Source organism: Metabacillus herbersteinensis (genome assembly GCF_042433335.1).
GTDB lineage: Bacteria > Bacillota > Bacilli > Bacillales > Bacillaceae > Metabacillus > Metabacillus herbersteinensis.
Map to the genome: position 1 here is coordinate 1 of NZ_JBHLVO010000005.1, position 115343 is coordinate 115343.

Annotated in this window: 123 protein-coding genes, 2 pseudogenes, 3 riboswitches and 1 other annotated feature (1 of these 129 running past the window's edge); of the genes and pseudogenes, 104 read left to right on the top strand and 21 right to left on the bottom strand. The window is 37.8% G+C overall.

Translation table 11 applies throughout. The features are described 5' to 3' along the window. Positions 1–142: 142 nt before the first annotated feature. The gene (gene proC, locus ACFFIX_RS08330) at positions 143–982 is read right to left on the bottom strand and encodes a pyrroline-5-carboxylate reductase (RefSeq protein WP_378932446.1); all 840 of its coding nucleotides are present in this window, start codon (positions 980–982) and stop codon (positions 143–145) included. A 60-nt stretch (positions 983–1042) separates the two neighbouring features. Beyond that, positions 1043–1257: a binding site (T-box leader), on the bottom strand. 257 nt (positions 1258–1514) lie between these two features. Here proC and ACFFIX_RS08335 point away from each other — a divergent pair. Beyond that, positions 1515–2480, top strand: a complete 966-nt coding sequence (locus ACFFIX_RS08335; RefSeq protein WP_378932448.1) for an MBL fold metallo-hydrolase — start codon at positions 1515–1517, stop codon at positions 2478–2480. A gap of 14 nt (positions 2481–2494) precedes the next feature. Beyond that, entirely contained in the window at positions 2495–3289 is a 795-nt protein-coding gene (locus ACFFIX_RS08340) for an SDR family NAD(P)-dependent oxidoreductase (protein WP_378932449.1), read from the top strand. 431 nt (positions 3290–3720) lie between these two features. Here ACFFIX_RS08340 and ACFFIX_RS08345 read toward each other — a convergent pair whose 3' ends face one another. Then, entirely contained in the window at positions 3721–3900 is a 180-nt protein-coding gene (locus ACFFIX_RS08345; protein ID WP_378932451.1) for a YqzH family protein, read from the bottom strand. A 202-nt stretch (positions 3901–4102) separates the two neighbouring features. Here ACFFIX_RS08345 and ACFFIX_RS08350 point away from each other — a divergent pair, with 202 nt between their 5' ends. Together ACFFIX_RS08350 and ACFFIX_RS08355 are read left to right on the top strand one after the other, a co-directional pair. Next, on the top strand, positions 4103–4603 hold the full coding sequence (locus ACFFIX_RS08350; protein WP_378932453.1) for a DinB family protein: 501 nt from the start codon (positions 4103–4105) through the stop codon (positions 4601–4603). A 198-nt stretch (positions 4604–4801) separates the two neighbouring features. Beyond that, complete coding sequence (locus ACFFIX_RS08355; protein ID WP_378932455.1) at positions 4802–6490, top strand: bifunctional metallophosphatase/5'-nucleotidase; 1689 nt, start codon at positions 4802–4804, stop codon at positions 6488–6490. Between the two features lie 250 nt (positions 6491–6740). On the opposite strand, the gene ACFFIX_RS08360 is transcribed toward ACFFIX_RS08355, so the two are convergent. Further along, complete coding sequence (locus ACFFIX_RS08360; protein WP_378932457.1) at positions 6741–7334, bottom strand: TetR/AcrR family transcriptional regulator; 594 nt, start codon at positions 7332–7334, stop codon at positions 6741–6743. On the opposite strand from ACFFIX_RS08360, the pseudogene ACFFIX_RS08365 reads away from it, so the two are divergent. Then, positions 7283–7540: pseudogene (locus ACFFIX_RS08365) on the top strand (aldo/keto reductase); the annotation flags it as partial. The gene ACFFIX_RS08360 and the pseudogene ACFFIX_RS08365 sit on opposite strands and share 52 nt — an antisense overlap. 203 nt (positions 7541–7743) lie before the next feature. On the opposite strand, the gene ACFFIX_RS08370 reads toward ACFFIX_RS08365, so the two are convergent. Next, positions 7744–7941, bottom strand: coding sequence for a YqzH family protein (locus tag ACFFIX_RS08370; protein WP_378932459.1), 198 nt, complete (start codon positions 7939–7941; stop codon positions 7744–7746). A gap of 133 nt (positions 7942–8074) precedes the next feature. On the opposite strand from ACFFIX_RS08370, the gene ACFFIX_RS08375 reads away from it, so the two are divergent. Continuing rightward, positions 8075–9340 carry a Y-family DNA polymerase gene (locus ACFFIX_RS08375; protein WP_378932461.1) on the top strand — a complete coding sequence of 422 codons (1266 nt, stop codon included), beginning with the start codon at positions 8075–8077 and terminating at the stop codon, positions 9338–9340. A gap of 19 nt (positions 9341–9359) precedes the next feature. Continuing rightward, positions 9360–10085, top strand: coding sequence for a GDSL-type esterase/lipase family protein (locus tag ACFFIX_RS08380; RefSeq protein WP_378932463.1), 726 nt, complete (start codon positions 9360–9362; stop codon positions 10083–10085). A 61-nt stretch (positions 10086–10146) separates the two neighbouring features. On the opposite strand, the gene ACFFIX_RS08385 is transcribed toward ACFFIX_RS08380, so the two are convergent. Next, positions 10147–10620: a hypothetical protein gene (locus tag ACFFIX_RS08385; protein ID WP_378932464.1), complete on the bottom strand. Its 474-nt coding sequence runs from the start codon at positions 10618–10620 to the stop codon at positions 10147–10149. A gap of 524 nt (positions 10621–11144) precedes the next feature. On the opposite strand from ACFFIX_RS08385, the gene desA reads away from it, so the two are divergent. From desA to ACFFIX_RS08420, 7 genes are all read left to right on the top strand, one after another. Next, on the top strand, positions 11145–12164 hold the full coding sequence (gene desA, locus ACFFIX_RS08390; protein ID WP_378932465.1) for a Delta(5) desaturase DesA: 1020 nt from the start codon (positions 11145–11147) through the stop codon (positions 12162–12164). 47 nt (positions 12165–12211) lie between these two features. Continuing rightward, positions 12212–13336 (top strand): sensor histidine kinase, encoded by a 1125-nt coding sequence (locus ACFFIX_RS08395; protein ID WP_378932466.1) that lies wholly within the window; start codon positions 12212–12214, stop codon positions 13334–13336. Further along, entirely contained in the window at positions 13333–13935 is a 603-nt protein-coding gene (locus ACFFIX_RS08400) for a response regulator transcription factor (RefSeq protein WP_378932467.1), read from the top strand. Before ACFFIX_RS08395 ends, ACFFIX_RS08400 begins: the two co-directional genes overlap by 4 nt. A 196-nt stretch (positions 13936–14131) precedes the next feature. Then, complete coding sequence (locus tag ACFFIX_RS08405) at positions 14132–14611, top strand: helix-hairpin-helix domain-containing protein (RefSeq protein WP_378932469.1); 480 nt, start codon at positions 14132–14134, stop codon at positions 14609–14611. 71 nt (positions 14612–14682) lie between these two features. Beyond that, positions 14683–15417 carry a class I SAM-dependent methyltransferase gene (locus ACFFIX_RS08410; RefSeq protein ID WP_378932471.1) on the top strand — a complete coding sequence of 245 codons (735 nt, stop codon included), beginning with the start codon at positions 14683–14685 and terminating at the stop codon, positions 15415–15417. A gap of 49 nt (positions 15418–15466) precedes the next feature. Continuing rightward, the gene (locus tag ACFFIX_RS08415; RefSeq protein ID WP_378933078.1) at positions 15467–16285 is read left to right on the top strand and encodes a DUF4037 domain-containing protein; all 819 of its coding nucleotides are present in this window, start codon (positions 15467–15469) and stop codon (positions 16283–16285) included. Between the two features lie 116 nt (positions 16286–16401). Continuing rightward, entirely contained in the window at positions 16402–16674 is a 273-nt protein-coding gene (locus tag ACFFIX_RS08420) for an NUDIX hydrolase (RefSeq protein ID WP_378932473.1), read from the top strand. A 162-nt stretch (positions 16675–16836) separates the two neighbouring features. On the opposite strand, the gene ACFFIX_RS08425 is transcribed toward ACFFIX_RS08420, so the two are convergent. Genes ACFFIX_RS08425 through fdhD form a run of 3 tightly spaced genes read right to left on the bottom strand, consistent with a single transcriptional unit; the run spans position 16837 to position 18907 of the window. Next, on the bottom strand, positions 16837–17070 hold the full coding sequence (locus tag ACFFIX_RS08425; protein WP_378932475.1) for a hypothetical protein: 234 nt from the start codon (positions 17068–17070) through the stop codon (positions 16837–16839). A gap of 2 nt (positions 17071–17072) precedes the next feature. Further along, a complete protein-coding gene (gene moaA / locus ACFFIX_RS08430) occupies positions 17073–18101 on the bottom strand; it encodes a GTP 3',8-cyclase MoaA (protein WP_378932477.1) in 1029 nt (342 codons plus the stop codon). Positions 18102–18115: 14 nt separating this feature from the next. Continuing rightward, positions 18116–18907, bottom strand: a complete 792-nt coding sequence (gene fdhD / locus ACFFIX_RS08435; protein WP_378933080.1) for a formate dehydrogenase accessory sulfurtransferase FdhD — start codon at positions 18905–18907, stop codon at positions 18116–18118. Between the two features lie 240 nt (positions 18908–19147). Between fdhD and ACFFIX_RS08440 the strand changes: the two genes are divergently transcribed. From ACFFIX_RS08440 to ACFFIX_RS08460, 5 genes are all read left to right on the top strand, one after another. Further along, the gene (locus ACFFIX_RS08440; protein WP_378932479.1) at positions 19148–19270 is read left to right on the top strand and encodes a hypothetical protein; all 123 of its coding nucleotides are present in this window, start codon (positions 19148–19150) and stop codon (positions 19268–19270) included. 29 nt (positions 19271–19299) lie between these two features. Further along, positions 19300–20565 (top strand): L-lactate MFS transporter, encoded by a 1266-nt coding sequence (locus ACFFIX_RS08445; RefSeq protein WP_378932480.1) that lies wholly within the window; start codon positions 19300–19302, stop codon positions 20563–20565. A 63-nt stretch (positions 20566–20628) separates the two neighbouring features. Next, positions 20629–20988, top strand: coding sequence for a Na-translocating system protein MpsC family protein (locus tag ACFFIX_RS08450; RefSeq protein ID WP_378932482.1), 360 nt, complete (start codon positions 20629–20631; stop codon positions 20986–20988). Between the two features lie 271 nt (positions 20989–21259). Further along, on the top strand, positions 21260–23608 hold the full coding sequence (locus ACFFIX_RS08455; protein ID WP_378932484.1) for an FdhF/YdeP family oxidoreductase: 2349 nt from the start codon (positions 21260–21262) through the stop codon (positions 23606–23608). A gap of 142 nt (positions 23609–23750) precedes the next feature. Beyond that, on the top strand, positions 23751–24083 hold the full coding sequence (locus tag ACFFIX_RS08460; RefSeq protein WP_378932486.1) for a YolD-like family protein: 333 nt from the start codon (positions 23751–23753) through the stop codon (positions 24081–24083). 70 nt (positions 24084–24153) lie between these two features. Here ACFFIX_RS08460 and ACFFIX_RS08465 read toward each other — a convergent pair whose 3' ends face one another. Then, positions 24154–24366 (bottom strand): CDGSH iron-sulfur domain-containing protein, encoded by a 213-nt coding sequence (locus ACFFIX_RS08465; protein ID WP_378932489.1) that lies wholly within the window; start codon positions 24364–24366, stop codon positions 24154–24156. 145 nt (positions 24367–24511) lie between these two features. On the opposite strand from ACFFIX_RS08465, the gene ACFFIX_RS08470 reads away from it, so the two are divergent. Further along, a complete protein-coding gene (locus ACFFIX_RS08470) occupies positions 24512–24835 on the top strand; it encodes an iron-sulfur cluster biosynthesis family protein (protein WP_378932492.1) in 324 nt (107 codons plus the stop codon). A gap of 10 nt (positions 24836–24845) precedes the next feature. Further along, positions 24846–25088 (top strand): DUF2552 family protein, encoded by a 243-nt coding sequence (locus tag ACFFIX_RS08475; protein WP_378932496.1) that lies wholly within the window; start codon positions 24846–24848, stop codon positions 25086–25088. Positions 25089–25112: 24 nt separating this feature from the next. On the opposite strand, the gene ACFFIX_RS08480 is transcribed toward ACFFIX_RS08475, so the two are convergent. Both ACFFIX_RS08480 and ACFFIX_RS08485 read right to left on the bottom strand, forming a co-directional pair. Beyond that, positions 25113–26018: an alpha/beta hydrolase gene (locus ACFFIX_RS08480; RefSeq protein WP_378932498.1), complete on the bottom strand. Its 906-nt coding sequence runs from the start codon at positions 26016–26018 to the stop codon at positions 25113–25115. 304 nt (positions 26019–26322) lie between these two features. Continuing rightward, positions 26323–27252, bottom strand: a complete 930-nt coding sequence (locus ACFFIX_RS08485; RefSeq protein WP_378932501.1) for a hydroxymethylglutaryl-CoA lyase — start codon at positions 27250–27252, stop codon at positions 26323–26325. Positions 27253–27423: 171 nt separating this feature from the next. Here ACFFIX_RS08485 and ACFFIX_RS08490 point away from each other — a divergent pair, with 171 nt between their 5' ends. The 3 genes from ACFFIX_RS08490 to ACFFIX_RS08500 are packed head-to-tail and all read left to right on the top strand — an operon-like array spanning position 27424 to position 30006. Next, complete coding sequence (locus ACFFIX_RS08490) at positions 27424–28611, top strand: acetyl-CoA C-acetyltransferase (RefSeq protein ID WP_378932504.1); 1188 nt, start codon at positions 27424–27426, stop codon at positions 28609–28611. A gap of 16 nt (positions 28612–28627) precedes the next feature. After that, positions 28628–29323 carry a CoA transferase subunit A gene (locus tag ACFFIX_RS08495; protein ID WP_378932507.1) on the top strand — a complete coding sequence of 232 codons (696 nt, stop codon included), beginning with the start codon at positions 28628–28630 and terminating at the stop codon, positions 29321–29323. A gap of 14 nt (positions 29324–29337) precedes the next feature. Continuing rightward, complete coding sequence (locus ACFFIX_RS08500) at positions 29338–30006, top strand: CoA transferase subunit B (protein ID WP_378932510.1); 669 nt, start codon at positions 29338–29340, stop codon at positions 30004–30006. A gap of 104 nt (positions 30007–30110) precedes the next feature. Here the strand turns inward: ACFFIX_RS08500 and dapA are convergent, their stop codons facing one another. Next, positions 30111–30998 carry a 4-hydroxy-tetrahydrodipicolinate synthase gene (gene dapA, locus ACFFIX_RS08505; protein ID WP_378932511.1) on the bottom strand — a complete coding sequence of 296 codons (888 nt, stop codon included), beginning with the start codon at positions 30996–30998 and terminating at the stop codon, positions 30111–30113. 134 nt (positions 30999–31132) lie between these two features. After that, a riboswitch (Lysine riboswitch) is annotated at positions 31133–31312 on the bottom strand. 399 nt (positions 31313–31711) lie between these two features. Here dapA and eutB point away from each other — a divergent pair. The 12 genes from eutB to ACFFIX_RS08565 all read left to right on the top strand — a co-directional run bounded on the left by eutB (position 31712) and on the right by ACFFIX_RS08565 (position 47041). Then, entirely contained in the window at positions 31712–32725 is a 1014-nt protein-coding gene (eutB, locus tag ACFFIX_RS08510) for a hydroxyectoine utilization dehydratase EutB (protein ID WP_378932513.1), read from the top strand. Positions 32726–32729: 4 nt separating this feature from the next. Next, the gene (gene aspA, locus ACFFIX_RS08515) at positions 32730–34166 is read left to right on the top strand and encodes an aspartate ammonia-lyase (RefSeq protein ID WP_378932516.1); all 1437 of its coding nucleotides are present in this window, start codon (positions 32730–32732) and stop codon (positions 34164–34166) included. Positions 34167–34340: 174 nt separating this feature from the next. Continuing rightward, positions 34341–36047, top strand: a complete 1707-nt coding sequence (locus ACFFIX_RS08520) for a PucR family transcriptional regulator (RefSeq protein ID WP_378932519.1) — start codon at positions 34341–34343, stop codon at positions 36045–36047. Positions 36048–36070: 23 nt separating this feature from the next. Beyond that, positions 36071–36955 (top strand): pyridoxal 5'-phosphate synthase lyase subunit PdxS, encoded by an 885-nt coding sequence (gene pdxS, locus ACFFIX_RS08525; RefSeq protein ID WP_378932522.1) that lies wholly within the window; start codon positions 36071–36073, stop codon positions 36953–36955. Between the two features lie 447 nt (positions 36956–37402). After that, complete coding sequence (locus ACFFIX_RS08530; protein WP_378932525.1) at positions 37403–38590, top strand: M24 family metallopeptidase; 1188 nt, start codon at positions 37403–37405, stop codon at positions 38588–38590. Between the two features lie 28 nt (positions 38591–38618). Beyond that, positions 38619–39626, top strand: coding sequence for a cyclodeaminase (locus tag ACFFIX_RS08535; protein ID WP_378932527.1), 1008 nt, complete (start codon positions 38619–38621; stop codon positions 39624–39626). An 11-nt stretch (positions 39627–39637) separates the two neighbouring features. Beyond that, positions 39638–40840 carry a cystathionine gamma-synthase family protein gene (locus ACFFIX_RS08540; protein WP_378932530.1) on the top strand — a complete coding sequence of 401 codons (1203 nt, stop codon included), beginning with the start codon at positions 39638–39640 and terminating at the stop codon, positions 40838–40840. Between the two features lie 30 nt (positions 40841–40870). Beyond that, a complete protein-coding gene (locus ACFFIX_RS08545; protein WP_378932532.1) occupies positions 40871–42118 on the top strand; it encodes a M20 metallopeptidase family protein in 1248 nt (415 codons plus the stop codon). Then, positions 42108–43163, top strand: a complete 1056-nt coding sequence (locus ACFFIX_RS08550; RefSeq protein ID WP_378932535.1) for a homoserine dehydrogenase — start codon at positions 42108–42110, stop codon at positions 43161–43163. The genes ACFFIX_RS08545 and ACFFIX_RS08550 overlap by 11 nt, the downstream gene beginning before the upstream one ends. 21 nt (positions 43164–43184) lie before the next feature. Next, the gene (locus ACFFIX_RS08555; RefSeq protein WP_378932536.1) at positions 43185–44627 is read left to right on the top strand and encodes an aldehyde dehydrogenase family protein; all 1443 of its coding nucleotides are present in this window, start codon (positions 43185–43187) and stop codon (positions 44625–44627) included. 283 nt (positions 44628–44910) lie between these two features. Beyond that, a complete protein-coding gene (locus ACFFIX_RS08560) occupies positions 44911–46461 on the top strand; it encodes a BCCT family transporter (RefSeq protein WP_378932539.1) in 1551 nt (516 codons plus the stop codon). A gap of 346 nt (positions 46462–46807) precedes the next feature. Beyond that, entirely contained in the window at positions 46808–47041 is a 234-nt protein-coding gene (locus ACFFIX_RS08565; RefSeq protein WP_378932541.1) for a YqkE family protein, read from the top strand. A gap of 245 nt (positions 47042–47286) precedes the next feature. On the opposite strand, the gene ACFFIX_RS08570 is transcribed toward ACFFIX_RS08565, so the two are convergent. Next, positions 47287–48207, bottom strand: a complete 921-nt coding sequence (locus ACFFIX_RS08570) for an aldo/keto reductase (protein ID WP_378932544.1) — start codon at positions 48205–48207, stop codon at positions 47287–47289. 69 nt (positions 48208–48276) lie between these two features. Next, a complete protein-coding gene (gene mciZ / locus ACFFIX_RS08575; protein WP_378932546.1) occupies positions 48277–48402 on the bottom strand; it encodes a Z-ring formation inhibitor MciZ in 126 nt (41 codons plus the stop codon). A gap of 76 nt (positions 48403–48478) precedes the next feature. On the opposite strand from mciZ, the gene ACFFIX_RS08580 reads away from it, so the two are divergent. Beyond that, complete coding sequence (locus tag ACFFIX_RS08580) at positions 48479–49030, top strand: NUDIX hydrolase (RefSeq protein ID WP_378933083.1); 552 nt, start codon at positions 48479–48481, stop codon at positions 49028–49030. A gap of 1 nt (position 49031) precedes the next feature. Next, complete coding sequence (locus tag ACFFIX_RS08585; protein ID WP_378932549.1) at positions 49032–50198, top strand: endonuclease Q family protein; 1167 nt, start codon at positions 49032–49034, stop codon at positions 50196–50198. Between the two features lie 57 nt (positions 50199–50255). On the opposite strand, the gene ACFFIX_RS08590 is transcribed toward ACFFIX_RS08585, so the two are convergent. Beyond that, positions 50256–50903, bottom strand: a complete 648-nt coding sequence (locus tag ACFFIX_RS08590; protein ID WP_378932551.1) for a GNAT family N-acetyltransferase — start codon at positions 50901–50903, stop codon at positions 50256–50258. Between the two features lie 47 nt (positions 50904–50950). Between ACFFIX_RS08590 and spoIIM the strand changes: the two genes are divergently transcribed. From spoIIM to lysA, 19 genes and pseudogenes are all read left to right on the top strand, one after another. Beyond that, positions 50951–51604 (top strand): stage II sporulation protein M, encoded by a 654-nt coding sequence (gene spoIIM, locus ACFFIX_RS08595; RefSeq protein ID WP_378932554.1) that lies wholly within the window; start codon positions 50951–50953, stop codon positions 51602–51604. Between the two features lie 113 nt (positions 51605–51717). Next, positions 51718–52185 carry a ferric iron uptake transcriptional regulator gene (fur, locus tag ACFFIX_RS08600; protein WP_378932557.1) on the top strand — a complete coding sequence of 156 codons (468 nt, stop codon included), beginning with the start codon at positions 51718–51720 and terminating at the stop codon, positions 52183–52185. Between the two features lie 335 nt (positions 52186–52520). After that, positions 52521–52748, top strand: coding sequence for a YqzK family protein (locus ACFFIX_RS08605; RefSeq protein WP_378932559.1), 228 nt, complete (start codon positions 52521–52523; stop codon positions 52746–52748). A gap of 5 nt (positions 52749–52753) precedes the next feature. Further along, a complete protein-coding gene (xerD, locus tag ACFFIX_RS08610) occupies positions 52754–53647 on the top strand; it encodes a site-specific tyrosine recombinase XerD (RefSeq protein ID WP_378932562.1) in 894 nt (297 codons plus the stop codon). 175 nt (positions 53648–53822) lie between these two features. Next, positions 53823–55019: a phosphopentomutase gene (gene deoB, locus ACFFIX_RS08615; RefSeq protein WP_378932565.1), complete on the top strand. Its 1197-nt coding sequence runs from the start codon at positions 53823–53825 to the stop codon at positions 55017–55019. Further along, positions 55016–55843, top strand: a complete 828-nt coding sequence (locus tag ACFFIX_RS08620) for a purine-nucleoside phosphorylase (protein WP_378932568.1) — start codon at positions 55016–55018, stop codon at positions 55841–55843. Before deoB ends, ACFFIX_RS08620 begins: the two co-directional genes overlap by 4 nt. A gap of 18 nt (positions 55844–55861) precedes the next feature. After that, positions 55862–57169, top strand: coding sequence for a pyrimidine-nucleoside phosphorylase (locus ACFFIX_RS08625; RefSeq protein ID WP_378932571.1), 1308 nt, complete (start codon positions 55862–55864; stop codon positions 57167–57169). Positions 57170–57279: 110 nt separating this feature from the next. Then, positions 57280–58440, top strand: coding sequence for a D-alanyl-D-alanine carboxypeptidase family protein (locus ACFFIX_RS08630; RefSeq protein WP_378932574.1), 1161 nt, complete (start codon positions 57280–57282; stop codon positions 58438–58440). 95 nt (positions 58441–58535) lie between these two features. After that, on the top strand, positions 58536–58889 hold the full coding sequence (gene spoIIAA, locus ACFFIX_RS08635) for an anti-sigma F factor antagonist (RefSeq protein ID WP_378932576.1): 354 nt from the start codon (positions 58536–58538) through the stop codon (positions 58887–58889). Further along, entirely contained in the window at positions 58886–59326 is a 441-nt protein-coding gene (spoIIAB, locus tag ACFFIX_RS08640) for an anti-sigma F factor (RefSeq protein WP_378932579.1), read from the top strand. Before spoIIAA ends, spoIIAB begins: the two co-directional genes overlap by 4 nt. A 12-nt stretch (positions 59327–59338) precedes the next feature. Continuing rightward, entirely contained in the window at positions 59339–60100 is a 762-nt protein-coding gene (gene sigF / locus ACFFIX_RS08645; RefSeq protein WP_378932580.1) for an RNA polymerase sporulation sigma factor SigF, read from the top strand. Between the two features lie 148 nt (positions 60101–60248). Beyond that, a complete protein-coding gene (locus ACFFIX_RS08650; protein WP_378932583.1) occupies positions 60249–60869 on the top strand; it encodes a stage V sporulation protein AA in 621 nt (206 codons plus the stop codon). Further along, positions 60859–61281 (top strand): stage V sporulation protein AB, encoded by a 423-nt coding sequence (locus ACFFIX_RS08655; RefSeq protein ID WP_378932586.1) that lies wholly within the window; start codon positions 60859–60861, stop codon positions 61279–61281. The genes ACFFIX_RS08650 and ACFFIX_RS08655 overlap by 11 nt, the downstream gene beginning before the upstream one ends. A gap of 39 nt (positions 61282–61320) precedes the next feature. Beyond that, the gene (gene spoVAC / locus ACFFIX_RS08660; protein WP_378932589.1) at positions 61321–61773 is read left to right on the top strand and encodes a stage V sporulation protein AC; all 453 of its coding nucleotides are present in this window, start codon (positions 61321–61323) and stop codon (positions 61771–61773) included. 13 nt (positions 61774–61786) lie between these two features. Beyond that, on the top strand, positions 61787–62812 hold the full coding sequence (spoVAD, locus tag ACFFIX_RS08665) for a stage V sporulation protein AD (protein WP_378932592.1): 1026 nt from the start codon (positions 61787–61789) through the stop codon (positions 62810–62812). Continuing rightward, positions 62812–63162 (top strand): stage V sporulation protein AE, encoded by a 351-nt coding sequence (gene spoVAE / locus ACFFIX_RS08670; RefSeq protein ID WP_378932594.1) that lies wholly within the window; start codon positions 62812–62814, stop codon positions 63160–63162. The genes spoVAD and spoVAE overlap by 1 nt, the downstream gene beginning before the upstream one ends. An 8-nt stretch (positions 63163–63170) precedes the next feature. After that, positions 63171–63770, top strand: a complete 600-nt coding sequence (spoVAEA, locus tag ACFFIX_RS08675) for a stage V sporulation protein SpoVABEA (protein ID WP_378932597.1) — start codon at positions 63171–63173, stop codon at positions 63768–63770. Beyond that, positions 63733–65205: a spore germination protein gene (locus ACFFIX_RS08680; protein WP_378932599.1), complete on the top strand. Its 1473-nt coding sequence runs from the start codon at positions 63733–63735 to the stop codon at positions 65203–65205. Before spoVAEA ends, ACFFIX_RS08680 begins: the two co-directional genes overlap by 38 nt. 247 nt (positions 65206–65452) lie before the next feature. Beyond that, positions 65453–66774: pseudogene (lysA, locus tag ACFFIX_RS08685) on the top strand (diaminopimelate decarboxylase). 70 nt (positions 66775–66844) lie between these two features. On the opposite strand, the gene ACFFIX_RS08690 reads toward lysA, so the two are convergent. Beyond that, complete coding sequence (locus tag ACFFIX_RS08690) at positions 66845–67732, bottom strand: DUF1002 domain-containing protein (protein WP_378932601.1); 888 nt, start codon at positions 67730–67732, stop codon at positions 66845–66847. Between the two features lie 243 nt (positions 67733–67975). On the opposite strand from ACFFIX_RS08690, the gene ACFFIX_RS08695 reads away from it, so the two are divergent. From ACFFIX_RS08695 to ACFFIX_RS08720, 6 genes are all read left to right on the top strand, one after another. Then, complete coding sequence (locus ACFFIX_RS08695; RefSeq protein ID WP_378932603.1) at positions 67976–68410, top strand: peptidylprolyl isomerase; 435 nt, start codon at positions 67976–67978, stop codon at positions 68408–68410. A 184-nt stretch (positions 68411–68594) separates the two neighbouring features. Further along, positions 68595–68739, top strand: a riboswitch (FMN riboswitch). A 147-nt stretch (positions 68740–68886) separates the two neighbouring features. Then, a complete protein-coding gene (ribD, locus tag ACFFIX_RS08700; RefSeq protein ID WP_378932605.1) occupies positions 68887–69975 on the top strand; it encodes a bifunctional diaminohydroxyphosphoribosylaminopyrimidine deaminase/5-amino-6-(5-phosphoribosylamino)uracil reductase RibD in 1089 nt (362 codons plus the stop codon). A gap of 4 nt (positions 69976–69979) precedes the next feature. Next, positions 69980–70627: a riboflavin synthase gene (ribE, locus tag ACFFIX_RS08705; RefSeq protein WP_378932607.1), complete on the top strand. Its 648-nt coding sequence runs from the start codon at positions 69980–69982 to the stop codon at positions 70625–70627. Between the two features lie 15 nt (positions 70628–70642). After that, a complete protein-coding gene (locus tag ACFFIX_RS08710) occupies positions 70643–71836 on the top strand; it encodes a bifunctional 3,4-dihydroxy-2-butanone-4-phosphate synthase/GTP cyclohydrolase II (protein ID WP_378932609.1) in 1194 nt (397 codons plus the stop codon). A gap of 22 nt (positions 71837–71858) precedes the next feature. Further along, positions 71859–72326: a 6,7-dimethyl-8-ribityllumazine synthase gene (ribH, locus tag ACFFIX_RS08715; protein ID WP_378932611.1), complete on the top strand. Its 468-nt coding sequence runs from the start codon at positions 71859–71861 to the stop codon at positions 72324–72326. A gap of 157 nt (positions 72327–72483) precedes the next feature. Beyond that, positions 72484–72852 carry a GNAT family N-acetyltransferase gene (locus ACFFIX_RS08720; protein ID WP_378932613.1) on the top strand — a complete coding sequence of 123 codons (369 nt, stop codon included), beginning with the start codon at positions 72484–72486 and terminating at the stop codon, positions 72850–72852. A gap of 21 nt (positions 72853–72873) precedes the next feature. On the opposite strand, the gene ACFFIX_RS08725 is transcribed toward ACFFIX_RS08720, so the two are convergent. Together ACFFIX_RS08725 and ACFFIX_RS08730 are read right to left on the bottom strand one after the other, a co-directional pair. Further along, positions 72874–73404: a DUF309 domain-containing protein gene (locus tag ACFFIX_RS08725; protein ID WP_378932615.1), complete on the bottom strand. Its 531-nt coding sequence runs from the start codon at positions 73402–73404 to the stop codon at positions 72874–72876. 343 nt (positions 73405–73747) lie between these two features. Further along, on the bottom strand, positions 73748–73840 hold the full coding sequence (locus tag ACFFIX_RS08730; RefSeq protein WP_378932619.1) for a YjcZ family sporulation protein: 93 nt from the start codon (positions 73838–73840) through the stop codon (positions 73748–73750). Between the two features lie 355 nt (positions 73841–74195). Here ACFFIX_RS08730 and ACFFIX_RS08735 point away from each other — a divergent pair, with 355 nt between their 5' ends. The 29 genes from ACFFIX_RS08735 to ACFFIX_RS08875 all read left to right on the top strand — a co-directional run bounded on the left by ACFFIX_RS08735 (position 74196) and on the right by ACFFIX_RS08875 (position 100412). After that, positions 74196–74963, top strand: a complete 768-nt coding sequence (locus ACFFIX_RS08735) for a segregation/condensation protein A (protein WP_378932622.1) — start codon at positions 74196–74198, stop codon at positions 74961–74963. Beyond that, on the top strand, positions 74944–75540 hold the full coding sequence (scpB, locus tag ACFFIX_RS08740; RefSeq protein WP_378932624.1) for an SMC-Scp complex subunit ScpB: 597 nt from the start codon (positions 74944–74946) through the stop codon (positions 75538–75540). The genes ACFFIX_RS08735 and scpB overlap by 20 nt, the downstream gene beginning before the upstream one ends. Positions 75541–75616: 76 nt before the next feature. Continuing rightward, positions 75617–76003 carry a hypothetical protein gene (locus ACFFIX_RS08745; RefSeq protein ID WP_378932627.1) on the top strand — a complete coding sequence of 129 codons (387 nt, stop codon included), beginning with the start codon at positions 75617–75619 and terminating at the stop codon, positions 76001–76003. A gap of 65 nt (positions 76004–76068) precedes the next feature. Then, the gene (locus ACFFIX_RS08750; protein WP_378932630.1) at positions 76069–76557 is read left to right on the top strand and encodes a YpuI family protein; all 489 of its coding nucleotides are present in this window, start codon (positions 76069–76071) and stop codon (positions 76555–76557) included. Positions 76558–76890: 333 nt separating this feature from the next. After that, positions 76891–78033, top strand: coding sequence for a D-alanyl-D-alanine carboxypeptidase family protein (locus ACFFIX_RS08755; RefSeq protein ID WP_378932633.1), 1143 nt, complete (start codon positions 76891–76893; stop codon positions 78031–78033). A gap of 1 nt (position 78034) precedes the next feature. Beyond that, positions 78035–78622 carry a nucleoside recognition domain-containing protein gene (locus ACFFIX_RS08760; protein WP_378932635.1) on the top strand — a complete coding sequence of 196 codons (588 nt, stop codon included), beginning with the start codon at positions 78035–78037 and terminating at the stop codon, positions 78620–78622. Between the two features lie 6 nt (positions 78623–78628). Beyond that, positions 78629–79159, top strand: a complete 531-nt coding sequence (locus tag ACFFIX_RS08765; RefSeq protein ID WP_378932638.1) for a spore maturation protein — start codon at positions 78629–78631, stop codon at positions 79157–79159. A 121-nt stretch (positions 79160–79280) separates the two neighbouring features. Next, positions 79281–80015, top strand: a complete 735-nt coding sequence (gene rluB / locus ACFFIX_RS08770; protein WP_378932641.1) for a 23S rRNA pseudouridine(2605) synthase RluB — start codon at positions 79281–79283, stop codon at positions 80013–80015. Between the two features lie 90 nt (positions 80016–80105). Further along, positions 80106–80627, top strand: a complete 522-nt coding sequence (gene resA, locus ACFFIX_RS08775; protein ID WP_378932644.1) for a thiol-disulfide oxidoreductase ResA — start codon at positions 80106–80108, stop codon at positions 80625–80627. 16 nt (positions 80628–80643) lie between these two features. Then, the gene (gene resB / locus ACFFIX_RS08780; protein WP_378932647.1) at positions 80644–82272 is read left to right on the top strand and encodes a cytochrome c biogenesis protein ResB; all 1629 of its coding nucleotides are present in this window, start codon (positions 80644–80646) and stop codon (positions 82270–82272) included. 26 nt (positions 82273–82298) lie between these two features. Further along, positions 82299–83474, top strand: a complete 1176-nt coding sequence (gene ccsB / locus ACFFIX_RS08785) for a c-type cytochrome biogenesis protein CcsB (RefSeq protein ID WP_378932650.1) — start codon at positions 82299–82301, stop codon at positions 83472–83474. 114 nt (positions 83475–83588) lie between these two features. Then, positions 83589–84311, top strand: coding sequence for a response regulator transcription factor (locus tag ACFFIX_RS08790; protein WP_378932653.1), 723 nt, complete (start codon positions 83589–83591; stop codon positions 84309–84311). Beyond that, complete coding sequence (locus tag ACFFIX_RS08795) at positions 84308–86113, top strand: ATP-binding protein (protein WP_378932656.1); 1806 nt, start codon at positions 84308–84310, stop codon at positions 86111–86113. The genes ACFFIX_RS08790 and ACFFIX_RS08795 overlap by 4 nt, the downstream gene beginning before the upstream one ends. Positions 86114–86223: 110 nt before the next feature. Further along, a riboswitch (cobalamin riboswitch) is annotated at positions 86224–86433 on the top strand. Between the two features lie 241 nt (positions 86434–86674). Beyond that, the gene (locus ACFFIX_RS08800) at positions 86675–87661 is read left to right on the top strand and encodes an ABC transporter substrate-binding protein (protein ID WP_378932659.1); all 987 of its coding nucleotides are present in this window, start codon (positions 86675–86677) and stop codon (positions 87659–87661) included. Then, positions 87630–88685, top strand: coding sequence for a FecCD family ABC transporter permease (locus ACFFIX_RS08805; protein ID WP_378932662.1), 1056 nt, complete (start codon positions 87630–87632; stop codon positions 88683–88685). Before ACFFIX_RS08800 ends, ACFFIX_RS08805 begins: the two co-directional genes overlap by 32 nt. 8 nt (positions 88686–88693) lie before the next feature. After that, positions 88694–90172: an adenosylcobinamide amidohydrolase gene (locus ACFFIX_RS08810; RefSeq protein ID WP_378932665.1), complete on the top strand. Its 1479-nt coding sequence runs from the start codon at positions 88694–88696 to the stop codon at positions 90170–90172. Beyond that, positions 90169–91170 carry an adenosylcobinamide-phosphate synthase CbiB gene (cbiB, locus tag ACFFIX_RS08815; protein ID WP_378932668.1) on the top strand — a complete coding sequence of 334 codons (1002 nt, stop codon included), beginning with the start codon at positions 90169–90171 and terminating at the stop codon, positions 91168–91170. The genes ACFFIX_RS08810 and cbiB overlap by 4 nt, the downstream gene beginning before the upstream one ends. Then, positions 91112–92182 (top strand): threonine-phosphate decarboxylase, encoded by a 1071-nt coding sequence (locus ACFFIX_RS08820; RefSeq protein WP_378932670.1) that lies wholly within the window; start codon positions 91112–91114, stop codon positions 92180–92182. The genes cbiB and ACFFIX_RS08820 overlap by 59 nt, the downstream gene beginning before the upstream one ends. Further along, on the top strand, positions 92167–92787 hold the full coding sequence (locus tag ACFFIX_RS08825) for a bifunctional adenosylcobinamide kinase/adenosylcobinamide-phosphate guanylyltransferase (protein WP_378932673.1): 621 nt from the start codon (positions 92167–92169) through the stop codon (positions 92785–92787). The genes ACFFIX_RS08820 and ACFFIX_RS08825 overlap by 16 nt, the downstream gene beginning before the upstream one ends. Positions 92788–93012: 225 nt before the next feature. Then, positions 93013–93789 carry an adenosylcobinamide-GDP ribazoletransferase gene (locus ACFFIX_RS08830; RefSeq protein WP_378932676.1) on the top strand — a complete coding sequence of 259 codons (777 nt, stop codon included), beginning with the start codon at positions 93013–93015 and terminating at the stop codon, positions 93787–93789. Beyond that, positions 93762–94397 carry a histidine phosphatase family protein gene (locus tag ACFFIX_RS08835; RefSeq protein WP_378932679.1) on the top strand — a complete coding sequence of 212 codons (636 nt, stop codon included), beginning with the start codon at positions 93762–93764 and terminating at the stop codon, positions 94395–94397. Before ACFFIX_RS08830 ends, ACFFIX_RS08835 begins: the two co-directional genes overlap by 28 nt. Then, positions 94349–94777 carry a bifunctional adenosylcobinamide kinase/adenosylcobinamide-phosphate guanylyltransferase gene (locus tag ACFFIX_RS08840; RefSeq protein WP_378932681.1) on the top strand — a complete coding sequence of 143 codons (429 nt, stop codon included), beginning with the start codon at positions 94349–94351 and terminating at the stop codon, positions 94775–94777. Before ACFFIX_RS08835 ends, ACFFIX_RS08840 begins: the two co-directional genes overlap by 49 nt. 19 nt (positions 94778–94796) lie before the next feature. Continuing rightward, entirely contained in the window at positions 94797–95381 is a 585-nt protein-coding gene (locus tag ACFFIX_RS08845) for a cob(I)yrinic acid a,c-diamide adenosyltransferase (RefSeq protein WP_378932684.1), read from the top strand. Then, positions 95374–95868, top strand: coding sequence for an ECF transporter S component (locus tag ACFFIX_RS08850; RefSeq protein ID WP_378932687.1), 495 nt, complete (start codon positions 95374–95376; stop codon positions 95866–95868). Before ACFFIX_RS08845 ends, ACFFIX_RS08850 begins: the two co-directional genes overlap by 8 nt. After that, positions 95861–96589 (top strand): ATPase, encoded by a 729-nt coding sequence (locus ACFFIX_RS08855; RefSeq protein ID WP_378932690.1) that lies wholly within the window; start codon positions 95861–95863, stop codon positions 96587–96589. The genes ACFFIX_RS08850 and ACFFIX_RS08855 overlap by 8 nt, the downstream gene beginning before the upstream one ends. A gap of 172 nt (positions 96590–96761) precedes the next feature. After that, positions 96762–97304, top strand: a complete 543-nt coding sequence (sigX, locus tag ACFFIX_RS08860) for an RNA polymerase sigma factor SigX (RefSeq protein WP_378932693.1) — start codon at positions 96762–96764, stop codon at positions 97302–97304. After that, entirely contained in the window at positions 97291–98454 is a 1164-nt protein-coding gene (locus ACFFIX_RS08865) for a GerMN domain-containing protein (RefSeq protein WP_378932695.1), read from the top strand. The genes sigX and ACFFIX_RS08865 overlap by 14 nt, the downstream gene beginning before the upstream one ends. Positions 98455–98615: 161 nt before the next feature. Beyond that, complete coding sequence (locus ACFFIX_RS08870; RefSeq protein WP_378932698.1) at positions 98616–99515, top strand: peptidoglycan DD-metalloendopeptidase family protein; 900 nt, start codon at positions 98616–98618, stop codon at positions 99513–99515. Positions 99516–99599: 84 nt separating this feature from the next. After that, complete coding sequence (locus ACFFIX_RS08875; RefSeq protein ID WP_378932701.1) at positions 99600–100412, top strand: histidinol-phosphatase; 813 nt, start codon at positions 99600–99602, stop codon at positions 100410–100412. A 70-nt stretch (positions 100413–100482) separates the two neighbouring features. Here the strand turns inward: ACFFIX_RS08875 and serA are convergent, their stop codons facing one another. After that, entirely contained in the window at positions 100483–102057 is a 1575-nt protein-coding gene (gene serA / locus ACFFIX_RS08880) for a phosphoglycerate dehydrogenase (protein WP_378932704.1), read from the bottom strand. Positions 102058–102267: 210 nt separating this feature from the next. Beyond that, on the bottom strand, positions 102268–102516 hold the full coding sequence (locus tag ACFFIX_RS08885) for a ferredoxin (RefSeq protein WP_378932706.1): 249 nt from the start codon (positions 102514–102516) through the stop codon (positions 102268–102270). Between the two features lie 331 nt (positions 102517–102847). On the opposite strand from ACFFIX_RS08885, the gene ACFFIX_RS08890 reads away from it, so the two are divergent. From ACFFIX_RS08890 to ACFFIX_RS08935, 10 genes are all read left to right on the top strand, one after another. Then, positions 102848–103906: a YpbB family protein gene (locus tag ACFFIX_RS08890; RefSeq protein WP_378932709.1), complete on the top strand. Its 1059-nt coding sequence runs from the start codon at positions 102848–102850 to the stop codon at positions 103904–103906. Between the two features lie 2 nt (positions 103907–103908). After that, positions 103909–105399, top strand: coding sequence for a RecQ family ATP-dependent DNA helicase (locus tag ACFFIX_RS08895; protein ID WP_378932712.1), 1491 nt, complete (start codon positions 103909–103911; stop codon positions 105397–105399). A gap of 7 nt (positions 105400–105406) precedes the next feature. Further along, positions 105407–105997, top strand: coding sequence for a CPBP family intramembrane glutamic endopeptidase (locus tag ACFFIX_RS08900; RefSeq protein ID WP_378932715.1), 591 nt, complete (start codon positions 105407–105409; stop codon positions 105995–105997). Continuing rightward, positions 105998–106696: a LysM peptidoglycan-binding domain-containing protein gene (locus ACFFIX_RS08905; RefSeq protein ID WP_378932717.1), complete on the top strand. Its 699-nt coding sequence runs from the start codon at positions 105998–106000 to the stop codon at positions 106694–106696. Between the two features lie 102 nt (positions 106697–106798). Then, positions 106799–107257, top strand: coding sequence for a DUF2663 family protein (locus tag ACFFIX_RS08910; RefSeq protein WP_378932720.1), 459 nt, complete (start codon positions 106799–106801; stop codon positions 107255–107257). A 193-nt stretch (positions 107258–107450) separates the two neighbouring features. Then, complete coding sequence (locus ACFFIX_RS08915; protein WP_378932722.1) at positions 107451–108218, top strand: metallophosphoesterase; 768 nt, start codon at positions 107451–107453, stop codon at positions 108216–108218. A gap of 151 nt (positions 108219–108369) precedes the next feature. Continuing rightward, the gene (locus ACFFIX_RS08920) at positions 108370–109296 is read left to right on the top strand and encodes a MerR family transcriptional regulator (protein WP_378932725.1); all 927 of its coding nucleotides are present in this window, start codon (positions 108370–108372) and stop codon (positions 109294–109296) included. Positions 109297–109419: 123 nt separating this feature from the next. Further along, positions 109420–110013, top strand: coding sequence for a genetic competence negative regulator (locus ACFFIX_RS08925; protein ID WP_378932728.1), 594 nt, complete (start codon positions 109420–109422; stop codon positions 110011–110013). Positions 110014–110451: 438 nt separating this feature from the next. Then, the gene (locus tag ACFFIX_RS08930; protein WP_378932731.1) at positions 110452–111723 is read left to right on the top strand and encodes a Glu/Leu/Phe/Val family dehydrogenase; all 1272 of its coding nucleotides are present in this window, start codon (positions 110452–110454) and stop codon (positions 111721–111723) included. A gap of 88 nt (positions 111724–111811) precedes the next feature. Beyond that, positions 111812–112777 carry a YpdA family putative bacillithiol disulfide reductase gene (locus ACFFIX_RS08935; protein WP_378932734.1) on the top strand — a complete coding sequence of 322 codons (966 nt, stop codon included), beginning with the start codon at positions 111812–111814 and terminating at the stop codon, positions 112775–112777. A gap of 47 nt (positions 112778–112824) precedes the next feature. On the opposite strand, the gene ACFFIX_RS08940 is transcribed toward ACFFIX_RS08935, so the two are convergent. After that, positions 112825–113793, bottom strand: coding sequence for an asparaginase (locus tag ACFFIX_RS08940; RefSeq protein WP_378932736.1), 969 nt, complete (start codon positions 113791–113793; stop codon positions 112825–112827). Between the two features lie 108 nt (positions 113794–113901). Between ACFFIX_RS08940 and prsW the strand changes: the two genes are divergently transcribed. Both prsW and sleB read left to right on the top strand, forming a co-directional pair. After that, positions 113902–114558 carry a glutamic-type intramembrane protease PrsW gene (prsW, locus tag ACFFIX_RS08945; RefSeq protein ID WP_378932738.1) on the top strand — a complete coding sequence of 219 codons (657 nt, stop codon included), beginning with the start codon at positions 113902–113904 and terminating at the stop codon, positions 114556–114558. A gap of 161 nt (positions 114559–114719) precedes the next feature. Then, a protein-coding gene (gene sleB, locus ACFFIX_RS08950) for a spore cortex-lytic enzyme (protein ID WP_378932741.1) crosses the window boundary here: on the top strand, positions 114720–115343 show its 5' portion. 594 nt of this gene lie beyond the right edge of the window; the window shows 624 of its 1218 coding nt (coding positions 1–624); it begins with the start codon at positions 114720–114722; its stop codon lies beyond the right edge, outside the window.

Sequence of the window (115343 nt, forward strand, 5' to 3'; positions counted from 1 at the left end):
AGGTCTACTATTCTCTATAATTGCTTCAAATCCAATAAAAAAATCAAAAAGGAGTTCGGAATGAGGCATTCCGAACTCCTTTTGTCTACAAACTGAAGCAGTGTGTAAACTACACTGCTTTTTACGTCTATAAATTTAAATGTTAGTTATCTGCACTCTTCACCAACGACTTAGCAAACAACGTCCTTAACTCCACTGAACGCTCTGTTGCTCGTTTCACACAAGCAATCATTGCTTCTTCAAACTGCAGTTCTTTTAAAACAGAAAGGCCTGCTTCAGTTGTTCCGCCTTGACTTGTGACTTCTTTTCTTAAAAGTGTTGGACTCTTTCCTGTTACCCTCAGCATTTCAGAGGCACCTGAAAGCGTCTGGAGAATTAACTCTCTTGCAATAAGCTCATCGATACCGACTTCTAAGGCTGCTTTTTCTAACACTTCAACGAGGTAATAAATATAGGCTGGCCCGCTTCCAGAAAGACCAGTTACCGCGTCAAGCTGATTTTCGGTTACAACTGTACAAATGCCAATGGCTTCAAAAAGGGTTTGGCATATTTTTAGTTCTCCGATATTCACACGGTCGCTTGCAGCGATTGCAGTTGCTGCTTTTCCAATTGAAGCAGACGTATTTGGCATTGCCCTTACTACTGCAATATCCTTATCGAACAGCTCCTCAATCGTGTGAATGGAGATCCCTGCTAAAACGGAGAGGATCAGCTGCCTATCTACAAACGATCTTATGGACCCAATTCCTTCGCTTACATCTTTTGGTTTCATTGCCAAGAGGACAATTGAAGATTCTTGGATGAAAACTTCTTTGTTATCCGTTATTTCAATTCCGTATCTGTTTTTTAGTTCTTGTAGTCGATCGTAATTTGATCGATTTGTGACAATGATTTGTTCCGGAGTCATAACGCCCCCTTTTATTAAACCTGAAATCATCGCTTCTGCCATTGATCCTGCACCTAAAAAACCAATTTTCTTCATGATTGCTCCTCCTGTTCCCCTGAAATTTTTCCAAATAAAAAATCTCTTCATCCTTGATATTCAAAGGACGAAAAGATTTTCGCGGTACCACCTTAGTTGGGACTTGTATGCACAATATCCCCAGCTCTTTTCCTTTAACGCAGGATGACGGTTAGGTTTTCCTAACAGCTCATAGGGAAGGTTCAACGAGAAAGAGGACAATGAAACCTTTCAGCCTAACGAGTTTCACTCTCTTTTGTCATTTCTCATTTACTATTCCTAATCAATGCTACATATGAACGAACAAGTCTTTATATTGTTTTTCATTATGCAGTGTGAGACAAGTTGTTGTCAAGCTTCTTTTTTATGACGTAGAGGACGGGGGAAGAGAACGATCCATATCTAAGTTCCCAGTATAACTCTTGAATTATTTGAATATAATGACAAAATACTGAAGGAAGAGTAAAATGAGGTTATACTGAACTATATTTCATGTGGATTCACATAGGCATGCTTACGTAATTTTATATAAAAATAGCAAAAGAGGCGGGAAATGAATTCTATGACAAGTTCTGAAAAAGTGTATCAAATTACATTACCAACTCCTTTTCCTGTTGGTGATGTGAATGTTTACCTTGTAAAGGGCGAGAAGCTCACCCTTGTCGATACAGGTCCAAAAACGGAAGAAGCCTGGTTTTCTTTTCAAAAACAGTTACAAGAAATTGGCTATAAACCTGCAGATATTGAACAGATTGTGCTTACTCACCATCACCCTGATCATGTGGGCTTAACGGATTATTTTTCGGATAGCGTACCAGTTATTGGGCATGAATATAATCGACCTTGGCTTAAAAGAGATCCAGATTTCATGGAGCGTCAACGCTCGTTTTTTGAATCACTACTCAGTCAATTTGGAGTAGATAAAAGGTTCTTACGCTTTTTATCACAGCTCAATGATACGCTTAATTACTCCTGCAACCGAGATTTACATACTGCCATTTCAGAAGGGGATGCTATACCTGGTTTGGATGGTTGGCACGTTTATGAAACGCCAGGGCACGCTCAAAGTCATATTGTGTTGCTTCAAGAGAGTGACGGACTACTTCTGGGTGGAGACACTCTGTTAAAGAAAATATCTGCGAATCCTCTTCTTGAACTACCGATGGAAGGGAATCTGCGACCTAAACCACAACTTCAGTTTAATGCATCCTTTAAAAAGCTTTTAGAGCTTCCAATTTCAACTGTTTTTTCAGGACACGGGGAGTCTATTGATAATGCTTACGAGCTTATTTTGCATCGGATGCGCAAGCAAAAAGAACGAGCATTTTTAGTACGTTCTTTTCTTGATGGACAGTCTTTGACAGCTTTTCAAGTTTGTCAGCAATTGTTTCCGGCTATTTATCAGAAGCAATTGATGCTAACGATGTCTGAGACGGTGGGGCAGCTTGACTATTTAGAGGATATCGGTGAAATTAAAGTTAATAGGTCTTCTGAACAGCATATCTATTTTGTTGACTAATTGAGGTGATAAACATGAATACTCGAATACAAGGCTGTCAAGTTCTAATTACAGGAGCATCAGGAGGAATTGGCGAAAAAATTGCGATAGAGTGCGCAAGACAAGGTGCTCATCCAATTTTAATTGCTAGAAGAAGTGACCGTTTAGCAGAGCTTGCTAATCAAATTCAAAGAGACTATGCGGTTTCTTGCTATTATTATCAGCTCGATGTGCAAGACAGTGCGGCGATCAGAGAAACTTTTTCTCGCATTGAGCAAGAAGTTGGGGATATTGATGTACTTGTTAATAACGCAGGATTTGGTATTTTTAATACGGCAGTTGACGCTTCGCTTGACGAAATGAAATCGATGTTTGAAGTGAACGTATTTGGACTGATTGCTAGCACGAAAATGGTATTGCCATCAATGATCCAGCGGAAAAAAGGGCATATCATTAACATTGCCTCACAAGCCGGTAAGCTTGCAACACCTAAATCTAGTCTTTATTCGGCATCAAAGCATGCGGTTCTAGGTTTTACGAATAGTTTGAGAATGGAAGTAAAGGCAGCCAATGTCTATGTAACTGCTGTGAACCCAGGACCGATTCGCACAAACTTTTTTAACATTGCCGACCAGAGCGGGGAGTACGTGAAAAATGTAGAACGATGGATGCTTGATCCCGATAAGGTCGCTCGGCAAATTGTTTCTATCATGATGACACCTAAACGAGAGATTAATTTACCCGGCTGGATGAACACTGGTAGTACACTCTATCAACTCATGCCACATGTCGTCGAACGATTTGCAATCAAGGCGTTTAATAAAAAATGAAAAAGTGCCTGTCCTCCAGTGCTTAGCACGGCAGGGGACAGGCACTTTTCATTGGAACCCAGGAAGTATAAAGTACTTGTACTAGGGATAAGTACTTAGATTTCAGCTGCTAGTTCTTTGAAAGAGAAAGTGAGTCAAAATTTGTCGTAAATCGTCGATTGGCTTATAGAATGGCGGATTTGGCTTATAGAACCTGTAAATTGGCTTATAGAACTTGTGATTCCGCTTATAGAACTTCAATTGTCGCTTATAGAATCAAAAATCCCTCTTTACTTTATGTGTAATCGCGAAGATACTTGTCTAAAAGTAGACTATAATACATTATTTTTTAGAAATTCACAAAAAAACACATCGTTTTATATCACAAATCCTATTAAGAGTACTTTAAAAGGATAGCGATTCTTCTTCTTTTTTTCATTCCTCCTGATTTGTCACATACCCATACACAACACTTCAACTACCTCATACCACTCAGAACCCTCATTTTTTTGGTCTTTTACAGCAGCCAAGATACCTACATACTCTTCATCTGTTAATGGAGCTATAGTCAAGTCTCTCTCATACGGATAAAAGCATTGCTGAATCATTTTATAAAGAAATTTCTCTTCCACGAACCGTTCACCTCACCACGTTTCTGAAGGAGGGAGGTCGGAGTTATAAGAACCGTCCCTTTGCTTCTACAAAAAAAGGAAATAAAGAGTGTTTTGTTGAATAGAGATTAAAGAAGAAAACTGATCAAAAGTAAACAAATTAAAGTTTCCTGAAGAGTTCTAAAAACCTTTTCCAATTTTATAACAGAGAGGAGTGAGCTAAATGCAAAATAACCGAGCAAAGAAAATGTACGATTACCATGTTTGGGCTAACCAACAAGTGATCCAGCACTTGAAGCAACTACCTGATAGGGTTTATAACGAGACTGTTAAAAGTGTTTTCTCATCGATCTCAGATGTTCTGATTCACCTTTATGCAACAGACATTACCTGGTTGGAGACGATGAAAGGAAGCAGCTTCCATGATACTGTTAGAGAAGTTGAGCGTCGAAAGTCAGAAGCATCAGGGGCGTCGGTAGATGAACTAGAAGTGTTCTATGATGCTCTATCAAAGGAATTTTACAGCTTTCTTGCAGAGCAGCAAGATCCAGAACGAATCATCATTACTGAGCACCCTCAATATGGTCGTAGTGAGTTCATACTTGCCGATCTGATTCACCATGTAGTGAATCATGGAACCTACCATCGCGGAAATGTGACAGCGATGCTGCGTCAACAAGGTGAACGAGGTGTACCTACGGATTATGTGTTTTTTCTCTATTAAATAAATGATAACGTTTTGTGTTTATGCAAGAATAAGGCGCGAGAGATAAACAATGGAGTTGTAATTAGCAACTCCTATTTCTTATTGCGCTAAAGGTGCATGTTATTTTAAAGTATCCTGGGAATTTATTAAAATATTATTAAGATGTCGTTGTGCTATATTAAATAAGTATGGTCAAATTGAAAGGATCGTGATGTTATGTCTTTAAATCGAAAGTTTAAAAGATTACTAGCTTCCTCACTTGCTGTTGGGCTGATCTCTTCCCAATTTGCAATGCCTTCTTTTGCTGCGCCTAATGAAGATGCCAAAAAAACTGGTCCAAAAGATGCAACATTTAACCTGTCACTCATGCATACCAACGATACACATGCACGTTTAGATAACGTGGCAAAACGAGTTACGGCTATTAAAGAAGTACGTCAGGAAAAACCAAACGCATTGTTACTGGATGCTGGTGATGTGTTCTCTGGAACTCTCTTTTTTAATGAATTTAAGGGACAAGCTGATCTTGAGTTTATGAATTTGGTTGGTTATGACCTTATGACATTTGGAAATCACGAGTTCGACCTCGGATCCAGTCCTGAAGGCCATGAAGCGTTAGCCAATTTTGTAAAAAACGCAAATTTTCCATTTGTTAGTACGAATATTGACTTTTCTAATGATGATCACCTAAAAGGATTGTTTCATGACAAGACAAAAAACAATGCAAAAGATAGCAACATCTATTCAGGTGTTGTAAAAAAAGTAAACGGTGAGAAAGTAGGATTTATCGGTCTTACAACCGAAGAAACAGCTGAAATATCAAGCCCTGAAGGTATTGTGTTTGAAAATTATATTAAAGAGGCAGAAGAAGCGGTAAAAGCTTTGGAGCATCGAGGCATTAATAAGATCGTTGCGATTACTCACCTAGGGTTTGATGATAATCCAGCATATGATAATGATCTTGAACTAGCAAAACACGTAGAAGGGATCGATGTTATTGTTGGCGGCCACAGCCATACGCAGCTCAATAACGCTGTCGTTGTTTCTACTGACGAAAGAGGTAAAGCAAAAGATCCTACAGTTATCGTTCAAGCCTATCAATATAGTGAATTCTTAGGAACACTTGATGTTGAATTCAACAAAAAAGGGCAAGTGATCGGACAAGCAGGTCAACTGATTAATATATCCGCGAAAAGAGAAGATCCAGAAGCAGCCGAGTTACTTAAAAAGTATTCTAGTAAAATAGAAGAATTAAAAAACAAGCCAACTGGCGGCATTGCTGAAAAAGCACTAATGAACCCACGTACGAATGATGTTGGACCAAGTGTAAGAAACAGTGAAACAGAGTTAGGAAACCTCATCACCGATGGGATGCTGGATAAGGCAAAGATATTCAATGAGAATACGCTTATAGCCTTCCAAAACGGTGGCGGAATACGTGCCCCAATTGATCAAGGGGAGATCACGTTTGGAGATGTTTTGACGACACTTCCGTTTGGGAACACTCTTGCGTCAATAAAACTGTCCGGTACAGAAATTAAGTCTGCGCTCGAGCATAGCGTCAGCCAGGCTCCTAAAGAAAGCGGCGGTTTCCTTCACGTATCTGGTTTGAAATTCACGTACGATAGCACAAAGCCAGCTGGAAATCGAGTCGTTTCAATGGATGTTGAGACATCAGAGGGTGTATTTACTCCATTAGATCTGCAAAAAGAGTACGTTGTGGCAACTAATGCATTCACCGCAAAAGGTGGAGATGGGTTCACTGTATTCAGAAAAGCCTATGAAGAAGGTCGAGTCACAGACCTAGGATTTTCCGACTGGGAAAATCTGCGAGACTATGTGGCTAAGTTAGTAAATGTTAACCCTCAAATTGAAAAACGAATCGTTGATGTTACGAGACCATAATTTTATTTTAATACCTATCATGCAACTAGTAGATGACCTCGGATTGATCGAGGGCACTGAAAAACACAACCTATATTTTGGTGAAAAAGACCATCCCGATAGTTTTTTGGGTTGGTCTTTTTGTTGTGCGCCCAGCATGAATTTATGTCAATTATCTTTCCTTCGATGTGAGAACTATGGGAACATCAATGGTTCTAATTATCCTCTTTCTTCCTCACTAGATAGTGGTAGCTTTTTCATAGGAGATAAACTAAAGGTTCCTCTCTAACAATATCCCTACTTGTTCTGCCATGACTTGAGGTGAATAAGGCCTTTCATTCTTGAACCACCATTCCACTATCCCTACGTAAGACGTAACAATAAATTGAAGAACAACATCCTCATTTAATCCGCGATTTTTTCCTTTTGTTATATCGACTTCATCCTTGAACTCTTCAATGAGAAACTGATGGAACTGGCTACGAAAAGACGGGGCTCCTTTACTCGCTAACATCGTCGTGAAGAATAAATAATGACTTTCAAGGTATTCGAACCAGATCAAATTCGCATCTATAAAATCCATTTCAGATGCCGATTCGCACAATTCCCGTAGTTCGTTGATATGTTCTTCAATGAGTTTATCCAGCAGATCAAATTTATCCAAATAATGAAGATAGATGGTTCCGCGGCTAACATTAGCCCTGTCGGAAATATCCTGTATCGTAATGTCATCAAATTTTTTTTCAGTCATCAATTCAATCACAGCTTTTTTTATCGCTTCTTGAAATTTGCCTATTCTTCGATCCACTTTAGTACGATGCAACTGCAAATACTGATCGATTAGTCGTGGAGCGAGTTGCTTCAATCGCAAAAAAGCGTGGGGTTCCGCGCGTTCAAATCGCGCTTGCTTGGGTGCTACAGAAGGAACCGGTAACAGCTCCCATTATCGGTGCTACGAAAATTTCTCATCTCGAAGATGCGGTATCTGCTCTTTCAATTACGTTAACACCTGAAGAAATTGCGTTCCTGGAAGAGCCATATGTACCACACCCAATAGTTGGTTTTAAATAATTTAGTGCGACGACAACTTGATATAGTTTTAAAATTTATAACAGAAGTACAGCCGATTTTCTAAGTAGGAAGATCGGCTTTTTCTATACTGTGCCCTCCACCCCATATAGAACTCGAGCGTCAACGAATAGGATTTAAAGGATGGCTGCATTTTTGCTGCCTTGTCTCAACATCGCGACGGGATGTGAGACTTGCTCTTTCGTTTATTCCTCCTGATTAGTTACATACCCATACACAACATCTTCGACCACCTCATACCACTCAGAACCTTCATCTTTTTGGTCTTTTACAGCAGCCAAGATCCGTACATACTCTTCATCTGTTAGCGGATCTATAGCCAAATCGCGCTCATACTGATAAAAGCACTGCTGAATCATTTTATAAAGAAATTTTTCCTCCACGGACAGTTCACCTCACAACATTATTATATCAGGCACCACAGAAAAAACTACCATTGAAATCGAACGTATATTCCCTTACGATTATCGATATACTGTTATTGCGAACATATATTCTTATTTTAGGAAGGGAGACATGATTAGTGTGGATTACAATCAATTTCAAAAGCGGAAGATTCTTTGTATTGATATGAAGAGCTTTTACGCTAGCTGTGCCGCTGTCATGCTTGGACTTGATCCACTTACCTGCTATCTAGCGGTCGTTGGTGATACAGAGCGAAAGGGCAGCATTGTGCTTGCAGCTTCACCGCGGTTAAAAAAAGAATTTGGTATTAAAACTGGCTCACGAATGTTTGAAATTCCTAATGATCCTCGTATTCGACTCGTTAATCCGAGGATGGCGATGTACATTCGAATGTCGACTGAGCTAACAAAACTGTTTCATCGCTACGTTCCAAAGGAATCCATCCACACGTACAGTGTTGACGAAAGCTTCATCGAGGTCGACGGGGTTGAACATATATGGGGAGACGCACGAACCATTGCACAGAAAATTAGAAACGATATGGAACGGGAATTTCAGCTTCCGAGTGCAATTGGAATTGGGCCTAATATGCTGCTTGCAAAAATCTGTCTTGATACGGATGCAAAAAAAGTAGGGATCGCAGAATGGACCTATGACGACGTACAAGAAAAGCTTTGGAAGCTTGAACCACTGAGTGAGATGTGGGGAATTGGTAGTAGAGTGGAAAAAACGTTAAATCGTATGGGGATTTTTAATGTAGGACATCTTGCCAACTACCCATTGGAGTTGCTAGAAAAAAAGTTTGGCATTATGGGCAATCAACTCTATTACCACGCGTGGGGAGTTGATTTATCAGAAATCGGTGCGCCGATTATGGAGGGACAGATTAGCTTTGGGAAAAGTCAGATTCTGCTTCGCGACTACCCCGATCCTGAAGAAGTGAAGCATGTTATTTTAGAAATTTGTGAAGAAGTGGCAAGGAGAGCGCGTCAGCATCACAAGGTGGGGCGCACAATTAGTCTCGGAATTGGCTACAGCAAGGATGAATTTGGCGGAGGTTTTCATCGCGCAAAAACGATTGCTCAACCAACAAACATTACCATGGACCTTTACGAAACCTGTCTTCAGCTTTTTAGGCAGTTTTACACGAACAAAACAGTGCGTAAAATATCGGTAACCTTATCAAATATTGAAGAAGACTGTGAAATGCAGCTTGATTTATTTCAAGAAAATCGATTTAAACAGCGTACACTCGGATATGTGATGGACTCCATCCGTAGCAAATATGGATCAGACGCCGTCCTCAGAGCCGTTTCCTATACAAATGCAGGAACTGCTACACATCGTGCCAAGCTTGTTGGAGGTCATAAAGCGTAGCATTTTAAAACTATTGTAGGTGAACAAGCTACCAAAGCCAATTCCTAGAATACTGTATATGGAATTTATTCTAGGTCGAGGTGTGTACATGAGAGAAAAGAAGCAACATCAGTTCTTAAAATATATGGCTTTAGGAGATTCCCTAACAGTAGGGGTGGGGGCGTCTTTCTTAGCACCAGGATTTGTATCTAATTACGCGAGATTAACAGAGGCTGAACTAAATGCACGTGTATTTGTAGATGTATATGCAAGATCTGGAATTGAAACGGGAGAGGTACTTAAGATTGTTGAAAATCCGTGTCTTCACGAAAAAATTAAACATGCCAATATCATCACATTATCGGCCGGCGGAAACGACCTCATCAGTGCAAGTAAAGTATTTGCAGACACGGGATCAGATGCCGACCTACAAGAGTCATTAAAAGAATGCCGAGAAAATGTAGGCAACATCATCACAATTGTAAAAGAATTGAAAAAAGACTGTGGAGAGCCATACATGATTCGAATTCTAAATCTTTATAATCCACTCCCCGAACTACCACTTTCAGATAAATGGGTTCGTTTATTTAATCGACATCTAAATAGCTTTGACGATGGTTCCTTGATCAGAGTGGCTAACATTTATTCCATTTTCAAAGGAAGAGAAGATGAATTATTATCTAGAGATCGAATTCATCCAAACAATCGTGGATATGAAGAAATCGCTTATACTCTCTTGCAATTGGGGTATAAGGGAATTGATTGAGGATAAACACAGGGTATTTAAAAATAACTTATTCACATTGCTGAATAGGTTATTTTTTTGTTTAAGCCTGATTTCTCCTAATGAATTTTAAATGCCATGGTAAGAAATAAGCATAAGCAACGAAGTGAACAGGTGTTGACCACCATGTTTTCCAAAGCTTTAATTCCATTAATCCGACTTTAACTGTTACCCACTCTAAAATAAGGGATACAACAACAAATAGGACGACATAGAACCATTTCTTCTCTTGTGAATAGTAGTTTAAGTAGATTACTGATAAACATGAGGGTATGACACTAAACAGCAAAATTTCTGGTAATCCTTCTTTTTTTGGGTGTCCAATATCAAATATGTCTAAGGGCGCCGCTAATGTCATATCAACTGTCCAAACGATATATCCAATAAGGCTAAAAGTAATATAAATTTCCCTCCAACTTAACCTTTTAGGCATGAAAATCATAAATAACAATAATACCGAACCGAGAATAGCGGGATACCACCATCCCTGAGTTAAAGCGAAATCTGGTTGTTTCATAAAACTCCTCCATTCAGATCTTTTATTTATTATTAATCTTAAATGACTAGTTATTTATGCGAGGATTTGAAAACCAGGAGTCTCTTTTAAAAGATATACTATTGTTTGTTATTTGTTTATTTATAAAGAAAAATACATCTATTTTTGTACTAATATCAGAATTTATATAATTCTAGGATTCAGTTTGCATTTCTGAATCCAGCTCCAGCGCCTAGCCCCTCGAGGTCATAAGTCAATTCTAAATTGAAGGCAAAGAACGCCTTCTATTTAGAATCGCCTTATGCTTGTCGGGGCTGAACAAGGCGCTTGCGCTTTTTTTATAATTGATGTAATAATTCGAGGGAGTTCTCGACATTAATAATTAAACAGGGAATTTTTATTAAAGTTGCTAAGATGAACTTAACTTAATGATCCTTTTGTCCTATATGACATTTATCATGTTTTGGACATGACACATATGACTGCACAAAATGATGAAAACCCTTTATCATTTAAATTACCAATCAAAGAAGGGAATTACTGAAATGACAAAACAACTACAAAAAAACTTAAAAAAACAAGTAGCCCCTTATGAAAAATCAAATACAAAAGACAGTGTATGGCAACTCATAAACACGGTCATACCCTTTATTTTGTTATGGTTCCTTGCCTATCAGAGTCTGTCTATTTCTTTTTTTCTGACGTTAGCAATTGCTGTAGTAGCAGCTGGATTTATGACACGAACTTTCATTATCTTTCATGATTGTTGTCATCACTCTTTCTTTAAAAATCGACTTGCAAATAAAATTGTCGGAACAGTCACAGGGGTACTTACCTTTTTCCCTTATAGCCAATGGCAGCATGACCATTCCATTCACCACGCAACAAGCAGTAATTTAGACAAGCGTGGAACAGGTGATATTTGGATGCTTACGGTGGATGAATATTTAGCAGAATCTTTATCGCGTAGAATAGCCTATCGACTATACCGAAATCCGTTCGTTATGTTTGGTTTAGGTCCAATTTATGTATTCCTTATTAAAAATCGATTCAATAAAAAAGGTGCTAAGTCAAAAGAACGCATCAACACTTATATTACAAACATCTCAATCTTTGCTTTGATAGGTCTGCTTTGCTGGACAATTGGATGGGAAGCTTTTGTTTTAGTACAAGCTCCAATCTTTTTAATTGCAGGATCTGTTGGCATCTGGCTTTTTTACGTGCAGCATACCTTTGAGGATTCTTATTTTGAAGAAACTGCACAATGGGATTACGTGAAAGCAGCAGTAGAGGGAAGTTCATTTTACAAGCTCCCTAAATTTCTCCAATGGATGACAGGAAATATTGGTTACCATCATGTTCACCATTTAAGCCCAAGGGTGCCGAACTATAAACTTGAAGAGGCACATGTCAATACTCTACCATTACAAAACATACCAACGATTACGTTAGCAACAAGCTTGCAATCACTAAAGTTTCGTCTATGGGATGAACAAAACAGAAAGTTCGTAGGATATACAGAAATTAAGAATTTGGCTAAAATGAGAAGTAATAGTGTCAATTAACCACGAGGATCTATAAAAATAGCTTACAGTAAAAAGGGGATTTCAATATGTTTAAAAAATATATAAGCAATGGAATTTCCCCTTATATATGGGCTGTTCTAAGTATTTTGCCGTTTTATTTTATCTTCCAATCTTCTTCTACGATTGAGATTGTAGTTGGGATTGTTTTGACCGTCTTATTTTTTATCACATTTCGTTTTGCGTTTACTTCTAAAGGCTGGCCGGTGTACCTATGGACATGTATTTTAATTAGCATTTCTTTTACATCAATGTACCTGTTTAGCTATATCTATTTTGCTTTTTATATTGCTTACTATATCGGAAATATAAGCGACCGATTTGCTTTTTTAACTTTATATATCATCCACTTAGTAAGCACAATGGCGTCGATAAACTTTAGCATCATTCTGCACGATGAAATGTTCTTAGAGCAACTACCTTTTATAATCATTACCTGCATCAGTGTCATCCTTCTCCCATTCAATATTCATAACAAAAAAGAGCGTGGACAGTTGGAGGAAAAATTAGAAGACGCGAACAAAAAGATATCGGAGCTCGTAAAGCTAGAAGAACGCCAGAGAATTGCTCGAGACCTTCATGACACATTAGGACAAAAGCTCTCGCTCATTGGATTAAAAAGCGACTTGGCTAGAAAACTTATTTACAAAGATCCGGAGCAAGCCAAAGATGAATTAAAAGACGTTCAAGCGACTGCAAGAACCGCTTTAAATGAAGTAAGGAAAATGGTGTCGGAAATGCGTGGCATCCGCTTGAAAGATGAATTGATCGCTGTTAAACAGATCCTTAAAGCAGCTGAGATCAACTTTGTGAGTGAACAAGAAATTAACCTTACGAATGTTCCTTTGTTAACCGAGAATATCCTCAGCATGTGTTTAAAAGAAGCTGTGAACAATATCATCAAACATAGCCAGGCTTCTACTTGTTACTTCTCCGTCGAACAAGCCCGCACTGGACTCGTCATGGTTGTCCGAGATGACGGAATTGGAAATGTGTCAGAAGATGATTTAACAAAGGGAAACGGACTGATCGGGATGAAAGAACGACTTGAATTTGTTAACGGAAACCTAGAAATTTCAGGGGATAACGGTACTTCATTGATCATTAAAGTACCACTTGACCTAAAGCTAAAAGCTAAGGAGGAGCAGATATGATTACAATTGTCATTGCTGAAGATCAGCAAATGCTTTTGGGAGCATTAGGTTCACTGCTCAATTTGGAAGAGGATATGGAAGTGGTTGGCAAGGCGAGTAACGGCGAAGAAGCCCTGACACTCGTGCAGAAGTTTCAACCAGATGTTTGTATTATGGACATTGAAATGCCTGGCTTGACCGGACTCGAAGCCGCTGAACAGCTGAAAGAAAAAGCGAACTGCAAAGTGATTATCCTAACAACCTTCTCTCGTTCAGGGTATTTTCAACGTGCTTTAAAAGCAGGGGTAAGTGGTTATTTACTGAAGGACAGCCCAAGCGAAGAGCTTGCAAGTTCAATTCGTAAAGTCATCGAAGGCAAAAGAATTTATGCACCGGAATTAATGGACGATGTGTACAGTGAGGAAAACCCGCTTACTGAAAGAGAAAAGAAAGTGTTGGAACTAGTAGCAGATGGAATGAATACACAAGAAATAGCTGACCAACTCAGTATCAAAACTGGAACCGTGCGAAACTATATTTCAACCATCTTTGAAAAGTTAGAAGTTAAAAATCGGATCGAAGCCATTTTGCAGTCTAAGGAAAAGGGCTGGTTTAAATAGAGGTAGAATGAGACCTTAGAGATTTGAATGAAGGCAACTGAGCATTTATTCTATACTTAAGAAAAATATGAGAGCAGTGAATTTCCCAGGGGAATTCACTTTTTTGACGTTTTAAAAGGTAGAATATGTTAATGTTGAGGTGTAGGAGATTAGAGTACTCTGGGACAAAAAATTATTTTATGTAGAGGTGAAAATTATGAAAGTATCTTCTCCGAAAATTCCTTTAACTCCTGAAGAAAAACTAAACCTAAAAAAATGTAAAATAAAATTACATGAGATTGCCGATATGGACATCATGAACTTATCCCAATGTTTACAATCCTCATTCGAACGGGCCAACTACCTCCGTGGACTGGCACAATTCCAAACGGTTCCTTCTATAGGCCCAAAAGTGGCAAAACGTTTAGTTGATTTGGGTTATTACTCACTTCAAGAGGTAAAAACCGAGGAGGGTGCTGATTTAATTAATAGGTTAGAAGAACGCATTGGATACTGGGAGGATCCTTGTTTAGAAGATTCTTTTCGCTGTATTGTCCATCATGCGAATCACCCTGAGAGTAACAAAAGTTGGTTTGACTTTACACCTGATAGAAAAAGCTATCGAGAGCAATATGGATATCCTACTACAAGACCAACGATTGCTTGGTATGAAAAGAAGAAAAATACGAACAATTAGGAGTGCGATATGAAGAAGTACGGAAATGAGTTATTAAAGGTACATCACACTATTATTCACGCTACAGACCGATGTATCCAGCATCTTTAGTTAGACGCCTTGTCAACCAGTTTTCTCTAGACGGAAAGAGCCAGTTGTTAGATTTAGGTTGTGGAACTGGACAGCTGGCACTTAGGTTTTCGGATTGGAGTAGTCGAATTGTCGGTATAGACCCTGAGCTTGAGATGATTAAGGAAGCCAAACGTCTCGGTCAGGAGCTAAGAATTGAAAACATCGAGTGGTTTAATGGTGACTTAATAAAATATAAATCTCAATATGATGATACTTTTAGAATGGTTACTATCGTAAAAGCCTTTCATTGGATGGAAAGAGAGGCTGTTCTTGACACGCTCTATGAGATGATTTCATATGGAGGGGGAGTAGCAATTATAGATGAACATTACTCCCCAGATAAAGAACCTCTGCCATGGCAAAGGAAAGTGAACGAAGTGGTAAGTCGGTGGTATGGAGATCAACGAAGAGCTGGAAATACCATTTACTCACACCCTAAAACGAGCCATGAAGAGGTTATCGCAAAATCAAGATTCGATATAGAAACCCTAACAATACCTACATATGAACAAATATGGACTGTAGACACGATTATTGGAAACATATACTCAACATCTTATGGATCGAAGCGTTTTCTTGGTGAAAATGCAGAGGGATTTGAACGTGATTTAAGAGAAGAATTGCTATTTCATAATAATAATGGTGTGTTTAAGGAGCCGATAATTTTATCGATCAAGCTTGCGTTGAAAAAGTAACTATGAGTTCAAGAAAGAAGGAAGAAAAAAGAATTTAAAAGAAGTCGCAATTGAGTTAGCAAAAACCTATCAACAAAACGAAAAAATTAAGGGTATACTACTAGCTGGTTCTGTTTCAAGAGGCTGGCAAGATCAGCATTCAGATATTGAATTACACATACTATGGTCAGAACCACCAAGTGATTTAGAAAGGTTGTCACCGATTGAAAAAGTGAACGGAAAGATCCTTGGTTTTTTTCCATACGAAGATGAAGAATGGTCAGAAACGTACCTAACAATAGAGAATATTAAAATAGAGGTTAGCAACTTTTTAACCGAGACGATAGATAGATATATTGATGACGTAGTGAAGATGTACGAAATAGACTATGACAAACAATGCATTCTAGCATCCATACACTTTGGTTATAGTTTATCCGGAGAACGATTGATTAGCATTTTAAAAAATAAGGTTCAATTTTATCCAGATAAGCTTGCAGAAAATATGATCTTAAGTCATCTAGATTTAGGTAGTAGATGGATTAATCGAAGAGCACTTCTAGACAGAAGTGATTGGCTAATGCTATACGAAGTCATTTGCTCTGTACAGCAAAAATTAATGGCCACACTACTAGGATTAAACAAATTGTATGTTCACCACCCAGCCTTTAAATGGATGCACCATACTATTTACTCCATAGATATTAAACCAAAGAATCTAGATAAACGACTCACTAACATACTAGTAGGCGATGTGAATGAAAGCATCACAGAACTTGAAATGCTTGTAGAAGAAGTGCAATCTCTTGTAAAGCTCTATTTTCCTCATATTGAGATAGATGAATATGTTCAAAGAGCTAATTTTTTACGTCCTGAAAACAGGCAATAAAAACAGGCAATCTTAAATACACTAAGGGGTGTAAACTACATGGAAACCGAACTAATAAAAATATTCAACGATCAAGGAGGACAATTGGGATAACCACTCGTGAAGATGTACATAAAATGGGTCATTGGCATGAAGCGTTTCATTGTTGGTTTATTGGAAAGGAGGGTGGAATTGACTATGTGTATTTACAAATTTGCAGCAATGAAAAAAAGGATTACCCAAATTTATTAGATATAACAGCTGCTGGACATCTACTTTCTCATGAAACCATTTATGATGGAGTCAGAGAAGTGAAAGAAGAATTAGGAATTAATGTTACATATGCGGAACTCGTTCCGATTGGTGTCATCAAGTACTGTGTCACTAAAGAAAATTTTATAGATTTTTGATTAATAAGATTGTAAACAAAAGTATGTTTGTACCACATGAGATATCCTACAACGAGAGAGTTATAGACCCAATAAATAATGTTATCATAATATAATTTTTCAAAAAAATAAAAAGGACTCACTTCCCAGAGTCCTTTCTGTTTTCTAATTTTATTACAAAACTCAATCCCTACCTACAAGCTCATCGATCTTACCATTTCGGACATTTTGCTCCTCAGCAGAAACCAAATCGTACTTCTTTAGCAAATGAAACAACTCATTCAGTTTAGATTGAGGTAGATCCTTGGCAAGAAACGATTCCATTTTCTTAAACAAAGAGGATGGAAGAAAGGGTTCTTGGCCAAGTAGCTTTTTCATGACATCTTCTTTCGGGTGATCTAGCTGACAATTTGACATATTCATCCCCCTATATGTGACATTTCAACTTTGGTTCTAGATACCATTTTCTCTGGTTGATCTCGTTCAACCGAGTATTGATCGTGACGATTTCCCCAAATTCCTGACACTAATTTTTCCATTTGTGCATCACTATAACCGGAACGAAGTGGCTCACGTAGGTCATGTCCTTTTGATGAAAATAAACAAGTAAACAATTTACCTTCCGCCGACAGTCTTGCACGATTGCAAGTAGAGCAAAATGCATCTGTAACAGAAGAAATAATTCCAATTTCTTTATCTGTGCCAACGTATCGATATCTTGTCGCAACCTCACCCTTATAGTTCGGATCGATTGGTTCAATCGGCATAACAGCATGAAGGTCATCAAGTATCTGTTTCTTAGGGTAAACGGAATCTAAGTTCCATTTATTTGAGTTCCCAACATCCATAAATTCAATAAATCTCAACGTATGACCTTGTCGCTTAAAGTACTCAGCCATCGGTAGGATTTCTGAGTCGTTGATGCCTTTTTGAACGACCATATTTATTTTAACGCCTAGTCCTTCAGCAGCGGCAGCTTTAATTCCATCCAAGACAGTTTCCACCTTGATGTTTCGACCGTTCATCTTCCCGAAAATTTCGTCGTTTAAAGAGTCCAAGCTGACGGTTACGCGCTTCAATCCGGCTTGTTTTAGTTTTTTTGCATGCTTTGGTAGGAGGGAGCCATTTGTTGTCATTGCGATATCCTGCAGTCCCTCGATAGAGGATAATTTTTCGATAAGGTTAGGAAGATCACGTCTTAATAATGGTTCTCCACCAGTGATTCGAATCTTCTCGACACCAAAAGAGCCAATAAAAACACGCGCGAGTCTTTCTAATTCTTCGAAGCTCAGAAGCTGAGCTCTTTTTAAAAACTCAAAATCAGGTCCGAAAATTTCAGCTGGCATGCAGTAAGGACAACGAAAATTACAACGATCAGTTACTGATATTCTTAGATCACGAAGGGGACGATTTAGTTGATCCTTAAGAGATGTTTGTGAGTTTTTCATAACAACAGTCCCCTTTACTTATTTACAATCCGTTCAGGATGCGAATACACATTTAATGAATTTCCACGAATAAATCCAACAGCTGTAATATTTAAGTCTTCAGCCATTTTGATGGCTAAGTCAGTAGGTGCGGATTTTGATAGAACAATGCCAACACCAATTTTTGCAGCTTTAAGCAGTACTTCAGATGAAATTCTCCCGCTGAATACAATAATCTTATCACGGACAGGCACTTTATTGATTAAACAGTGACCGTAAATTTTATCTAGTGCATTGTGTCTGCCTATATCAGTGCGGTTGACTAACATCTCGGTTACACTGCATAGTGCAGCATTATGAACACCACCTGTATCTTTAAAAACAGAGCTACTTTGTTGCATTTCATTCATTAAGAAAAAACATTGTTTCGGGGAAAGAGTTAGTTTAGAGGTGGAGGTTTTAGCTGTTTTCGCATCATTTACAAAGTAAAATTGTCTGCTTTTTCCACAGCATGAACTGATCACTCGTTTTGTATAATATTGTTGACTTGTCGTGATTTGAGCTTGAAGGTCTACATAGGCAAAACCTTTGTCTAAATCAATATTCAAATGTAAAACTTCATCACGCGACATAATCACACCTTCAGAAGCTAGGAAACCAATCACAAGCTCGTCGACTTCCGCCGGGGTACAAACAACTGTAGCGAATTCTTCTTTGTTTAAAATAATGGTTAGCGGAAATTCCGTTACAATTTGATCTTCGTCTGCTACTAAAAGGCCATGCTCATATTTTACAATTTCTTTTTTTATCGTAATGGAATCTTTCAGGCTAGCTCACCTCTAGAGAACATAATTTCTTCATTCTGACATCGAAAACAATTTATTATCAATCTAAACATAGAAATTTTTAATCTACAAGTATTTCAGTTTTTATTTTTATAAATTAATTAACAATTATAGTTGTTGTCATCTAGATATAATGGTAATATCTTAAGTAAAGTTCATAGAAATGTCACACTTTTGACAAGGAATAGCGACCCTGTTTCGTTGCAAAAATGGTGAACATTCATGAAAGCGATTACTGTTGGTGTTTTTAACAGCGACCCTGTTTTTAAACTAACCGTCATCACTCCTCTTCGTACACACTTTTTTGTGTATGCTCCTGAGGATGTTGGCGGTTTTTATTTTTAAAAAGGTAGGTAGAAAAAGGGGATGAAGGAATGGGGAAAACGAAAAATCGTTGGCTGATCGCAGCTTCAGCAGTTGGAATTCATCTATCGATTGGTTCTGTGTACGCTTGGAGTGTTTTTACAAAGCCGCTTCAAGGGGAGTTTGGCTGGGATTTAACAGATATTAGCTTAACATTTAGTATTGCTATTTTATTTTTAGGATTATCTGCAGCATTCCTTGGGCATTTCGTTGAAAAGTATGGACCGCGTAAAGCAGGAATACTAGCTGCTATTTTCTTCGGGGTTGGAATCACTGGTTCAGGACTCGCAATAACATTAGAATCTCTACCATTATTGTATTTATTCTATGGAGTTTTAGGTGGAATTGGATTAGGTGTTGGTTACATTACACCTGTTTCAACACTTGTTAAATGGTTTCCAGATCGTCGTGGTTTAGCAACAGGTTTAGCGATTATGGGATTTGGATTTGCAGCATTAATTAGTAGTCCGATTATGCAAGCATTAATTGAAAATGTAGGTTTAGCGAACACATTCTACATTTTAGGAATTTCCTATTTTATTATTATGATTGCATCATCACTTTACTTAGAACCACCTCAAGAAGGCTGGATGCCGGCTGGTTTCAAAGAAAAGGTAAGCAATGGGACGAAAAAAATTGCACAAGATCTTTCACAACTAACAGCGAATGAAGCTGTTAAAACAAGACGTTTTTATTATTTGTGGATCATGCTGTTTATCAATGTTACATGCGGCATCGCAATTATTTCTGCTGCATCTCCGCTTGCACAGGAAAGCGTTGGCTTAACACCTGTAGCTGCAGCAGCATTAGTAGGGGTACTTGGAGCATTTAATGGTCTTGGACGAATCGGCTGGGCATCTGTTTCAGATTTTATTGGAAGACCTAATACATACACAGTCTTTTTCGCCGTACAGTTGATTGCATTTCCATTACTACCATTTGTTTCAGATCCATTGTTGTTTCAAATCCTTTTAGCTGTTATTTACACATGCTATGGTGGAGGATTTGCTGCGATTCCAGCATTTATTGGAGATATGTTCGGAACAAAACAGCTTGGTGCAATTCATGGGTATATTTTAACTGCATGGGCAGCAGCGGGGTTGGCAGGTCCATTGTTTGCATCATGGATTCGTGAAACGACTGGCAGTTACTCGCAAAGTTTAACAGTCTTCACATTATTATTTGCCGTTGCTTTTGCTGTATCCTTACTGATTCGATCTGACATTAAGCGTTTGAGAAATAAGCAAAACCAAGCAGGCGTTGACCTTGCTAGTTGACACGCCTTATGATCCTTGTTTTACTAATTATAGATCGAAGTTTAATGGTAGAGGGTTGAACGAATGAACAAATATGAAGCTGAATTTAGCAATATCGTCCGTTCCTTTCGAAAAAAGCATATGGGAAAAGGTCCTAGTAAAATCACAACAACGTTTTGCAAAAATTGGGTGATCTGTGAAATGGAAGGAAACCTTTCTCCTGTTGAAAAATTCATTGCAAGTGCTGACGATGGAAAGCAAATGCTGCGGGCAGCACGAACAGAAATGGTCAAGGACATGTATCGGAAAAACCGACCAGTTGAAATGGAAGCGTTCTTGAAATGCAATTTCGTCGATCTTTTTGTAGATATTGATATCGACCGGGACTTTGGGATGTCAATCTTTGTTTTTGATGAAGACATCCAAAAGAAATTCTCTAACTAAATACAACTGTGTTGGCACTTGGTAGCGATCCTGCTAAAGACTAACCACCGCGACAGAATTCTTTTTAGAATGATGTTCGGTGGTTTTTTTAGTTCTACTAACCATCAGTGAACTTCTGATGGTTAGTAGAACTTATCAGGTTCTTAGTGACACCATTAGGGAGCATCCGATGGTTAGTTATTGTAAGCATTATACAGATTATACTGATATAAAACCAATTTCTTAAACATAACTTCTTAACAAACCCTTATTACAAGGAGGATATAAACAAATGGGTAAGACAAAACATACAGGCCCTATCAAACTAGATAAACGACCAAAACCCGCGCTTTGGGCTGGTCTAACACCAATGGGATTGGGCAAAATTAAACCACATCATATCCGCGATACAATGAAGGTTGCTTGGGATAATAAAGACAATCTACCATATGCTTACCGTATTTTAACGCAAGGTGTTTGTGATGGCTGTGCATTAGGAGTTTCAGGATTGTATGATCAAACGTTAACAGGTCCACATCTATGTACAACACGGTTAAATGTTCTTCGTTTAAACACAGCTCCTGCCATTGAAGACAAGTGGTTTGAGGATCTTGAAAAACTAAGAGAAATGGATAGTACTGAGCTACGTAAGTTGGGGAGAATTCCGTACCCACTTTCTCGAAAAAAAGGAGAAAACAAGTTTACAAGAATCACATGGGACGAAGCGCTAAATCGAATTGCAGAAAAAATTAAAAACATTGATCCAAAGCAACTAGCCTTTTATTTAACTGCTCGCGGAATCACAAATGAAGTGTACTATACAGCAGCTAAAACAGCCCGTTTCCTAGGAACAAACAACATAGACAACGCGTCAAGAATTTGTCACTCTCCAAGTAAAACCGCTTTAAAGCGTTCACTTGGAATTGGTGCATCAAGCTGTAATTATAAGGACTGGATTGGTACGGATGTCCTTGTTTTTTGGGGATCTGTTGCAGCTAATAACCAACCCGTTTCAACAAAGTACATGTATGCGGCCAAAAAAGCGGGTACGAAAATTATTATGATTAATCCCTACAGAGAGCCAGCGATGGAGAAATATTGGATTCCATCAATTGCTGAAAGTGCGTTATTTGGTACAAAGATAGTTGATGACGTTTATCAAGTGAACATAGGTGGAGACATTGCGTTCATGAATGGTGTGATTAAGCACTGGTTCGAGATGGAAGAAAAATCTCTAGGCTCAGCTATTGACTATGAATTTGTCAATGCGCATACAAATGGATTCCATGAATTAAAAGAACATATGAAAACGCAAGATTGGGAATCTCTGGAGCAATCTTCAGGTTTAACGAAAGAGAGAATGTACGAATTCGCTGAATTATTGGCAAAATCAAAATCAGGAATATTTATTTGGAGCATGGGGTTAACACAGCACCGTTTTGCGACAGATAATATCTCTCAAGTCGCTAACTTAGCAATGCTTCGTGGATTCATTGGCCGTGAACACTGTGGAGTGATGCCGATTCGAGGGCATAGTGGGGTACAAGGTTCAGGTGAAATGGGTGCAGATCCATTTGTTCTTCCAGGCAGTGACTTTGATGAAGAGAACGCAAATCGCATGGAGAAAATTTGGGGCTTTGATGTTCCTAGATGGCAAGGCGATACAGTTGGACAAACCTTTGAAAATATCTTCCTTCCAGACGATCATGAGCGAAAAGTGAAACTTCTCTTCACAAGCGGCGGAAATTTCTTAGAAACAATGCCAGATCCGAAATTCTTCAAAGAAGCGTTGGAAAATGTAGAGCTTCGCGTACATCAAGATATTATCTTGAATACGTCTACATTAGTGGACGCCAAAGAGGACGTCATTGTTTTACCTGCCATGACAAGATATGAGCAACCTGGTGGTGGGACTTCAACTAGCACAGAGCGAATGGTGTACTTTAGTCCAGAAATTGACGGACCTCGTATTGAGGAAGCTCGTTCTGAATGGGAAATTTACGTTGACCTAGCTAGTCGTGTGTTTCCTGAGAAAAAACACTTACTTAACTTTCAATCTGCTCAAGAAATTCGCGACGAAATTGCGATTGCCAACCGAAATTATGATGGAATTCAACATTTAAAGAACAAAGGTGATGTCTTCCAATGGGGGGGAGCATGGTTATTAGAAGGCGGTATTTGCCCGACCCCTGATGGAAAAGGAAACTTACTGTCAATTGAAATTCCAGAACGACGTAAAACAGAAGGTCAGTTCTATGTAACATCCCGTCGTGGAAAGCAGTTTAACTCAATGGTATACAGTGACATTGATCCATTCACAGCCGCAGATCGTTACGCGATCTTCATAAATGCGGAAGATGCCGCGAAGTTGAACATTCGTGAAGGAGAATCAATTGTTTCTTACAATCAATTCGGAACCTATCAAGGTACTGCCAAGTTCGAAGATGTAAGATCAGGGAATATCGCCGTATTCTGGCCAGAAGGAAATGTCTTACTACCTAAAGGTGTTTATGAAAAATACTCACAGATTCCAGAATACAACACTGCAGTTATTGTAGAAAAAGCAGAAACCTTCCACGCACATAAGGACACGAAGTATGTTGAGAAACGTGTTGAAGAGTTAGAGATGAGTATTGAATAATGCTACAACACACCCTAGTCAATTATGATTGGGGTGTTTTTTAATGGATATATTTTCTAGAGAGGAGACATTGATAATTTTCAAGAAACATGGTAAAAATAATTAAGAACAAATGTTCCTTTTTTAGTAGGAGTGATGAAAATTGTTACGGGATCGAGGAAATATTAAATGGACATCAATGATGCTGCCGGAGCATGTAAAGCTTCTTCGTGACTGGTCTGAGGAGGACTTTTATCAAGTAAAACCTGAAATTGATGAGCAACAGTTGGAACAATTTAATGAATTGATTTGTTTTGCAATGGAGGAGAACCTTGAACTTGTGTTTACTTATTACAAAGACCATTCTTTTCATTCTAGTTCAGGGCATGTACACTACATTGATCCCATTCATCAATCCATCCGAATTGTAAGTCAAGAAACCGGAGACCGCCTAGAATTACCACTAGCAGAAATTATCAAGATTAACCAAAAATAAAAGGGAAAAGGGGACGAAATAATTTTTTCTTCATTGAATAACCGCCCCTATTACCTTACAAAAAATACGCTTAGTCTTCTAACACTTTTTCAGCTCTTACGCAGGAATCAAATCCACCTTTATGAGTTCCATCACAAAACGGCATTTTTTGTGAAAGACCACAGCGACAAAGAGAAAAAGCTTGCTTTGTTGGGTAAGCATTTCCGTCCATATCAATCAGTTCAACATCACCCGTTACTCGATATGATCCGTTATCCATTACTTTAATTTGCACTTTTGACATCAATAAAACCTCCTAAAACTTCTATCATCAAAACTATATCACAGTCTAGCCCTGAAAAAATAAATTTATGCAGAAATACTCCATTCATGCGTACTTTCATAGGGTATGATAAAATATCCTTAAAGTGTTAATGAAGGAGACGACAATGAACATTACATTTACTGAAGAAGCAATTGTAAAAATAGAGGGGAAGTTTGAAAATAAAACAACCCACCATTTAAAGTTAAAATATGATACAGATGGCTGTGGATGTGTTGTAAGTGGGGTTCCTGCACTGTGGATTGTAACTGAAAAAGATGAAGATGATGAGTTAATCGAAACGAACTATGTTCCTGTATTAGTTGAAAAATCAAAAATGGTATTCCTCGATGAACAACTAAAAATCTCATTTAATGAATCGGCAAATAGCTTTATGCTTAGCAGTCCAGCACAGATTTTGAATCCACGTATGAGCTTATTAGTAAAGTGAGGTAACGTAAGTGAAGGACAGATTAATTTCAATCAAAAATGTCGCACTAAATAAAACATGGGTTTCGTTTTTAACGAATAATCATCCCTATAGCTTAATGCACTGGTCGATTGGTGGAGTTCATGAAGAAAAGAAGGATGTCTGGCTTCTGCAAGATGAAATGACCTTTGAAGCTCAGGAATTTCCAACAATTGATGACGCGATTGCGTGGATGGAAGAGAACATGAACGAGATTTCTGATGTGCTGGGATAAATCACTCGAGTAATCGAGTGGTTTTTAAATGTTAATTTCCTCTAAAAACTCTGCAATAATCTGTTCATATTGCTCTCGATTCTCTGTATAGGACATCGCATGTGAGCCTTTTTCTGCCAGGTATATCTTCTTTGAACCCTTCTTTTTTTCAAACAGCTGCTCTGACATGGTGGAAAGGATGTAGTCATCATTTTTACTATGAATAAATAAAATGGGATTTTTAATTTGATCGACAACTGCAATAGGGGAAACGTCTTTCATGGAATAGCGGTCACGAAGCTTTAAAAAGGATCTAGCAATCGGTAAAACTAGAAAGCTAGGGATACCGAACTCAACTTTAAGACGATACAACAGCTGTGTTTCGAGATCGGAAAATGGACAGTCGGCAATATAAAAATCCGCTCCATCCTCAACCATTCCACCATAAAGTAACGTTGTAACGGCCCCCATTGATTCCCCATGAATTCCAAGCGTAAGATCTTCTCCAACATGGTGTTTTAACCAATCTACAACAGACTGTAAATCAAATTTTTCATAAAAGCCATAGCTTGTTGTTCTACCACCAGATTCCCCATGTCCCCGATGATCATAAATGAGTACATTCCAGCCTTTTCTTATAAAAAGATTCATGTATTTGACCGAATTCACTCGGTTCACAGTTACACCGTGACAAATAATGATGTAGCGTTTTGTAGGGTGTGGAGCGACTAAATATCCTTTAATGTCATAACCAAATTGTGAAGAAACTGAAACCGCATGTTTTTCGAGAGAGTCAAAGCTCTCTTGATTGTAATGTCCATCTGTTGTTTCTCGATCGATAATTTCTTGATTTGTCCGTTTTTTTATGTACATCATTTTGTTTGTGAAGAAAAAACCGATAAATAGGACATAAGAAAGTAAGATGAAAAATCCAATAACAAATTTCTTCATTAACGTTAACTCCCTTTTTTGTGGATGACTCTAGTTTACATTAGAACAGTGAAGAATCAAAAACATAAGCGGGAGCAATAGTAACAAAAAAAAGACAAGCTCTCGAGCTTGCCTCAGGTAATTACTGTGGAGAGTTTTGTCTTTTTGTAGGGTGAGTTGCTTTTTCCATTTCCTCAGCAGACATGACCTGTTTTGTTGTATCGGCATTTGGTTTTCCCTTTTGCCCTCGTTGCTTTGCCATATGTCAATCTCTCCTTTCTTCATCATAAGTAAGATGTGAAAAGAAGAAAAGATTTATGCATAATTAGGGTGACTCATTAAGTGCCGCTTTTTCCTTTAAGAAAGTAGACTTGTAAAGACGATACATTTTACTTTCAACCGGCTTTGAAAGATGCGGCTCAATACCTTCTACAGCTTTTAATACTTGTTGAAGGTCAATCCCAGTTTCAACACCCATTTGATCGAGCATAAACACAACATCTTCGGTTGCAACATTTCCACTTGCACCTGGTGCAAATGGACATCCGCCAATTCCACCAGCAGACGAGTCGAATCGGTCGACACCAGCTTGAAGTGCAGCATAAATATTTGCTAGAGCCATTCCACGGGTATCGTGGAAATGAGCTGTAATCAACACGTTAGGAAATGAAAGTTTCAGCTTTGAAAATAACGAAAACACTTCACTAGGGTTCGCCATTCCAATTGTATCGGCAACACTTAAATCATCTACGCCAGCTTCAACAAATTTCCGGCACAATGCTAGCACGTCTTCTTCTTTTACTTTTCCTTCATAAGGGCAGTAAAACGAAGTGGATATGCATGCGCGAATATAGAAATCACTCGCTTTGAGTTCTTTTATTAGCGGGAGCAATTTCTGAACACTTTCTTCGGTTGTTGAATTAATATTTTTTTGATTAAAAGTATTGCTAACACCTACGAAGAAAGCTACGTTTTGACAAGAGGATTTCCTTGCAAGTTGCACTCCTTTTTCATTTGGTGTAAGAACGATATTACGATCGTGATCAAGACAATGAGTTAATACTTCTTTCGCATCTGCCAGTTGTGGAACCCATTTAGGTGACACGAAGGAAGTTAGCTCCATTTCGTTAAAGCCCGCTTTTTTTAATTCTCGAATAAATTGAATCTTACTATCGGTTGGAACTTGTTGCTTTTCATTTTGAAGTCCATCTCGTGGACCAACTTCAACAAGTGTGACTGAATTAGGAATTACCATGAAAATACCCCCTTTGAAGTTACCGAGTTATTTTTGTAAAGGTTTACATATTTATAGTTTAGTAGGTAAAGTAACACTATTGCAAATATTTTTTGAATAATGAAATTAAAGGAATTATCTTATTTATATCGAAATCTTGATAAGAAAGAATGAAAAGGGGATGAACATAAAATGAGTAATCAAGAAGTAGTAATAGTAAGTGCAGTTCGTACGGCAATTGGTAGCTTTGGTGGAAGTTTGAGTAATGTGTCTGCACCAGAGCTTGGAGCAATTGTCATTAGAGAAGCGCTTGAAAAAGCAGGAATTGCTGCAAATCAAGTCGACGAGGTCATCATGGGGAATGTTCTTCAAGCAGGTCTTGGACAAAATCCAACACGCCAAGCTGCTATAAAAGCTGGGTTACCAGAAAATTGTCCATCTTTAACAATTAATAAAGTCTGTGGATCGGGATTAAAAGCAGTTCATCTTGCTACACAAGCAATTTTAGCTGGAGATGCAGATATTGTCGTAGCAGGTGGAATGGAAAATATGAGTCAAGCACCTTATTTATTAAAGGGAGCGAGAGACGGCTTCAAAATGGGAGATCAAAAGCTTATTGATAGCATGGTATCCGATGGTTTAATGTGTGCTTTTAATAATTATCATATGGGGGTAACAGCAGAAAACCTCTGTGACAAATACGAGATTACGAGAGAAGAGCAAGATCAATTTGCAGCAAGCAGTCAAGCGAAAGCGATTGCAGCAATTAAAGCTGGAAAATTCAAAGATGAGATTGTCTCAGTAGAAATTCCTCAGCGCAAAGGTGAGCCTGTCATTTTTGACACAGACGAGTTTCCACGCGAAGGAACAACCGCAGAAAAATTAGCTGGACTAAGAGCTGCCTTTAAAAAAGAAGGATCTGTAACAGCAGGTAATGCATCAGGCATTAACGATGGTGCGGCAGCATTTGTTGTCATGAGTAAAGCAAAAGCAGATGAGCTAGGGATAAAAGGACTCGTGAAAATTATTGCAAACGGAAATGCTGGAGTCGATCCGAGCATCATGGGAATTGGTCCAGTTGCCGCAGTGGAAAAAGCACTGAATAAAAGCGGATTACAGCTTACTGATCTAGATTTAGTCGAAGCTAACGAAGCATTTGCTGCACAATCTATTGCTGTTGATCGTGAATTAAATTTTAACAAAGACATTCTAAATGTTAATGGTGGAGCAATTGCACTTGGTCATCCTATTGGTGCAAGTGGAGCTAGAATACTTGTCACGCTTATTCATGAAATGAAGCGCAGAGAAGCAAAACGCGGCTTAGCTACTCTATGTATCGGCGGCGGCCAAGGTGTTGCAACGATCGTAGAATCTGTATAAAAGAGAGGAGAAAAACATGAAACCTATTTACACTTCTTTCATAGATGCTGTCGAAGAAATCATAGACGGATCAACGATTATGGTTGGTGGCTTTGGCTTATGTGGAATTCCAGAGAACCTAGTTCTAGCATTGGTCGAAACCAAGGTAAAAGACTTAACCGTTATTTCAAACAATTGTGGAGTAGACGATTGGGGTTTAGGACTTTTATTGAAAAATAAACAAATTAAAAAAATGATTAGCTCATATGTTGGGGAAAACAAAGAATTTGAACGACAAGTTTTATCTGGAGAAGTTGAAGTTGAATTGATTCCTCAAGGCACACTTGCTGAAAAAATTCGTGCAGGTGGTGCGGGAATTCCAGCTTTTTATACACCGGCTGGAGTAGGAACACCAATTGCAGAAGGAAAAGAAATTCGCAGCTTTGGTGACAAGGAGTATGTACTTGAAGAAGCTCTTGTAGCGGATTTTAGTTTAATCCGGGCAAGTCAGGCTGATAAAATGGGGAACTTAATTTACAACAAAACGGCGCAAAACTTCAATCCAATGATTGCAACCGCTGGAAAAGTAACAATCGCAGAGGTTGAGGAATTAGTCGAAGTTGGAGAACTTCGACCAGACAGTATTCATACACCAAGTATCTATGTTCAAAAACTAATCGTTGGGAAGCAAGTAAAACGGATTGAACGATTAACTGTTCAAAAATCCAGTTAAAGGAGGTTACAAAAGTGAGTCAAGATAAGGCATCAATTAGAGAACGAATTGCAAAGCGTGCTGAACGTGAAATTGAAAGCGGTTTCTATGTGAATCTCGGAATCGGAATGCCGACACTAGTAGCAAACTACATACAATCAGATAAACAAGTTGTCCTTCAATCTGAAAATGGCTTGCTAGGAATCGGCCCTTATCCTAGTGAAGAAAATGTTGATCCAGACTTAATTAATGCAGGAAAAGAAACCGTTACTGCGATTCCTGGAGCAGCTTATTTTAATAGTGCAGAGTCATTTGCAATGATTCGCGGAGGTCATGTTAATGTCGCTATTTTAGGTGGGATGGAAGTTTCAGAGTCAGGTGATCTAGCGAACTGGATGATTCCAGGGAAAATGATTAAAGGAATGGGCGGAGCAATGGACCTCGTTCATGGTGCAAGGCGAATCATCGTCATTATGGATCATGTCAACAGAAGTGGGGAAGCGAAAATCTTGAAGTCCTGTACGCTCCCGTTAACAGGTAAAGGTGTTGTCAACCGAATTATCACCGATCGAGCGGTAATTGATGTCACGCCAGAAGGGTTAAAGCTAGTTGAAGTAGCTAGAGGTTATACAGTTAACGATATTATTGAGTCAACTGAACCAACATTAATTATTGGAGAAGATGTAGTAACGGATTCTTTTTAGTCACTAAATAAATCGATTAGAGAGCAGTGCACTTCTTCCGGAGTTGCACTGCTTTTTAAGAAAATTTATTTTCTCTCTATTAATGTGGTCTATTTACTACTTATTTAACAAGCAGCTTCTATTTTACTAGGTTGTAGAGTTATTTGTAGAGCTCTTTTTTCTTCATTGTTTAAAGGGACCAATGGTAAGCGGACACCTCCAACATTTAACCCTCTCATATTTAATGCTGATTTAACCGGTGATGGGTTTGGTGCAGCAAATAATGCTTTCATAATTGGAAGAAGGTTACGATGTGTAGAAGCAGCACCATGGACATCCCCATTTTTAAAGCTATTGATCATTTCTTGAATCTCATTACCAATGATGTGTGAAGAAACCGAAACAACTCCAGCTCCACCGATGGCTAAAACCGGTAATGTTAACCCATCATCACCGCTGTACAACGTAAAATCACTAGGTGTTTTGCTAATGATTTGTGCCATGGCCTCTAAGTCGCCACTTGCTTCTTTTATTGCCACAATATTGTTAATCTTTGAGAGACTAACAATCGTCTCTACTGACATGTTTACAACACTTCGTCCTGGGATATTATAAAGCATTACCGGTAATGGTGTTGATTGGGCGATAGTTTTAAAGTGTTGAAATAAGCCTTCTTGAGACGGCTTGTTATAGTATGGAGTAACGAGCATAATTCCATCGACTCCAGCTTCCTCTGCTTGCCTTGTTAAGCTGATAGAAGCTTTCGTGTTATTTGAGCCAGTTCCAGCTATGACTGGGACTCTTCCATTAGCAACTTCTACAACAATTTTGAATAAATTTACTTTCTCTTCTGCTGTTAATGTAGGAGACTCTCCAGTTGTACCAGCTACAACTAATCCATCAGAACCATTAGCAATTAAATAATTTACTAAAGTTCTCGTAGCGTTAAAATCAACCTCACCATTATGATCAAACGGGGTAACCATTGCTGTTAAAACTTGGCCAAAATTCATAACTTCACACCCTTTTATAAAATTTTTTTAAAAAAATTCAGAGGTGGTCAGGGCCATTCAGTAGTAAACGCAAAAAAGCAACAACGAGGATTCGCTGCTGCAGTAGAAACAATATTTACAAAAATCGTTCCCGTGCGTAAGATAGCCCTCCATATAGTTTCCTATATGACAGTCCTGTATTTATTCAATAGCAGAACCAGCTTCAAGAACATGAGATTCTTTCCGCTTCGGCAAATTCCCCTTTCCACAATAGTCATAGGAATCTCATTCTCCTCAAATTGTGTACTAATGGTCTTTGCTCCTCTATCCTCACTTCAAAAGGTATTGAAGTAAGAAAATATTTAATTGACTGTAATATAACAGAAGATTCTTTCTATTGCAAGGATGAATTAGAAATATTTTTTTAAATTGCAAGAATAATTGATATGTTTTAGAAGTTAGGCGACTTTTCGGAGCCTTGAAGCACCTACAATGGAGCTGATCCATGCACTGCTAATTAGCAATCCAAAGTCAGTTTCTAATAAACCTAACACTTTTTGGGTAAACACAACTTCTTATGCATCCATTATCTCAACAGATTTAGCTTTATAGAACAAACTGTATGAAAAGTTTCACCGTTTTATAGGCAGTTTTGACAATTGATATCTTTTATAGAAGGTATTAGTATTTATCTTATGAATACCAAGAATAATGATCAATGAGGGGAGGACAATATGACAAATACAATACTAACAAAAGAAAGAAAAGATGTGAAAATCCGTGACGTTTGGGAAGCAAGAAAACGAATCGCTTCAATTGTAAATAGAACACCATTGATCCAATCTACTATTCTATCAGAAAAAATTGGTCGTCCTGTTTATTTAAAGCTTGAAAATGTACATGAGGTTGGAGCATTTAAAGTAAGGGGAGCAGCCAATAAGATACTTAGCTTGAGTGAAGAAGAAAAAAAACGTGGGGTTGCTACGTTTTCAACTGGAAACCATGGTATGGCTGTGGCATATGTAGCAAACAAACTAGGGATTGATGCTGTTGTATGCATATCAAATCGAGTGCCAAAAGCAAAAGTAGATTCATTAAAAAGGCTGGGAGCTCAAATTGAGATAGTTGGTGATAGCCAAGATGCCGCAGGAGAGCGTTGCTATGAGCTGGAAAGAGAGAAGGGATTAACGGTGATTCAGCCATTTGATGATCCTCATGTCATTGCCGGACAAGGAACAATTGGCTTGGAATTGTTGGAGGCTCTTCCTAATCTAACAGATGTGATTGTTCCGCTTTCAGGTGGTGGGCTTCTCTCCGGAATTGGCTTGGCATTAAAATCAAATAATCGTGATATAAGAGTAACTGGTGTTTCAATGGAACAATCCGCGGTCATGTATGAAAGTTTAAAAGTTGGTAAACCAGTCAAGATGGAGGAAAGTGAGACACTTGCTGATAGTTTATTAGGTGGAATCGGACTTGATAATCAATACACTTTTCAAATGGTCCAGCAATATATGGATGATGTGGTGCTCATCCCTGAAGATGAGATTGCTTATAGTATGGCTTTTATGATGGATAAACACAGAATTATTATGGAGGGCGCTGCAGCAACAGGAATTGCGGCAGTTTTAGGAAACAAAATTCCTCAGCAAGATGGTGACATTGCCGTTATTATTAGCGGACACAACGTAGATCTTTCGATACTGCTTAAGTTAATTCAAAATTATACTTTTGAAAACAAAGGGTGAGATTATGTCAAATGGCAACGTTATTGATCATGCAAGAATTGAAAGCGATTTCTTAGGATCGAAGGAAGTGCCAAAGGAAGCATACTATGGTATCCAAACGTTACGTGCCACCCAAAACTTCCCAATTACGGGTTATCGGATTCATGAAGACCTCATTAAAGCTTTAGCAATCGTGAAAAAGGCGGCAGCATTAGCAAATATGGATGTGAACCGTTTATATGTAGGATTAGGTGATCCAATTGTAAAAGCAGCAGACGAAATAATTTGCGGGAAATGGCACGAGTATTTTATCGTCGACCCCATCCAAGGCGGTGCTGGAACATCAATGAATATGAATGTGAATGAGGTTGTTGCCAATCGCGCCCTAGTATTACTTGGCAAAGAGAAAGGGGACTATATGCAATTAAGTCCTAACAGCCATGTGAATATGTCACAATCAACGAACGATGTCTTTCCAACTGCGATCCATATTGCAACCCTTAACCTCCTAGAAAAATTGTTACAGACGATGCAAGAGATGCATGCTGTCTTTAAGAAAAAAGCACAACAATTCGATCATGTGATAAAAATGGGGAGAACACATCTTCAAGACGCAGTCCCTATCCGTCTTGGTCAAGAATTTGAAGCATATAGCCGTGTGGTAGAACGTGATATTATGCGAATTCAACAATCACGTCAGCATTTATATGAAGTAAATATGGGTGCAACAGCTGTTGGGACAGGATTAAATGCCGATCCGAGCTATATCAAACAGGTAATCAAATACTTGGCTGATATTAGCGGTCTACCGCTTACTAGAGCTGAACACCTAGTGGATGCGACACAAAATACTGATGCCTACACAGAAGTTTCAGCTGTACTTAAAGTATGCATGATAAACATGTCCAAAATAGCAAATGATATTCGCTTAATGGCGTCTGGACCAAGAGCAGGACTTGGTGAGATCGTATTACCTGCCAGGCAGCCTGGTTCGTCGATTATGCCAGGCAAAGTAAACCCGGTTATTCCCGAGATGATTAACCAGGTCGCATTTCAAGTAATCGGCAATGATCATACAATCTGCTTGGCCTCTGAAGCAGGCCAGCTTGAATTAAATGTGATGGAGCCTGTGCTTGTATTTAACCTACTTCAATCTATTAGCATAATGAACAATGCATTCAGTGTTTTTACAAACTACTGCCTAGTGGGTATTGAAGCGAATGAAGACCGTATGAAGGGATATGTAGAGAAAAGTGTGGGAATTATTACGGCGGTTAATCCTCATATTGGATATGAAGTGGCAGCTCGGATTGCAAGAGAAGCGATCATAAATGGCAAATCTGTTCGTGAACTTTGCCTGCTATACGACGTGTTAACAGAGGAAGAACTTGATCTTATTTTAAACCCTTATGAAATGACAGAACCAGGCATTTCTGGGGCTGCTCTTTTTGATAGAGAATAATACACTTTAACTTTAATTCATCCCTCATTTATTACTGTTCACAACTGTTATATTAGTAAAACATTCCCTCTGTAAAAAATGGAGTTTATAGTAGACGGTATCAATATAATATGGTTTCCTATAAATAGTAGTTTTTAATCGTTTTTAATCTTTAGGTGGTCAAAGGGGGACAGCATGAGATTAACAATAGAGGATATTTTAAATTACGAGATTATGAAAAACTCTAGAATTATTACGGGGAAAGATTTCGCAAACGAACGATATATTCAATGGATTTCCGTGATTGAGATGCCAGTGGAAAATTTTGTACGTAAAAATGAGGTTGTACTAACGACTGCAATTGGATGCAACAACGATGTTGAAGGATTAAAAACGTTTGTACAAGATGTTATAGAATCTGAAGCATCAGCACTTTTGATCGCTATGGGAAGGTATATATTCGATATTCCAAGAGAAGTCATTGAATTAGCAGAGAAGCATAATTTCATGATTATAGAACTCCCCTGGGAACTCCGTTTTTCCAGTATTATTGAAGAGGTTATGAAAGAGATTAACGATGTTCAGTACAAAGAACGGGAAAAATCAGAGAAAGTACAGCAAGAGCTGTTAAAGTTAATTCTTAAAGAAACAGACCTTAACCATATTTCAAAGTTCATCCAAAGACATATTAGCTGTCCGATCATTATTACCGACCGATCAGGATCAATTCAAGAAAAAAGTAGCCATACTCAAGTCTTTATTAAAGAGTGGAAGAATTATGTTCTACAGGGAATCCTTCCTTCAAGAAAAGAAACAACCATAGTAACTCGTGATCCTATGTTTCAGAAGTTTCAAATGGTTGAGATAGAAGATCAGACGATATTACAGCTTCCAGTGCTGCAGGTTTTAGGGGACGCTCAAGGCTATATATTTGTGATGTTACCTCGTAAGACATCTGTAAACACCTATTTAACCCAGTATCGAGTGAACGTGTTAGAGCATTCAGCAACAACAATCGCTCTTTGGCTTTCAAGAAAAAATGCCATTGAGGAGACGAAAATGCGCCTTCGGAGTGATTTTGTACATGAGCTTGCCAAAGGAGAATTTGTTTCATGTGATCAGGCAAATTCAAGAGCAAAATTACTCGGATACAATCTAAAGCTGCCGTACGTTTGCATTGTAGGGTACGCTGAAAACCTAGAAGTGCTTTTTCGGAAGCGAAAACAAGATGAGGATTCATTTGAGCATTGGCTAGAAAGCATGATTCGTTATATTGAAGAAGAAATTTTTTACGCAGCCCAATCTCTTAAACGAGAAGTAATGATGACTTACCAAGGAGAACAGCTACTTATTTTTCTTGAAATTCCTTGCAAAATCGAAAATGAAAACGCTACAAATTTCTTAGACCTAGTAGAACGACGTTTAGGAAATTTGCTTCCAGAGGTTGTCATATCGTGGGGAATTGGAAACTACCGTGAAGATTTTAAGGGATTTGCAGAAAGTTATCGACATGCAAACGTCGCGTTGAATATTGGAAGACGTAAAAAAGGAAGAGGGCATCGGATGATGTATGAGAATACACGAGTTGACCGTGTGCTCTTAAATCTTGCTCAGAATAACGAAATGAAAGAAGTCATTATGTCAACGATTGAACCACTCGTTCAATATGATGTTCAGCGTGATATGGATTTAATCGGTACATTTAGTGCATATAACCAATATCACGGAAATGTAAGTCAAACAGCAAGATCTTTGAATTTACATAGACAGTCGTTGTTGTATCGACTTAGAAAAATTGAATCATTGACAGGTCTTTCTCTTATTGATCATGATGATTTGTTTTTATTGGATTTAAGTATAAAGACGTGGAAAATGGGTGTATCTGAAAAAATACACAACTAAGATAAATCCGGAGGTAGAAAATTATGGTGAATATAGGGACAGATGTTGTAAAACGAGGTATGGCTGAAATGCAAAAAGGTGGCGTTATCATGGACGTTATCAATGCTGAACAGGCAAAAATCGCTGAAGAAGCAGGTGCAGTAGCTGTTATGGCTCTAGAACGTGTACCTGCTGATATTCGCGTTGCAGGCGGGGTAGCACGAATGGCAGATCCAACGATTGTTGAAGATGTGATGAAAGCTGTATCCATTCCAGTTATGGCAAAGGCACGTATTGGACATATTGTCGAAGCTCGTGTATTGGAAGCACTTGGTGTCGATTATATTGATGAAAGTGAAGTATTAACACCAGCTGATGAAGAATATCATCTTGATAAACGAAAATACGTTGTGCCGTTTGTATGTGGTGCCCGTAATCTTGGTGAAGCGCTACGCCGTATCGGTGAAGGGGCATCTATGCTTCGAACAAAAGGAGAGCCGGGAACAGGAAATGTTGTCGAAGCAGTCCGTCATATGCGTCTTATCCAAGCACAGATTCGCCAAGTGGCTAACATGAACCACGATGAATTAATGACAAAAGCAAAAGATTTACAGGCACCATTTGAACTTTTACTTCAAATAAGAGAAACAGGCCGACTACCTGTTGTTAACTTTGCTGCAGGCGGAATAGCAACTCCAGCGGATGCAGCATTGATGATGGAGCTCGGATCTGACGGTGTCTTTGTTGGATCTGGAATCTTTAAATCAGAAGATCCGGGAAAATTTGCAAAAGCAATTGTAGAAGCAACGACCCATTACCAAGATTATGAACTTATTGCCCATATTTCAAAAGGACTTGGCAATCCGATGAAGGGTATTGAAATATCTACTTTAGATCATTCACAGCGTATGCAGGATCGCGGCTGGTAATCTATTAATTAAAAAATAAGACCGTCATGAAAATCTAGTTACGAAAGATTTTCATGACGGTCTATTTTGTTTTTTTGGGTACGAACAACCTCGGTTTATGTCGAAAAATCGATAATTTGGAAATTTCGCAGATAAATTAATTATTTTCGTAGATAAAAGTTAAAATCGAAGATAAATCTTCATTTTTCAAAGGTAAATTGCAATAACATCTTTTAAGAGGTCTTTTTGTTTTCATAGGAAGGTAAAAATGTATCAATTTTTAGGTAGGATTTTGTTCATTATAAACAAATTCACACTTTTTTGATAATTTGACTACAAACTTATTAGAATCTTCATACATTTTTGCAGATGATAGTTTTTTGCCTCTGCCACTATAATGAACACATAAAGTTATTATTTAAAAAATTAAAAAATTACAAGATAGTCTAACAAGGAGGGAATGTTCCCATGTCATTTGGAACAGCAGAGTATAAGGAGAGAATTCGAAAAACAAAAGAGAGAATGGCAGCACAAGGGATTGAAGTATTACTAATCACAGATCCAGCCAATATGAACTATTTATCAGGTTATGATGGTTGGTCCTTCTATGTACATCAAATGTTAGTGATTATTAATGACGAAGATCAACCGATTTGGATCGGAAGGGGCCAGGATGCAAACGGAGCAAAAGTAACGACATGGCTTTACCATGAAAACATCATTCCTTACCCAGAAGATTATGTACAATCTGATATAAAACACCCAATGGACTTTGTAGCCGATATTTTAAAACAAATTGGCCAAGATAACCGTTCCGTAGGTGCTGAGATGGAAAACTATTATTTCACTGCAAAATGTTATCAACAGCTGCAAAAAGGATTACCAAATGCCAAGTTTAAAGATGCAACTCTTTTAGTAAACTGGGTTCGCATTGTAAAGTCCAATACTGAAATTGAGTATATGAAGCGCGCTGCGTTATTCGTTGAAAAAGCCATGATGGATGGGATTGGATTGATCAATGAAGGTGTTCGTGAATGTGATGTTGCTGCGAAAATTTTACATACACAAGTCACTGGAACAGCAGAGTTCGGCGGCGATTATCCAGCGATTATGCCACTGCTCCCATCAGGAGAGAAAACATCAACCCCACATTTAACGTGGACAGATGAACGCTATAAACAAGGAGATACAGTGATCTTAGAATTAGCTGGTTGTTACAAACGCTACCACTCACCACTTGCAAGAACAGTTAATATAGGAAAACCTTCCGATAAAATAAAAGCGCTTTCAGATGTTGTTGTAGAAGGTTTGAATTCTTGTCTTGACATGATTAAGCCAGGAATCGCGTGTGAAGAAATTGAAGAAACATGGAGAAAATCAATTGAGAAAAGCGGCATTATAAAAGAATCAAGACTTGGTTATGCTATGGGACTTAACTATCCACCTGATTGGGGTGAGCATACAGCAAGTATCCGTAAAGGAGACAAAACGATTCTTCAGCCGAATATGACATTCCATCTCATTCCAGGCATTTGGTTAGATAAGTACGGATTTGAAGCGAGTGAATCGTTCCGAGTAACTGAAAACGGGTGTGAAACGTTTGCGTCACTTCCAAGACAGTTGTTCATCAAAGATGGAGTCCTTACAAAAAACTAGACATCGTTAAAGGAGTTGAAGCGAAACCGTGCTTATTTTTACTGAGCAGGAGCTTAAACAATATGTGCAATTAAATCTCGAAGCAATCACCATAATTGAAGAAGGATTTTCGAAGTTAGCAAACAATGAAGTGGAAATGCCACCGATTATGCGTGTGGACGTTCACGATCAAAATGGCGAAGTAGACGTGAAAACAGCGTATGTCAAAGGAAAAGACATGTTTGCGATAAAAGTTTCTTCTGGATTTTTTAATAACTATAAGCTAGGTCTTCCAAGCGGCAACGGGCTAATGATGTTGATCAGTACACAAACTGGTATTCCGCAGGCGCTTCTTTTAGATAATGGTTATTTAACTGAGGTTAGAACTGCTGCAGCAGGAGCGATTGCTGCTAACTACCTTTCACGGGAAAACATTTCAACAGTTGGCGTGATTGGAGCCGGAAGTCAAGCAAGATTCCAGGTAAGAGCCTTAAAACTAGTACGTGATTTTAAGAAGATACTAGTATATGCTCGTTCAACTGATCGTTCAAAAAAGTACGCAGAAGATATGGCAGCTGAAATAGGCATTGAAGTCCATGTGGTGGACAGTGCTGAACAAGTTGTTCGTAACAGTGATTTGGTCATAACCACAACGCCAGCAAACGAGCCGATTATCAAAGCAGAATGGTTACATCCGGGCCTTCATATTACAGCAATGGGATCTGATGCTGAACATAAGCAAGAGCTAGAGGCTGAAGTGCTGGCACGAGCAGATAAGCTTGTGTGTGACACGAAAGCACAATGTGCCCGGCTTGGAGAATTGCATCATGCACTAGAAAGTGGTGTAGTCACAAACGAATCGTTGATTATTGAACTCGGTCAATTAACATCAAAAGAGTTGAACGGCCGTGAGAATGAAGAACAAATTACGGTTTGTGATTTAACTGGAACAGGGGTGCAAGATACTTCGATAGCACTTTTTGCTTACAACGAAATGGTCAAACGTGATTTAGGATTAAACGTTAATAATAAAACATTATCATTAAAAAACTATTGAGGAGTGGTCATATGACATACGAAAACATTAAAGTAGGTACAAAAGCAGTATGGGCAGGAGAAAAAGAATATTTAGTACATGGTGCAACACAAGTTCCGGTCGTTCTTAGCGTAGCGTATGGGTATGATGATATGGACGAGTGGTATGATGTAGCAATTGGAAAGAAAAAAGGCCATATTTATGGACGTAACACCAATCCAACTGTTCAAGCATTTGAAGACAAATTAAAAATTCTTGAAGGTGCAGAAGCAGCAACAAGCTTTTCAACAGGAATGGCTGCGATCAGCAACACATTGTCTACATTTTTATTGCCTGGTGATCGCATTGTTTCAATTAAAGATACGTACGGTGGCACAAACAAAATCTTTACAGAGTTCCTTCCTCGTCAACAAATCGATGTGGTTCTTTGCGAAACAGGAAACCATGAGGCAATTGAAGCAGAGGTTGCAAAGGGCTGCAAGATTTTATACTTGGAAACACCAACGAATCCAACAGTTAAAATTACTGACATTGAGCGCATGGCAAAAGCTGGCCGTAATGCAGGGGCACTTGTCATTGTTGACAATACATTTGGGACACCAATCAATCAAAACCCACTTTCACTAGGAGTAGACTTAGTGATTCATAGTGCAACAAAATACCTTGGTGGTCACGCAGATGCATTGGGTGGTGTTGTGTGCGGTTCACTGGAACTTGTTGAAAAAATTTATCACTTCCGTGAAATCAATGGTGCGACAATGGATCCAATGGCAGCTTACCTAACTTTACGCGGAATGAAAACACTTCACCTTCGCGTTCGTGAGCAATGTAAAAACGCTATGGCTCTTGCTAAATACTTACAAACAAAAGAAATGGTAGAAGGCGTTTACTACCCAGGTCTTGAAACACATCCACATCACGACATCGCGAAAAAGCAAATGAATGATTTTGGTGGAATGCTTAGTTTTTCAGTAAAAGGCGGAGTAGATACAGTAAGAGACCTTCTCCCGAAATTACAATTTGCAAACCGTGCTGCGAATCTCGGTGCTGTTGAAACAACAGTAGGACCTGCTCGTACGACAAGTCATGTAGAATGTACACCAGAAGAGCGTGCAGCAATGGGAATTCCTGAAGGGTTAATTCGCGTATCTTGTGGAATTGAAGATATTGAAGATTTAATTGCAGATTTTGAGCAAGCATTTAATCACGTTGAGAGTGCTTTGCAAGTTAAATAGATAACTAGTTTCCAATGAGGTGAATAGTGAATGTCAAATGCTCAGCATATTCTGGAGCAAGCAAATAGCTTGTTTAACAAACTGATTGAATGGCGTCGTACGTTTCATCAACATCCCGAACTCAGCTTTCAAGAGCTCGGGACCTCTAAATTTGTTGCTGAAACGTTACAAATGATCGACGGAATGAAAGTAGAGACAGGAATTGGTGTTGAAACAAGTGTTGTCGGTACCTTAACTTCTGGCGATGGTCCGATGTTTGCGATTCGTGCTGATATAGATGCTCTTCCTATTCAAGAAGAAAATATCCATCACTATAAATCAAAAAATGAAGGTGTTATGCATGCGTGCGGTCATGATGCACATACAGCTATTTTACTAGGTGTTGCGCATGTACTCGCTGATGCGTTTAAAAAGGGTGAACTAAAAGGAAGCGTTAAATTTGTCTTTCAACCGGCAGAGGAAAGTACGGATGAACACGGACTTTCTGGCTCTCCTTATATGGTGCAAGCCGGTGTTTATGACAAGGTAGATGCTGCTATCGCCCTTCATATGTGCCCTTGGCTTCCAGTCGGTGACGTACAAATGAGTGATAAATACAGCATGGCAAATGTTGATGTATTTGAAGGGAAGATTTATGGAACAGGTGGTCATGGAGCTTATCCTGAACTTGGCACTGATCCAATATGGATGCTCGGACCTGTTATGCAAGCGTTGCACGGTATTGTTGCGCGTAAGATATCAGCATTGGATGCGGCGGTTGTTAGCATAGGTCAAATCCATGCAGGAACAGCAAGTAATATCATCCCAACAGAGGTTTTAATTGAAGGCACGATTCGCAGTTATACACCTGAAATCCGTAATTTATTAGCATCCGAATTAAAGAAAGCGTTTTCAATCGTTGAGCACCTAGGTGGTCGCTATTCCTTGAATGTCGAAAGAGGAGAACCTGCCTTATATAATAGTGCTCTTGTCAATCAGTGGATTACCGAAGCGATGCTTGAGATCTATCCTGAAATACAGATCACGAAACGTCCATTCGGACTAGGTGGAGAAGACTTCGGCTATGTGACACAAAAGATTCCGGGTTCTATGTTTTTTCTAGGATGTGCACAAAAAGATGGAGTTCAAAGAGATTTGCACACACCGATTTTTGATATTGACGAAACTTGCTTGCCTATAGGCACAGCAATTCTCGCAAATACAGCTGTAAGGTTTTTAAAAGGTGAGGTAAACTTACCAATCAATTATAACTTGGAGGTGCAAACACATGGCGCATAAATTAGCATTTATTGGATTTGGTGTAGTCGGTCAAGGATTGGCTGAAATCCTGCGTGATAAAAAGGAAGCATTAAAACAAGGTGAGGGCTTTGAAGCTGTTATTGTTGCAATTTCGGATTTAATAAAAGGCTCAATCTATCATCCGAGCGGTCTTGATATCGATACAGCTTTAAAAGTATTAAAAGAAACTGGAAGTCTAGAATACTACCCACAAACGCCAGGGCTTGTAACGGGATGGGATAGCTTAAAAACGATTCGTGAAACAAACGCGGATACAATTATTGAGGTTTCATACACAGATGTAAAAACAGGTCAACCTGCCATTAATCATTGTAAGGCGGCATTTGAAAGTGGGAAAAATGTTGTTATGACAAACAAAGGGCCTGTTGCACTGGCTTACAAAGAGCTTTCTGAAATTGCAAGTAAACATGGCGTTTACTGGGGATTTGAAGGGACGGTCATGAGCGGGACACCTGCATTACGAATGCCAATCGCTACGTTGGCAGGAAATGATATTACAGATATACGCGGTATTTTAAATGGTACAACAAACTACATCTTAACCAAAATGGAAGAAGAAGGTGTGTCTTACGAGGAAGCGCTGAAAGAGGCACAGAAGCTTGGCTATGCAGAAGCAGATCCTACAAGTGATGTAGAAGGATATGATGCAAGATACAAAATTGTCATTTTATCAAACTATGTCATGAACGCACCCCTTACAGTAGAAGAGGTATCATGCAAAGGGATTACAGACATCACACTAAAAGATATTAAAGAAGCAAAAGCAGAAGGAAAGCGTTGGAAGTTGTTAGCGAAAGCGCGTAAAGAAGGTGGAGAAGTCATTGCCTCGATTGCTCCGGAAAAAATCGATGTTACAGATCCGCTGGCCTCAATCAGCGGTGCGACTAACGCGATTGCGTACGAATGTGATCTTTTAGGCACAGTGACGTTAAGCGGTGCAGGTGCCGGGAAGGTTGAAACAGGATTCTCGCTCTTAATAGACTTAATTAACATTGATCGTGAAAGAAAATTAGTAAATATTTAATCAAAGAAGGGTGGTAATGTTATGACAACACAAGTTATAGGTCGAAAGATGTATCTTGCAGGTGATTGGGTGAAACGTGATCGTATTATTGAAGTTCGTGACCCACAGGATAACAGCATCATTGACACAGTACCTGCTGCCTCTGCAGAAGATATGTTTCAATGTATAGAAGAGGCAAAAGAGGGAGCCAAAATTGCTGCTACTATGCCAGTACATGAGCGAATGAGAATTGTGAATGCTGCAGCAGATTATATTGAAGCAAATAAAGAAAAGTATGCACGAACCATTGCGAAAGAGGGAAGTAAAACGATCCGTGAAGCAACAACAGAAGTGAGCCGATGCATTCGTACACTTCGCATTAGTGCAGAAGAGGCTAGAAGAATTCATGGTGAGACAATTCCTTTTGATCAAATGCCGGGAAGCGAAAATCGAGTTGGTTATTATTATCGCTTTCCAATCGGTATTATTGGTGCCATTACACCATTTAATGACCCGTTGAACCTTGTCGCACACAAAGTGGGACCAGCGATCGCCTCAGGAAATGCGATTATCGTAAAGCCGGCCACTGTTACCCCATTAAGTGCTCTTTTACTTGCAGAAGCATTCGTTCAAGCCGGACTGCCTCCAAAAGTGTTATCAGTGATAACAGGCTATGGAAGTGAGATTGGTGATGTTCTTGTGACACATCCTGCGATTCGAATGATTTCCTTTACAGGTGGCTTAGAAGTAGGAGAGGACATTGCACGTAAAGCAGGATTGAAAAAAATAAGCATGGAACTCGGTTCGAACTCACCTGTTATCGTACTAGAAGATGCTGATTTAGAAAAAGCGGTAGAATCAACTGTTTCCGGCGCTTTTTGGGCAGCAGGTCAAAATTGTCTTGGAGTACAGCGAATCTATATTCAAGAAAGTATCATGGAGTCATTCCAAAAGTCGTTTGTTGAACGAACCAATCGATACCGCATTGGTGATAAACAATCCGAACTAACCGATATGGGACCGCTTATTACTGAAAAGGAAGCGATTCGCGTTGAAAATATAGTCAATGAGGCAATAGAGAAAGGCGCAGTATTATTAACAGGTGGCGAACGCAAGGGTGCCTTTTATTCTCCAACCGTTTTGACAAATGTACCTGAAGATTGCACAATTTCAAAAGAAGAAATCTTTGGTCCAGTCGTCCTATTTTACCCGACTTATGACCTGGATGCGGCAATCCAACAATCGAATGATGTGAACTATGGTTTACAGGCAGGTATTTTTACAAAAGATATTGAAAAGGCACACCAAGCAATAGCAAAGATGGATGTCGGCGGCATTATGATCAATGATAGTAGCGATTATAGAATCGATGCTATGCCATTCGGCGGTGTAAAAAAATCGGGATTGGGACATGAAGGTGTAAAGTTCACTATTCAGGAGATGACAGAACCAAAAGTTGTTTGTTTTAAATTGTCTACCTATTAAAGATAAATCTCTCAATATTTCAATAGTGACCAGCCATTTGAAAAAAGGGGAATATGTCATATAGATCTCCACAGTTCCCTTTTTTATTGAAATTCGGATTCGAGAGAAGACGAAGTTTATGTTAGGTAAAGCTAAATAAGTATTATATTTTATGTTAACGATTAACATATCCTTTCATTTGACTCCTTTGAAGTTTCATCTTGTTTTATGATCCTGCAATCAAGATAAATGATTGAAAACAGTTCATTTAAATGAAGGAAAAAACAAATAAAGGGTGGTTTATTTGAGGAAAACAAAAGAACAAGCTTCTTACAACAATACTGTTTTTAAGGTATCTGCTGTAATCATTCTCCTATTTACAATTTGGGGGGCTCTTTCTCCTGATAGTCTCGCTAAAAATGCTTCTGCTGTCTTTAATTTTACAAGTCACTCTTTTGGCTGGTTTTATTTATTTTCAGTAGCCTGCTTTGTTGCATTTTGTCTATTCCTTGCTTTTAGTAAGTATGGAAATATTAGACTCGGACAAGACCATGATAAACCTGATTTTTCTTATTTTACATGGATTAGCATGTTGTTCAGCGCCGGATTCGGTGTTGGGATTGTTTTTTGGGGTGTTGCCGAGCCATTAACACATTTCGCCAATCCACCTTTAAGTGGCATTGAACCCAAATCTGCGGAAGCGGCAAGAGTCGCAATGCGTTACTCCTTTTTTAACTGGGGAATTCATCAATGGTCAGTCTTCACAATCGTTGGATTGGCACTTGCCTATTTTCAGTTCCGAAAAAAAAGCAAATCACTTGTTAGCGAAACTCTTAATGGTATTAAAATAAAAAGAGGAAGCAGCTATATAAAAACATCAGTTAATATTCTTGCTGTCATTGCAACGGTTACAGGGGTTGCGACATCATTGGGTATGGGAGTATTACAAATTAACGGCGGATTGAACTATGTGTTTTCCATTCCAAACAATGCATGGATCCAGAGCGGGATTGTGGTTGTAATGCTTGCGCTCTATCTCACATCTGCTACAACAGGACTTAATAAAGGGATTAAATTATTAAGTAACACGAATATGGTCTTGGTACTCATACTAATGACGTTTTTCCTTTTTCGAGGACCAACAGTTTTCATTTTAGAAAGCTTTGTGCTTGGAATCGGCGATTATCTTCAGCACTTTACGGAAATGAGTTTTTATTTAACACCTTACAGTGGGGATGCCTGGGTCCATGATTGGACAGTGTTTTATTGGGCTTGGGTCATTGCGTGGTCTCCATTCGTTGGTTCGTTTGTTGCCCGTATATCAAGAGGAAGAACCATTAGAGAGTTTGTTATTGGTGTATTGATTGTTCCTCCGGTAATTGCCTTTATGTGGATGGCTATTTTTGGAGGAACAGGCCTATATATGGATTTATTTCAGAACACGGCAATTGCTGATGCGGTTTCTAAAGATGTCACAACAGCGATATTTGTCCTGCTTAAGGAATTTCCTTTCTACTTCTTTTTCTCTATTATTATGATAGCGTTGATCGTCATTTTTTTAGTCACATCAGCGGACTCTGCAGTATTTGTGCTAGCAATGATGACATCGAATGGGAATTTGAATCCGTCAAATATTGTTAAAATCATTTGGGGAGTATTAATGGCGGGTATTACGATTGTTTTGATCATCAGTAGCGGATTGAAGGGATTGCAAGCGGCCTCATTAGTTTCCGCACTTCCATTTACGATAATTTTGATTCTAATAAGCGTATCACTCTATAAATCTCTCTATCTGGAACAAAAAAGTTTAAAACAGGAGCAAAGTAGTTTCAATATACAAAGGAAAGCGCAATAGAAGTGGTTTATACACGTTTATTCCAAATCGTAAAAGTGGCTCAAATAAAGTGAAAAGTACGTCAAGCGATATTTTTTAAAAAAACTCTAGTATATATGGAAGTTTGAGCACCTCTTCTTTGGTAGTGTTTTCTAATCAAATTCACTATACTAAGGAAGAGGTGTTTTTTTCCTGGTGTTAATTTCTGAATTTTCGATTTCTATTGGTATGTTCATGATGAAGTTTCAAATTATTTAAAAAGCCATACATACATAGACATACAAACAGTAAGCACAAAAAGGTAATAATAATACTATACCCATTTTTTTAAAAAAGAAAGTCACCCAGAAACGTGCAGGAGGATACGATGAAAAAACAAAAAAAGAAAAAAGATGAATCATCCGTTCAGCTAGGAGATCACTTAAACACAGACCTTCTTGAAAAACTCAAATCTGTAAAAAAAGGATTAACAGAAGAACAAGAAGCGAAGGAAGAGGCTGCAAAACAGCAAAAGATTATCGAACGAAAAGAAAGAGAAAAAAACAAAAGCTTTGAAGAATTATTGAACGAGAGCGCGTTAACATGGAAGGACTATAAATGACTTGATTGATAGAGCGCTCACTAAAAAGAACGTATTTTTCATGTGGAAAAAGCGTCGGAAACAATCGAATTATGTCGAGAGATCGATATATAGCAAAACTTCATAATAAAAACCGCCAACTTGATATTATAATTGAAAACTCGATGATATAACGAACAAACTCGATAATATAAATGGTCGACAACCTCAAAAGTCTCTACAAATCAATCTTGATTTGTAGGGACTTAGATAGAATTCGCTCATTGTTAATCTCGATGCTGTTCATATGCCTCATGCTTTGTTATATTCTGCAAGGTTTCATAACTCTCCTTGCTCAATGATTCACCACTTATCGCTTCTAAGTTTTCAAGAAGCTGACTAGTTTTGCTTGCCCCAGGAATGACCGCAGAAACAACATCATCATGTAAGCAATAATGAAGGGCTAATTGAGTTAAAGGTTGTTTCGGAAACGTTTGGTAGGTAGTTTCTCTGAGATTTTTAAGCTCCTCAAAGGAATAGGATAGAAAGCCATTGCTTTTAAATTTATCATTAAAATCAGATAAATGCTTTTGTGTAAGTAACCCTTTCGCAAGTGGACCACGAACAATTACACTTATTCCGTGTTCCTTTAGTAGAGGAAATAACTCTTCAGGTCGTCGATCCAAAAGACTATACTGCATCATCACACTAACAATGTTTGATTTGTTTACGAATTCTTTAATCACGTTTGGGCGAATCGAAGAAATGCCGTAATAACGGATCGTTCCTTCTTGCATTAGCTCTTCAAAAGCGCTTATCGTTTCATCTATGTTGTCTTCAACTGTTCCACCATGAAGCTGATACAAATCAATGTAGTCGGTTTGGAGGCGTTGTAAGCTTTTTTTTACAGCTTCTTTAATATGAGCTTTGGATGAATCCCAATGCCAGCCTTCTTTTCCTTCTTCCCAGCGATTGCCCACTTTTGTCGCAAGGATAATCTCATTGCGGCGGTGTTTAATTGCTTTTCCAACAAGCTCTTCATTTACACCAAAATCGTATAAATCGGCTGTATCAAGATAGTTAATGCCACGGTCAATGGCTTCATCAATAATAGAAAGAGCGTGATCCTCATTTGTGCCGAGTGACATGCACCCAAGACCCATTTCACTCACAGTTAAGTCAGAGTTCCCTAATTGCCTTTTTCTCATATGCCTCTCTCCTCCTAAGCCTTTTCTTCGACAGTAGTATAAGCAGAAGGAAAAAGCAAATAAGAACACCTATGCTTTGTCTTCGATCCATTCCTGAACTGTTTTATATTTCCGGCTATATTCCTTCAATTTAGCACGAATTTCCCAAGCTTTTCCTACAAGAATAATTCCTTTTTCAAGGCGATAGATTTTCATCCGGAACCATTCCCTTCCATAAGATATGATAGAATGTATGAAGAAATGGAAGCCTGTAGAACAAGGAGCTGAAAAGATGGATCATTTAAGAGAAAAGACATTGTCATCGAAAGAAATTTTTTCTGGAAGAATCATTGATCTTCATTTAGAAGAGGTTGAATTACCAAATGGAAAAACAAGTACGCGGGAAATTATCAAGCATCCAGGAGCAGTGGCAGTTATTGCCTTAACCGACACTAATAAAATCGTGATGGTGAAGCAATATCGAAAAGCACTTGAACGAGCATTAGTTGAGATTCCAGCGGGTAAGCTAGAAAAGGGAGAATCCCCCAAAATCACTGCGAAGCGTGAACTTGAAGAAGAAACAGGCTATACATGTGAATCTTTAGAGCCGCTCATTTCATTTTATACGTCTCCAGGTTTTGCAGACGAACTCGTGCATTTATTTGTTGCAGGAAAGTTAGTAAAAATGACGGAAGCAGCTTCACTAGATGAAGATGAATTTCTTGATGTGTTGGAGGTGAGTTTAGAGGAAGCGCAAGCAATGGTAGAGGACAAACAAATTTATGATGCGAAAACAGCATTTGCAGTACAATATTTACAGTTAAAAGAGGCGCTTTCTACTTAACATGAAAAGTTATTTTGCGGATTTACATATCCATATAGGCAGAACAAGTTCAGGAAAACCAGTCAAAATCACAGCTTCTGACACACTTACACTTGAAAATATTCTAATCGAGGCGAGTGAGCATAAAGGCATAAACATGATAGGTATTATCGATTGTCATGTTCCTGAAATTCTCGTAGATTTAAAAAACGCTGTAACTAGAGGTGAATGCACAGAGATCGAGGGTGGAGGAATTAAGTATAAAAACACCACGCTAATCCTCGGTACAGAGATCGAAATCTATGATGAATTTTGTAAGGGGCCAATTCACATACTAGCTTACATGCCAACGATAGAGAAAATGATTTCATTTTCAAATTGGATGTCAAGCAGGGTGACAAATAATACGCTAAGCTCTCAGCGCATGTATGAAAACGGTCGAGTTTTGCAAAGAAAAGTAAAAGAGCTCGGAGGCTTGTTTATACCTGCCCACATCTTCACACCACATAAAAGTCTATTTGGAAGTGGAGTTAAGAAAAGTCTCACAGAAGTTTTCGATCCAACTTTAATTGATGCAGTTGAATTAGGATTAAGCTCAGACACAAGTATGGCAGATCAACTAAGCGAGCTACATCATTACACATTTGTGACCAACTCTGATGCACATTCTTTACCTAAAATCGCCCGCGAATATCAGAAGCTTCGTCTAGAAGAAGCCTCGTTTACCGAACTGAAAAAAGCACTAGCAGAAGAACATGGTAGAGGGATTGAAGCTAATTATGGTCTGAATCCTTATCTAGGAAAGTATTATTCAACAACTTGCGAAAAGTGCGGAGTTACTAAGGATCATGATTCAAACATCTGTACTATGTGTGGATGCAAGCGATTTACAAAAGGTGTCAGCAATCGCCTCCATGAATTAGCCGATTTTGAAAAAAAGAGGGAAGATAGACCGCAATATAATCACCAAGTACCTCTTCAGTTTATCCCTGGTATTGGACCAAAAACATTATATAAATTAAAACAGGCTTTTGGAACCGAAATGAACATTCTTCACGAAACAAGTGAAGAACAGTTAAATCAGATTGTGACTGGAAAAATAAGTTCTTACATCCTAGCTGCAAGAGCTGGAACACTTCAGGTGAAAGCTGGCGGTGGGGGTGTGTATGGGAAAGTGACAGGCGTATAATCGCCCTTATGGTACCAAGTCGACCTAACGACATTTTTCGTTAGGTCAACACCCTTTTCAATTAAACAATTTTGCGAAAACACATGTATCCCGAATTGTTTTTCCATCAGCAGATTTGCTATTTTGTCGCAAAATCCCTTCCAAACTAAACCCTAACTTCTCAGGGGTTTTTCTGCTTTTTTCATTAAATGGGTCACATTTAATTTCAATTCGTTTCGCACCTAGCTCTTTAACCGCAAAATCTATTAATCCCTCGACTGCTTCTGTTATGTATCCTTGACCACTATATTCGGTATGAATCCAATACCCAATTTCAAAGCTTCGAACATCCCAATTTATACGGTGTAAACCAGTGCTTCCTATAAAATGTCCCTTTTCGAGGTCGTAGATCGATAACCGCAGATCTTCCCTTAAAATGAATTTAGCGTGTGCTTCTCTTATGTTTGCCTCAGTATCGTTGAGTTGAGGTGCTTTTTGAGCAAATGGCATCCACGGTTGGAGCTCTGTAAGAGACTCAGTGATTGCTTCATTTACTTCAATTCCGTCTCCAGCCATTGGCACTCGAATAAGAAGACGTTTCGTTGTAAACTGAGTAGGGAAATCTAGTAAAAGTGGATTCAAAGCTCTCACATCCTTGTAATTTTTAACTAGTATACAAGATTGGAAGAAAAAAGCAACGATATTTTTCTTCTGTAATAGATCCATACTTCCTCTCATACACTCTAGTAAGAGAATGATAGGAGGATCTATTCATGCGAAAACAACAGCCATTCAAAGCAACGATTAAACAACATATGAAGGAACATTCGTCGATTTACTTGTTTGTTTTTGTGTTATTTCTGATGGGTGTCATTTTTGGAGCCATCATTGTCAATAGTATGAATCTAAGTCAAAAAGAAGATTTATATTATTACTTAAGCCGATTTTTTGGACAAGTTTCCGAGGGGAAAGTGGCAAGCTCAATGGACATGTTCAAACAGAGCTTTTTTCATAATATGAAATATCTAGGCTTAATGTGGGTGCTAGGTATTTCGATTATTGGTTTACCTGTTATTCTGGTCATGTTATTTGTAAAGGGAATGGTTGTTGGATTTACCGTCGGGTTTTTAGTGAATCAACTCGGCATGAAGGGTTTTTTACTGTCGTTTGTGACTGTTCTTCCACAGAACATACTTTTGATTCCTGCGTTTATTATTATGTGTACAATTGCAATTTCATTTTCATTAAAGATTATCAGGCAGCTCTTTGTGAAAAAAGCAACAGTTGCTGAAGGCCCATTTTCACTATTCATTCGATATGTTACAATACTAGTCGTGATTTCTTGTATAACGATCGTTGCGTCAGGATTTGAAGCATATGCATCACCTTTATTAATGAAGGGTGTTATTGAAATAGTTAGTAAGTAATAATAGGTATTATTTAATAATCATTATCTTTATTAGATTATAATTATTTTAGTTGGACACTTTCTCGATCTTTGTTATAATAATGTGGAACGCGGCGAGGGAGGAAGTGTACTATGGAAAACCGCATTGACCGGATAAAGAAAATGTTGCATTCATCAAGCTACAAGTTAACACCGCAGCGAGAAGCAACGGTTCGGGTGTTGCTTGAAAATGAAGAGGATCATTTAAGTGCAGAAGATGTATACCTCCTCGTTAAAGAAAAAGCTCCTGAAATTGGATTAGCAACTGTATATAGAACATTAGAACTTTTAACCGAATTAAAAGTTGTTGATAAAATAAACTTTGGGGACGGTGTCTCCAGATATGATTTACGAAAAGAAGGTGCTGCACATTTCCACCATCATTTAGTATGCATTGAATGTGGATCTGTAGCTGAAATAGAAGATGATTTGTTAGAAGACGTCGAACAAATTGTAGAACGTGACTGGAACTTCAAAATTAAAGACCATCGCTTAACTTTTCATGGCATCTGTTTTCGCTGTCAAGAAAAAGAAGAAGAAGATTCAGATGAAGAAGAATAGTAAACCCTTCCTTATAATAGGAAGGGTTTTTGTATTGGATTTCAAAAAAACATATACGAAGTTGCACAAGAACCTCGATAATTGCACGAGAACCAGGATAATTGCACGAGAATCGAGATATATGCACGAGAATCGAGATATACGCACGAGAATCAGGATAATTGCATGAGAATCCGCATATAAGCACGAGAATCATAATAATTGCTCAAAATCTCAAATTTAATTGCAACATGCTCATTTCATGTATAAAGTTTGTCCTTTTTGGCATATCTTCTAATAAGTTAAGGTGCAGGATTCGTATGAAACTAGCACTAGGAAGATTTGGAGGACTTATCATGATGAAAATTGTTAAAACGATGAGGGACATTGTAAAAGTATTTGTCTTATTTACTGGATTTACGGTTTTATTCTATTATGCTATCATTTGGGTTAACTTAGAATATCAAGATTTTCATCGTTTTGACCAGCCACAAGGTGCTGCTTTAAAGGTTACGAATATGGTAAATGACGAGGGAGAAAGCTGGATAAACAGGCTCATGTTCTTTTATTTAAATGGGGAGTAGATAGATTGAAGGATCAAATTAAAGATTTTATACACTATATCATTGTCGAACGTGGCTTATCAAATAATACAATTGTTTCATATGAGAGAGACTTAAAAGGATATCAGCTTTTTTTAGTTGAAAAGCAACAGATTACTTCGTTTAATGATGTCACACGTTTTCATATTATCCAGTTTCTAAAGCAGTTAAAAGACGGTGGTAAGTCCAGTAAAACGCTTGCTCGTCATACTGCTTCAATTCGCTCTCTTCATCAATTTTTACTTAGAGAAAAGGCAGTTGATCAAGACCCCACTGTTCATATTGAATCGCCACAAATTGACCGAAAGCTCCCAAAGGTTTTGTCACTACAAGATGTAGAAAAATTATTAGAAACTCCTCGACTAACCTCTTCATTTGGATATCGAGACAAGGCGATGCTTGAGCTTTTATATGCAACCGGAATGCGAGTTAGTGAAATGATTAACCTCGATCTAAAGGATGTACATTTAACTATGGGTTTCATCCGTTGTTATGGAAAAGGGAATAAAGAAAGAATCGTACCAATCGGGACAATTGCGTCCGAAGCGATTACGGCTTACATTGAAAAAGCAAGAATTCATTTAGTGAGTAAAAAACAACCAACAGATGCTTTGTTTCTAAATCATCACGGCAAACGAATCTCTAGACAGGGCTTTTGGAAAAATCTTAAAAAAATAGCGCTAGAAGCCAATATTGACAAAGAGTTAACTCCCCATACGCTACGACATTCTTTTGCAACCCACTTGCTCGAAAATGGAGCCGATTTAAGGGCTGTTCAAGAAATGCTCGGTCATGCCGACATCTCAACCACGCAGATTTACACTCATGTTTCAAAGACTCGACTAAAGGATGTTTACAAACAATTTCATCCAAGAGCATAATTAAGAGCTATACACCATAAAAGAGTGTATAGCTTTTTTCTTTAATTGCTTTTGTATTGGCAACTTCATTGAAAACGGTTTATAATTAGGTTGTCAGACTTCTGACGTATTTTTTAAAAGTATTTAAGGGTAAAATTCTACACATAGTAAAATGAACAATTTAAGGAGGATGACGATGTCCAACTATACATATAAACGAATTTTTTTAGTGGTTATGGACTCAGTAGGGATTGGAGAAGCTCCTGATGCTGACCAATTTAATGATAAAGGGTCGGATACGATTGGACATATTGCGGAGCATATGGGCGGCCTTAACATGCCAAACCTTGCGAAACTAGGTCTTAGTAACATCCGTGAGATAAAAGGAATTCCTGTTCAAGAAACACCTATAGCACATTACACAAAAATGCAGGAAGCTTCAAATGGAAAAGATACAATGACAGGCCATTGGGAGATCATGGGTTTATATATTGAACAACCGTTCAGAGTTTTTCCAGATGGATTTCCTGAAGGATTAATTGCAGAGCTTGAGGAGAAAACGGGCCGTAAAATCATCGGCAACAAGCCAGCATCAGGAACCGAGGTTCTTGATGAATTAGGTGAGGAACATGTGAAAACAGGTGCATTAATTGTTTATACTTCAGCAGATTCTGTTTTGCAAATTGCAGCTCACGAGGAAATAGTTCCTCTAGATGAGCTTTATAAAATTTGTGAATTTGCTCGTAAACTAACATTAGCTGAAAAATATATGGTCGGTCGAGTAATTGCTAGACCGTTTGTTGGTGAACCGGGAGCTTTCACTAGAACCCCAAATCGTCACGATTATGCACTTAAGCCATTCGAACGGACAGTTATGAATGAGTTAAAAGACAGTGGATACGACAGTATTTCAATCGGTAAAATATCCGATATTTTTGATGGAGAAGGAATAACAAAATCCCTTCGAACAAAATCAAATATGGATGGCATGGATAAGCTTAATGAAACTCTTACAATGGATTTTACCGGCCTTAGCTTTTTAAACCTGGTTGATTTTGATGCTCTATTTGGTCATCGTAGAGATCCTAAGGGCTACGGGGAAGCCTTGGAAGAATTTGATGCACGTCTACCAGAGGTACTAGATCAATTGAAAGATAATGATTTACTCATCATCACCGCGGATCACGGAAATGATCCAGTGCACCCCGGGACAGACCACACAAGAGAATATGTTCCATTATTAGTTTACAATCCTAAGAACAATAAAGGAACTGAATTGCCAATACGAGAAACATTTGCAGATATTGGCGCTACGATCGCTGATAACTTTAAGGTCACAATGCCCAAACACGGAACGAGCTTTTTAGAAGAAATAAAGGAGACAAGAAAATGAATCGAGAAACAATGGAACAGGCTGCAAAGTACTTACAAACAAAATACAAACAAACACCGAAGATTGGTTTAATTTTAGGATCAGGTTTAGGTGTTTTAGCTGATGAAATCGAAAACCCTGTGAAAATTCCTTATAACGAAATTCCAAACTTCCCAGTATCTACTGTAGAAGGTCATGCAGGGCAACTAGTCTTTGGAACACTAATGGGTACTGAAGTGGTTGCCATGCAAGGGCGTTTTCATTTTTATGAAGGATATGGCCTTGATAAAGTAACGTTCCCAGTAAGAGTAATGAAAGAAATCGGAGTAGAAACGCTAATCGTAACAAATGCAGCAGGTGGAATTAATGAGTCTTTTGAGCCTGGTGATTTAATGATTTTATCTGATCATATAAATAATATGGGACAGAATCCGCTAATTGGACCGAATGATCCTAAATTAGGAGTAAGATTTCCAGATATGACACAAGCGTATGACAGAGAACTAAGAGAAATTGCAAAAAATGTCGCTGCGGAGCTTTCTATTCCAGTTCGTGAAGGCGTTTATGTTGCAAATACAGGACCTACCTATGAAACACCTGCAGAAATACGCGCATTACGGACATTAGGTGGAGATGCTGTGGGAATGTCTACAGTACCGGAAGTGATTGTAGCAAGGCATGCTAACTTAAAGGTTCTGGGATTGTCTTGCATTTCTAACATGGCAGCTGGAATTCTTGATCAACCTCTCTCACATGATGAGGTTATTGAAACGACTGAAAAAGTAAAAGCGAATTTTTTAAACTTGGTAAAGAATATAGTTGAGAATATTACTAAAACAAACTAGTCCTGGGGTGGAAAACCGATGAGAATGGTTGACTTAATCGAAAAAAAACGCGATGGTAACGAGCTAACGAAAGAAGAAATACAGTTTATCATTTCTGGATACACAAATGGAGACATTCCTGATTACCAAATGAGTGCCTTCACAATGGCCATTTTCTTTCAAGGCATGTCAGAAACTGAACGAGCTGAGTTAACAATGGCGATGGTTCACTCTGGTGACACAATTGACTTAAGTGAAATTGAAGGTATCAAAGTGGATAAGCATAGTACAGGTGGTGTAGGTGACACAACTACGCTTGTATTAGGCCCGCTCGTTGCAGCCGTTGGTGTTCCTGTTGCAAAAATGTCTGGTCGTGGATTAGGACATACAGGTGGAACAATTGATAAGCTTGAAGCAGTCCCTGGATTTCATGTGGAAATTAAAAATGAAGAATTTATAAAACTTGTCAATGAAAATAAGCTAGCTGTTATTGGACAAAGTGGTAATTTGACACCAGCGGATAAAAAGCTCTATTCACTTCGAGATGTGACGGCAACGGTAAATAGCATTCCACTCATCGCGAGCTCGATTATGAGTAAAAAAATAGCAGCAGGGGCAGATGCAATTGTACTCGATGTGAAAACGGGTGCAGGTGCTTTTATGAAAGACTTAGATGATGCAAAAGAGCTTGCAAAAGCAATGGTTGATATCGGAAACGCTGTAGGACGTAAGACAATGGCAGTTATATCAGATATGAGTCAGCCACTTGGATATGCAATTGGAAATGCGCTTGAAGTAAAAGAAGCGATCGACACATTAAGTGGTAAAGGTCCTAAAGATTTAGAAGACCTTTGCCTAGAATTAGGAAGTTACATGGTGTTTCTAGCTGAAAAGGCGGATTCGTTAGAAGAAGCTCGTTCAATGTTAGAAAAAGCAATCCAAAACGGTGATGCTCTTAAAACACTAAAAACCTTCCTTGAAGCACAAGGTGGAGATGCGAGTGTCGTAGATTCACCTGAAAAGCTTCCACAAGCTAAGTTCAAAATTGAGCTTACAGCAAAAGAAGATGGCTATGTATCTGAAATTGTAGCAGACTCAGTAGGAACAGCAGCGATGTTATTGGGTGCAGGTCGAGCAACAAAAGAGTCTCAAATTGATCTAGCTGTAGGTCTTATGCTAAATAAAAAAATAGGGGATCAAGTAAAAATTGGAGATTCTCTTGTCACAATTTATAGCAACAACCAAGACAATGTAGAACAAGTGAAGACCAAGCTCTATGAAAGCATAAAAGTTTCGCCTAGTCCTGTTCAGGCACCACCACTTGTATATGCGACAATTAAGGAATAAAGAAAGTTTCGTAAAGTACCGAGCCAACTCTCGGTACTTTTTTTATTTAACAAAGTATAATTTTCCCTTCATTGGAAAAAATGGGAGGTATATGAATGGAGGGTTTGGAGATGAGACGTTTACTTTCATGTATCACGCTATTAATGATGCTTTTTACGATTTCACCATCTGTTTTTGCTCAAGAATCTACTTTAAATCTTGCAGATCAAGCAAAATCTGCTGTTTTGATTGAACGAGACACTGGAAATATTTTATATGATAAAAACAGTGACGAACAGCTGCCGCCTGCAAGCATGACAAAAATAATGACCATGCTGCTTATTATGGAAGCACTTGATACTGGCAAAATAAAAATGGATGAAAAAGTAAGAACAAGTGAATACGCCGCTTCAATGGGTGGTTCCCAAATTTTCCTAGAGACTGGTGAGGAAATGACAGTCGAGGAAATGTTAAAAGGTATTGCAATTGCCTCAGGTAATGATGCATCCGTTGCAATGGCTGAAAGAATTTCAGGTTCAGAGGAAGAGTTTGTTCAAAAGATGAACGACAAAGCAAAGGAACTTGGTCTCAAAAATACACAGTTTAAAAATCCAACCGGCTTACCTGAACCAGATCATTATAGTACTGCTCAGGACATGGCCTTAATGGCAAAAGAATTATTGAAATATGAAGAAATCACTAATTTCACTGGTAAATATGAGGATTATTTAAGAGAAGACACAGATAAAAGGTTTTGGCTTGTGAATACAAATCGCCTCGTGAAATTTTATCCAGGTGTTGATGGTGTTAAAACTGGGTTTACAAATGAAGCGAAGTACTGTCTAACAGCAACAGCTAAAAAAGGAAATATGCGTGTAATCGCAGTTGTATTTGGAGCAAGTACACCGAAAGATCGAAATGCTCAAGTAACCAAAATGCTTGATTATGCCTTTAGTCAATACGAAACACACCCACTTTTTGAACGTAACCACGTGGTTTCGAAGTTAAACGTGAGTAAGGGCAGCGAAAAGCAAGTGAACCTTGTAACATCTGAGCCAATTTCTGTTTTAACGAAAAAAGGAGAAGGTGTCGAGGATGTTACTCAAGAAGTAGTCATGAAAAAAGATATTAAAGCTCCTTTGAAACAAGGAGATGAGCTTGGAACGTTAATCTTAAAAAAGAATGACAAAGTAATGGTGGAAAGTCCATTAGTTGCAGAAAAGGAAATCAGTGACGCAAGCTGGTGGACATTATTTCAACGTGTAATGGGTGACTTCACAAAATCTAGCTAATCATGACGAATTTCCACTAGTTTTGTCATACAGCAGGATTTGGTTTTATAGGTCGCGAATGATTCTTTTATCCAGATAATTAAGGAGGGATAAATTTGAGTCTAGCGATTGAACTTGATGTAAAAGATATTGTTCTATGCATTCGACTCTCAGGTGAGCTTGATCACCATACTGCTGAAGATTTGCGTTCAAAAGTAACAGAACTTTTAGCAAAAAACCCAATCAAGCATATTGTCTTAAATCTAGAAAAGTTATCGTTCATGGATAGTTCAGGCTTGGGAGTTATTTTAGGCAGATACAAACAAATCAAAGCGATGAACGGCGAAATGGTTGTTTGTGCGATTTCGCCAGCGGTTAAACGTTTATTTGATATGTCAGGACTCTTCAAGATTATTCGTCTCGAGCAATCTGAACAACAAGCACTCCAGACTTTGGGGGTGGCTTCATGAAAAATGAAATGAACCTTCAATTTTCAGCGTTAAGTCAAAATGAATCGTTTGCAAGGGTTACGGTAGCAGCGTTTATTGCACAACTAGACCCAACGATGGACGAGCTGACTGAGATTAAAACAGTCGTCTCCGAAGCTGTTACAAATGCAATTATTCATGGCTATGACAATAATCCTGACGGTATAGTCTATATTTCCGTCACTCTTGATGAGGCAGTTGTGTACTTAACAATTCGTGATGAAGGTTTAGGTATTCTAGACATAGATGAAGCTAGACAACCACTATACACAACAAAACCAGAACTTGAACGATCAGGAATGGGTTTTACAATTATGGAAAATTTCATGGATGAAATTACAGTTGAGTCACTCGAATCTAAAGGAACAACGATTAGGTTAACGAAACACTTTACAAAAAGTAAAGCTTTGTGTAATTGAGGGAGAATTGCTATGGATGTGGAGGTCAAGAAAGAGATTTCTAAAACACAGTTGAAAGACCATGAGGTTAAGGAGTTAATTCGCCGAAGTCAGCTTGGAGAGCAAGAAGCACGTGATTTAATCATTGAAAGAAACATGCGTCTCGTTTGGTCTGTTGTTCAAAGATTTTTAAATCGAGGGTATGAACCGGACGATTTGTTTCAAATCGGAAGCATCGGTCTTTTGAAATCAGTCGATAAATTTGATTTATCTTATGATGTTAAATTTTCGACCTATGCTGTTCCGATGATCATTGGTGAGATTCAGCGTTTTATCCGCGACGACGGAACTGTAAAAGTTAGTCGTTCATTGAAAGAGCTAGGGAATAAAATTCGCCGTGCCAGAGATGAACTATCGAAGACATTAGGCAAGGTGCCAACTGTAGCAGAAATCGCAAACTATCTAGATATTTCTCCCGAAGATGTGGTACTCGCTCAAGAAGCAGTTAGGGCGCCTTCATCCATCCATGAAACTGTTTATGAAAATGATGGAGATCCAATTACACTCTTAGATCAAATTGCTGACCACTCAGAACCGAAGTGGTTTGATAAAATCGTGCTAAAAGACGCGATTCGTGATTTAGATGAACGAGAGCGGTTAATTGTTTATTTAAGGTATTACAAGGATCAAACGCAGTCCGAGGTAGCAGAACGACTTGGGATTTCCAAAGTCCAAGTATCACGTCTTGAAAAGAAAATTCTTCAACAAATGAAAGACAAAATGGACAGTCTTTGATGAGCTTAATCTCTAAAGGGCCCTACCTTCAACTTATGAAGGTAGGCCCTTTTTTTGTGGCAAATATTGGAGCCGGAGAAAACTGTATGATTCAATTTCAGGCAATGCATACTACTTATTACAAACAAATCTTAGGAAGTGAACTTTGATGGAAAAGACGATTTATTTAAGGCTTCGTCATCGAATTCAAGTCTATCCTAACGATGTGATTACGATTGGGAAAATCGCACAAATCGTCGGCAACAAGGAGTTGACGGAGAAATTAAGAAATAGTGTCATTCACCAGATCACGATTCGAGATAAAAACAGAGTGGTTATTGATGTAATGCGAGTTTTATCTGAGATACATAAATTCGACCACCAAATAGACGTTCAAATGGTTGGTGCATCTCAAACGATCGTGGAAATAATCTTTGAAAAGAAAAAACTATCACCCATCCTTTTTGTTGCTGTTTGGTTTTTACTCTTTGTAGGAGCAAGCTTGGCCATTATGAATTTTCATGAAGATGTTAGCATGCAACAAGTCCATCAACGAATTTATACGATCATAACCGGTGAAAAGGTAGAACAGCCATTGCTACTACAAATTCCTTATTCAATAGGGCTAGGGCTGGGCATGATTCTATTTTTCAATCACTTGTTTAAGAAAAGAATTAACGAAGAACCCAGTCCATTAGAAGTTGAAATGTTTAATTACCAATTAGATTTAGATCAATACGTAGCGATGAACGAAAATAAAGAAAGTATAAAAAAAATCAATGATCATTAAACTACTATTCATTATGTTTCTTGGCTTTTCGAGCGGTGTTGTTGTTGGAGGTGGATTCGTTGCTTTTCTGACTGTACTTGGTATTATCCCAAGACTAACACAGCTTACAAAAACAGTCAGTGCGATACAAGGCTATGAATGGGGAGTCATTTTAGGGGCTTTGATTGGAAGTTGGTTAAGCTTAAGTGATACCGTCTTCTCCCAATCAAAGCTTTGGACAATTCCAATTGGCTTATTAAGTGGAGTTTTTGTTGGGATGTTGGCTGCAGCATTGACGGAAGTTATGAACGTTTTTCCGATTTTAGCAAAAAGAATTGGCTTTGGAGATCGAATTATTATTCTTTTAATGGCACTTGTTTTCGGGAAAATTTTTGGATCTCTTTTTCATTGGGTTTATTTTGTAAATCATTAATGTCACCTAAAGAGAGTTCAACTAAGGAGGTAACTTACGATGCCATCAAAAATAAAAGATGATTACAAAAAAAACATAAAAGCCTATCAGCCTAAAGTTCCTTATTTGATCAATTGTATAAAGGCATTTATTGTGGGTGGAATTATCTGTGCGATTGGACAAGGAATACAGAATATGTATATGACATTTTTTAATTTTACTGAAAAAACAGCTGGAAACCCAACAGTGGCTACATTAATCTTACTTTCTGCTTTGTTAACAGGCATGGGCATTTACGACAAAATTGGTCAATTTGCTGGTGCAGGATCTGCAGTCCCAGTGACGGGTTTTGCCAATTCAATGACTAGTGCAGCGATGGAACACCGGAGTGAAGGAATTGTATTAGGTGTTGCAACGAATATGTTTAAACTAGCGGGAAGTGTCATTGTGTTTGGAGTAGTGGCAGCTTATGTTGTTGGTGTTATTCGATATCTTTATGGATTAGCTTTTTAAAGGGGGTCATCAATTGAGATTAACAGGGAAACAATCGTGGGTATTTGAAAACGCGCTGTATGTTCAAGCTACTGGAACTGCAGTGGGACCTAAAGAAGCAGATGGTCCACTAGGACAGCACTTTGATATTACACATAAAGAACTTCACTGCGGTGAGGATAACTGGGAGCTTGCAGAACGAAGGCTAATGGAGCAAGCAGTTGAGCAATGCTTAGCAAAGGGGGAAGTAACGAATTCTGATATAGATATTTTTCTAGCTGGTGATCTATTAAATCAAAACGTAACGGCAAATTATGTCGCAAGGCATTTAAGTATGCCGTTTTTATGCATGTTTGGGGCGTGTTCAACTTCTATGGAAACCGTTGCAGTAGGTTCTGCTCTTGTCGACGGTGGATTTGCGAATAAAATCGTTGCCGCGACAAGCAGCCATAATGCAACAGCTGAAAGACAGTTTCGCTATCCAACCGAATATGGAGGGCAAAAACCGGACACGGCAACTTTTACTGTAACAGGGTCGGGAGCAGTCTTAATTAGTAAGGACAAAAGTGATATTCGGATAACATCCGCTACAATTGGAAAAGTTACTGATCTTGGTATTGCAGACCCGTTTGATATGGGTTCAGCGATGGCACCAGCCGCAGCTGATACAATTGTTCAACATCTTCAAGATTTAGGACGAACGGCGGATGACTATGACTTGATTTTAACCGGAGATCTTTCAGGCGTTGGAAGCCCGATCATGAAAGAATTAGTAAAAGAAGAGGGATATGATATTCATAATAACCATAATGACTGTGGTTTACTGGTTTACCGTCCAGATGATCAGAGTGTCTTTGCTGGTGGCAGTGGTTGTGCATGCTCAGCGGTTGTTACTTACAGTCATATCTTTAATGAAATTCGATTAGGGAACCTAAATCGAGTGTTAGTTGTAGCAACAGGTGCACTGTTAAGTCCAACAATGATTCAACAAAAAGAATCGATTCCAACGATTGCGCACGGGGTTGTTTTTGAAAGAGCTGACTGGAGCGTGAAGAACTAATGGAGTTTTTAATTGCCTTTATTGTTGGAGGAGCAATCTGTGTGATAGGCCAACTATTACTTGATGTTTTTAAACTAACGCCTGCCCATGTGACGAGTTCCTTTGTTGTTAGTGGAGCGATTTTAGATGGCTTTGGTTTGTATGACAAATTAATTGAATTTGCAGGTGCGGGGGCAACAGTACCAATTACAAGTTTCGGTCACTCGTTGTTACATGGAGCGATGGAACAAGCAGATAAGCATGGGTTTATCGGGATAGGAATTGGGATATTTGAGCTGACTTCAGCAGGAATCTCAGCAGCTATACTATTTGCATTCCTGGTAGCACTTATTTTTAAACCGAAAGGATAAGGGCAAACGTGACAAAAACGAGAAGGGTTATCTTAGTAACTGATGGGGATGAATATGCAGCAAAAACAATTCAATATGTTGCAGATAAATTTGGTGGAAGATCTATTCTTCAGTCACAGGGGAATCCAACGATCTTAACTGGTCATGAGCTAGTGGAGCTCATTCTGCAAACTCCCTATGACCCTGTTTTTGTCATGTTCGATGATTGTGGATTATTAGGTGAAGGGGCAGGTGAAACAGCCTTAAAATATGTTGCAACACACACGCAAATTGAGGTGCTAGGTGTTATAGCAGTAGCATCTAAAACTCATGCCACTGAATGGGCAAAAGTAGATGTGAGTATTGATCGGTTTGGTGATTTAACAGAATATGGTGTTGATAAAAGTGGATTGAAAGATGTTGAGCTTGGAAGAATTAGTGGGGACACAGTCTATTGTCTTGATGAATTAGAGCTTCCAATAATCGTAGGAATCGGCGATATTGGCAAAATGGCCCGAAAAGACAGTGTTAAAAATGGCTGCCCTATTACGATGAAGGCTGTTCAACTTATTCTTGAAAGGAGCGAAAAGCATGAGTCGGACAAAGGAAAAAACATTGATTTCACCTAACCCAACCCAAAATGAAAACTTTTTTAAAAATCATGTGGGTTTACACAAAAGTTTTGATCTTGGTGTTCGAAAGCTGTTTGTTTTGAATCAACAAGTTCACATGTATTTTGTAAATGGATTGTGTGATACACAGTTTATTACACAGATTCTTAAACAGTTAACAGAGATTAACGACCGTGAAGTAGAAGGGTTAAAGTTAAAAGAGATTGTTGAGAATCGCATTGTAAACCAACAAGTAGAAAAGATAAAAACGATAGATGAAGCGGTAGATCAAGTACTATCCGGGTTAGTTGTCTTTTTTATGGAAGGCTGTGACTACGGTTTAGTTGTCGATGTGCGTAGCTACCCAGGTCGTACACCCCAAGAACCTGATACTGAAAAAATTGTACGTGGAGCAAGAGACGGGTTTGTAGAAAATATTATTGTAAACACCGCATTGATTCGGAGAAGAATTCGTGATGAACGACTCCGTTGTGAGATGATGAAGATTGGTGAACGATCGAAAACAGATGTGTGTATTACCTATATAGAAGATGTTGCAGATCCTGGCTTAGTTAAGGTAATTAAAAAAGAACTAGAGACAATCAAAGTAGATGGCTTGACGATGAGTGATAAAACCGTAGAGGAATTTTTAGTGAAGCAAGGATTTAACCCATACCCACTTGTTCGCTACACAGAGAGAGCTGATGTTGCATCTAATCACGTACTAGAAGGACATGTTTTAATCATCGTTGATACTTCACCAAGTGTCATTATTACCCCTGTTACTTTTTTTCATCATGTACAGCATGCAGAAGAATATCGGCAAGCACCTGCTGTGGGTACATTTTTAAGATGGGTTCGTTTTATAGGTATTATGGCTTCTCTTTTTCTACTTCCATTATGGTTTTTATTCATATTAGAACCTTCATTGTTACCGGAACAAATCGCATTTATAGGCCCAAATGAACAAAAAAACATTCCGATCGTTGTTCAAATCTTCCTTGCAGATATCGGAGTAGAATTTTTGCGAATGGCCGCAATTCATACGCCAACCTCACTTTCTACAGCGATGGGATTAATTGCTGCGGCACTGATTGGTCAAATTGCCATCGACGTTGGTCTCTTTGTTCCAGAGGTTATCTTATATGTAGCCATCGCTGCAATTGGTACATTCGCGACACCGAGCTATGAACTAAGTGTAGCAAATAAAATTGCCCGTTTGCTACTTTTAATTGCCGTCGCATTATTTAAGTTAGAAGGGTTCGTAATTGGGGTTACCCTTTTTATAATTATGCTAGCGAGAATTCGTTCACTTAATACACCGTACTTATGGCCTTTCTTACCATTTAATGCAAAAGCGGCGTGGCAGATTATCATCCGGACATCTGTACCGGGTGCTAAGCTACGACCTAGCATTGTTCATCCTCAAAATGTGAGAAGGGTACCAAAATAGTCAAATGAATCATTGAAAGTAGTCTTCATATATGATATCGTATGGTTAATTTAATGAAGTAAAAATGATATTTAATAAACAGACAGTTGGTGTTAGCTGTCTGTTTTTCTTTAAAATAGCGAGTTTCCTCCCTGTTGTAAGCGTTAAAATGACAGGACTTCAGTTTGCTCTCATAATTACTTTATTTGTCTAATTAATCTTGCAAAAGTTGAATGAAAAGTCAGCAACTATGAAGGTAGGTATGTTTATGTTTTTACATGGTAGTAGTGTAATTAATTCATTTGGCCATTTAGAAATTGGTGGAGTAGATACAACTCAGCTTGCCACTCAGTATGGGACACCCTTGTATGTATATGATGTAGCCCTTATTAGAGAAAGAGCTAGAAGTTTTAAAAAAGCTTTTGAAAAGATGAACGTAAAAGCTCAAGTTGCTTATGCGAGTAAAGCTTTCTCTTCTATTGCCATGTTTCAACTTGTTGAGGAAGAAGGGCTATCTCTTGATGTTGTGTCAGGGGGAGAGCTATACACGGCTATATCAGCTGGATTCCCAGCATCGCGAATTCACTTACATGGGAACAACAAGAGTCGCGCTGAATTAAAAATGGCCCTTGACCATGGTGTTGGTTGTGTTGTAGTTGATAACTTTTATGAAATTCACTTACTAGAAGAGTTGGCGAATGAACTATGTACGAAGGTGCCAATTTTATTACGAGTGACTCCAGGTGTTGAAGCTCATACTCACGACTATATTACAACAGGACAAGAAGATTCCAAGTTTGGTTTTGGCTTGCAAAACGGCCAAATTGAAAAAGCGATTGATCAAGTACTAGAAGCTAAAACCTTTCATTTGTTAGGTTTTCATTGTCATATTGGTTCACAAATTTTTGATACCGCTGGTTTTGTACTAGCAGCAGAACGGATTTTTGAAAAGTTAAAAGAATGGAAAGAGCAGTTTTCTTATGTACCGGAAGTTGTAAACTTAGGCGGTGGCTTCGGTATTCGTTATACAAAAGAGGACGAACCACTTCCTGCTACTCACTATGTAGAAAAAATTGTTGAAGCAGTCAAACAACAAGTGAGTAAAATTGGAATCGATATGCCAGAAATATGGATTGAACCAGGTCGTTCACTTGTCGGAGATGCTGGTACAACCCTATATTCTGTTGGGTCACAAAAAGAGGTTCCAAACATTAGACAGTACGTAGCAGTTGATGGCGGAATGAGCGATAACATTCGTCCGGCTTTGTATCAAGCAAAATATGAAGCGGTGCTTGCAAATCGAATGAATGAACCTCATACAACACCCGTTTCAATAGCGGGGAAATGTTGTGAAAGTGGGGATATGTTAATTTGGGATTTGCCCCTTCCAAAGGTAGAACCAAATGATATTTTAGCCATTTTTGCACTGGTGCTTATGGATTCTCGATGTCAAATAACTATAATCGTATTCCACGACCAGCAGTCGTCTTTGTTGAAAATGGGGAGGCACAGCTCGTTATAAAAAGAGAAAGCTTTGAAGATATCATTTCAAATGATCTTCCTCTTAAGTCTAAGGTTACACATAGATAAAAATAAAAAGTGAGTGTTAAAATGGAAATTTTAACACTCACTTTTTGTATGCAATTTAATTCGGAAGGTTCTATTGGGCTGTTTCTCCACCGCCGTTAAAAATAGCGACAACTGCGTTCCAAAGTGAAACAAAGAATTCTCTAACTTGCTGTAGGAAGGTTTGCCCTTCTTCGGAATTAAGGTAATTTGAAATTTGGTCTTTAGCCTGATCAAGCTGTTGCCCAACTTGATTCCAGTCAATGTTAACATCTTTCATTTTATTAAATAATGAAATAAGATTATTGATTTCATCTTCAGTCAAGGTAATTCCTAAATCTGCAGCGGCTTTTTCAATTAGTGCACGAAGATCCGCATCTGTTTCTGGAACACCATTTTTAGCAATTTCTTCCTTGATTTTAGCCATTAGTGCAGATGCGTTTTCAGCACCAACTTTGTCTCCGAGTTCTGCAGTCGTTACAAGTTCTTCATTTGCAACTTGTTTCACTTCTTCAGGAATTGCTTCATCTGAGGAAAGTTCATAAGCTTTTAAGAGTCCAGTTAATGCAGCTGTACCTGACACTTCAAATGGTGCAGTAACATAGATTGTTGCATCTTTTACACCTGCTGTCATAAGAGCGTTCAAATACATCTCGTCCGTTACCCAGTTGATATTATTTGTTTTAACTTCAAGACCTGTGCCTGAGCTTTCAATTGTTATACCTGAAGAAGAGAGAGCTTTTGATCCAATCGTCGCTTTGGGTATATAATTTCCTAAATATTTATGTTCTTCCTCGTTTGAAACAGTAATCATCTGTGCGCTCTCAGGAGCATCCATTTCTGCTAAGATCTCATTTTTCTGTTGCTCTGTTAAATCTTCACCTAGCGTAATAATAATGTCTCCAACCGCAGCATCCGCTAAGCTAATGGTAGGAAAAGCAAACAATAAAGCAGCTATTAGTGAAAATAATAGTTTCTTCAAGAGTATTCCTCCTTCGATGTTTAAGCATAGTACATGCCAACATTTTCTATTATAGTATCTTTTGTAGATTGAAAGAAGTTTTTTATTAAAGACTATAACCAAGCTTAAACTCTATAGAAATAAAGATATCCATTTCATGATTTTTCTAAACAAGAGCATCGGCTTGGATTTCTTCCTCGTCTTATAGTAAAATAAAGTAGTTCTATCTATTAGACGTAATAAAACACTGGAGGTTACATACATATGAAAAAAGCTCAGATTACTATGGAAAACGGTGAAGTACTAGTTGCTGAATTATACCCAAATGAAGCACCAGGAACAGTAGGGAATTTTGAAAAGCTAGCAAACGAAGGGTATTACAACGGATTAACTTTCCACCGTGTCATTCCAGGCTTCGTAGCTCAAGGCGGTTGCCCGAGTGGAACTGGAACAGGTGGCCCAGGCTACACAATCAAATGTGAAACGACTGGAAACCCTCATAAGCATGAGGCAGGATCACTATCAATGGCACACGCAGGAAAAGACACTGGCGGTAGCCAATTCTTCATCGTTCATGAGCCACAAGCACACTTGAATGGAGTTCACACTGTTTTCGGAAAAGTAACTGAAAACCTTGAAGCAGTTTATAAAATCAAGCAAAACGACGTGATGAAAGAAGTAAAGATCATTGAAGAATAAGTAAGTAGGAAGAACCCTTTCAATTTGAATGGGTTCTTTTTTACTATTTTTGCCCCAATGTCTTTCCTAAACCGGACATTTTTCTCCACTATTCTCTAAAAACACACACTTCAGTCTTATTTCGTTGCATATTTTGCGACATACCGCTAAAATAGATTCAAGTACAATTTCATATTATATTTTTAGAATCCTTCGGGGCAGGGTGGAATTCCCTACCGGCGGTGATGAGGTCAAACGCCTCTAAGTCCGTGACCCGTTAACAATTGTTAGCGGTGGATCTAGTGAAAATCTAGGGCCGACAGTTAAAGTCTGGATGGGAGAAGGATTGCGCAACTTAAGTTGCGTGGGTATTATTTTTCTGAAAAAATCGGGAAATGATACTCTTATTTGATATGCTCAAATAAAATTCTCTCACAAAGCCCCAAGTCTCATTGACTAGGGCTTTTAATGTTGTTCTTTAATAAAGGGGTGCTTATGTGAGAGATGTAGAATACATGGAGACTGCTTTAATGCTAGCTAGACAGGCAAAAGGACAAACTAGTCCGAACCCTTTAGTTGGTGCTGTTGTTGTAAAAGATGGTCGAATTGTTGGTATGGGTGCTCATCTTAGAGCAGGTGAACCGCATGCAGAGGTTCATGCAATTAGAATGGCTGGAGAAAAGACAGTAGGTTCAACTGTGTACGTTACTCTTGAGCCTTGCAGCCATCATGGTCGAACACCACCATGCGCGGATCTACTTATTGAATCAAAAGTTAAACGAGTAGTTATTGCAGTGAAGGATCCTAATCCACTCGTAGCAGGGAGTGGGATAAATCGGTTAAAAGACGCAGGCATCACAGTAGAAATTGGCGTTCTGCAGGATGAAGCTAGACAACTAAATAAACATTTCTTCCATTATGTTCAAACAAAAACACCGTTTGTGACGTTAAAAGTAGCTGCTTCATTAGACGGTAAAACCGCAACATCAACAGGTGAAAGTAAGTGGATTACAGGAAGTGAAGCAAGAGAAGATGTGCATCACTCTCGAGCGGAACATGATGCGATCCTAGTCGGTGTCAACACCATTTTAAAAGATGATCCCAGTTTAACTTGCCGACTTGAAGGTGCGAGACGTCAGCCAATTCGATTGATATTGGATACTCATCTACGGACACCTGTTTCTGCTCGGGTGGTAAATGATCAATGTGCTCCGACGTGGATCATTACCGGAAATCAAGTCGATGGTGACCGAGTAGAGTTGTTTCATGAACGAGGAGTTAAAGTTATCACTTTACCTAGTGAAACGATAAAGATTGATGATTTGCTTACCAAGCTTGGTCTAGAAAATATCACTTCCTTATATGTGGAAGGTGGATCAACTGTGCATGATAGTTTTGTAAATGAAAAAGCGTTCAACGAAATCATCACTTATTTCGCTCCTAAACTAATAGGTGGAAAAGACACGCCAGCTATGATTGGTGGTAAAGGGTTCTTAAACATGGAGGACGTTTTGTCTTTAACTATAAGTGAAATTAAACAAATTGGGAGTGACGTTAAAATCGTTGCTACACCAGTGAAAGGTTGAAACGATGTTTACAGGTATAATTGAAGAAATCGGTAGGGTAGAACGTATCCAAAGCTCAAGTCAAGCAATTATTTTGACGATTAAAGCTTCAAAAGTACTCGAAGACGTTCATCTAGGGGATAGCGTTTCAGTAAACGGCGTTTGTTTAACAGTTACTACAAATACGAATTCAGCATTTACAGTGGATGTAATGCCTGAAACGGTAAAAGCGACTTCTTTAAATTCACTAGTTCAAGGTTCATCAGTAAATTTAGAACGTGCGATGGCTGCAAATGGCCGTTTTGGCGGACATTTTGTTTCAGGTCATGTGGATGGAACCGGAAAAATAGTCAAAAAGCAAAAAGAGGCAAATGCTGTTTATTATGAGATACAACTAGAAGAAACTTTAACGGATACCCTCATTTTAAAAGGATCAATCACAATAGACGGTGTTAGCTTAACCATCTTTGGTCTAGAAAAAAATAAGGTGACCGTTTCACTTATACCACACACATTATCGGAAACGATCGTTGGTGGTAAAGAAGTTGGCGACATTGTCAATATTGAGTGCGACATGTTAGGGAAGTATGTTAAGAAGTTTGTCCAGCAAGATGTGCCACAAGTAAAATCCTCTTTAAGTGAATCATTTCTTAAAGAGCACGGTTTTAACTAAAAGGGGGAATACGAAATGTTTCATACTATAGAAGAAGCAATTACCGATTTAATAGCTGGAAAGGTCGTTATTGTTGTAGATGATGAAGACCGTGAAAATGAAGGCGACTTTATTGCTTTAGCTGATGGAGTAACTCCTGAAACAATCAACTTTATGATTAAGTACGGACGGGGGTTAGTCTGTGTTCCAATTACAGAAGAAACTGCAAACTCACTAGATTTAAAACCTATGGTTGATCACAATACAGATCCTCATGGTACAGCCTTTACGATCAGTGTTGATTATAAAACAACGACAACTGGAATTAGTACCTACGAACGTTCTGAGACAATTCAAGCGCTTTTATCCGATCATGTAAAGGCTGCAGACTTTAAACGACCAGGTCATATCTTTCCTTTAATCGCAAAAGAAGGTGGCGTTCTTCGCCGCGCTGGTCATACAGAGGCAGCTGTTGACCTAGCAAGACTAGCTGGCTCTAAACCTGCGGGTGTTATTTGTGAAATTATTAAAGAAGATGGCACAATGGCAAGGGTGCCAGATTTAAAACTCATTGCTACAGAACTAGATTTGAAAATGATAACCATTAAGGATTTAATTCATTATCGAAATGTGAGAGATCAGCTTGTTCAAAGAGAAGTAGAAATTAAACTTCCTTCAGAATATGGATCATTTAAAGCAATTGGATATTCAAACGTTATTGATGGAAAAGAACATGTTGCCCTCGTAAAAGGTGAGATTAACCCAGATGAACCTATTTTAGTGAGGGTGCATTCTGAATGTTTAACAGGTGATGTGTTTGGTTCTTTTAGATGTGACTGTGGACCACAGCTACACGCTGCACTCGCTCAAATTGAAGAAGAAGGGAAAGGTGTTCTTCTTTATATGAGACAGGAAGGACGAGGCATCGGCCTTCTTAATAAAATGAGAGCATACAAGCTTCAAGAAGAAGGATATGATACTGTCGAAGCAAATGAAAAGCTTGGCTTCGCTCCTGATTTAAGAGATTATGGAATTGGTGCACAAATTTTAAGGGATTTAGGAATTACACAAATGAAATTGCTAACAAATAACCCGAGAAAAATTGCAGGTTTAGAAGGATATGATTTAAAAGTTGTAGATCGTGTACCTATTCAAATGCCTTCTAAGAAAGAGAATGAAAACTATTTGAAAACGAAACATGAGAAACTAGGTCATTACTTACACTTTTAATTAAATACAGAGGAGAATGAAAATGACGAAAACATTAGAAGGTAACTTACTTGGATCAGGATTAAGAATTGCGATTGTTGTGGCGAGATTCAATGACTTTATTACGAGCAGATTACTAGGCGGAGCAGAGGATGCACTAAAGCGACATGGTGTAGAAGCAGAGAATATTGAGGTTGCATGGGTACCAGGTGCATTTGAACTTCCATTGGTTGCGAAAAAACTAGCTGAAACAGGTAAATACGACTCTGTTATCACATTAGGAACAGTTATCCGTGGTGCAACAACACATTATGACTATGTATGTAATGAAGCTGCAAAAGGGATTGCTTCTGCATCAATGTCAACAGGTGTACCGGTTATCTTTGGAGTTGTAACAACCGAAACGATTGAACAAGCAATTGAACGAGCTGGAACAAAGGCTGGTAACAAAGGCTGGGAATCAGCAGTAACAGCTATTGAAATGGCAAACTTATTAAAAGCAATCCATTAATTTGTAGAAAACTGTTTAAAATAAGCGAAATAATGTTTATAATGTCAAGAGGAGTTATACTTTTTTGAACTAAAGTTGGAATGCTTTTCTAGAATTTTTATTGGGCACTACTCTTGCTTTCGATTATAGAAAGCTATTTCGTTTATGAGGGGTAACTATGTTAATTCGCTTTAAAAAAAGTTTCGAAAAGATTGCAATGGGTCTACTTTCCTTCATGCCAACTGAAAAGGATTTAAAGCAATTGCAACAAACCATGAAACAATATGAAACAGATGATGATTGGCAGTTGTTTTTGTGGAAAGAAGAGGATATCATTGGAGCAATCGGAGTCGTTTTTAAAGACGACGACATTGTCGAAATCGGGCACATTAGTGTAAACCCGTCCCATCGTCATCAAGGTATAGGAAAACAGATGGTCACAGCGATAACTGATCTTTACAAAAACAAAACAGTGATATCAACGGATCATACTGTAGCGTTTATTGACAAATGCAATCGTGGAGGAAATCAAGAAGACTGTGAATAATAGTAAGGCAGAAATTCATAATCATAATGAATTTCTGCCTTTTCTTTTCTCTAAAAGCATCCTATCACGCTCAGCAATTACATCACTTCTATCTCTGTTTGAATGTCGATTCACTAAATATAAATCAGCTAAATTGCTTTCTTGACACCAAACTAGGTTGAGTTTGTTACAACTAGTTATACAAAGTTTAATAAGCTCTGGATCTGAGATTGGCAAATTCAAGCTACGATAAGGCTTTTTGAGTGTGATCTCTTCAAATCTTTGTTTTAACTGACCGATTAATTTTTCATTATGTAACCCAAGTTTTATAATTGCAACTTCTTCACTTTCAAGTATGCGAATTGCGTTAGCCATCATTCTTTTCGCACCAGGAAAATTTCCACGTCTTTGGTGATACAAGCCCACAGCAATCTGAATAAGTCCTACCCAATAAAGCTTTCTGTCTTTAGGAGGATCCTCTTTCCAGTGCTCCTCTAAAACCTCGTGACACTCAAAATAATCTCGATCACCGTGAAAATGAACGAGGTAATCGATATATGCTTGATCATACATAGAAACTCCACCTTTTAAGTGCTTAATTTTCATTAGTTTATCATATTCTGAACCGTGACTCCTGATTTAAAATGAAAAAGCAAAAAGGCTGCCAATTAGGCAACCTTAAATTACTGTGCTAAAAAGTAAATCTTCTTTTACCGAGATTGCGTTTCTGTATCCAGCTCCAGCGCCTAGCCCCGACGCACAGGACGTGCTAGTGCAGTTACAGCGACAGGACGTCGCGGATGTAACTGCCTCGAGGTCATAAGCCAATTATAAATTGAAGGCAAAAAGCACCTTCTATTTATAATTGTCTTATGCTTGTCGGGGCTGAACAAGGCTCTTCCACTTTAATTACTACTTATAACCAAGCAGCGCCAACAATAATTAATAAAATAAATAACACAACGATTAGCGCAAATCCACTTCCATAGTTAAAACCTTTGTCTCCCATTTAAATTCCTCCTTAATGTCTAGCTTTTACATTGGTATCATATGAAAAAAACAAAATTTTGTATGGGCGAATAACTACTTTAGGCATTTTTTTATAACACCAGAATTTATATAATTTTAGACTTAGTATGCGTTTCTGAATCCAGCTCCAACGCCTAGACCCTCGAGGTCATAAGTCAATTCTAAATTGAAGGCAAAAAACGCCTTCTATTTAGAATCGTCTTATGCTTGTCGGGTCTGAACAAGGCACTTCCGCTTTTTTTATGAAATTAATGTTGGACATGAGTTAAGAATGCTCTATACTATATGATGGTTATATTTTTGAGTAGAATAGAAGAAATTTGGTGGGATTCACGTTGCAATATCACGTAAAAATTGATGCCTTTGAAGGTCCTTTAGATCTTCTTTTGCACTTAATCAATCGACTTGAAATCGACATTTATGATATACCTGTTTCTGAAATTACCGAGCAATATATGTTTTATATTCATACAATGCAAGAGCTTCAATTGGATGTTGCGTCGGAATATTTAGTAATGGCTGCAACACTGCTATCGATAAAAAGTAGAATGCTGCTTCCAAAGCATGAAGAAGAATTATTTGAAGATGAGTATGGTACTGAGCCTGAAGAAGACCCAAGAGAAGAGCTCATGCAACGTTTGATTGAGTACCGTAAATACAAGGAGGCGGCTCGAGATCTTCGTACACTTGAAGAAGAGCGTTCACAAGTCTACACAAAAGCACCAAGTGATTTAAGTGAGTATGCAATTCAATCCAGTGTTGAAAAACAAGCAATCAATGTCACGCTCTATGACATGCTTGGAGCGTTTCAAAAGATGCTCCGTCGGAAAAAAATCCAAAAGCCCCTTCAAACAAAAATCGCACGCCAAGAAATTCCAATTGAAAAAAGAATGGAAGAAATATTGCAACAACTAAATAGTAAACCTGGCAAAAGGCGTTTTATGGACCTATTTCCATCTAATAATCGAGACTCATTGGTTGTCACTTTTTTAGCTGTGTTAGAATTAATGAAAACGAATGCGATCATCATAGAACAAGAAAACAATTTTTCAGATATTTTTATAGTAGGAAGTGAACATTTTCATGAGCTTGGGGATTATTAAGTGGAAATCCATTGTGGAAGCCCTCTTGTTTGCGGCAGGTGATGAAGGACTAACGATTAAACAATTATCAACAGTCCTTGATCAGGATGAACTCGCAGTAAAAGAAATTATTTCGGAACTATCAGCTGACTATCAGGACAATGATCGTGGAATTGTCTTAGTAGAAATTGCTAATATGTATCAATTAACAACAAAGAAAGAACATGCTGACTATTTAAAAAAGTTGGTCGAAACGCCGGCAAATACATCTTTGTCACAGGCTGCTTTAGAAACACTAGCAATCATTGCCTATCGTCAACCGATCACACGAGTTGAAATTGAAGAGGTCCGTGGTGTGAAAACAGAAAGACCACTACACACTCTCGTTTCAAAAGTACTCGTAAAAGAGATTGGGAGAGCTGAAGGTACAGGTCGGGCAATCCTTTATGGAACGACCAAGGAGTTTTTAGAATACTTCGGCCTGAAAACTATCAAAGAGTTACCAGCGCTGCCAGAAAAAATGGAAGACGAATCTTTTCAAGAAGAAGCTGACTTATTTTTTGAGAAATTCAACGAAACCCTTGAAGATATCAAATAATTATCACAATTTCGTCTCAGATATGGTAAAATAGTTGGTAAATAACAACTCGTTTTAGATGCAGGAGTGACTAAATTTGATAGTTAAAAGCTGTAATGGTTATGAGCTTGAAAAAGAAAAGCCCAACACACCAGAAGACTTTTTCAATCGATCCGAAGTTGTTTACGAAGATGAATCTGGGAAAGAACAACAGTTATCCGTTTTATATGTACGTTACTTTGAAGAAGGTTTACAGCAGTACACACCTTTTAAGGAAAACTTAATTTTGGGTGGAGATAATCCAGTATACCTCAAAGACATTGTTGCGCTTGTTTGTTTACTTAATCACTCGACTTATTTAGCTCGTAGGAGAGTGTATATCAAATCAGCAGAAGAATTTTCTCGTCTATTTGAAGGACTAGATGTTGACAAGCTACATAAACTATTAAAAGAGCTGCAAATAAAAAATAGAGTTGTCATTTAAGTAAAGTATTGATTGATAACTAGCTCTTACATAACAAGCGATCTCTAGAAAGGGAAGTGAAGTAAATGGGAAATACCATAGTAAAATCACAAACAGAACAAGCAAAAATATTTTTAGAAAAGACAGTTGAGCAACTTTCGACTTATTTAAACGAGACAACCATCACTTCTTTACTAGACGAACATACTAGTGAAAAAGACTATTTTAAAGAGGTATTGGCCACCCTTAGAAAACTCACCGTTTATTGTGAAGAGGGACTTGATGCCTGCCAAGTGATTTTGAAAAATGATCCTTTTAGGAAATCTGCTGCTGAACAAACTTTATATAGAATTTATCACCAGTGTATTGAGGAATTCTTTAATCCAAAAAGTGATATTTGGTATGAAAATAGCCGTTCAGCGTATACAGGGAAAAATGCCATTATATTTCGACAACCAACACCACATTCACTGAACGAATTAATAGTCTCTCTTGAAGCTTCTTTTCAAACGATTCGTGAAGAACTAGATTATTACGAAACAGATTACCGTACAAAAATAATTCAATCAAAATAACGGGAGTTGTCACCTAGGTGACAACTTCTTTTTTCTACAAGATCAGAATTTATATAATTTTAGACTCAGTATGCGTTTCTGAATCCAACTCCGACGCACAGGACGTGCTAGTGCAGTCATGGCGATTGACGTCGCGTCTTTAACTGCCAGCGCCTAGACCCCTCGAGGTCATAAGTCAATTCTAAATTGAAGGCAAAGAACGCCTTCTATTTAGAATTGACTTATGCTATGCCTGAGTCTGAACAAGGCGCTTGCGCTTTTTTTTTACTTTCACTCATAACCTTTGTCCATGTGCATAAACTTGTACAAAACAAGTAAGGGGACGTGGGTGAAATGTGGCATTGGAAGCGAAGTATAGCGGGAGCAATGATTTGTGTACTGTTGTTAACACTTCTTCCGCTTCACTCATCTGCATTAGGGGTGAGTGCGAGAAGCGCGATTTTAATAGAACAAGAATCTGGGAGAATTTTATTTGAAAAAGATGCCCATACGAAAAGAAGAATTGCTAGTATTACAAAAATCATGACAGCAATTCTGGCTGTTGAATCAGGTAAGATGGATGAGATGGTAAAGGTAAGTGAACGTGCGACAAAAGCAGAAGGTTCTACCGTTTATTTACAAAAGGGTGAAAAAATAAAGCTAGAGGATTTAGTATATGGACTTATGCTTCGGTCCGGTAATGATTCTGCTGTTGCTATTGCTGAGTATGTTGGAGGCAGTCTTGAAGGATTTGTCTTCTTGATGAATCAAAAAGCTGCCGAACTTGGAATGCTGAATACTGAATTTGCCAACCCACATGGACTGGATGATCATGAAAATCATTATTCAACAGCTTATGATATGGCAATATTAACAAAATACGCAATGGGAAATCCTACCTATCAAGAGATTGCAGGGACAGAAATACATCGTGCACCGAATCCTAATGAAAAATGGGACAGAGTATGGAAAAACAAAAACAAGCTATTAACTGGATTGTATCAGTATAGTACAGGTGGAAAAACAGGTTATACCACTCGTGCAAAACGTACGCTCGTTTCAACTGCAGCAAAGGATGGATTAAATACGATTGTCGTAACGATCAACGATCCCAATGACTGGCAAGATCATATTAATCTACATAACTATGCATTTAAAGCATATGAACTCGCAAACATTAAACCAAAAGGAACACTACAAAATATAAACGATGAGTTTTATCGAAATAAGCTCTTTATTAAACGGGATGTACTTTTTCCACTAAGTCCAGTGGAAGAGGAAAAGGTTCATGTGAAGATTTCCTTGCAGCAACCAAAAGGGGAGTGGAAGAAGGATCAGCACGTACCAGATGTGGTTGGAAAGATGTTAGTTACTCTAGAGGATGACCGAATTGCTGAAGTTCCTATTTATTATGATAATGGCAATGTTGAAAAACCAAAAGGTGCATTTTGGGAGCTGTTTAGAAACCTATTTTTCGCTTCCAATGGTGTAAATTAATATGGTTAATCTCATATGGGTATTACTTACGGTTATTGGGATTGTCTTCGCAATGTTTAACGGAACAATGGAAGAAGTAAACGAAGCAGTATTTAAGGGTGGAAAAGAAGCAGTCACAATCTCAATCGGTCTCATTAGTGTCTTAGTTTTTTGGCTTGGCCTGATGAGAATAGCTGAGCAAGCTGGGTTGCTGGAAATTTTAGGGAGGATATTCAAACCAATTGTTTCTAGACTATTTCCAGAGGTTCCTGCAGAGCATCCAGCAATGGGCTATATGATATCAAATATGATGGCCAATTTATTTGGATTAGGAAATGCTGCTACGCCACTAGGCATTAAAGCGATGGAGCAACTCAAAGTTCTTAATGGAGGATCCGATACTGTTAGTCGTTCAATGATAACCTTCTTGGCAATTAACACATCGAGTATTACTCTTATTCCGACTACTGTCATCGCCATTCGAATGACCTATGGATCAGAATCGCCAACAAATATTGTCGGACCTACATTACTTGCTACAATTATCTCTGCTATTGGTGCAATATTTATTGATCGTTATTACCATTACAGGAGAACTAGAAAAGGGTGATTGAACATGGGTCTTATTAGTGCAATATCTTTGTGGTTAATCCCTGGTATTATCGGTTTTATTTTAGTATATGGAACACTGAAAAAGGTTCCTACGTACGAGGCATTTGTAGAAGGTGGAAAAGAAGGAATTGAAATCTCTCTGTCAATCATTCCATATTTGGTGGGGATGTTAGTAGCAATTACGATCTTTCGTGCGTCAGGAGCTTTAGATTTTATCATGAATTTAATGACGCCCATGTTGAATCTCCTTCATATTCCACCAGAAGTTGTCCCACTTGCTTTTATTAGACCAATCTCAGGAACAGCTGCACTTGGTATGACAACAGATCTAATTGCGACATATGGTCCTGATTCCTTCATCGGCATTCTAGCAGCAACTATGCAGGGAAGCACAGACACAACTCTTTATATCTTAACGGTTTATTTTGGTGCCGTTGGAATAAAAAAAATGGGCGACGCTCTAAAGGTGGGTTTATTAGCAGATTTAGTCGGGATAGTTGCTTCAATTGTCATAGTTACGTTATTATTTCAATAAGCGCCATTTTGGCGTTTTTTTATTTTTATAAATTAGAAGGGAAAGTAAATACCCTGCTATAAGACTAGTCGAACTTGTGAAATGACTAAGAAAGCAGTAATATGTTTACGAGGTGAACGATATGGAACGCTTACAAAAAGTAATTGCTCATGCGGGGGTAGCATCACGCCGAAAAGCTGAGCAACTGATCGTAGAAGGAAAAGTTAAAGTGAACGGAAAAGTAGTAAAAGAACTTGGAATCAAAGTCGGTGAAAACGACCGTGTTGAGGTTGAAGGGATTCCTCTAGAAAGAGAAGAGCCTGTTTATTTACTATTGTACAAGCCAAGTGGTGTAATTTCAGCTGTTAAAGATGATAAAGATCGTAAAGTAGTAACCGATTTTATTCCATATATAAAGCAGAGAATATACCCTGTAGGTAGGCTCGATTATGATACATCAGGTATTTTACTATTAACGAATGATGGCGAATTTGCAAATGCGCTTATGCACCCGCGATATGAAGTTGAAAAAACCTATGTTGCAAAGGTAAAAGGAGTACCAAGTCGAGAAAGTATCAAGATTTTAGAAAGAGGCGTTGTTTTAGAAGATGGTAAAACAGCTCCAGCAAAAGTAAAGGTAATCTCTTTTGACAAAAGAAAACAAACAACTATTCTTGAAATTACGATCCATGAAGGACGTAATCGCCAAGTAAGAAGAATGCTTGAGGCAATTGAACATCCTGTTCTGAAATTAAAAAGAGAGCAATATGCGTTCTTAACACTAAGCGGATTGAGTACAGGGGACTCTCGTGAATTATCACCACATGAAGTAAAACAACTACGAGCGCTTGTTTTACACGGTAAAAACCGCGCCTAAGGTTCACATAAACTTCAAATAATCCGGAGTGTGTAGCATTTACTTAGTGCTATACTATCTTTAGAAAGCATTAGAGTAGGGGAGTATATCATGAAAAAAAGACGATTGCTCATGCGCTCATTGATTTTAACAGTATTAATCGGTGCGTTAGCCTATACATTGTATATAAATTTCTTTACAAGTAAAGAGAGAGTAAAAGTAGGAAGTACGGCTCCGGATTTTGTGTTAACCGATTTGGAAGGAAATAAGCATCAGCTCTCTGATTATAGAGGAAAAGGTGTGTTTTTGAACTTCTGGGGAACTTGGTGTAAGCCTTGTGAGAAAGAAATGCCTTACATGCAAAATCAATACGATTTTTATAAAACACAAGGCGTTGAGGTTTTGGCTGTGAACATAGCTGAATCAAATGTTGCAGTAAAAAGCTTTGCCGACAAACACAATCTTACTTTTCCAATTCCGTTAGATAAAGATAGACAAGTCTTAAATGCTTATGGCGTTAAGCCACTTCCAACAACATTTCTTATAGATAAAGAAGGAAAAGTTGTCGAAATCACTTCGGGATCGATGACGGAGCGAATGGTTCGAGATTATATGGAAAGAATTAAACCTTAAATGGGGAGTTTTCAGGATGAAGGAAGTTAAATGCGGGTGTGGACATGTTAATCGAGATGGCACGATTCTTTGTGAATCGTGTGGCAAGCCGGTTGATTTAGAAAGCACTGCTAAATCTAATAAACTATTGGACATGCGTTATGATGGCAGTGCAAGGCGCTCCCAAACCTATAACAAAACCATTGTAGATAAAATTTGGAACTTCTTTTCTTCTGTAAAGGTTGGCGTATGGTTAATTGTTTTAACATTACTAGCATCAGCTTTGGGAACGGTTTTCCCGCAGGAGATGTACATTCCTCCTACAGTCACACCAGCTGAATTTTACGGTGACGAATATGGCTTTTTAGGTCAACTTTATTATGAGTTAGGATTTCATAATTTATTCGGTTCATGGTGGTATATGATTCTTGTTGCTTCAATTGGCATTTCACTTGTCATTGCAAGCTTAGATCGTTTTGTTCCACTGTACCGTGCTCTTAAAAAGCAAGGTGTTACACGGCATGAATCATTTATGAAAAGACAGAGACTGTTTAGCTCAACTACGATCGTCAATACTGATACAGAATTGCAACAAGTCAAAGATAAATTAAAATCTCGTCGTTACAATGTCAGAGAAGAAAACGGAAACCTACTTGCAGAAAAGGGTAGATTTTCGCGTTGGGGCCCTTATGTTAACCATGTTGGACTAATTATCTTCTTATTTGGTGCCATGCTCCGCTTTGTTCCTGGTATGTACGTTGATGAAGTTTTGTGGATTCGAGAAGGGGAAACATCAGTTATCCCTGGAACAGAAGGCAAGTACTACTTGAAAAATGATCAGTTCATAATGGAAGTCTATGAGAAGGACAAAGAAGAAGACGTGTTTGAAGATGCGATTACTAGAGTCGGTGACGGCAGCGTAGTAAAAAATTATCAATCAAATGTGACCCTATATGAACGCAAAGGCGAAATTGTCCATGGTGCAGAACCAGAATTAGAGAAAGTTAAAGACAAGGAGATTAAAGTAAATCAGCCTCTTAAACATGATTCCTATGCTCTTTATCAAGTAGATTATAAGTTAAATGAATTAAATAAGATGAAATTTAGCTTAATTGATAAAGAGACCGAGAAAAGCTTTGGAGAAATTGAAGTTGATTTATTAGATCCTGAAACAGAATACGATCTTGAAAATGGTTATAAAGTTGTGGTTTCAAGCTATTTACCAGACTTTTACTTTGATGATGAAGGTCAACCAGCAACGAAGACACGAGTTCCAAATAATCCAGCTTTTGTGTTTAAAATGATATCACCAGAAAAACCAAAGGGTGAGTCAAGCTTTGTGGCTATTCAACAAACGATTGAGCCAACAGAAGACAACATCTACAAAATGAAATTTGAAGGTGTTGAGACAAAGAACTTAACTGCTTTGACGGTTCGTAAAGACCTTACACTTTGGTTTCTTGGAATAGGTGGGGCAATTTTTATGATTGGCGTAATTCAAGGGATGTATTGGAATCACCGTCGTATTTGGTTTTTACGCAAAGGAAATGAAATTCTTATTGCAGCACATACGAATAAAAACTGGTATGGAATTAGTAATGAGTTTAACATCCTTTTAAAAGATACGTCATTGAACATACCAGAGGATCAAAAGGATAAGGAATAAGACGTTTCCAAAAGGAGGGAACAAACGTGGCAGAGCTCAGCAGTACTTTGCTGTATATCGCATTTATTCTATACTTAATTGCAACATTTTTGTTTGGTGGCTCTATTCGTGATAAACGAAACAAGAGTGACAAAATGAGTAAATGGACAACTGTTGCTATCAGTGTCACAATCGTGGGGTTTTTGTCTCAGCTAGGTTACTTCATAACGAGGGGGATTGCTTCTGGTCATGCTCCGATTAGTAACCTTTATGAATTTGGTACTGCTTTTGGAATGATGTTAGTTTTTGCTTTCATCTTATTATTTTTCATTTATAAAACGGCAATCTTGGGTTTATTTACTTTACCAATAGCACTTCTTTTAATTGCTTACGCAAGTATGTATCCGTCAGATATCACACCGTTAATTCCGGCATTGCAAAGCGACTGGTTATTAATTCATGTAACAACCGCAGCGCTCGGGCAAGCTATTTTATCGATTAGTTTTATTGCAGGACTCATCCATTTAGTTAGAGTTGTTGATCAAACAAAACCATCTAGAAGTAGATTCTGGCTTGAAATGGTCATGGGTATCGTTGTGATCACACTTGGTTTTGTTCTTATTACAAGCGTTTTTAAATTCATGGATTATGAAGTTGTCTTTAATTGGGTCGATAAAACTGGAGCAGAAGCTAAAATGGAGTATCAGTTACCAGCACTTGTTGGTCCTAATGAAGGCGAAATGTTAACCGATGGTAAAATGGCGCCATTTGTTGAATTACCACCAATCATCAATGGTAGAAAATTAAATACTGTTATTTGGTCCATTCTAGCTGGTCTAGTTCTTTATGGACTCGCTAGACTTGTTTTCAGAAAGAGATTAGCAGCTATGATCCAGCCGTTTACAAAAAACGTGAACTTAGAATTAATTGATGAAATTGGCTATCGTTCAATAGCGATAGGTTTCCCAGTGTTCACTTTAGGTGCACTAATCTTTGCGATGATATGGGCACAAATTGCATGGACACGCTTTTGGGGCTGGGATCCTAAGGAAGTATGGGCACTTATTACGTTTCTTTTCTATGCAGCCTATTTACATTTGCGTCTCTCAAAAGGATGGCATGGTGAAAAATCTGCTTGGTTAGCAGTTATTGGATTTGCGATTATCATGTTTAATTTTATCTTTGTAAACTTAGTTATTGCAGGTCTTCACTCATATGCTTAATTCTAGGATAGTATCAGCAAGCTAATCTAAAATGATTTACACTGCTGTAAGAAAGCCTTCACTCTATGCAGTGAGGGTTTTCTTTTTAAATGAACATTCAAAGGAGGCTTTCAAATGGAAGAGAATCAATATGGAAAAATACTTGTGGTGGATGATGAAGATCGAATTCGTAGATTACTCCGGATGTACTTAGAAAGAGAAAACTATGAAATTGAAGAAGCTGAGAATGGTGACGAAGCACTCGAACTAGCACTTAACCATGATTACGATTTGATAATGCTTGATTTGATGATGCCTGGTATTGATGGCATTGAAGTATGTAAGCAATTACGTGAAAAAAAGGCAACTCCAATTATCATGTTAACTGCGAAAGGCGAAGAAGCAAACCGTGTGCAAGGTTTTGAAGTTGGAACAGATGATTACATAGTCAAACCATTTAGTCCTAGAGAGGTAGTGCTTCGAGTAAAAGCGCTGCTCAGACGTTCATCTCAAACTTCGTATCTTAAGACAGATACGAAAGCAAAAAATGTGATCGTATTTCCTCATCTTTCAATTGAGCATGATGCACACCGAATTTTAGCAGATGGGATTGAAGTAAGTTTAACTCCTAAGGAATATGAGCTTTTATACTTTTTAGCTAAAACACCTGATAAAGTTTATGACCGTGAAAAATTATTAAAAGAAGTATGGCAATACGAGTTTTTCGGGGATTTACGAACAGTTGATACACATGTGAAACGTCTTCGTGAAAAATTGAACAAAGTCTCCCCTGAAGCAGCAAAAATGATTGTAACCGTCTGGGGTGTGGGCTACAAATTTGAGGTTGGCAATGAATGATGCTATGGAGAAGTGTAGTAGGTAAACTCTGGATTACCATTTTATTATTAGTTTCGTTTGTTTTATTTGTTTTAACCATATTAATGCTGGAGTTTATCGAAAACTACCATGTTGATGAAGCCGAAAAAGAGCTCACACAACTTGCAAACAAAGTTTCGGTGATTTTAGAGAGCCATGAAGATCAAGCGCTTGCTAGGTCAATTGCTTGGGAGCTTGTTGATGAGCTTACAAACATCGTCATTGTTGAAGATGATTCTACTTATTGGATCTCTCCACTTGAGGATGAGAATATACCACATTTTGACCTTGAAGCGATTAGAAAAGACCCTGAATTGTCTGTAGTCTTAGATGAAAACAGAAGAGTTAGTAAACGAACCATTATATCTGAAGATGAAACTCGTAAAATGAATGGAGAAGATGAGGTCCTTGTTGTGGGGGTTCCTTATCAGATAACAGACGATAAAGACGGTGCTGTCTATATTTCACAATCCTTACTTGCCGTCCATGAAACGACTAAGCATACAACAAAGTACATATTGTTAGCAGCAGGAATTGCAATTATTCTTACAACCGTATTTGCCTTCTTTTTATCAACAAGAATCACCTATCCTCTAAGAAAAATGCGTGAGGCTGCACAGGAGTTAGCGAGAGGAAAGTTTGACAAGAAAGTTCCAATTTTATCTCATGACGAAATCGGGGAGCTTGGTATTGCTTTTAATCAAATGGGTAGACAACTTAAATTTCATATTAATGCCCTGAGTCAGGAAAAAGAACATTTAACAAGTATTTTAAGTAGTATGGCAGATGGTGTTATTACTCTTAATATTGATGGAACGATACTCGTTACAAATCCTCCGGCTGAACGTTTTTTACAAGCGTGGTACTATGAACAAGGGATGAAAGTTGAAATTGGAGAAGAGTTACCACCAGACGCACAAGAGCTTTTTGGGCGTGTGGTTAATACCGAAAAAGAACAAATTATTGAAATTATGTTGCAAGGTAGAAGTTGGGTACTTGTGATGAGTCCATTATACAATCAGTCCTATGTTCGTGGGGCTGTAGCTGTCTTAAGAGATATGACAGAGGAACGAAGACTTGATAAGCTCCGCAAAGATTTTATTGCGAATGTTAGTCATGAGTTGAGAACGCCAATTGCGATGCTCCAAGGGTATAGTGAAGCAATTATCGATGATATTGCTAGTTCGGATGAAGAGAAAAAAGAAATATCGCAAATTATTTATGATGAATCACTTCGAATGGGACGTCTTGTCAATGATTTGCTAGACTTAGCTCGTATGGAGGCAGGACATATTTCGTTAACCTATGATGAAATTTTGATCCCTGAATTTATGGAAAAAATCAACAGGAAATTTCAAGGCTTAGCAAAAGAAAAACAAATTTCACTGCAAATTTCTATGAATCTTGAGGAACCGCAATTTAACTTAGATCCAGATGGGATTGAACAGGTTTTAACAAATCTGATTGATAATGCAATTAGACATACGAGTGTAAATGGTCTGGTGAAATTTAATGTACAATCGGTCGAAAAAGGCTTGAAGTTTAATGTACAAGACTCTGGCAGTGGGATTCCTGAGGATGATCTTCCATTTGTATTTGAACGATTCTATAAAGCTGATAAAGCGAGAACACGAGGAAGATCGGGTACTGGACTCGGGTTAGCCATTGCCAAAAACATCGTTGACGCCCACAAAGGTACAATTACCGTGCACAGTAAAGTCGACGAAGGAACAACCTTTAGCTTTTATATACCTCGAAAAAAGCTAGAATCTGATAGAATTTGACGAACAATCTTGTTTCATAAGAAACAAATTCAGGAAGCGAAAGCGCCTTGGGAAGAAGCTTTTTCTTGTAACATTGACAAACTTCTTATAAAATGAGTATAGTTGACAACTTCATTTTTTGCGAGATAGGTGTAATAAAGCATTTTTTGCTTTATCTTAATAGGGAATCTGGTTTAAATCCAGAACTGTCCCCGCAACTGTAAATGTGGACGAAATGAGAATGACCACTGTATTAAAAATCTAAATGGATTTTTAGTATGGGAAGGCTCAAAGTAGGAAGAAGCATAAGTCAGTAGACCTGCCTAACTCACAATCTTTTTGTTTCAAATCTTCGGGGGTTGAGATTGAAACGAGTCAGGCATTCGTATTTTATTACCTGAGTCGTTTTAGTCCATTCCAAACACGGAGTGGGCTTTTTTACTATTCTAAAATCGATGCGCATCGTTAGGATTAATGAAAAGTCAGTAAAAATTCTTGTCAAAGTGATAGAATCGCAAGTATCTTCTTCTTTTGCTCCTATTCTTATAGCAAGATAAACACAAATCAAAAGGAGTTTAGAAAATGAACCAATTAAAAAAATATCTTCTTCCATTACTTTTATTATTAGTGCTCGTATCTTTAACAGCTTGTGGATCTACAGGTGAAGATCAAACTGAAAAAGAGGGCTCAGAGTCAAGTGAAAAAGCAAGTGAAGAAACGAAAGAGGCAGATTTCCCAATCACCGTCACAGATGCTCTTGGAAATGAAGTGACAATTGAAGAACAACCAGAGAGTATTGTGTCTTTAATTCCTAGTAACACTGAAATTACATATGCACTTGGTATGGGAGATGCAGTTGTTGGAGTGACAGATTTTGATAACTACCCAGAAGAAGTAGCAGAGGTTGAAAAAATCGGTGGTATGGAATTTAATGTTGAGAAAATAATCTCACTACAACCAGATGTTGTTTTAGCGCATGCATCAGGAGCCCATAACTCAGAAGCAGGTTTAAAACAACTCCAAGATGCAGGTATTAATGTCATCGTTGTAAAAGATGCTACATCGATTGATGGTGCTTATGATAGCATTAATTTCATTGGTCAAGTAACAGGTACAACTGAAAAGGCTGATGAAATTGTCAACAATATGAAAGAGAGATTAGGAAATATTGAAGAAAAGGCAGCTACTATATCAGAAGAGGATAAGAAAAATGTATGGGTAGAAATTTCTGGAGCTCCTGAGATTTATACTGCGGGTAAGGGAACGTTTATTGATGAAATGATTCAAGCAGTAGGTGCGATAAACGTGGCTGCGGACTTAGAAGGCTGGCCCAAAGTTACAGAAGAAGATGCTGTTCTTTTTAATCCAGATATTATCGTTTTAACTTATGGATACTATACAGAAAATGCATTAGAGAAAGTTCTAGGTCGTGACGCGTGGAAAGACGTTCCAGCCATCCAAGAAGAGCAAGTATATGACATTCATTCTGATAAGGTTACAAGACCAGGTCCACGACTAATTGAAGGTGTAGAAGAGCTTGCGAAAGCTATTTACCCTGATGTTTACTAAAAGGTTTCGAATTTTTCACCCTTTACTTATTTCAAGTCTAATTGGAATACTATCAATTTTAGCAGGGATATCGTTAGGTACACTAACGATTCCCTTTTCTACTATTATTCAAGTTTTCCTACAGGAATTAGGTTGGGTTTCAAGCACATCTGTGGATAACACAGCCGTTAATATTATTATGTCCATTCGATTCCCAAGAGTAATACTTGCTTTTATGGTTGGAGGTTCCCTAGCAGTTGCTGGTGCGGCCTTTCAAGGATTATTACGCAATCCTCTTGCAGATCCCTATACATTAGGTGTCTCGTCAGGTGCTTCACTCGGAGCTGTCATCGTCCTTTTTTTTGGTGTTTCAGTACCATATTTAGGGATGCTGACCTTACCATTCATTAGTGTTTTATCTGCATTTTTAACGCTTTTCCTCGTCCTATGGTTTACGCGACTAGTTGAGAAAAATTTATCAGTACATACGATTATTTTAACGGGAATTATTTTTAGTTCTTTTTTAGGATCAATGATTTCACTTATCATCGCACTCTCGGGCGAAGAACTACGTCAAATTATCAATTGGCTACTCGGCAGTGTATCGATGAGAGGCTGGGATTATGTCATCATGATTTTGCCATTTTATGCTGCAGGGTTACTTGTTCTCTTTTTTTGCACAAGGGAACTTAACGCTTTTTCATTTGGGGAAGAAGCCGCAAAACACCTTGGCATTGATGTGGATAAGCGAAAAATGATGATTTTAGTAGGTGCTTCGCTGTTAACGGGTGCATCTGTAGCAGTCTCAGGTACGATTGGATTTATAGGATTAGTTATTCCACATATCACCCGACTAATTTGGGGTCCAAGACATGAGAGGTTGTTACCTCTTTCAGTGATAAATGGTGGCTCGTTCCTCGTTTTAGCTGATTTACTAGCAAGAACAATAATAATACCTAGCGAATTACCTGTAGGTGTTATAACCTCGTTAATAGGAGCACCAATTTTTGCTTTTATTTTTTTTACACGCAGTAATAGAAAGTAGTGAGAGTTGTGATAGAAGTAAAAAATTTATCATTTAAAATTGGTAACAAGCACATTTTGAATACGATCGATTTGATTGTTAATAAGGGTGAGTTGTTTGGAATTCTAGGTCCAAATGGAAGTGGAAAAACGACGTTGCTTAAAAATATCGCAGGAATGGTAGCGATCCAAACAGGTGAAGTCTTCATTGATGGAATGGAATTGCAAAAATACAAAACGAAAGAACTTGCCAAACAAATGGCTGTTCTTCCTCAACTAAATGATGCTCCCTTTTCGTTTACTGTCTATGATGCAATCAAGCTTGGACGGTATTCTCATCAAAGCTCGTTGTTTCCATCGTGGTCAAAATTGGACGAAGAAAAAGTAAACGAAGCGATTACTTTAACAAATATTCAGCATTTAAAGGACCGGAACGTAGATGAATTAAGTGGTGGTGAACGGCAACTTGTCTACTTGGCGAGAGCTCTTGCACAAGAAGCAAAGATACTATTATTGGATGAACCAACCAATCATTTAGACGTTTCTCATCAAATGGATTTATTGGAACTACTAAAAAAGTTGGTTGTCGAACAGGAATTAACGATTATCGCAATTTTTCATGATTTAAACTTAGCAAGTCTGTATTGTGATCGCGTTTTTCTGTTAAAAGAGGGCAGTGAAGTATGTACAGATAAAGCAAGGAATGTTTTTAAGCACGAACAACTATCAGAAATCTATGATACTAGTCTAGAGACAATCCATCACCCGGTTGTCCCTAAATCTCTTATTACCTTTATTCCTAGCTATTTAGAGGAAATCATCAAAGATGATGAGCAGCGTCCCTTCATAAATGAACATACGAAGGATTGGCTTGTATTACAAACGACTTACCCATATAAAACACTTTCCTCTGCAATAATTGGTTCTGGGTTTGGTTGGAGTACAACTTTTGCAACTCTCCATGTCGATAAAAACTATCTCTGTGATAATCCAGTAGAAGATATGAAATCGAACCTAATTAAAAAGGGATATGACCACACAAGAACCATCGGGATGATGACAGCAGCTAGTTTAGAAGATGCTTCATTTAAAGAACACATTGATGAACAATTTTCTTTAAAAGTCATGGTCACAGCTGGCGTTTCAAATGCAGTAGACATTTCACAAGCTAGCTTTTTTCATAGTGACGAGATGAAGCAAGGAACAATTAATACGTGGATATTTATTGAAGGCATGATGTCAGAAGCGGCATTTGCACAATCGATTATGACAGCAACTGAAGCAAAGACGAAAGCAATGCAAGTGGAAGAAATCTATGATAAGATGTCTAACACTTTAGCGACAGGCACATCAACAGATAGCATCGTGATAGCCGCTTCCCAAGTAGGATCTCAATTTGAGTACGCCGGAACGATCACAAACATTGGTAGAGCAATTGGTACATGTGTATTCGAAGCAACGGTAGAATCACTTCAAAAATATAAACGCCGAATCCGTGATTTCAGATGATCTATGAACATATCATCGCGATCCTTCTCGCTATTGTTCTTGATCTATTGATTGGAGATCCACGTTGGCTTCCTCACCCAGTTAGAGGGATTGGGAAAATTCTTTCTTACTGTGATGCCAAACTAAATAAGGGTTTGCACCGAAAAAGTAAAGGCATTATTACAATTATCATAACCTGTGTTTTTCCTTTTCTTAGTTGTACATTTCTCATCATTTTGACGTATTCCATGCATCAGTGGTTGGGGATATTCGTAGAGTCTGTGCTCATTTTTACGACGATCGCCTCAACTAGCCTTAAGAATGCTGCAGTGGATGTAGCCATTCCTCTAAAGGCAAACAATCTAGTAGAAGCCAGAAAGAAGCTAAGCTGGATTGTTGGAAGAGACACAGAACAATTGAACGAAGATGAAATTGTAAGAGCAACGGTTGAAACGGTAGCCGAAAATACATGTGATGGCATTACTGCACCTTTGTTTTTTGCTTTAATCGGTGGTGCGCCGCTTGCCATTGCTTATCGTGCTGTCAATACAGCCGATTCAATGATTGGAAACAAAAGTCCAAAATACCTTGAATTTGGTTGGGCCTCAGCAAGATTTGATGATCTCTTAAACTATCTACCAAGTCGGTTAACAGCTATTGCGATGATCATAGGCTCATGCTTAAATCGTAAAACATCCTTACCCTACAAACTAAAAATACTAGGTCGAGACGCAAGAAAGCATCCAAGCCCAAACAGTGGCTTTGGGGAAGCAACTGTTGCTGCAATTCTTGGTGTTCAATTAGGTGGCACCAATACCTATAATGGAATCCAGTCTATTCGACCAAAGCTTGGTGATGAAAAATATCAATTAGAACAAAAACATATTTACGAAGCAGTCGCTGTTATGTATCATTCTATTTTCATTTTTGCTTTGGGGTTAATAATAGGGGGAATGATCATTGAATTTACCTTCGCATGGAGCGAATCCAGCCCATTTATATTCTTCATTGGGAATTAAAATGCCAAGTCAAATCCTTGATTTTAGTGTAAATACCAATGTTTTTAGCAAAGATTTAGATGTTTCTAAAGACAACATTTTAAAGTGGGTTCAAGAATACCCAGATCCAGAAGCCTCACTAGTTATAGAGGCACTTACAAGGAAACATTTCTTAGACTCAACACAGCTTTTGGTCGGAAACGGTGCATCTCAGGCTATCTATTTACTCGCGCAACTATTTCAAGGCCAAACGGTTGGAATTATTCAACCTACATTCTCAGAGTACCAAAAAGCATGTCAAAACTTTGATTGCGAGATTGTCACGATTTTCTCAGAAGAGGAAAACAATTGGCAGCCGAATTTTGATGACTTTAAGCAATTGATTAGAGAGGTTGATGTTGTCTTTATTTGTCACCCAAATAATCCAACAGGAACTACTTATGAACGAATAGAAGAAATGATTCAATTGGCAGCTTTAAGTGAAGTTACTATTGTCGTTGATGAGGCTTTTTACGATTTTTATGAGAATGATCGAAACTCCTTGATCACAAAGTTAAATCATTATCAAAACCTTATTATTTTAAGGTCATTAACAAAAATGTACAACCTTGCTGGTATCCGCTTAGGTTATATTGCTGCACAACCTTCAACAATTAAAAAACTAAGGAAAAGACAGCCAACATGGAGTGTAAATTCGCTCGCAATTTCCCTTGGTGCTCACTGTGTAAACACGCTAGACGAGATGGTCGTTCAAACAAGGAAAAAAGTGAGTAGTGAACGAATAAGAATAAGGAAAGCATTAATTGACTTGAATTATTATGTTTCACCGTCTGTAACGAACTTTTACCTTATTCGAGATCTTTCTGCTAATAGGAATCGAGAATTACTAATCTATCTATTAGAGAACGGAATCGTTGCAAGACACACAGAGAACTTCCCGGGTCTGGGAGGCAACTACATACGATTTGCAGTTAAAGACAAAAGTGAAAATGATCGTTTACTAACGCTTTTAAAGGAATGGAAAAAACTATGATACTGTTTATTAGTGGTGGTGTACGTAGTGGCAAAAGTCATTTTGCTGAACAAATGGCGATCACTCTTGCAGGATCTTCAAAGCAGCTTCATTATGTAGCAACATCCCATCTTTATGATGATGAAATGAAGCGAAGAATTCAAAAGCATAAACATGATCGTAACAGCTCTAAGTATTTATGGAAAACGTGGGAATTCCAAAGAGATCTTTCTCAGCTCGTTAAGTATATCTCTAAACAAGATGTTGTTTTAGTAGACTGCTTAACAACGCTCGTTGCAAATGAACTGTTTGATAGTGAGATCGCATTTCAACAACAAAGCGTACATGATACAGTTTTTTCATCTATACAAGAACTAGCTCAAGCATCTCATGACTTACTACTCGTTTCAAATGAAATTTTTTCAAGCGTGAATCCCTATGACGATTCAACAATTCATTATATGAAAGAACTGGGAAAGCTTCATATTAAAACGGTTGAATTAGCAGATTGTGCATACGTAGTTGAAAACGGGATTCCTCTTTGTAAAAAAAGCGCAAGCGCCTTGTTCAGCCCCGACCAGCATAAGGCGATTCTAAATAGAAGGCGTTCTTTGCCTTCAATTTAGAATTGACTTATGACCTCGAGGCAGTCAAGAACGCGACGTCCTGTCGCATTGTCTGCACTAGCACGTCCTGTGCGTCGGGGCTAGGCGCTGGCAAGTCAAGAGCGCGACGTCAATCGCCATGACTGCACTAGCACATCCTGTGCGTCGGAGCTGGATTCAGAAACGCTAACTAATAAGTATAAAAATTATATAAATTCTACGGTAAAAAAGGAAAGGAACGAATCCATGTCTAAAATGAGAGATGGCTTCCTGCTTGCTCTTCAGTTTTTCACGATTATACCTTACAAAATAGAAATACCGTTTCGAGACGAGCAAATTAGATGGCTAGTACGATTTCTTCCTTTCATCGGTCTGATCAGCGGAACACTAGCAGCTTGCCAATACTTCTATTTAACACAATGGACATCTGTGTCTACCTTGTTTTTAACAGTGTGGCTGTTATTTTTTTATGTTGCTTTTTCCGGAGGTATACATCTTGATGGATGGATGGATTGTAGCGATGCTTATTTTTCGTATCAAGATCAACAAAAAAGACTAGAGATTATGTCTGACCCTCGGGTTGGGGCATTCGCTGTTTTAACAGTTTTTTTCTTACTATTGTTTCGCTTACTATTTATCTATGAGACAGTTGAAAGTTCCACTTTTCATGCTTTGTACCTAGTGATTATTCCTTTTATGACTCGCTTAGGAATGGGGGCGCTTCTACTATCAGCTCCACTAGCCAAGCGATCGGGAATGGCATTTGAATTTAAAAAGGCGTTATCGAAGGGTGATTTTGGGTTTTACTTAGTTAGCTATGTACTTTTAATCGTTTTAAGTGTGTTCTTGATGCCGAACCAAGCTTCTTTCATTTTAGCCATGGTTACAATCGCAATTGTTTTTCATCTAGTAGCAAGACGCTTTATTCAGAAAAGCTTCGGAGGTACTACTGGCGATACGCTAGGTGCATATGTTGAAGGAAAGGAGACTTTTTTATGGGGGGTTCTTTGGTTGTTACTTTAATTCGCCATGGCCAAACCGAGCCGAATGAGCGAAGTCAATACTTAGGGTGGGAGGACGTCTCACTTAGTAAAAAAGGTTTACTAACGATCAGGAGTCTCGCTGAAAAAGACTACCCAGAAGGCATGCTTTACGTTTGTAGTGATTTAAAAAGATGTCAAGAAACCTTTAGCATTCTCTACAAAGATAAAATTGACGTAGTCCATGTCACTAAGGGATGGCGAGAGATTAACTTTGGCGATTGGGAATTGCAAACGTATGAAGAGTTGAAGCATCAAATGAGCTACCGAAACTGGCTTGATGATCGATATCGAGTCACACCACCTAATGGTGAGAGTACATTATTATTTGAGAAAAGAATGCTTACAGCCTGGCAAATGCTCATCGAAATGGCTCAAGTTAAAGGAACGAATGAACTAGTCATTGTTACTCATGGTGGACCCATTCAATGGTTTATGTCGATTGCCGTTCCAGATGAAAAAGCATTTTTTGAATGGAAGCCACTCTATGGTGAAGGCTATCAAATTATCACAACGTTTGAACGAGTGAAGGAGGGAAGACCATGCATTTCATATCAGGAGGTGCCTTTCAGGGGAAAAGCAAATGGGTAAAGGAATTTTATAATCTTGAAGGCATTCCTTATCAATGGATAAATGGCTACACTTCTGAAATTTACTCGATCGAAAAAGCCTACCAAGGAATTTTTGTGATTGAAGGTGTAGAGCGGTTTGTTAGACAACTTCAAATGGATTATGGAGATCAAACGAGAATTGAATTTTCAAAAAATCTTTTAGATTGGACAAAGTGGGAAGAGTTATCAAACGAAAATAAGCTCATTTTAATAGGCTGTGATATAAACAAAGGTGTTGTGCCCATAAATAGAGATGACCGGTTATGGAGAGATCTTGTTGGATGGTGTTATCAAGATATTGTAAAAATAGCAAACCGTGTTGAGATCGTATGGTGTGGACTTGGTGAACAACTAAAATAAAAATTCGGAGGGAATAACTGTGAATTTATATACAAGAACTGGTGATCAAGGTAAAACTAGTATTATAGGCGGTAGAGTTGACAAGGATGATTTACGTGTTGAAGCATACGGGACCATTGATGAAGCCAATAGCTTCGTGGGGCAAGCGATGACACTATTAGCGGATGCTAAATTCAAGGATATCTATAACGAGTTAGAAAAAATACAGCATGAACTGTTTGATTGTGGTGGAGATTTAGCAATGGCCACTGAGAAGTATCCGTATAAAACAACGCTTGACATGGTCGACTTTCTTGAGGGACGAATTGATGCTTATGTAAAAGAAGCACCAGAACTAGAACGGTTTATCCTACCTGGGGGCTCTCCAGCATCGGCCGTTATTCACTTAGCAAGAACGGTTACAAGGAGAGCAGAGCGCTGCACAGTAACTTTACAAAAGCAAGTTGAGATTAATACGGCTGTTTTAAAATACTTGAACAGACTCTCTGATTACTTTTTCGCGATTGCACGGGTAATCAACTTTCGTTTAGGTGTGAGTGATGTTGAATACGAGCGTAGTGCCCTTGTTTTTAAAACAACAACTCGGAAAAAAGAAAATGATTAAACTAAAAAACAGTGCCCTTTTAGCGATATTTATTTCTTTATCGGTGATAGGTGCATCAATTAAGGTTCCAGCGGTCGCTGGGAGTATTGCATTAGATAGTGTGCCTGCGTTAGTCGGAGCTATTTTAGTTGGTCCTCTTTTTGGGGCAATCACTGCTTTTTTCGGGCATCTTTTTTCAGCTATGCTAGGTGGCTTTTTACTTGGGCCATTACATCTAGTCATTGCACTAGAAATGTTACTAATCACTTATGTATTTAGCTTTGTATACAACAAAGGCTACAGGAGAGCAGGACTCATCCTATTTGTTTTTCTAAATTCAATTGTGGCACCTATTCCGTTCATATTTATTATTTCAAGTACGTTTTATTTGCAAATTTTTCTACCCTTACTTATAGGCTCAATAGTCAACGCACTTATCACAGCTTTACTTTTACCAAAACTCGTGAAATTTATGAACAAACAAATGTCAGGTCAAAAACATGCGTGATGTATTATTCCTTCCTCTACATTCAACTCATGAATTGGTTGTTGCAACAGACTGTACTGGGGGAGTTGGTCTAAAGGAACAAGATTGTGTAAAAGTTGATTATAAAACCCTCAGCTACTTTAGCGCCCGAGTTGCTTTAATGGAGTGTTTAAGTGTCGGTGCAGAGGCAAAAGCCGTTATTTTGCAAAATTTTATTTCAGACGATGTTTGGGAGGAGCTTTGCGAAGGAATTAACAAGGCTTGTTCTCAACTCAAATTGGATCCTCTAGAAATCACGGGTAGTACAGAAACAAATTTCTCAATGAGTCAATCTTCTTTAGGACTATCTGTGCTAGGCTGGATTGAAAAAGGGAAAAGGAGAATAAATGTAACACCTAAGGGAGCTAACCTTGCTATAATTGGCAAACCACTAGTTGGTGAGGAAGTCATCCGTCATTCTGAGCATGTAATTTCGTTGCAACTCTTTCATAAGCTTATTAACAATCCATCAATTTACGAGATGATTCCAGTTGGATCTAAAGGGGTAAGGTACGAGGCGCAGAAACTGTTACATGCTCTAGATCTTACACATTTAAATCTAATTTCAGAGCTTGATCTAGAGAAATCTTCTGGGCCATCTACATGTGTTTTAATTAGCTATGATGGTAGTAAGGAACAATCTCTTCGGAACCTAGTGGGTTCACAGTTTTATGAAATTCATATTAGTGATCTTACAGGGTGACTCAAATCGATGAGTCACCCTGATTTTTTTTAGATTGCTACATAACCGCTAGTCAAATTGTGATAAAGTAAAAATAGAATTTCTATACATAAACTTTCCAGAAATTAAACGGAGATTGGTTGTAACTTTTTCTAAAATCATACCGACTACTTTATAGAACGGAGGGTAATTCATGGAGAGTGCCTTTCAGAGGATCTATGAAAGATATCACCAAGATATTTTTCAGTTTTTATACTATATGGTGAAAAACCGTGAACAGGCAGAGGATTTAGTACAAGAGGTCTACATTCGTGTATTAAAGTCCTACGAGAAGTTTGAAGGTCGCAGTAGTGAAAAAACATGGTTATTCTCGATTGCCAGACATGTAGCAATTGATTGGTTTAGAAAACAAAAAACGCTTCGTCAACGGATAATTGAAAAGTTTGACTGGGAGCGACAACAATTTGAAGATGAGACACCCTTACCAGAGGAAATCGCACTTCAAAATGAAGACGTACAATTAATGTATCGCTCACTAGACACATGTACAGTTGATCAGCGAGCGGTAATTATTTTAAGATATTTACAGGAACTATCAATATCAGAAACTGCAGAAGCACTTGGATGGACTGAAAGCAAAGTCAAAACTACGCAGCATCGTGCCCTAAAACAATTACAAAAAGAGATGAACGATTCGCGTGTTGAAAAGGAGGGGTTTTCACATGAAAAAGTCTGAGTGGAATGATGCACAGATTGAGCAGCTACTTCATCAATTACCTCCTATAAAAGATAGTCGTAAAGCAGAAGATATTTACCAAAGTATTCAACTAAAAAGTCAGAATAGAAAACAGCCAAGAACTTGGATGGCACCAGTTCTAGCAAGTGCTGTAGCACTCCTACTAGTGGCTCTCATTTCACCCTATTTTATTAATCAACTTATGAATGGTAATGGATCACAACAACAAGAATCTGCTTCTTTATCTGAAGAAGCAAAAATGGATAAAGGGAGTTCAGAAGAAAGTAGTTTAATGGCAGATGAGAGCTCTGAGGTTGAGCCAAAAATGGAGTTAGCTTTATCACAACAAACATTTGTAACCAAGCAAGAAGAAAGTCAAGGTATTGTGACGATTGCATTTGCTGACAAAGTCGATCAAAATGTCATTCCGATAAGTGTTCAAGGAGATGCAACTCAAAACAAAGTCGAACAAATTCAAAACCTGATCCCAACCATTGATTTTAAAAAATTAGGATTAGAATCTAATTTGCTTAAAGACTTTGACTTTAACGTTTCTAAAGAAAATCCCAATGATATTATCGTCACTTACAGTGGAGAAGGAAGTATAACGAGCTCAACTCAAGACTTAATCCTACAGACGGTAATCAATGAAACCTTCCGTTGGCAAGAGTTTAAAGTAGCAAAGCTCTATACAAAGAACCAGGCAGGCATTGATTTTGGTAATACAGGATATAAAGAGTCTCTTCCAATAAAGAAAGAGCAACAAAAAGCTTTTTTTCTCTATCAATTGAATAATGAGACAGCAAAATTACTAGCTCCATCACCTAATAGTTATGATTCGATTAACGAAGCAATTCAGCAAATGACTAAAGGAATTCCCGAACAAAGCCTAAAACCTTCAGTCGTTCCGAATATATCTATTTCTAACGTAGTAGAAGACGGTGAAGAACTACAAATTTCCTTTGATTCTGACGTTCAATTTGAAAACAGCGAACCGTATATTCTCATGTTAGAAGCGATTTTATTGACTGCAAAAGAATTTGGAATAAAGCGTGTTTCTTTTCAAGGAATAAACATTTCTCAAATTGGAAATATTGATGTTACAAAGCCTGTAGACGTCCCGTATTCTCCTAATCCTTATATTCCATAAAAAAAAAAGACTCTGATGGGTCTTTTTTTTATGTATATTATGGTAATTACTGTAATATACTACTGTTGTTCTTTTTTCTGACAAGCTTTCATACACATGAGTTGGGTAAGACATGATAAACAGCTCAAGCCTGACCACTAAAAATATGTAGGGGGAGAACAATGTTAGACTTAGGTAAGCGTTTAGGTGTCGTACTCTTAATGGGATTTTTTATTGGACTATTATTTGTCGGGGGCCTTCAAGTTAAAGCTGAGACAATAACTGATACGATTATGAAAAATTGGGTCAAGCCTGTTGAAGGAACAATTACAGACACTTTTGGAACACGAAATGGAAAACATAAAGGAATAGATGTTGCAGCACCCGAAGGAGAAAAAGTAGTTACCGTAGCAGAAGGAAAAGTGACAAAATCCTATTACTCAAGTACATACGGTCATGTCGTGTTTATACAACACCCAGAAGGCTATGAGACAGTGTATGCTCACTTAAATAAAAGACTCGTCGCAGAAGGTCATGAGGTTACTAGAGGTCAAACCATTGGCATTATCGGGAATACAGGGGTTTCTACAGGTACACATCTGCACTTTGAAGTACATAAAGGAGAATGGACGATAGACAAAGCGCATGCATTAGATCCACTTTTTGTATTTGAAACAACCAAAACAGAAACTGTGAGTGCCGAAACAAAAAATGAAGAACAACCGAAGTGGTCTGAGTCTAAACTTAAAAAAGCAAAGGAACTAAATGATGAAAACAAGCAAGCTAGTCACGAAGTAGTTACGGTTGCTTCTGGTGATTCACTATGGAAAATCTCTTCCGATCATAAGGTAACCATTCAATCAATCCAAGAATGGAACAACCTTAAAACGCATGTCATACATCCGGGACAAGAACTTGTCATTTACTCAGACTTAGAAAAAAGTTATGTCGTACAAAAGGGAGACACAATTACTTCGATTGCCCAAGAATTTGCAGTGAATGCAAACGATATAAAAGAAAGTAATCATCTTAGAAATGAAAACATATACCCAAATCAGGTTTTATTAATTACAAGAAAGTAAAAGTTTTCTAAATCTTTAAGTAATATCATTGTCAGCCTTGGATCATTTAAGATATAATGAACAAAAATTAAGGGGATGACAACGATGTTAACAGATTATCATAACCATCTAGAACGTGGCACATTAACACTTGACTATCTCAAGCTTTTTACGGATGAAGCAAAGGGAAAAGGAATTGAGCACTTCGGTATTTCAGAGCATGCCTATCATTTTTATGAAACAAAAAACATTTTAAGCAATCCATGGGTCAATGAGCGTCGAACTTATAAAATGGACGACTATGTTGCACTTTTTCATCAAGCATGGAGACAAAACATAGATGTTAAAATGTCTATCGAAATGGATTATACAACGGGGAAACATACTGAAATGGAGCAGTTTATAAAAAGCTATGACTTTGATTATGTGATTGGTTCCATTCATTGGGTCGATACGTTTGGAATTGATTTAAAAGAATACATAGATGAGTGGGATAAAAGAGATGTAAATGAGGTTTATAATGACTACTTTGATCAGGTGGTTACGTTAGCAGAATCAAATCTGTTTGATATAGTCGGTCACCTTGATTTAGTGAAAATTTTCAACTATGTTCCAACTGATCAAGACTTTTTATTAAAACAATATGACCGGGCAACAACTGCATTGGCAAATAGCAAAACATGCGTAGAAATTAGTACCGCTGGACTCCGTAAACCAGTTGAAGAGCTTTATCCCGATCAACGGTTACTTCAAATGTGCTATGATAAAGGCATTCCGATCGTCCTTTCTTCTGATGCACATCAGCCAAATGATGTAGGCAAGGACTATGATCAAGCAGTTAAACTTGCTAAGCAAATCGGCTATCAATCCTTGATGACATTTGAAAAAGGGAAACGTAAAGAAGTAGAACTAGGCTAGAAGCTTAAAAAAACATCCACATGCTCGAAATGAACATGTGGATGATCAATTTGAATTATTGAATTGTTACCTACAAATCAATCGTTCTAATTGATAAGATATCTTCAAATGATTTTAAACAATCAATTAATTCTTCATCTAAAGAACGATCAAAAGAGAGCATCATGATTGCTTCTCCACCTTTTTCTTTTCGACCCACTTGCGTTGTGGCGATGTTGATCTTATGATCGCCAAGTACTTTTCCAACCCGTCCGATCACTCCAGGTTTGTCTTGATGCTGAATGTAGAGAAGATACCCAGTTGGTATAAAATCAATGTTGAAATCATTAATGCCAACAATACGTTCTCCGTAATTTGGAACATGTGTCCCTTTGATTTCAAAACTTTTATGATCTCCTTGTACGTGTACACTGATACAATTTTCATATCCAGATTGATTAGAGGAGATCTTTTCGCTAAACGAAATTCCTCTTTCTTTCGCAACCATTCCAGCATTGACTTCATTGACTGTTGAATCAACTCGTGCACTTAAAAAGCCAGCTAATAAGCTTTTTGTAATAAAAGATGTTTCAAGTTCTGCTACAGAACCTTCATATTGAATCGCGATTTCTTGAACCGGCTCTCTCATACATTGAGACACAATATTACCCATTTTCTTACCTAATTGATAGAAAGGCTGTATTTTCTCGAACAATTCCTTTGTTAATGTCGGTAGATTAATTGAAGAGGTGACAGGCTTTCCTTCTAAAAAATGAAGGACCTCTTTAGATACCTGCGTAGCAACGTTTAGTTGAGCTTCCTTAGTAGAAGCGCCTAAATGCGGTGTAGTAATAACATTATCGAATTCAAGTAGCTTTGAATTTACTGGTGGTTCTACTTCAAAAACATCAAGAGCAACGCCGCGTACGTGACCATTTTCAAGGTATTGAATAAGTGCTTCTTCATCGATAATCCCACCGCGGGCACAATTGATTAAATAAACACCCTTTTTTGTTTTACCAATGTTTACTTTTCCGAGCAACCCTTTCGTTTCTTTCGTTAAGGGGGTATGTACAGTAATAATATCAGAATTAGCTAAAATATCTTCTATTGAACACCCTTTAACACCAATTTTCTCTGCACGATCACGTGTTAAGAATGGATCAAAAACTAAGACCGTCATACCAAAAGCTCGGGCACGCTTTGCCAGTTCAGATCCAATTCTACCGAAACCAATAATACCTAGTGATTTACCATATAATTCGGCACCTACAAAGGCATTTCGATTCCATTCCTTTGACTTTACCGAAACATAGGCTTGTGGAATATGACGAACGAGAGACGCCATCATCGCAAATGTATGTTCAGCTGTTGAGATCGTATTACCATCAGGAGCATTGATTACAACGACACCTTTTTTGGTAGCTGCATCAACGTCAATATTATCCACGCCTACTCCAGCTCTGCCAACAATCTTTAATGAAGTCATCCTAGTAAGTAAGGACTCTGTTACCTTTGTTGCACTTCTAACAAGGAGTGCATCAAATAAATGAAGATCATCTTCTACCTCTTCAACTTTTTTTTGAACAATATTCACATTTTTTGCATCGAGTAATGGCTGTAATCCTTCATGGCTCATTGAATCTGCAACAAGAACTTGAAACATAGTTACATCCCCCCTAAAAATACATTCAATTATCTGATAATTTATCATATTAAGAGAATTTTGTCAATATGTCGTTAAAGCGTTAAAGCGCGAAAGCGTTTTCAGAGTTACTGATAGCGTAAAAAACGCAGTTGGTTATTAAAAATAGTAACTAGAAGAGCCTTTATAAAGAAAAAAACCCTCTGTTTGAATTAACAGAGGGTAGGAAAACTATTCAAATTTTAGTGCGTCACCGTCAAAAGATTCGTCAGCAACTTTAATTGAATCTGTAGGACAGCCTTCGAAAGCATCCATCATATCCTCTTCAAGAACATCTGGAATTTCTACAATTCCTTGGTTATCATCTAATGTTACAAATGCAATACCTTCATCATCGTAATCATAAATGTCTGGTGCAGCAGCCCCACAAGCACCACATGCTATGCAAGTGTCTTTGTCAACAATCGTATACTTTGCCATAATTTAAAAACCTCCCAGGAAATTAATACAACATATTATATGGTATATATAATAATTTTGAAAGCCTCATCCATAAACTACCTGAAGCAATACAGTGTGTACATATTAACATTGTAAAGCTGTTTTTTTAAAGTTTCAATAAAAAAATCAAATGAGAATATTTATCAGACAATGAAATGTAAAGACTAAGACTATAAACGAATACTTAAATCTTGTTTCTTTGTAAGTTTCCCCTGTTGTTTAACTTTAAAACAAACCAACTTGTCCATAAATTTGTTAAAATAGAAAATAGTATCGAACAATGTCAAACTTTGTAGGTGATATAATAAAAATGGATTATTTAAATGCGATTACTTTATATTGCTTCCAAAAATTTAATGGGGAGCGCTCGGAATCGGCAATTTTCCATTTACTTACTGGAAAGAAGTCAGCTCAAACAATTCAAGATTGTAAGCTGTTCGAACTGTCAGACCTATTCAGTCTTTTCCCCGAATTAACAAGAGAAGAGCTTCATACTTGTGTTAACTCTATAATTGAAAAGAATTTTTTAGAACATCCCGAACCGAATCGTTTTCTTTTAACAAATATCGGTGAGGAGTACCTAAGTGAATTGTTATCGTTAAGGCAGATTCCATTTCATTTGAACGGTTGGGAAAATGGTGACATTGCCAGGTTTTTATGGCGACGATTATCTTTAATGGTACAAGTTTTATCACATTTCTCAATAAGCAATACCACATATCTTCCTTTAACAAAAAAAGAGGAAGACTTGAAATGGATTAAGGAATTCTTTAGAAGTTATTCATTGTCAAAAGAGCTGTTAAACGACGAGTTGTATAGACAATTACATGACCTTCTTTCCCTTTGTCATGAACAAGAGGCCTCAATTTTTGTGTTAAAGTTATCTTCAAGTGAGCGTGTGGGCCTTACCTATGATCAGCTAGCAGTCAGATATAAAACAGATAAGGTTTATATTAAGTTGTTATTTTGGAATGTTATTCACTTTATGGTAAAAATCATACAAAGCGAAACAAGAGAGTACCCTCTTTTATATCACTTGATAGCAGATAAAGTTCAAAGACACTCTTTAACAACATCATCTGCAACCACTTTATCTTTTTTACTACAAGGAAGAAGTATCGCAGAAGTTTCTGCCATCAGGAATCTGAAAGAAAATACAATCGAGGATCATATTGTAGAAATTGCTCTACATGATGAGAGTTTTGATATTACAAGCTTTTTGTTACCTATTGACTATACAGAAATCAAATCTGTAATTGAGGAATTAAAAACACATCAACTTAAAAAGATAAAAGAACGCCTAAATAATCACTACACCTATTTTCAAATTCGACTTGCATTTGCAATTCATAGTAGGAGACGTGAATAAGTGTGAAACTAGAAGATCTTTTACTTCAGCACTTTAATCATCAGTCATTTCGACCATTACAAAAAGAAATTATCGAAGACGTTGTTTTAGGTCATGATGTCGTTGCAATGTTAGCTACAGGTGGTGGGAAATCACTTTGTTATCAGTTACCAGGATACTTGTTAGATGGACCTATTTTAATCGTATCGCCGCTTTTATCCCTTATGGAGGACCAAGTTCAACAAATAAGGCTTAGAGGTGAAAAGAGTGTACTCGCTTTAAATAGTACATTGCCTTTCAAAAAAAGACACCTTCTTCTTCATCAATTAAATAAATATCGTTATTTATATGCATCTCCAGAAATTTTGCAAATAGATTATGTGTTAAATGCTCTGAAACATGCAAACATATCGTTATTTGTTGTGGATGAAGCACACTGCATTTCACAATGGGGACATGATTTTAGAACCGATTACTCGAAACTAGGGGAAATCAGAAAGCAGCTTGGAACTCCCCCATGCTTAGCGCTAACTGCTACCGCAACTGCAGAGGTATTAACGGATATAAAAACAAGTTTGCATTTCTCAACATCTTCAAAGGAATATATCTCTTCAATTGATCGCCCAAACATTGCAATAAGCATAGAGAAGGTTGAATTTATAGACGAAAAAGTAGACAGAGTCTTACAATTAGCATCTACTTTAAAAGGACCTGGCCTGATTTATTGCTCTAGCAGAAAATGGACAGAAAAGCTTGTACATATACTCCAGAAAAAAGGGGTTCAAGATGTTGCCTTTTATCATGGAGGGATGGAACAGGAACAAAGAATTCTTATTCAACAGCAATTTTTATATGAGCAATTGAAAATTGTGTGCTGTACAAATGCCTTTGGGATGGGTGTAGATAAAAGCAACATTCGCTTCGTAATTCATTTTCATTTCCCATCTCAAATTGAATCTTATGTTCAAGAAATAGGACGTGCTGGACGTGACGGGGAACCTAGTATTGCAATTACGCTTCTCGCAAGCAATGATTATAATATGCCAAGAGCCTTATTTGAATCTGAATTTCCAACCTATCAACAGCTATGTGATGTTGTCAGATTTTGGTCTAGTGTGAACACAAAAAAAGTATCAGTAGAGGATATTACTTCTCAATGTGGTCTAACGGAAGTTCAATGGAGATTTGCCCAGTTTCATTTACAACAATTCCCTCTAGAAATGAACAGTGATCAGGAAGAAATGATTGCAGCAGTTTGGAATGAAATCGAAAAAAGGCTAGTTGTTAAACAAAAAAAATTAGCAGCAATGACAGATTGGATAAACACTAAACAGTGCCGTCGGATTGGTATTTCAAATTATTTTAACGAAAATCGTACTTTTAAGCATTCAAATTGTTGTGATTACTGCGGGTTAAATTATAGACTTTTTGAAGGCAATAACTATATGCTCCAAAGCAGTGCCCCAATCCAGTGGGAGAAGCAATTAAAGGCCATCTTTCATCAAGGCGAGTGATCTGAACTTGTACAAACAGCAGAACGAACTTATTAAAATGCTTTCTGATAAACAAATAATTAGTCAATTGTATCTTACGCAAATGTTACTACTTACACTTGCCATTATTCTGAGTATGATTTTAGTGGATGGGATCGAGGAATTTTTTCAGATCTGGAGGCTGAATGATTTAACTTTTTTAACATATGGTAGTATAATCGCAATCATTGTGATTGGATTTGATTTTCTGATTATGAAATTTGTACCAAAAGAATTTTACGATGATGGTGGGATCAATGAAAGGATTTTTGAAAAAAGATCCATCATTCATATTGTTTTTTTAACGGCATTAATTGCGGCCACAGAAGAATTTTTATTCAGAGGTGTGTTACAAACACATTTTGGACTTTGGATTGCAAGTATCATATTTGCTCTTCTCCATTTTCGATATCTAACAAAGTGGCTTCTGTTCACAATGGTGGTAGCAGTTAGTTTCTTATTAGGTATTTTTTATGAATGGACAGATAGTCTCTATACAACGATATTTGCACACTTTATAATTGATCTAGTTTTTGCATTACAAATACGCTTTCAATACTTAAAAAGGGGTGGAATTTAATTGAGTAGACATGAAAAACGCCCTGATCAAGCAGAAAATCTTAGAACGAGAATAATTGATGACTTTAAAGAACAAAATGGAAACTATCCGCCTCGAAGTGAAATTCATAAACAAGTTCAAAAAAAAACCAAAATGAAATTAAAGTACCCAGTCATTAGTTTATTGGCAGTATTTTTCCTCCTTTTACCAATTTTGGTTTGGTTGATTATTTCATTCGTTGACAACAGCAGCTTTAGTCCAGTGAATAATGATGATTCAACTGGATTTGAGGTTATTAAATATGATAATAATGATGGTAGTTTAGAGGAGGTTGAGGAATCTACTCAAACTGTTGACGAAGAAGATAATGTATTAAAGGCGACAGGTGATGGTGAATCAACTGATAAGAGCTCTGTTAACCAAGAAAGTATCGATACAGTTGAGCAAAGTGCTTCAACGTTTGAGAAAGATTCAGTTGATCAGAGTCAAACAACAACTGATCCTTCTAATACTTCAACTTCCACAAGTCCGACATTAGAAGAAAAAAAATACGAAAAAGTCATCGCTCACACAGTTGGCCCTGAAGAAACACTTTTTAGTATTTCCATCAAATACTACAAAAGTCGAGATGGAGAGGAAATTATTCGCTCCTACAATAACTTGAGTGACAATGAAATCTACGAAGGTCAAGTGTTGAAGATTCCTTTAGAAGAATCGTAGTTTTTATTCATACCCTACCTAAGTCATATCAATATGGACAACTTCATACAATGAAATAAGGTAAGTTGTAAATTGATATGTTATTAATGGGGTGTGGTTAACATGGAAAGTCATATTATGATGCTAAATCAACAAACAGATGAACCAACAAAACAAATGCTTCAAAATCTAGTCGATCGGAAGAGGAAATTTGATAAATTTAAGCAAAAGTGTTTTTTTTATCAAATGTTTACTTTTATTACATTAATGGGTTTTATGGCGTATTTATATAGATTTGTTGTGCAGCCAAGTGGTGGAAATATCGGATACGTTTTTAGCTCATTCGTTAATGAAACGCTTCATACGTTCCTTGTTTTAACGATTGTGGGCGGATACGCTACATCTTTGTATTTCAAAAAAAAGGAAGAAAAAGCCGAAAAAGAATATCATAATTTACGCTGTGAAATCATTAAGAAAAGTCCAGACTTATGGCCACAGCCTTTTCATTGGCAGAAGAGGAATGAAGTGTTTAAGGTGATGAAAAAGGAATTTGATATTAATTTATTTCATGAAAGTAAATAGGACCAGAAGAAGCTTTTGAAACGCATTGGTTTTGTTCAGTGAAAATCCATGCGTTTTTAAAATCTTCTTTTTTTATTCAAGTATTGTTTATTGAGGCGTTTTCTACTATGATTAAATATTGGAAATGTATGTTAATTTCAACGGAAGTTATGTAATCATATGTAAAATGAGGATAGAGACAACAGGAGGTACTATGATATTTACTTTTAGCGTTATTTTTGTACTTGGCTTTTTTACATTAGTAATTATGTTCTTTAAAGCAAAAGAGAACAATCTTACAAGAAATGATTTAGGGTTTTCCAATTTTCCTAGCAGTTTTGGGACATTAACTATTTTCTTTATATCGGATATTCATCGTAGGCATCTTTCAGATAAATTATTAAACAAAATAGATCAATCAGTTGACTTGGTGATCATTGGTGGAGATTTAATGGAAAGTGGTGTACCATTTTCAACTGTTGAGGAAAATGTAAGGAAGCTTAAAAAGATAGCTCCAACCTATTTTGTGTGGGGAAATAATGACTATGAAGTAGATTATCATAAGCTTGATTCCATTCTTATTGATCAAGGAGTGAAAATTCTTGATAATACAGCGGTTAGTTTTGAATCACTGACAAATGAAAAAATCAATTTATTAGGTGTTGATGATCTGAAGGATGACCGTGACAAATTAGAAACAGCTCTAAATGATTGCTCAAAAAACGGATTTAGGATTTTGGTGAGCCATAACCCTGATATTTTAAATAAGGTTCAAGACATGCATAAGATTTCACTTATTTTAAGTGGACATACACATGGTGGGCAAATAAGGTTCTTTAACATAGGACTATATGAAAAAGGTAGGGTATACAAAAAGCCTCAATCTACCATACTGATTAGCAATGGTTATGGAACAACTCAGCTTCCACTTAGACTTGGCGCTCCAGCAGAAGCCCATTTAATAACAATCCGTAACGGCTAGTTGACGAGAACAGGGAAGCATCACTATACCTTATTTTAAACAGACCATGCATTCTAGCATGGTCTGTTCAAATGTTATACAAAATTTACACAAACTGCTACATCCGATATAATTTCTTTACAGTGATTTTTGTTATTGGAGGATTTGCACTATGTCTACTCTTGAAGGCAAATACAATATAAAAGCAGTTTCCCAAATGCTTGGAATTCAGCCAGGTACGCTAAGAGCTTGGGAAAGACGCTACAATATGATTGCGCCAAAACGGAACGATTCAGGACATCGCTTATATACAGAAGAACATATAAAAATTTTAAAATGGTTAATCAATAAAGTTAATAAGGGATTTACAATCAGTCAGGCAGTTCATTTGTTAGAAAACAGTCATGTATCAACACAAGAAACGAGTCTATTAGATGATAAAGCGGATATCCATGACAGATCTTTAGATCTAGCTGATGAGCTTCTTCAAAGTATACTTTCTTTCGATGAAAATCAAGCACATGAGTTACTAAATCGAGCATTCAGTCTTTATTCAATTGATAAAGTTGTGATTGATATTCTAGGCACACTGTTAGTGAAAATAGGGAATCTATGGGAAACAGGCAAAATTACTACAGCACATGAACATTTTGCCTCAGCGTTTCTGCGATCGAGAATGGGCATGATTCTCCACACATTACCTATAAATGGGATACTTCCAAAAGTAATTGCAGTTTGTGGGCCAGACGAATGGCATGAATTAGGATTGTTAATTTTCACTATGTTTCTCAGACGAAAAGGATTCGAAGTTATTTATTTAGGGACTAGTATTCCCGAGGATGACATTGATGTTGTTTTGGACCAAGTAAAACCAAAGTTTCTTTTCTTAGCTTGTACATTAGAGGAAAACGTATCTAAAACCCTTGCACTTGTAGATCACCTAAGAGTAAAATATGAGCAATTAGAAATTGGATTAGGTGGAAGTGGCTTTAACAAGGTTACAATCGAAGCTCTCACGGCTCATCAGAATTACTTACTTGGAGAAACGAAATCTGAATGGGAGCAGTGGCTTAAAAGTAAGTTAGCAAGTGTGATCTAAGATTTATATCTTGTCTAATAAATGTTCTTTAGTGTACAGTGTTTACAAAATTCTTAGAACCATCTCACTGCAAATTCATACAATGTATGTATCATGAGCGTTCTGACGGCAGGAGGGTAAGGGATGCGGCTAGAGCGGTTAAACTACAATAAGATAAAAATCTTCTTAACAACAGATGATCTAAGTGACCGAGGACTAACGAAAGAAGATCTTTGGAAAGACTCTTTAAAGGTTCATCAGCTTTTCCGTGACATGATGAATGAAGCAAGTGAAGAATTAGGCTTTGAGGCATTTGGGCCGATTGCTGTTGAAGTTTTTTCACTTCAGGCTCAAGGTATGGTCGTTATTGTGACAAAAAATGAAGAAACTGAAGAGATAGACGATGATTATTCAGACGATTATATAGAAATGCAAGTAAAACTTGATGAAAGTGTAGATATTATCTATGAATTTCAGTCGTTTGAAGATTTAATCAACCTTTCAAATTGCTTAAATCACTTAAATATTATTGATGGATCAATTTACTCGTACCAAGATCAATTTTATTTACTTTTAGGTGAGGACCAACCACTAAAGATAGAGGATTTGATTTCAATACTCGCTGAATATGGGAGTCCATCAACGATTACAATCCATAGGTTAATAGAATACGGAAACTGTATTATGAAAGACTCAGCGATTCAACAAATTTATCAGTATTTCTGGAAAAAAAGGTAAACTAGCTACAAATATAGGGAAAATCGACAGGGAGCTGACTAAAATTATAGTCTGCTTCTTTTTTTATTTTATATTATATTTAACTTTTATCACCCGCATTGAATAAGTAATGTATAAAAAAACGCAAAAAAAGACTCATAAAACTGCTTTCCTCTGTAAAGGGAGCTTATCATGATCTAAGGAATGCCAAGGGATTAATTGTTCTTATTTTCAGAAAGAAATTATAAACATAAACGATATTTAATAATTATGTTGCCCTTTATCAATTTAATAATTAGTTTAATCAATATTAAGTTTGAAATCGCTTACAAGAACCGAATAAAAAAACAATAAATGAACTTTTTCTGCTTTGCATATAACATTCGAAGGTGTATACTATGTCATGAATGGTGGACAATCCACCATTTCAACTGAAAAGATAGTAGGAGGTTAACTTAAATGGTAGCCGAAAAAAACACCGATAAAACAACTGAAAAAAATGATGTGTTAAAATCAACACAAACGGTGATACATAATGCCCTAGAGAAATTGGGGTATCCGGAAGAAGTTTATGAACTTTTAAAAGAGCCAATAAGAATGATGACAGTGAAAATTCCTGTTCGAATGGACGATGGTTCAGTTAAAATATTTACTGGCTACCGTGCCCAACATAATGATGCTGTCGGACCAACTAAGGGAGGAATTCGTTTCCACCCTAACGTAACAGAAATAGAAGTGAAAGCACTTTCTATTTGGATGAGTTTAAAATGTGGGATCGCAGACCTTCCATACGGTGGAGGAAAAGGCGGAATCGTATGTGACCCCAGGGATATGTCATTCCGTGAGTTAGAACGTTTAAGCCGTGGGTATGTACGAGCAATTAGTCAAATTGTTGGACCTACAAAAGACATTCCAGCACCAGATGTATTTACAAACTCTCAAATTATGGCTTGGATGATGGATGAATACAGCCGAATTGACGAATTTAACTCACCAGGATTCATCACTGGTAAACCACTAGTACTAGGTGGATCACATGGTCGTGAGTCTGCAACTGCTAAAGGGGTAACATTGTGTATCCGTGAAGCTGCAATGAAAAAAGGAATTTCAATTGAAGGTGCACGAGTTGTTATTCAAGGTTTTGGAAATGCAGGAAGTTATCTTGCAAAGTTTATGCATGACGCTGGTGCTAAAGTAATCGGTATTTCCGATGCTTACGGTGGACTACATGATGAGAATGGTTTAGATATTGATTATTTACTTGATCGAAGAGATAGCTTTGGTACAGTAACGAAGCTATTCACTGACACAATTACCAACAAAGAATTATTAGAATTGGATTGTGATATTTTAGTTCCCGCTGCGATTGAAAACCAAATTACTGAAGAAAATGCGCACAATATTCGTGCAAGCATTGTAGTTGAGGCTGCCAATGGGCCGACAACTCTTGAAGCAACAAGGATTCTCACAGATCGTGATATACTTTTAGTTCCAGACGTCCTTGCAAGTGCTGGTGGCGTTACCGTTTCTTATTTTGAATGGGTCCAGAATAATCAAGGCTACTATTGGACTGAAGAAGAAGTCGAAGAGAAACTCGAAAAAGTAATGGTCAAATCGTTTAAAAATATATACGAAACAGCACAAAATCGTCGCGTTGACATGCGTTTGGCGGCTTACATGGTTGGGGTCAGAAAGATGGCCGAGGCATCTAGATTTAGAGGATGGATCTAATCATTTCATTTGCAACATACAGAAAAGTCTCCTATCATTATCGGTAGGAGATTTTTGTGTTTGACTCATAGATCAGGAGTGAACAAACGTGATTATGGAAGAAATTATTATTGTCGGAGGAGGTCCATGTGGCCTTGCTGCTGCAATTGCTTTAAAAAAATGCGGTAAAAACCCTCTAGTTATTGAAAAAGGAAACATTGTAAATGCTATCTATCACTATCCAACGCATCAAACCTTTTTTAGTTCTAGCGAAAAGCTTGAAATTGGAGAGGTTCCTTTTATAACTGAAAATCGCAAACCACATCGCAACCAAGCACTAGCTTATTATCGCGAAGTTGTGAAAAGGAAGAAGCTACGAATAAATCCGTTTGAAAAAGTTGAAGAAGTAAATAAAATAGATAATGCATTTATAATTCGCACTACAAAACAGCAGTATAAGGCAAAATATGTGATTATAGCTACAGGCTATTATGATTCTCCTAACTATATGGGTGTGGAAGGGGAAGACCTTTCAAAAGTATTTCATTATTTTAAAGAAGCTCATCCGTACTTTGATCAAGATGTTGCTGTGATTGGTGGAAAGAACTCTAGTGTGGATGCCGCTCTGGAGCTTGTAAATGCTGGCGCAAGAGTGACTGTCTTGTATCGAGGGCAATATTACTCACCGAGCATTAAACCGTGGATATTACCTGAATTTGAAGCACTCGTTAAAAACGGAACGATCAGGATGGAATTTCAAGCACAATTAAAAAGAATTGAAGAGAAAACAATAACGTACAACGTTGAAGGCAGCGATGAAAAAACAATCAATAATGATTTTGTGTTTGCTATGACTGGTTACCATCCTGATCACCACTTTTTAATAAAAATGGGCATTTGTATTGATAAAGAAACAGGACGCCCTTCCTTAAATGCCGAAACAATGGAAACAAATATTTCGGGTATTTTTATTGCAGGAGTTATTGCAGCCGGCAATAATTCAAACGAAATTTTTATTGAAAATGGTCGCTTCCATGGAGATATCATAGCAAATGAGATCAAAAAACGTACTTAAAACAAATAGAGATGAACTCAATGTAGGGTCATCTCTATTTGCTATTTTTAATAAGAAAAGATTGTTTCTAATTTCTCGAATTCTGTTGTGCTTTCCAAGGCAATCATTAATTTTAATCTCGCTTTTTGTCCATTTAATCCATTACTAAAGATTAGACCTAGTTCTTTCAAATGACGTCCTCCACCTTCATATCCATATATATCTTGTACAATTCCGTTGAAACAGCGAGAAACAAGGACAACTGGTATCCCTTTATTAATTAATTTTTTTATTCCTGGTAGCATTTTTGGTGGTAAATTTCCTTGACCAAGTGCTTCAATAACAAGTCCGTCAAGTTGAATATTTTCTAAGGCAGAAAGAATGCTATCGTCCATCCCAGCGAAGGCTTTTAGAAGTAAAACATTTTTATTAAGAGATTTTACAGGTAAAGATGACGTTACAAAAGGATTGTGGTGAAAAACTACAGCGTTTTTATTTACAAAACCTATAGGTCCATATTGTGGACTTTGGAAAGTTGCAACATTGCTTGTATGAGTTTTTGTACAATTTTTTGCTGTGTGTATTTCATCATTCATCACGACTAAGACACCCATTTTTTTAGCTTCCTTTGCTGAAGCAACTTTAATAGCAGATAATAAATTATATAACCCATCAGATCCAAGCTCATTACTAGATCTCATCGCACCTGTTAACACTACTGGGATGTCAACATCAAGTGTTAAATCTAAAAAGTAAGCAGTTTCCTCCAAAGTATCTGTTCCGTGTGTAATGACGACTCCTTCTAATTGATCACTTTTTACCTTTTCTTCAATCGTCTCTTTTATTTTGAGCATATCGTTTGGGGTAATATGTGGGGAAGGTAAATGGAGTAATTCCAGTGAAATTAAATTTATATTCGGAATTCCATTTATATGTTTAACAAGTAAATTTGATTCCCCTGGCTTTACCTCCCCTGTATTCTTATCTTCTTCCATTGAGATTGTGCCACCTGTATGAATTAATAGGATGTTTTGCATGATTAGAACCTCCAGAGCTAGTTAATTAAATATAAGTACATTTTCAATTCTAGGATAACATGATAGGATGATAAAATAGAAAGAAAAATTAAGAAATGAGGCCTGTGGATGGTTGCAATTATTTCTGCGGGCATTGCCCCAGGTCTAGCTTTACTTAGTTATTTTTATTTACGCGATCAATATGATTCAGAACCAATTTATATGGTTTTCAGATCGTTTGCATTTGGGGCGCTGCTTGTATTTCCAATTATGTTTATACAATACGTACTCGAGATTGAGTTTGTTTTTTCATCCAGTCTTTTGCACGCCTTTTTTGCGTATGGTTTTCTAGAAGAATTTTTTAAATGGTTTATACTCTTCTTCACGATATACCAGCATACTCATTTTGATGAGCATTACGACGGAATTGTTTATGGTGTATCGGTTTCTTTAGGATTTGCAACTCTGGAAAATATTCTTTACTTATTTGCAAATGGCGTAGAATTTGCAATTGGAAGAGCGATTTTACCTGTTTCAAGTCATGCTCTATTAGGAGTCATCATGGGCTATTACTTAGGAAAAGGAAAATTTTCTTCATCACCTTCAAAAAAAAGAAACTGGCTTATTCTATCTTTATTTTTCCCTATCTTTTTACATGGACTTTATGATTATATATTAATTAGCTACCATCATTGGCGATTTATTATGCTCCCATTTATGATTTTCTTGTGGTGGTTCGCTCTTCACAAAGCGAAGAGAGCTAGACTTATCAATCAATATTTATAAAGTAGAAGCTACCTTTCAGGTGGCTTCTTTTTGTTTTTATTATAGAATTTAGTTGCCATTACTTAGAGAAATTGGCTTTAGGTTTAATTCAATGAATAAAATACCAAACACTACAGAAAATACATATAAGCAAAAAAACACCAAGAAGGGGAGGCAGCAACATGAAAAACATGCGCATAATGTTGATGGTCTTACTGTTTCTTTCAGTATCAATCACATTTCAATTCTTTTCACCAAAACTTCCTAACGCTCATGCTTTTTCGAATCAAGTCATTCAAAGAGGAGCAACAGGAAATGATGTTATTGAGCTTCAGTCCAGACTTCAATATAACGGGTACTATCACGGCACGATAGATGGTGTTTATGGTTGGAGTACGTATTGGTCAGCACGTAATTTTCAACATCAATTTGGTCTTGAGGAAATTGATGGACTTGTAGGTCAAAAAACGAAAGATAAGCTCATAAACACAACTAAATATTATAAATCATATGTTTATGAACAATTGAAAGCTGGTCGAGACTTTACTCATTATGGTGGAGTGCCATTGAGTATTCAATCTGCTCCTAGTCAAGAAGCGAGGGCAAAGGCTAAACAACAAGCTGAAGCAAGGAAACTCCAGCAGGAGCAACAATATAAATCTCAAGCTCAAAGCAAACCGCAGCCAAAGCAACCGCAGGCTAAACAACAGGAGCAAGCTAAGCAACCGCAACAAGAGCAAGCTAAACAACAGGAGCAAGCTAAGCAACAGGAGCAAGCTAAGCAACAGGAGCAAGCTAAGCAACAG

Bases quoted from the DNA above. Each gene is read 5' to 3' on its own strand.
- ACFFIX_RS08555 (WP_378932536.1), top strand. From the start codon at position 43,185: ATGACAACACAAGTTATAGGTCGAAAGATGTATCTTGCAGGTGATTGG.
- ACFFIX_RS08680 (WP_378932599.1), top strand. From the start codon at position 63,733: ATGAGTCGGACAAAGGAAAAAACATTGATTTCACCTAACCCAACCCAA.
- ACFFIX_RS08485 (WP_378932501.1), bottom strand. From the start codon at position 27,252: ATGGTAATTCCTAATTCAGTCACACTTGTTGAAGTTGGTCCACGAGAT.
- ACFFIX_RS08910 (WP_378932720.1), top strand. From the start codon at position 106,799: ATGGAAAGTCATATTATGATGCTAAATCAACAAACAGATGAACCAACA.
- ACFFIX_RS08425 (WP_378932475.1), bottom strand. From the start codon at position 17,070: ATGTCAAATTGTCAGCTAGATCACCCGAAAGAAGATGTCATGAAAAAG.
- ACFFIX_RS08465 (WP_378932489.1), bottom strand. From the start codon at position 24,366: ATGTCAAAAGTGCAAATTAAAGTAATGGATAACGGATCATATCGAGTA.
- ACFFIX_RS08765 (WP_378932638.1), top strand. From the start codon at position 78,629: ATGGGTCTTATTAGTGCAATATCTTTGTGGTTAATCCCTGGTATTATC.
- spoIIAB (WP_378932579.1), top strand. From the start codon at position 58,886: ATGAAAAATGAAATGAACCTTCAATTTTCAGCGTTAAGTCAAAATGAA.
- ACFFIX_RS08605 (WP_378932559.1), top strand. From the start codon at position 52,521: ATGATGAAAATTGTTAAAACGATGAGGGACATTGTAAAAGTATTTGTC.
- sigX (WP_378932693.1), top strand. From the start codon at position 96,762: ATGGAGAGTGCCTTTCAGAGGATCTATGAAAGATATCACCAAGATATT.
- ACFFIX_RS08490 (WP_378932504.1), top strand. From the start codon at position 27,424: ATGAGTAATCAAGAAGTAGTAATAGTAAGTGCAGTTCGTACGGCAATT.
- rluB (WP_378932641.1), top strand. From the start codon at position 79,281: ATGGAACGCTTACAAAAAGTAATTGCTCATGCGGGGGTAGCATCACGC.
- desA (WP_378932465.1), top strand. From the start codon at position 11,145: ATGACAAAACAACTACAAAAAAACTTAAAAAAACAAGTAGCCCCTTAT.
- ACFFIX_RS08850 (WP_378932687.1), top strand. From the start codon at position 95,374: ATGATTAAACTAAAAAACAGTGCCCTTTTAGCGATATTTATTTCTTTA.
- ACFFIX_RS08885 (WP_378932706.1), bottom strand. From the start codon at position 102,516: ATGGCAAAGTATACGATTGTTGACAAAGACACTTGCATAGCATGTGGT.
- serA (WP_378932704.1), bottom strand. From the start codon at position 102,057: ATGTTTCAAGTTCTTGTTGCAGATTCAATGAGCCATGAAGGATTACAG.
- ACFFIX_RS08565 (WP_378932541.1), top strand. From the start codon at position 46,808: ATGAAAAAACAAAAAAAGAAAAAAGATGAATCATCCGTTCAGCTAGGA.
- ACFFIX_RS08695 (WP_378932603.1), top strand. From the start codon at position 67,976: ATGAAAAAAGCTCAGATTACTATGGAAAACGGTGAAGTACTAGTTGCT.
- spoVAE (WP_378932594.1), top strand. From the start codon at position 62,812: ATGGAGTTTTTAATTGCCTTTATTGTTGGAGGAGCAATCTGTGTGATA.
- ACFFIX_RS08540 (WP_378932530.1), top strand. From the start codon at position 39,638: ATGACATACGAAAACATTAAAGTAGGTACAAAAGCAGTATGGGCAGGA.
- ACFFIX_RS08750 (WP_378932630.1), top strand. From the start codon at position 76,069: ATGGGAAATACCATAGTAAAATCACAAACAGAACAAGCAAAAATATTT.
- ACFFIX_RS08840 (WP_378932681.1), top strand. From the start codon at position 94,349: ATGCATTTCATATCAGGAGGTGCCTTTCAGGGGAAAAGCAAATGGGTA.
- ACFFIX_RS08440 (WP_378932479.1), top strand. From the start codon at position 19,148: ATGAAAGCGATTACTGTTGGTGTTTTTAACAGCGACCCTGTTTTTAAA.
- fur (WP_378932557.1), top strand. From the start codon at position 51,718: ATGGAAAACCGCATTGACCGGATAAAGAAAATGTTGCATTCATCAAGC.
- ACFFIX_RS08940 (WP_378932736.1), bottom strand. From the start codon at position 113,793: ATGCAAAACATCCTATTAATTCATACAGGTGGCACAATCTCAATGGAA.
- ACFFIX_RS08650 (WP_378932583.1), top strand. From the start codon at position 60,249: ATGGAAAAGACGATTTATTTAAGGCTTCGTCATCGAATTCAAGTCTAT.
- ACFFIX_RS08865 (WP_378932695.1), top strand. From the start codon at position 97,291: ATGAAAAAGTCTGAGTGGAATGATGCACAGATTGAGCAGCTACTTCAT.
- ACFFIX_RS08870 (WP_378932698.1), top strand. From the start codon at position 98,616: ATGTTAGACTTAGGTAAGCGTTTAGGTGTCGTACTCTTAATGGGATTT.
- ACFFIX_RS08875 (WP_378932701.1), top strand. From the start codon at position 99,600: ATGTTAACAGATTATCATAACCATCTAGAACGTGGCACATTAACACTT.
- ACFFIX_RS08455 (WP_378932484.1), top strand. From the start codon at position 21,260: ATGGGTAAGACAAAACATACAGGCCCTATCAAACTAGATAAACGACCA.
- scpB (WP_378932624.1), top strand. From the start codon at position 74,944: ATGAGCTTGGGGATTATTAAGTGGAAATCCATTGTGGAAGCCCTCTTG.
- ACFFIX_RS08445 (WP_378932480.1), top strand. From the start codon at position 19,300: ATGGGGAAAACGAAAAATCGTTGGCTGATCGCAGCTTCAGCAGTTGGA.
- deoB (WP_378932565.1), top strand. From the start codon at position 53,823: ATGTCCAACTATACATATAAACGAATTTTTTTAGTGGTTATGGACTCA.
- resA (WP_378932644.1), top strand. From the start codon at position 80,106: ATGAAAAAAAGACGATTGCTCATGCGCTCATTGATTTTAACAGTATTA.
- ACFFIX_RS08630 (WP_378932574.1), top strand. From the start codon at position 57,280: ATGAGACGTTTACTTTCATGTATCACGCTATTAATGATGCTTTTTACG.
- sigF (WP_378932580.1), top strand. From the start codon at position 59,339: ATGGATGTGGAGGTCAAGAAAGAGATTTCTAAAACACAGTTGAAAGAC.
- ACFFIX_RS08795 (WP_378932656.1), top strand. From the start codon at position 84,308: ATGATGCTATGGAGAAGTGTAGTAGGTAAACTCTGGATTACCATTTTA.
- ACFFIX_RS08395 (WP_378932466.1), top strand. From the start codon at position 12,212: ATGTTTAAAAAATATATAAGCAATGGAATTTCCCCTTATATATGGGCT.
- ACFFIX_RS08755 (WP_378932633.1), top strand. From the start codon at position 76,891: ATGTGGCATTGGAAGCGAAGTATAGCGGGAGCAATGATTTGTGTACTG.
- ACFFIX_RS08420 (WP_378932473.1), top strand. From the start codon at position 16,402: ATGGGTCATTGGCATGAAGCGTTTCATTGTTGGTTTATTGGAAAGGAG.
- ACFFIX_RS08570 (WP_378932544.1), bottom strand. From the start codon at position 48,207: ATGAGAAAAAGGCAATTAGGGAACTCTGACTTAACTGTGAGTGAAATG.
- ACFFIX_RS08760 (WP_378932635.1), top strand. From the start codon at position 78,035: ATGGTTAATCTCATATGGGTATTACTTACGGTTATTGGGATTGTCTTC.
- ACFFIX_RS08800 (WP_378932659.1), top strand. From the start codon at position 86,675: ATGAACCAATTAAAAAAATATCTTCTTCCATTACTTTTATTATTAGTG.
- eutB (WP_378932513.1), top strand. From the start codon at position 31,712: ATGACAAATACAATACTAACAAAAGAAAGAAAAGATGTGAAAATCCGT.
- ACFFIX_RS08930 (WP_378932731.1), top strand. From the start codon at position 110,452: ATGGTAGCCGAAAAAAACACCGATAAAACAACTGAAAAAAATGATGTG.
- ribE (WP_378932607.1), top strand. From the start codon at position 69,980: ATGTTTACAGGTATAATTGAAGAAATCGGTAGGGTAGAACGTATCCAA.
- ACFFIX_RS08480 (WP_378932498.1), bottom strand. From the start codon at position 26,018: ATGAAGAAATTTGTTATTGGATTTTTCATCTTACTTTCTTATGTCCTA.
- mciZ (WP_378932546.1), bottom strand. From the start codon at position 48,402: ATGAAAATCTATCGCCTTGAAAAAGGAATTATTCTTGTAGGAAAAGCT.
- ACFFIX_RS08855 (WP_378932690.1), top strand. From the start codon at position 95,861: ATGCGTGATGTATTATTCCTTCCTCTACATTCAACTCATGAATTGGTT.
- ACFFIX_RS08400 (WP_378932467.1), top strand. From the start codon at position 13,333: ATGATTACAATTGTCATTGCTGAAGATCAGCAAATGCTTTTGGGAGCA.
- ACFFIX_RS08825 (WP_378932673.1), top strand. From the start codon at position 92,167: ATGGAAAAAACTATGATACTGTTTATTAGTGGTGGTGTACGTAGTGGC.
- ACFFIX_RS08590 (WP_378932551.1), bottom strand. From the start codon at position 50,903: ATGGATCTATTACAGAAGAAAAATATCGTTGCTTTTTTCTTCCAATCT.
- ACFFIX_RS08350 (WP_378932453.1), top strand. From the start codon at position 4,103: ATGCAAAATAACCGAGCAAAGAAAATGTACGATTACCATGTTTGGGCT.
- ACFFIX_RS08545 (WP_378932532.1), top strand. From the start codon at position 40,871: ATGTCAAATGCTCAGCATATTCTGGAGCAAGCAAATAGCTTGTTTAAC.
- ACFFIX_RS08355 (WP_378932455.1), top strand. From the start codon at position 4,802: ATGTCTTTAAATCGAAAGTTTAAAAGATTACTAGCTTCCTCACTTGCT.
- ACFFIX_RS08335 (WP_378932448.1), top strand. From the start codon at position 1,515: ATGAATTCTATGACAAGTTCTGAAAAAGTGTATCAAATTACATTACCA.
- ACFFIX_RS08710 (WP_378932609.1), top strand. From the start codon at position 70,643: ATGTTTCATACTATAGAAGAAGCAATTACCGATTTAATAGCTGGAAAG.
- ACFFIX_RS08340 (WP_378932449.1), top strand. From the start codon at position 2,495: ATGAATACTCGAATACAAGGCTGTCAAGTTCTAATTACAGGAGCATCA.
- pdxS (WP_378932522.1), top strand. From the start codon at position 36,071: ATGGTGAATATAGGGACAGATGTTGTAAAACGAGGTATGGCTGAAATG.
- ACFFIX_RS08530 (WP_378932525.1), top strand. From the start codon at position 37,403: ATGTCATTTGGAACAGCAGAGTATAAGGAGAGAATTCGAAAAACAAAA.
- ACFFIX_RS08450 (WP_378932482.1), top strand. From the start codon at position 20,629: ATGAACAAATATGAAGCTGAATTTAGCAATATCGTCCGTTCCTTTCGA.
- ribH (WP_378932611.1), top strand. From the start codon at position 71,859: ATGACGAAAACATTAGAAGGTAACTTACTTGGATCAGGATTAAGAATT.
- spoIIM (WP_378932554.1), top strand. From the start codon at position 50,951: ATGCGAAAACAACAGCCATTCAAAGCAACGATTAAACAACATATGAAG.
- ACFFIX_RS08830 (WP_378932676.1), top strand. From the start codon at position 93,013: ATGTCTAAAATGAGAGATGGCTTCCTGCTTGCTCTTCAGTTTTTCACG.
- ACFFIX_RS08585 (WP_378932549.1), top strand. From the start codon at position 49,032: ATGAAAAGTTATTTTGCGGATTTACATATCCATATAGGCAGAACAAGT.
- ACFFIX_RS08520 (WP_378932519.1), top strand. From the start codon at position 34,341: ATGAGATTAACAATAGAGGATATTTTAAATTACGAGATTATGAAAAAC.
- ACFFIX_RS08620 (WP_378932568.1), top strand. From the start codon at position 55,016: ATGAATCGAGAAACAATGGAACAGGCTGCAAAGTACTTACAAACAAAA.
- ACFFIX_RS08495 (WP_378932507.1), top strand. From the start codon at position 28,628: ATGAAACCTATTTACACTTCTTTCATAGATGCTGTCGAAGAAATCATA.
- ACFFIX_RS08385 (WP_378932464.1), bottom strand. From the start codon at position 10,620: ATGAAACAACCAGATTTCGCTTTAACTCAGGGATGGTGGTATCCCGCT.
- spoVAC (WP_378932589.1), top strand. From the start codon at position 61,321: ATGCCATCAAAAATAAAAGATGATTACAAAAAAAACATAAAAGCCTAT.
- ACFFIX_RS08890 (WP_378932709.1), top strand. From the start codon at position 102,848: ATGGATTATTTAAATGCGATTACTTTATATTGCTTCCAAAAATTTAAT.
- ACFFIX_RS08725 (WP_378932615.1), bottom strand. From the start codon at position 73,404: ATGTATGATCAAGCATATATCGATTACCTCGTTCATTTTCACGGTGAT.
- ACFFIX_RS08920 (WP_378932725.1), top strand. From the start codon at position 108,370: ATGTCTACTCTTGAAGGCAAATACAATATAAAAGCAGTTTCCCAAATG.
- ACFFIX_RS08915 (WP_378932722.1), top strand. From the start codon at position 107,451: ATGATATTTACTTTTAGCGTTATTTTTGTACTTGGCTTTTTTACATTA.
- ACFFIX_RS08580 (WP_378933083.1), top strand. From the start codon at position 48,479: ATGGATCATTTAAGAGAAAAGACATTGTCATCGAAAGAAATTTTTTCT.
- ACFFIX_RS08925 (WP_378932728.1), top strand. From the start codon at position 109,420: ATGCGGCTAGAGCGGTTAAACTACAATAAGATAAAAATCTTCTTAACA.
- ACFFIX_RS08720 (WP_378932613.1), top strand. From the start codon at position 72,484: ATGTTAATTCGCTTTAAAAAAAGTTTCGAAAAGATTGCAATGGGTCTA.
- ACFFIX_RS08655 (WP_378932586.1), top strand. From the start codon at position 60,859: ATGATCATTAAACTACTATTCATTATGTTTCTTGGCTTTTCGAGCGGT.
- prsW (WP_378932738.1), top strand. From the start codon at position 113,902: ATGGTTGCAATTATTTCTGCGGGCATTGCCCCAGGTCTAGCTTTACTT.
- aspA (WP_378932516.1), top strand. From the start codon at position 32,730: ATGTCAAATGGCAACGTTATTGATCATGCAAGAATTGAAAGCGATTTC.
- ACFFIX_RS08790 (WP_378932653.1), top strand. From the start codon at position 83,589: ATGGAAGAGAATCAATATGGAAAAATACTTGTGGTGGATGATGAAGAT.
- ACFFIX_RS08730 (WP_378932619.1), bottom strand. From the start codon at position 73,840: ATGGGAGACAAAGGTTTTAACTATGGAAGTGGATTTGCGCTAATCGTT.
- ACFFIX_RS08405 (WP_378932469.1), top strand. From the start codon at position 14,132: ATGAAAGTATCTTCTCCGAAAATTCCTTTAACTCCTGAAGAAAAACTA.
- ACFFIX_RS08375 (WP_378932461.1), top strand. From the start codon at position 8,075: ATGATTAGTGTGGATTACAATCAATTTCAAAAGCGGAAGATTCTTTGT.
- ACFFIX_RS08835 (WP_378932679.1), top strand. From the start codon at position 93,762: ATGGGGGGTTCTTTGGTTGTTACTTTAATTCGCCATGGCCAAACCGAG.
- dapA (WP_378932511.1), bottom strand. From the start codon at position 30,998: ATGAATTTTGGCCAAGTTTTAACAGCAATGGTTACCCCGTTTGATCAT.
- resB (WP_378932647.1), top strand. From the start codon at position 80,644: ATGAAGGAAGTTAAATGCGGGTGTGGACATGTTAATCGAGATGGCACG.
- proC (WP_378932446.1), bottom strand. From the start codon at position 982: ATGAAGAAAATTGGTTTTTTAGGTGCAGGATCAATGGCAGAAGCGATG.
- ACFFIX_RS08410 (WP_378932471.1), top strand. From the start codon at position 14,683: ATGTATCCAGCATCTTTAGTTAGACGCCTTGTCAACCAGTTTTCTCTA.
- ACFFIX_RS08470 (WP_378932492.1), top strand. From the start codon at position 24,512: ATGAACATTACATTTACTGAAGAAGCAATTGTAAAAATAGAGGGGAAG.
- ACFFIX_RS08550 (WP_378932535.1), top strand. From the start codon at position 42,108: ATGGCGCATAAATTAGCATTTATTGGATTTGGTGTAGTCGGTCAAGGA.
- moaA (WP_378932477.1), bottom strand. From the start codon at position 18,101: ATGAAAAACTCACAAACATCTCTTAAGGATCAACTAAATCGTCCCCTT.
- ACFFIX_RS08625 (WP_378932571.1), top strand. From the start codon at position 55,862: ATGAGAATGGTTGACTTAATCGAAAAAAAACGCGATGGTAACGAGCTA.
- cbiB (WP_378932668.1), top strand. From the start codon at position 90,169: ATGATCTATGAACATATCATCGCGATCCTTCTCGCTATTGTTCTTGAT.